This window comes from Neobacillus camarae (assembly GCF_054950115.1).
In genome coordinates this window covers 173,015-288,357 of the sequence record NZ_JBUCKX010000005.1, presented here as the reverse complement: position 1 = coordinate 288,357, position 115,343 = coordinate 173,015, and the positions used below count along the sequence as shown (strand labels likewise).

Here is a 115,343-nt window from a genome sequence, read left to right as displayed (position 1 = left end):
ACGTGCGAACGCTTCTTCTGCGGTGGTTCTGGTGGTCGTTCTTGCCGTAAGGTAGAACACACGGGTGAGTAAACCTTCTCCCATGGCTTTCACGGATGGGAATAGCGTCGAAATGGTTTTGCCGATTCCGGTTGGGGCCATGGCAAATAAATTTTTCCCATCCGAAATCGACTTGTAGACTCCTCCGGCGAGTTTTCGCTGACCCTCACGGTAAGACGGAAATGGAAAATCAAGTTCCTTGCTGCTGAGGTCCCTTTGTATACGATGTTGCTGCTGCCATTTTGCGTAAGGAGCATACCCTTTGATGACCTCAAAAACAAAGGTTTCCAACTCCGCTTGAGTAAAGACTTGCTGTAAAAATTTTTTTTCGTTTGATTCCACATGCACATAGGTTAATTGAACAGCAAGTTCCGAAATTTGCTTTTGAGTTGCATAAATATAGGCATACATTTTCGCCTGGGCCCAGTGGACGGGATATCCGTCCGGTTCGGTAGTCTCCAATGGCTGGGTAAATGATTTAATTTCATCAATTGTTACATGACCGTCGTTATGTAATAGCCCGTCGCATCGGCCGTCTATTTTATAGACAAGGCCATCATAGGGGATTTCGATAGAGAGGTAGACTTCCCGTTCATCATTCTCGCCGTAGGATTTTTGGATAGATTGATGGATTCTCGTCCCTTCTGCCAGCGTCGATTGCGGCCGGAAACGGGAGTCAATGCTGCCAGAACTGTAAACATACTCCACAAGTGTCCTGACTGAAATATGGATTTCATTGGCCACAACATCACCAACCCGTCATAAGAATATATGTTTGCTTTTTTATTATACCAGAAGTTTGCTCATTAATAGCAAAAAACCAAGTAAGGATGATCCATACTTGGTTTATCTTAGGTTATCCTCTTATTTGCCCTGTTCCCCTTACGAGGGCTTTCGTCGTGGTAATCGCCTTAAGTCCCATTGGGCCGCGGGCATGAAGCTTTTGGGTGCTGATGCCAATTTCGGCGCCGTAACCGAACTGTTCCCCATCCGTGAACCGGGTGGAAGCATTATGGTACAACACCGCCGCGTCCACAGCTTGGAAAAATAAATCAACATTCTGGGACTCTTCGGTAATAATCGCTTCAGAGTGTTTCGTGCCATATTGGTCAATATGACTGATCGCTTCTTTCACATCCCCGACTAGCTTGACGGCTAAAATCGGCGCCAAGAATTCGATTTCCCAGTCTGCTTGGACCGCTGGTTTCACAAATGAATACTCAGAAGTTAAACGTTCATCACCGCGCAATTCCACCCCTTTTGCCTGCAGCGATTCCAACAAGTCAGCCGCATAGGGCCAGCTTCCATGAATTAACACCGTTTCGGCGGCATTGCATACGGATGGCCGCTGTAATTTGGCATTGATGACAATGTCAATGGCCATATCCTTTTGCGCAGATTCATCAATAAAAATATGGCAATTTCCCACGCCAGTTTCCAAAACAGGGACGGTGGCATTTTGAATCACATTTTGTATCAAACCGGCGCCGCCGCGTGGAATCAGGACATCCAGGTATTGGTTCAGCTTGAACATTTGGGCGGCCGTTTCACGGCTCGTATCCTCGAGCAGTTGTACGGCATCCGCAGGAATAGCTGTTTTCGCAAGAGCGTTTTGCATCACTTGGACTAGTGCTTTATTGGAGTTTAAAGCCGACGTGCTTCCTCTTAATAAAACGGCATTCCCGGCTTTTAAGCAAAGGCCAGCGGCATCCACTGTGACATTCGGACGTGCTTCATACACCATTCCGATGACTCCGAGCGGTACTCGGATCGATTGAATGGCCAACCCGTTGGGGCGTTCCCAAGCCTCAATGATTTCCCCGATTGGGTCGGGCAGTTCAATCAATTGCCGGATTCCTTCCACGATTTGCTCAATTCTCTGATCCGTCAATAGCAGCCGGTCCAACAATGATTCCGATATCCCTTGCTGTTTGCCTTTTGCGATATCCTTCCTATTTTCCAGTATCAGCCAAGCACTTTCTTGTAAAATTTCGTCAGCAACCACGGCTAACGCCTCGTTTTTTTCGTTTGTGGTCAGCATGGCCAGTTTCTTGGATGCAGCTGTTAGTTTTTTTGCCTTTTCGATCAGCTCAGTCATTTCTCCTCACTCCTCCTGTAAAATAACCCAATTGTCCCGATGAATGACTTCGGGTTTTTTATTAAACGAGTAAGCCTTTGATTGGTCACTCGGTAAGCCCTTCACCTTTGCCAAATCCTTGGATGAAAATGAGATTTGTCCTCTTCCAATCATTTTTCCTTTTTGATTGCGAACCTCTACCACATCTAAGGCATTAAATTCGCCGATTACGTTGGTAACACCGACAGGAAGTAAGCTTTTTCCCTTTTGGACAATCGCTTGTTCGGCCCCATCATCGATTTCAATGATACCGCCCACATGGGAGTGATAGGCAATCCATTGTTTTCTCATTTGCATTTGGGTTTGAAATGGTCCGCCGATATAGGTTCCATCGCCTTTGCCTGCCAGAATGTCAACCAGCTTTTCTTTGCCGGATCCCCGGCCGACAAAGACACTTACCCCCAGTGACAAAGCTTTTTTGGCAGCGAGGAGTTTAGAGCGCATCCCACCTGTCCCAACCGAAGAACCATGTTCATCAGCCACCCCGAGCAGCTCATCCGAAACTTCGGGAATGAAATGATATTTCTTCGCATTCTTTGAAACCTTTGGATTGCCGTCATAAAGCCCATTGACGTCTGTCAAAATGATGAGGGCATTGGCATGGAGAAATCCGCTGACGAGGGCAGACAGCATATCATTGTCCCCGAAAGTCAATTCCTCAATAGAAACAGAGTCATTTTCATTAAAGATTGGAATGACACCCCGATGGAGCAGCTCCGTGATGGTAGAGAATAAGTTTTGGAATCTTGTTTGGCTATAAAAATCTTCCCGTGTTAATAAGATTTGTGCCGGGACCGTTTGAAACTCTTTAAACAATTCGTTATAATGCTGCATTAACAGTCCTTGCCCGACTGCCGCAGCCGCCTGTTTACCAGCTGTTGTATTGGGTCGGACCGGGTAGCCCATGGCACCAAATCCGGCAGCGACCGCACCGGAAGAAATCAAGATGACGTCATGGCCCTGTTTTTTCAAGCACGCCAGCGCCTCTACGTGGTCCCTCATTTTGTCTTCGGATATTGTTCCCGTGGCAGTGGTCAGTGAACTGCTGCCTATCTTTACAACAACAAGCTGTTTTTTCATTGTTTCCGAACCCTTCTTTAAGTTTTATAGAAAAATAAAAACGACTCTTCTGTCCCTAAACTAAAGGACGGAAGAATCGTATCCGCGGTACCACCTTTGTTGGTGCCATGCACCCACTTTAAACCCGTAACGAGAGTTGACGGCTTATGTTTTCATAAGCAGTTTATAAAAGGGCAGGTTCAATTTCCTTTCCATGAGAGACCTTCCAGCCTGCGGGTCCCACTCTCTATCATGTTCCAAAAATTTACTAGTCCCTAACCGTTTGCATTCTCAATTTACTTGATTATCTAAAGAAAATCGTTAAAAGTCAATAGATAAATTTCAGTAATTCTCCTACGATACATGCTGAATGCTGAATTTTCCACCAATTTTAAGATTATTTCCCGTTAAAAAGAGCTAATCAGTAAAAGTTGATTAGCTCTCTGTCCTGTTTATTGTTGCCCTTTTTTAACCCACTCGGCAACAGTCACCGTGCGTTTGGCTTGATGTTTAACGGCGGCCTCCACATCTCCGACCATTTTGCCGTTTTCATCCACACCTACACTCGTGCCATATGGGTTACCGCCTGCTGCAAACAATACGGGATCGGTATAACCAGGTGCAGCAATAATCGCACCCCAGTGATACATCGATGTGTATAGTGATAAAATGGTGGCTTCTTGTCCTCCATGGGCATTTTGTGCCGAGGTCATCGCGCTGACCACCTTATTAATCGTCTTGCCTTGTGCCCATAGGCCGCCTTGCATGTCAAGGAACTGCTTCACTTGGGAAGGCACGTTCCCAAAACGGGTTGGCACGCTAAAAATAATCGCATCGGCCCATTCAATGTCTTCCGATTTTGCCTCTGGAATATGGGCCGTTTTTTCCGTAGTGGCTTTCCAAACCGCATTTCCTTCCACAACGGATGGAGGAGCCAGCTCAGCCACCTTAAAAATTTTAGCCTCAGCGCCTGCTTCCTTTGCACCCTCTGCTGCCCATTGTGCCAACTGGTAGTTCGTGCCGCCCATGCTGTAAAAAATAACAGCCAGATTTACATTCGTCATAGGAACATTCTCCTTTTTCTGATGATTTAGCAAACAACTTGTTCAACAGTCACCGCTGCAACAAGATTATTTTTACCAACATCTAATGTTTTAGAACGTTATTTTTAAGAATATTTTTCTTTTTGTTTATCTTCCGCCAAGATTCCTTCCACAAACAATCCGAAACATAAAAAAACGCCATTGCATGCATGCAATAGCGCTAAAAATAAATGCTGCTTATAGTGTAACCACTTTCGCTAAATTACTTTTTGTAACGCCTCCGTCAGGGTCTTCACTAAAAAGCTGATATCTTTCTGTTCAATACTTAACGGCGGCGACAGGGTTAACACATTGTTAAAACCGGCTACGGTTGCACCGTTTTTACCTATAATGACACCGTTTTCCTTACAGTCCGCTATTACCTTATTTAGGACTCCGACATCAATTGGTTCCTTTGTGGCCTTATCGCGAACAAGTTCAATCCCGACCAGCAGCCCTTTGCCGCGGACATCCCCAACAATTGGATGATTCTGTAATAAACTTTTTAAATCATTCAACAGCTGTTCCCCTAAATCCCTCGACCGGTCAAATAGCTTTTCTTTTTCCATGATTTCGAGATTTTTCAGCGCCAGGGCGCAGGCTGCAGGATTACCGCCAAATGTATTGACATGGCGGAAATAATCGTATTCCTCGCTCCCTTTAAAAGCTTCATAAATCTCTTTCCGTACGGCGGTTGCCGACAGCGGGAGATAGGCACTCGTGATGCCTTTTGCCATGGTAATGATATCGGGTTTTACACCGTAATTCATAAAGCCAAACGGTTTGCCAGTCCGGCCAAATCCACAAATGACCTCATCGACAATCAGAAGGGCCCCATGTTTTTTACAAACTTCCTTTGCCGCCTTCATGTAGCCATCAGGTGGTATTAAAATACCACCTCCGGTAATGATCGGTTCCATAATCATCGCGGCAATCGTTTCACTTAACTCCCAAGTCATGGTCCGGTCAATTTCTTTAACCGATGACAATTCTCTCGGGTCGGATACATGGATGTCATCCCGGTAAGTGTCGGGCGGTGGGACGTGGATAAATCCAGGGGCTAAGGGTTCATATTTAAATTTTCTTTGCGCCTGGCCGGTTGCCGCCAGCGACCCCATTGAATTTCCGTGATAACCGCGGTAGCGGGAAACTATTTTATAGCGGTTATGCTCACCGCGCTGCTGGTGGTACTGCCTCGCAATTTTAAACGCCGTTTCGTTTGCTTCCGAGCCGCTGTTGGAAAAAAAGATGACGTATTCATCACCCAACATTTCATTCAGCTTCTCAGCGAGTTTAATGGACGGGACGTGGCCTTGTGACAGCGGAAAATAGGCCATCTCCTTTAACTGTTCATAGGCCGCCTCCGCGAGCTCCGTCCTTCCGTATCCGATATTGACACACCAAAGTCCCGCCATCGCGTCCAAATACCGCTTGCCGTCCACATCGGTAATCCATGACCCTTCTGCCTTTTCGACCACAATCGTTGACTTCGGGCTGTACGGCTTCATGGAATGCCAAACATATTTTTCATCTTTCTCGAGCAATGATTCCTGTGACCGTTCGGTTTGAACCATATTTGCTCCCTCCCATTCTTGTTATTGGCCAGTGGCATTCACTTGATAACAGTTTCGAAATAGTCTATGGTCCTAGGCCGTGTTGGTGTGCATCTCTCCATCCTACCCATCAAATCGGGACGTAATCATTTTTTTACGGGTATAGAAGTTCACACCATCTTTGCCGTTCACATGGAGGTCGCCATAGAAGGAATTCTTCCACCCGGAGAATGGGAAAAACGCCATGGTGGCTGGAACCCCTACATTAATGCCGAGCATTCCGGCATCCGCCTCTTCACGGAACTGCCTTACTGCCTTGGCATCATTCGTATAGATGGTCGCGCCGTTTCCGTATCTGGATTTGCGGATATATTCCAACCCCTCATCCAAATCACGGGCCCGGAGAAGACTTAAAACAGGTGCGAAAATTTCCTCCCTTGCGATGGTCATATCGGGAGTGACGCGGTCAAATATGGTTGGCCCGAGGAAATTTCCTTGCGGATGATTGTCGATCTCTACACGTCCGTCCCTGATTAACTCGGCCCCTTCCGCCAAGCCTTTTTCGATGTAACCCAGTACTTTTTCGCGGTGTTCCTTGCGGATGACCGGTGTTAATAACACTTCCTCATCCATCCCATTGCCGATGATTAACTCATCCGCTTTTTTCTTGAGGGCTTGAACAAACGTTTCATTATTACCAACCACGACAACCGCACTGCACGCCATGCAGCGCTGGCCGGCACTGCCGAAAGTGGAGCTGATGATATGCTGCACGGCTTTGTCCATATTAGCATCCGGCATCACAATATGATGGTTTTTCGCCCCGGATAGAGCTTGGACCCGCTTTCCGGCAGCTGCAGCTCTCTCATAAACATACTTAGCCACCGGCTGGGAACCAACAAACGAGATAGCCGCAATATCTTCGTGTTCCAATAGCCCATTGACGACTTCATGAGCACCATGTACCACATTCAAGACACCCTTGGGCGCTCCTGCCTGGATAAACAATTCCGCTAACCGATTGGCCAATATTGGGGTCCGTTCCGATGGTTTCAATACAAAGGTATTGCCACAGGCAATGGCTAGAGGAAACATCCATAATGGAACCATCATGGGAAAGTTAAACGGGGTAATGCCGCCAACCACTCCCAATGGATACCGGAACATTTCCGAATCAATGTCTTCGGCAATCCCGGATAACGTTTCCCCCATCATTAACGTCGGCGCTCCGCAGGCAAACTCCACGCATTCAATCCCGCGCTGCACTTCTCCATAGGCCTCGTTGTATGCTTTTCCATTCTCAAGCACAATCAAGCGGGCAAGCTCCTCATGGTTTTCAGATAGCAAATGATGGTATTTATAGAAAATCCGCGCTCTTTTCGGAACCGGGACCCGCTTCCACGATTGAAACGCTGTCTTGGCGGCAGCCACCGCGAGATTGACATCTTCCTTGGATGAAATCGGCACCGTGGTTAACCGTTCATTTGTGGCAGGGTTTGGCACATCCAATGTCCGGTTGCTGGCGGACGGGACCCATTCCCCATTAATGAAATTTTTCAATTCAGCGGTATCATTTTTCGTTACACTCATTCTTCCTCCCCCTTGAACCCAGACTTATAGTTTCATTATCTCGTATTGAATGGATTGATTCATTAGACAGATTGTAAAATCCCGGCAAATAAATCTTCAACGTTTTGACTTGGGCTAATGCATTTTACCGTAATGTTCATTTGCCAGGAGCGATTGATTCGACCGGGTGGCGTGCAAATAATCATGGACGAGCAGGGTGAATTCAATTGCTACCCGTTTTTCATGGTCCATAAAATCCTCGCCAAGCAAGTTTTCCAGTTTTTGCAGCCGGTGGTACAATGTCTGTCTGACAATGAAGAGTCGATTCGAGGTTTCCTGTTTTGACCCGTTGCACTCTAGATACGCTTTCAAGGTTTCCAGCAGCTTGGCATTGTATTTCTGGTCGTACTGGATAACCGGATGGAGATACTCAGAGGCCAGCTCCTGCAAATCGGTATGCCTGCTGAGCTGGGAAATCAACCGGTATAAATGCAAATCCTCATAAAACTGACAAAGCTGTTTTTTCGTCATTTTTTGCTGAATCCGCAAGGTTTCCTTGGCCGTAAAGAAGCTTTTATGTATTTCGCCCAAGGAGTCGGAAAACTTTCCTGCGGCAATCATCAATTTGGCAGAGCATTGCTTCTGGATAAATTCTGATTCTTCCATACTCTGGATGGCTTTTTTGATCCGTTCCTTTAAATTCCTTTTTGCTCGGGTGTTCAACAGGATCATGGTTAATTCGTTTCTTTTTTCCACAAAAAAGCCGATAAACCCCTGCTGTTCAAAAACCGAGCGGAACAAAAGCTTCAAATAGGTGACATCGGGGGTTGATTTTTCTTTGAATGGAAAAAGCTTGGTTATCAGGACGGCCGCATCTTGTGTTTTTGGTTTCACACCATTTTCAGCTAAATATTGAAATATCTCCTCTATCATGTGCTCGCCTTCAAGCCAGCCTTGCAGCCACTCTGTTTCTTCCGCACGCTTTTTTTCTTCCACATACCGATCTCTTAAAAAATGCTGAGCCAAAGCTGTAGCCGTTCTGTCTAAAATCAATAATTCATACTCACTGATAGGGATGTCCTTTGAATAAATCGCTAGTTCGGCATATTCCTGGCCGAACAGAAAAATAGGAGTATAGGCCAGCTGTTCGCATGGTGCGGTTTTTGCCTGCTCCAGCCGTTGAAGGATAGACGTTTGGTCTCGGACCGGTATGTCCGGAACAAATTCAAACGGCTGATTTTTTAAGCGGAACATAATTTGCACATCGAGTGCTGAGAAAATAAATTGGAGTATGTCTTCATGGGTTTCGATGGACAACAATCTTTTATTAAGCCGCTGTGAATAATTTTCAAGGTCAGAAATCTTGCGGTATTGTTGGTTGATAATTTCCGAGTGAATATCCTGGGTAATCTCGACAAATGGTACCTCTTGATGAAACAAAATAATTGGAAATTGATGCTGATTGGCAATCTCAATCACTTCGTCCGGAATCTCGGTCAAATAGGTACCCATCTCCAAACACAAACCGGCTGCCTGATTTTCAATTAATTCCTTGACCATGGAAATAAATTGGGCAGGATGATCTTTCCAGGCAATCCCTGTCGATAAAATGAGTTCATTGCCTTTTAAGAGATTGCGGATGCTGGTGACTTCAACGACATGGACCCACTTTAAAACATTGCTGATGCCTTCTTTACCTGCCGCAATACTGGTATCTTCAAAATGTTTCCGCTTTAAAATGTCAGATACAGTTAACTGGAATATTTCCTTCATTTTGCCACCTCCTTAGGCTTTGTCTTTTTGTTAAAAAGGATTGACCATCATTCCGCCAATCCTTTTTAACCATTCAAGATGACGGCTGGTTTTGCTTAACCATCAGACTGGAAAAATACTTTCTCGCATTGGCATTTCCAATCACCAATATTTCTTTATCTTTTCCTTCCCCGTCGACAAACACGACAGTTGCGCCATCCAAATGTTCCTTGACAGATTGTATCTTGAATCCTTTGTTTATCAGAAAATCAATCTTATCCCTTTCGGCAAGAAATTGCTGGTATTCCGACATGTGCCATCCTCCTAAAGTTATGGTTAATTTAAATCAACATTATTAGGGATTTCTTCTATCACAGGCTCCGGTGCATCTTGAATAATCCAATCCCGGCCAACCGAAATGCCCAAGTACTTTTCATCACTTGGATCTTGGATCTCTGCTTGGGGATACTTTTTAAACCACCAAAATTTAGCCAGCACATAATAGATGGCAGCTCCGACAAGAAAACCGACAACAAACCCATATTCCGGTACGAAATAGGAAGCCACCGCTCCAATAATCCATGCGATAAAGCCAGCAATGTTGACGCCGCCAAGATACCGGTACTGTCCATTGTCTTCATATAATTCCGGCACATTGACTCGTCTTTTTCTAAGCAGATAGTAATCGGCAAACAGAATTCCGACGATGGCAGATAAGATGCCGCCGACAAATAACAGAACAGGTATCAGAATGTCAAACAATTTCCAAGGCTGTACGACGGTTCCGACAATCCCTGCTGTAATAACCCCTGCCCAGAAAGGGAACTTCGGTCCCCCGACATTGGAAAAGATCGTTGCTGCCGGCACCACATTGGCAGCCGTATTGGTGGACCATTGAGCCAAGACAATCATAAGGAGTAAAATAACAAGAATGAATCCGCCGGCGGACTTTTGGAGAGCGACAACCGGGTCCGAGTTTAAAACGGCAATATATGAGACGGCCCCAATGATAATCATGAATGTTTGAGTTATCGGCATAGCAATCAAATTTCCGATTAAGGAGTTTTTATTGCGTTTAAACCAGTTTTTTTCGTTCACGGGCGCTTTCATAAACCGTGAAATCGAAGGAATATCGGCACTTAATGTGGCCCAGAACCCCATGTTGGCAAAAATAACGACCAAAAATGCTGTAAAGGCAGCGCCCCCGGTGACTGGAGATTCCACCCAGCTCCAAACATCCCGTCCTGCAGCTTGCGCTTGATCCGAAAGTGAGGAATACATCCAAATGGCAATGAAGATGATGATAGGAGCAGCCAAATCGGCAAACCGTTCAATCGATTTAATACCCAAGGCTGTATTCACCAATTGGACGATGGCAAAGATTAAAAAGCAAACAAACCAATTATCAAAGCCAAATAATATGTTTAAAATTCCATTCATTGCCGTAGAACCAAAGTACGTATTCAAGCCGAACCACATGGAAGCGGTCACCCCGCGGGTAATCGAGGGAATATGGGTCCCGATAGTTCCAAATGGGGCCCTCATGTAAACCGGAAATGACAACCCGTGTTCAATCCCGATGTCCGCGATTAAGGAGATAAAAAATCCAATGGCAAGACTGCCAATCACAGTGGCAAGGATTACCCAAGGAAGGGACAGGTTAATAACCCCTGACCCGCCAATTGCAAAGGTGGCCAGCACTACAACCATCCCGACCCACATAAACGAATAGCCTAATCTGGTAATTTTCCGATCATTTTGACCGATGGGCAATAAATCTGACGATTTTAAATGGCTTTTTTTCATATGAACACTCCATTTCGGTTAAATATTTTATTAATCCATCAACCTGCCTTTAGTAAAAAAGGGCAATTGCTTTCATGAAGCAATTGCCGGAGTTGTTCAATAGAGAGTATGGACAGCATTTACTAGTTAAATAGACAATGTTTCACTTTCTGTTAACGGCGTATTATATTTAGCACGCTTCAAGTATTGGCCGGAGCCTGGTGTGCCGACAAATTGCTTATCCCGGATGACAAACTCCCCGCGCACTAGTACTGAAACCGGCTCTCCCGTGACTTTCATGCCTTCAAACGCATTATAGTCTACCGCCATATGGTGCGTTTCAGCCGAAAGGACCCGTTCAGCATTAGGATCATAGATCACCAGGTCAGCATCGCCACCAATCGCAATTGTCCCTTTTTTAGGGAACAACCCAAACAGCTTTGCGGCCCTGGTGGAGGTTAAATCAACAAATTGATTCAATGAAATACGTCCCTTTTTTACCCCCTCCGAAAATAAAATCGTCATTCTGTCTTCAATCATCGGCCCTCCATTCGGAATCTTTGTAAAATCGCCCAAACCCAGTTCCTTCTGCCCCTTAAAATCGAACGAACATTGATCAGAACCAAAGGTTTGCAGTGTGCCGCTTTTTAGAGCATTCCAGAGTGCCTCTTGATTCCATTTTTCCCGAAGCGGCGGGGACCACACATATTTGGCTCCTTCAAAATTCGGTTTTTCGAGATAGCTTTGGTCGAGCACCAGGTATTGCGGACAAGTCTCGCCCCAGACTTCATACCCCTTGCTCCTAGCTTCCGCAATCCTTTCTGCAGCATCTGCACAGGAAACATGCACGACATACAGCTGTGAACCCGCAAGCCCGGCAAATCTTGCCGCACGGCCTGTTGCTTCCCCTTCTAGCTCAGGCGGCCTAGTCAATGCATGGTAAATTGGATCGGTATTGCCGTCCTCCAGGGCCTTTTTCGTTAAATAATCAATGACATCGCCATTCTCCGCATGGACCATGACAAGGGCGCCCAGTTCTTTGGCCGTCACAAATGTCCGGAAAAGCGTCTCATCGTCTGCTTGGAACACATTTTTATAAGCCATAAACACCTTAAAAGATGTAATTCCTTCTTCATTTATCACTAGAGGCAGTTCATTCAATACATCATCATTGATTTCGGATACCATCAAATGGAAGCTGTAGTCAATCGCTGCTTTCCCTTTTGATTTTTGATGCCAAGTCTGAATCGAGTTTTTAAGCGGTTCCCCCTTATTTGTCAAACAAAAGTCGATAATCGTTGTGGTACCGCCAAACGCCGCGGCAATCGTCCCGGTTTCAAAATCATCCTTTGTGACCGTTCCCCCAAAAGGCATATCCAGATGGGTATGAGGGTCAATACCGCCAGGAAACACCAGGCATCCCTTAGCATCGATGATTTCTGCCCCCGCTGCTGTTAGATTTGCGCCAATTTGCGTGATCTTTCCATCTTCAATCAACAGCTCTCCCTGAAAAGTATCAGCCGCAGTCACAATCGTCCCGTTTTTTATGATTTTTTTCATCCATTCGTCCCTCCATACAATTACTTGATGATATCCACTTTACACCCCGCCGCGTTCAATGCCGCCTGCCGCTCATTCCAGGTCATTGGCGGCAATTCTCTTTGCCGTTCCACCATGTCAATGGCCCCGTCCACTGGGCAGACAATCGAGCATAAGTTGCAGCCGACGCAGTCCTCCTCCCTGACTTTGAGATAACTCGTGCCTGTTGAATTTGTTAATCTTTCAATACATTGATGGGAGGTATCTTCGCAGGCGATATAACATTTATTGCAATTGATGCACACATCCGGGTTGATTCTGGCCGCGATGTTGTAATTTAAGTCGAGGTCACCCCAATCAGAGTATTTGGGAACCGATTTGCCGATAATCTCTGAAACAGAGGCAATTCCCTTACTGTCTAGGTAGTTATTTAGACCTTCAATCATGTCTTCCACGATCCGGAAGCCATGGTGCATGGCCGCGGTACACACTTGGACGCCCGTTGCCCCCATCAGCATAAATTCCACCGCATCCTGCCAATTGGAAATGCCGCCGATACCGGAAATAGGCACATTAATTTGCGGATGTCGGGCACACTCTGCCACCATATTTAGCGCGATTGGTTTCACCGCAGGCCCGCAATAGCCGCCATGAGATCCTTTCCCGGCAACATGGGGGATTGGATTCCACGTATCAAGGTCAACCCCCATTAGGCTGTTAATGGTATTAATCATACTGATGGCATCAGCCCCGCCACTGGCGGCTGCTTCAGCCGTTGCGGTAATGTCGGTAATGTTGGGGGTAAGCTTCACAATGACAGGGGTTTTTGCCACTTCTTTCACCCAATAGGTTTGCCGTTCCACCAGTGCGGGAACTTGACCGGACGCAGACCCCATCCCACGTTCCGCCATCCCATGCGGACAGCCAAAGTTCAGTTCCAGACCGTCGACCCCAACATCTTCCACCCGTTTCACGATTTCGTGCCATTTTTCCTGCTGCGGCTCGACCATAAGTGATACGATGATTGCATGTTTAGGGAATCTCTTTTTCGTTTCATAGATTTCTTTCAAATTGATATCGAGAGGCCTGTCAGTGATGAGCTCAATATTGTTAAAGCCTGCCACTCGTTGGCCGTTAAAGCCAATCGCAGCAAATCTTGAAGTCACATTCAAGATAGGGTCGCCTAATGTCTTCCAGACCGCTCCGCCCCAGCCGGCTTCAAAAGCCCGCTGGACTTGGTATCCCGAGTTTGTCGGAGGCGCTGACGCCAGCCAAAACGGATTGGGAGACTCAATCCCTGCTAAATTAATGCGTAAATCCGCCATCTATATCCCCCTTTTCGTAAATTGGAAGGAAAATATGAATCTGCTTTTTGTATTGAAATATTAGTTTAATATGTGTGAGAATGGTCATTGATTCTTGTTTTGCAAGAAGAAGAGGAAAATTTTGCAGTCTTTAAGCATTAGTAAAAACAAAAAGAAGATAGGTAGATGAAGTAGGTATAAAAACTCTATTTCTCTTAGAGTTAAGCCGTGCTTCCTAAAGAGGAGAATTGTTTATGGATGACATATGCAGCCAATTTTCCCTGCTGTGCCGCGGTTACGACCATAGCCTCGCCTTTGCCTTTTCCAAAAATAATATCGCCGCACGCGACTATTTTAGGATGGGAGGTTTGCAGTGTCTCTGGGTCTGCTTGAACCACTCCACCTTCATGCTCTAGGCCCAGCCCTTCAATTAAGGCAAGATGTCTGGTTTGCCCAATGGCTTTAATCACAGCATCCGCCGGGATCACGTGTTCGGAGCCTTGGATGGGGACAGGCCGGCGGCGTCCATCAGGTTCCGGATCGCCCAGCTTCATTTTGATGCATTCGACCCCGATCACCTTACCGGTTTCATCCCCGACAATTTTCTTCGGTGCCGTCAGCCAGCGAAACTCCACTCCATCCATTTTGGCGAAGTCATACTCAAAATCATAGGCTGTCATTTCTTCTGAGGTTCTTCGGTACAAAATTTTAACATTTTCCGCACCCAAGCGGATTGAACACGTGGCTCCGTCAATAGCGGTATTGCCGGCACCAATTACGACCACCCGCTTGCCAATGAACCGGTTGGATAATGTCTTCGTTTTGGTTGTCTTTACGAAATCAATAGCATCATAGACTTCTTTAAGATTTTCTCCTTCAATATCGAGATCGGGGACTTGCCCCATACCGGCTGCCAGTACGATCCGGTCAAATTGGTCCAATAATTCTTCTGCAGAAATATCTTTGCCCACCACAGTGTTGGTTCGAATCGTGACATTTAATTTTTTAACCTGTTCCACTTCCCAATAGGAAATTTGCTGCGGCAAGCGGAACGAAACAATCCCATAGGTGTTTAACCCGCCGGCTTTTTCGGCTGCTTCAAAAATGGTTACATGATAGCCAAGTCTTCCTAGTTCCCTTGCTGCAGATAAACCCGCCGGTCCTGCGCCAATTACGGCCACTTTTCGTCCATTTGGACTAGCAGGCTCAAATAGAGTTTTATCATTGTGAATGGCCCAGTCTGTCGCGTAACGTTGCAGTTTGCCAATCATAATGGGTTTGGTGGAATGATTAAGAACGCAAGCGCCTTCACATAATTCTTCTGTTGGACATACTCTAGCACAGCTGGCCCCGACTGGGTTGGAGGACATAATGGTTTTGGCAGACCCAAGATAATTCCCGGATCCGATTTTTTTAATAAAGGTTGGAATATCAATACCAGTGGGACAGGCTTTTATGCATGGGGCGTCATAACAATAGAGGCAGCGGTTCGCTTCTTCGATTGCTTCTTGATTCGTTAGTCCTGATTCTACCTCCTGAAAATTTCTTTCCAGGTTTGTTAAGGAAATCCTTTGCATCTTTTCATTTGGCAAAAGAAGCCCTCCTTTATAAGAAATCTAGAGTTAGGCAGAGCGCGTGTGTAAGCGCTTTAATATTTTTTCTTCAAATGAACCTTTTTTCGCCTCCTATATTGTTTAATGGAAATTAGAAATGATACAGAAAATTCTGCACTCCAACTTCATTTTACAGGCCCATGCCGCCCAAATCACCTGACAATCTGTAAAAAAATCCATGCATTTTGCTATCCAATATGTAAAAGTTCTACCGGCATGTATTGAATCACAATCATGTACCTCTTGTTGTCTACTTCAATTTACCATATTGATTTTGCAAAAAATGTAAAAACCCATCGAGTCGTCAGCTTATCTGCCCAACTTTTTAATCCAAGCCATTTTATCCAGCATGCTGTTCAAAAGTACAGGCTGCCTCCATTGGGGCAGCCTGTTTTTTACATTATCTGTTTATGAAGTAACGGGAAAGTTCGATGATCATCGCTCCCATTCGTTCGAGTTCTGGGACTAATAGACGATCGATTCCCTCTTCTCTCAATGCCTCGGCTGTAACCTTTCCGACAGCCGCCGCCAAACATTGCTTTTGAAAGCATTCCACAATAGTGGAATGGATTTCTTGCTCTCTGGCATAATCAAATAGGGATCTAACCTGAACAGCGGTCGTAAAACAAACGGAATCACATTGGTTCTTTAATAGCTCTTCGCACAAGCGTTCTACAGTTTCTGTTTCCGGTTTTATATGCTGGTAGGGGAGAATTTTTGTCACTTTCGCCCCCCTGTCCTCGAAAAAAGAGGTTAATGATGGGGCAGATTCCCCATGGAGCTGAATCATGACTTTTTTTCCTGTAAAGTCTTGGTTTTCGAGGGCACGGACTAATCCTTTTGTCGTCCCGTCTTCAGCAACGGCATCTGGGGAAATCGATAATTTTTTAAGCGCAGCCAGGGTTTTATAGCCTCTGGCAGCCACTTTCGCCTCCTTTATTCTAGTTAGGAATGAATCAGCTAAATGAATGTCTGACGCAAGATTGACCAGCGTCTCAAGCCCGATTCCCGTCGTGAATACAACCCATTCCGCCCCATCATGAATGAATTTTATGAGGTCTGGCTTTACTTGTTCTTCCGCTAAAAAAATGGTTCCTTGAAGCGGCCGCACCAGCGGAATACCCCCTTGCTTTTCAATCAAGGTGCTGATTTCCTCAATTTTTCGGGACCCGGCTATAACTACCCGTTTTCCTGATAAACCTTTCTCCATTGTTAAACCTCCCGTGTTTATTGCTGGTAAAAAAAGGGCCGAATTCTATCGCTCATGTAACATTTTTATTTGCCATTTCTTCAATCTCATGGGAAAGGTAAATATGTATACCGGTTTCACTTGTTTTTGCTGCAGCTGCCATGGCTAGGGCTACCTTCTTTGCCTCGATGGCTCTAAATGGACGAAGAGGCCCCTTCATGAGTGAATTTAACACTGGACTGGCCTTTGATGCCAGTTGTTCCCCAAAGCGGAACTCTCCCCGTTCCCCTAACAACAACGACGGCCGAAAGATGTGCAATGCCGGCAATGGCAAATTTTTTAGGTTTTCCTCCAACTGACCTTTCACTTGATTATAAAAAAATAAGGATTTAGGGTCGGCTCCCATTGCAGAAATGATCAGGAATCTTTCTGTTCCTGCACTCACAGCCAACTTAGCAGCTTGTAAGGGATAGTCATGGTCCACTTTCCTGAAGGCTTCTTTTGTTTTTGCTTTTTTTATCGTTGTACCTAAACAACAAAATACATCGTTGACATCAAATAAATCCGCATATTGATCCATATTCTCATAATCTATTTCATGAATTTCGCAGATTGGGTGGTTCCAATCAATCGGTCTGCGGACAAAAAGATGGATCTTTTGATAATAGTTTTGCTGAATCAGGCAATCAACCAGTTCTCTGCCTGTCAAACCGCTTGCCCCTAGTATAAGCGCTGTCTTAGGATTCATTTTTAGACTCCTGTAGGAAATTAATATACTTTCTTTAAATATAAGAATATCTGTTCTATACGTAGCCTACTTCCAAAACTATTCATGAATCAGTTTTACAAGTTTTTCTAACCCCTCTATTAATCTTGGCGAAGGACGGCAGTAAAGTTCCTCTTCCAAAATGAAGATCCTTTCGTCACCGGACCATTTCAGTCTCTCATAACCTGCCCGATTTTTAATCACGTTTTTTTGAACCTTTTCCTTTCTGACTCCCACCCATGCAAGACAAATAAAATCAGGCTTCCGGTTGACAACATCTTCCCAATTTGTCTGGACACTTGCTAATTCAATGTCATCAAAAATATTGACGGCTCCCGCTGCTTCGGATATTTCTGTCAGCCAATTGATTTTCCCGGGCGTAAAGATTGGCTTCGGCCACCACTCCCAGTATAGCCTTGGCCTAAATGCAAACGATGCTGTTTTTTGCTTGATTTTTTCAAGCCGGCCGCGGAACTGGTTCGCTGCTTCCCGTCCGCGAGCAGATTCCCCAAGGGCTTCAGCCGTGGTCACCAAATCCCGCTCAATATCATCCAGTGATTGGGGATTCAATACGATATGCGGAATCCTTCTTTCTTTTAGACCCTCTACATTCCTTTCCATGCCAGGGACACTTAGTGAAGCCAGCACCAGATCTGGCTGCAGTTGTTCAACGAGGTCCATATTAATCGATAAGTCGGGACCCAATCTTGGAAGCCCTTTAACCGACTCCGGCCAGTCCGAAAAATCATCCACACCCGTAAGTAAATGAGTGAGTCCCAGGTACTCCATGACTTCGGTATTACTCGGACACAAAGATAAAACCCGCAAACAATCCAACTCCCTTCCCGTCTCTCCTTTATGCCTCTCTTTTAATCGATTAACTGCTATAGCCTTTTATGATTCGGATTCAATGGACTCTACCAGCTTAAACAGAAATTGATAAATCAACTGGTAGGCTTCTCCGATTGACATATTTTCATCAAAGCCTTCGATATAATTCAAGGCAAAATTAACATTCCAAAGCCCATCTTCGCTGTTAAATAGCAAATCAAAGCTGGCTTCCTCCCCGTGTAAGTGGCTTGTAAGGTATTGCTGGATTTGGGGCTTAAATTTTTTCTGGAGCTTCAGACCTAACATGACATCGTAGGTTCCGAATACATCGTCCAGTTCCAGTGAAACCGCATCAACAAGGACAATGTCAAACCATTTTGATTCAAGATAAAGAAATTCGTTTTTATGTTTATAAAAATAGACAAGAGGCTGAGCCAGAAACGCTCCGGCCTCGTTGCGGATCATATTTTCTGTTTCTTTATCGCAACGCTCAATATAGGCATCGAAAAATCGTTCCTCTGCATCTGTTTCAGCGATTGGAATAGTGACCAGACCATGCTTCTCGGCATAGGCTTTTTCCTCATGAAACAACGATACCAACCCATTTTGGCCGTTCTCTTGTTGTGCAATATAATGTTGAACCCGATTCTTTAACATGAATCATCCTCCAGTAGTACATTTTACTATCATATTGAAGTTTTTTTGCAAAAAAATCAAATGATAAAGAGGCATTCATGGGTGGAATATAAAAAAATAGGTGACTGTCCAAGTCACCTACACTTGAGTTTAATTATTGGCAAGTTTTGAAGTCATCCGGTTGTCTTGAGGATTGAGCTTTAACGGGTCCTCTGCCTGTTTAACCCGTTTGATAAAGAAGGCCAAAATAAGTGCGAGGCCAGCCACAAATACCGTGACATAGAAAGAGTCATTGATCCCTTCGAGCATAGCCTTCATCGCCACTTCTTGTTTGATTTGGGCCAACACTTCCGGTGTCGGCTGCTGGGTCAAGTGTTTCATCGCCTCCGCGCCAATCTCTTTGGCATGGGTCTCGGTCCTGTTGGACATGATCGTCACTAACAGAGCCGTGCCAATGGCCCCGGAAACTTGCTGTAAGGTGTTGTTCATGGCCGTGCCGTGTGGATAAAATCTTGCCGGCAGCTGATTTAATCCATTAGTGGATACCGGCATCATGACCATGGACATACCGAACATCCTGGCAGCGTATAAAATGATCAAGTGGGTATAAGTTGTATCAAGCGATAATTTACTAAACTCATAGCTTGTAATGACCGTAATGGTTAAACCAATAACCGCTAAGATTCGTCCGCCGATTTTATCGAACAGTTTGCCGGTAATCGGCGACATTAACGCCATGAGAATTGCTCCAGGAAGCATTAATAGTCCAGCATCCATTGGTGATATCCCTCTAAGGGTTTGCACATAGATCGGCATCAGCAGCATTCCGGAAAACATGGCCATCGTCACTACCATGGAAATGGTGACGGATAGAGCATACATCGGATATTTAAAGATTCTAAAATTTAGCATCGGCCGTTCATTTCTTAATTGCAGGAGGATAAAAATGACTAAGCAGACTACCCCTACTGCAACAGTTCCATATACGAGTGGGCTATCCCACCCTTTTTTTCCAGCTGAACTAAACCCATATAGCAATCCGCCAAAACCAGCGCTGGATAAAAGCAAAGAAACAAAATCAAGATGGATATTGACCTTATCCTTTTTGTCCTTAATTAAAAAGAAACCAACAATGAGGATGGTGATGGCAATCGGTGAAATAAAATGAAACAGCATCCTCCAGTCATAGTGCTCGACAATCCAGCCAGACAACGTTGGACCGATGGCCGGTGCCCCCATCAAGATTAGGCCAAACACTCCCATGGCTGCTCCCCGCTTCTCAATAGGGAAACTGACCAGCATTACATTCATTAATAAAGGCATCATGATGGCAGAACCGGAAGCCTGGGTCATCCGCCCCGCCAATAGCACGGGGAAGGTATGGGCTGTTCCTGCCAATAATGTTCCGATCGTAAATAAAGTCATGGCGGATAAGAATAACCGCCGTACCGTATATTTTTGAATTAAAAACGCAGTCGTCGGGATTAATACCCCATTAACCAGCATAAACCCGGTTGCCAGCCATTGGACTGTTGATGCTTCCACCTGTAAATCCTTCATAATCGATGGAAGGGCAATATTCATTAACGTATTGTTTAAAAACGCGATAAAGGCTCCAATCATCAGGACAGAAATAATCCCATACGGGGGCCGTTTTGACTCTTGAATTGTCTGCTCCATTCGTAATTCCTCCCCTGTTAAACCCCTTGTTCATATTTTTATACCCCTGTTACATAATTACCTATATTATACTGTAATTACAAAATATGCAATAAAAACCTTCCAGTCTTTAACTTGTTTGTAAAGGGAAGAAAAATAGGTTAGTATGGAATTGTACACACAGTACAATTTTTTAAACTAAGGTGATTTTTCATGAACGACAGAAAACAGCATGTCATTAAAATGGCGAACCAGCTTTTTATTGATAAAGGCTTTTTCTCTACATCCATTCAGGATATTTTAGAATATAGTGGGATTTCCAAAGGTACCTTCTATAACTACTTTACCTCCAAAAATGAATTATTAATGGCGATTATTACATCTACAACCCATGAGCGCGAGAGGCTTCGTGATGAATTATTAGTCGGACAAGACCCAACAGATATCGAAATATTGATCAAACAGGTGGAGTTTCAACTGAAACTGAACCGAAAAAGCGGATTGCTTACACTATTTGAAGAAGTATCTGTATTAAATGACTCGGAACTCAAGCATTTTATGGAACAGAGCCGTTTGAATAATATCCGCTGGATTTACAGCCGGTTTCTGGATATTTTTGGTGTGGCCACCCAGCCATATCTGTTTGATTGTGCGGTCATGTTTATGGGAATTCTCCGTGAAAATATTAAATTCTATCGAATGGCCCATGAATCTAATGTAAATATCAGCCGTGTAGTACGTTACAGCGTCAAACGGATAGAAATGATGGTCAAAGATGTGGAAAATGAAGAAGATCAGTTGATATCTCCTGCTTTATTAGAAAAACTGCTTCCAAATGGGAATAAATCGAATCAATCTCTTCAAAAGCAGTTGCATCATCTTGTGTTTACCATCAAAAATGAATTGGACAGTCAAACTCAATTAAACAATCAAGTGAATTTGCTAGATTTTATCGAAGAAGAATTGCTTGATTCTAAAAAACCGCGCCAATTCTTAATTCAAAGCGCAATGGATTCTTTAAAAGCGGACGGGCAGCTTCAGGCAAACAACCATTATATGAAGCTGGAGCGATTACTGGAGGAGTACTTCATGGAAACAGAAGCCTCGAAAACCCCCTGACTTTTCAGGGGGGTAAATCAATCCATATGTAAGCTAATGAAAGAAAGCTCTTTGAATCTCCCAGATAAAAAAATGCCGTGAATACTGTCTGACTTCCACAACGGCATCTTCTCCATCCTTTGTAAAAATCAAACCTGAACCCATTTGTTCCTTATAATCCCATCCTTTCGTTTCCATATACTCTTTCACGATTTTATAGTCTTGTTTGTTCGCATTTTCGGACATATACTTTCTTCTCTTGTCCGTTTTGGTGACCAAAACATAGTCTGAGTCCGACAAACGGAGTTTTGTAGCGGAAACTAGCATCGCGATTGGATTTCCCTCTTGGAGTAAAGGGGAGCCAAACGAACTGATGAGTAAAAATAATCCTATTCCCATGACAACAATGAAATAAACAGAATTTCTCATCAGCATCTCCCTACCCTTCCGTATTGCTTTATTTATAATATATAGACGATTTTCCTATGTGAATTGTTTCAATTTCAGATAAATATTTCCATTTTAGATAATAAAAGGCTGTCCCTACAGTCACGCCGAAGCACGACGAATAGATGGAACAGCCCAGTAAGGTTTGGTAACAGGACCTGTTGTTTCCCTAAGCTCTTTTCAGCAAATTCTGGTTTAATTCAGAAACGGATTTTTTACCAGACAATGCCAGCGTCAGGTCAAAATCCGCGATTAAGTTGCGTAACACCTGTTTAACGCCTTCTTCACCTGCCAGTGCCAGTCCATACATGTAAGGCCTTCCTACAAGGACTGCTTTTGCTCCTAAACATAATGCCTTAATGATATCCGAACCACGTCTAATTCCGCTATCCATCAACACAGGAATTTTCCCCTGCACTTCCTCAACTATTGCTGGCAATGCATCAATGGCCGCTATCGCCCCATCCACTTGTCTTCCCCCGTGGTTGCTGACAATGATGCCATCGACTCCATGTTCGATGGCGAGACGGGCATCTTCAGAATGCAGGATGCCTTTTAATAGAATCGGCAGGTTCGTTTGCTGTTTGATAAAGTCCAGATCAGCCCATGTCAGTGCGGGATTTCCGAAAACCTGAGCCCAAAGCATGATCGCGGATTGCATGTCTTCTTGTGGAGGGCAGTCCAGTCTTGACAGGAAGACTGGATCCTCAAGGTAATTTCCTATTCCTTGCGCTTCCAGGAATGGCAGATAGGCATGCTCGATGTCTTTCTCCCGCCATGCCATCATCGGGGTGTCCAATGTAATGACAATCGCATCGTAGCCTGCTATTTCTGCCCGCTTAACCATACTGGCAGCAATTTCCCGGTCGTTGCTCCAATAAAGTTGGTACCACCTTGGACGATCGCCCATTACAGCGGATATTTTCTCTAAACTGTATGTAGAAGCTGTACTTGCGATAAACGGAAGATCCATTCCGGCAGCAGCCCGGGCTGTGGCCAGTTCGCCATCCGGGTGAACAATGGACTGGACGCCAACGGGTGCCAATAAAATAGGGTAGTTCAGTTTTCTCCCAAAAAGTTCAACTGTTAGGTCTCTTGATGAAGTATCACAAAGCATTCGAGGTACAATTTTCCACTTGTTAAAGGCTTGGTTATTTTCTTTGGCCGTCACCTCCGCACCCGCCGAAGCAGCCACATAGTAAAATGGCTTGGCGCTGAGATGCTCCTTTGCCTTTTTCTCCAGCTCTTCATAGGAAACCGGAATAATGTTTTTTTCAAACTGTTGATACACTTTAAACTGAACCTGATTCCCAAAACTCATAGACTCCCCTTCTTTTCTCCGAAACTAGTAAACGTTTTCACTATGATGGTATCATTGTAAAATCAACAGGTCAACGAGTTTGCAAAATATTTAGATAATAATACTTTTGGCATAACAAAACAAGAAAAACCTCGAAAATTGAGTAGTTATGTGTTGACTTAATTTTCGAAAAAATTATATTATAATAATTAGTCACACGAATTATCTATAGGAGGACAATCACATGGAAAAATTAGTTGAAAAACGGCTTTCCCGTTCTGAAGTGCCTGAGGAACTAACTTGGGACTTGAGTGCCCTATATCCTTCAGAACAGGCTTGGCAAGAGGAACTGGCATTAATCCAACAAGAATTGGGGCAATTCGGTCCATTCAAAGGAACTTTACATACAGGTTCAAAAGCACTTCTGGAATGCCTGTTGGCTCAAGAAAAGCTCACAGAGAAACTTGTAAAAGCCGGAACCTATGTGGAATTGCGCCAGGCAGCTGACGGGACAGATTCTGTCAATCAGGCGAATACCGCTAAATTTGCAGCCCTTCAAACAAAATGCATGGCTGCCCTTTCTTTCATCAATTCGGAGATTCTTTCTTTAGCAGAAGGAACCGTTGAGAAGTATCTAGAGGAAGAACCGCAACTCGAAGATTTCAAAAAAGTCCTATTGGATTTGCTCAAATCGAAAAACCACCAGCTTTCACCGGAAACAGAGCAAGCATTGGCAGCCTTAGGGGAGGTCCACAATGCCCCTTATCAAATTTATCAAATGACAAAACTGGCGGACATGCAGTTTGCGCCGATCCAAGATGAACATGGAAATGAACTGCCTGTATCCTTCGCTTTGTTTGAAAACCGCTACGAATTTACGGCAGATACTTACGTCCGCAGGGAAGCGTGGAAATCGTTTGTTTCAACCTTAAAACAGCATACAAATACCATGGCCGCAACTTATGCAACAGAAGTGAACAAACAGGTAGCCCTTGCACGGCTAAGAAACTATGAATCTGTCACCCATATGCTTTTGGAGCCGCAGCAGGTTTCAGTGGACATGTATAATAATCAGATTGATACCATTTTTAAAGAATTGGCTCCGCATATGCGCCGGTATGCCAAATTAAAGCAACAGGCATTGGGTTTAGATGAAATGCAGTTCTGCGACCTCAAAGCTCCATTGGATGCTGATTTTAATCCAAGCACCACTTTTGAAGAAGCAAGTCAATTAATCTTGGAAGCACTAAAAGTCATGGGTCCTGATTACTGCTCCATCATTGAAAACGGCTTTAAAGAAAGATGGGTAGACCAGGCCGATAATATCGGAAAGTCTACTGGTGCCTTCTGTTCCAGCCCTTACGGAGCGCATCCTTACATTCTGGTCACCTGGCAGGATAATATGCGCGGCTGCTTTACTTTGGCTCATGAATTCGGTCATGCCGGACATTTCTACTTATCTAACCAAAACCAGAGAGTCATGAATACACGACCATCGATGTACTTCATTGAAGCTCCATCCACGATGCATGAAATGCTGCTCGGCCGCCATTTACTTGCCAAAACAGACGATAAGCAAATGCGCCGCTGGGTCGTTCTTCAGTTGTTGGGCACTTATTATCATAACTTTGTCACTCATTTGCTGGAAGCAGAGTACCAACGGAGAGTCTACACGCTGGCTGAGTCAGGCACGGCTTTAACAGCGAGGACATTAACCGAAGTCACCGGGGACGTTCTAAAGGAATTCTGGGGTGACAGTGTGGTCATCGATGAGGGAGCCTGCTTAACCTGGATGCGCCAGCCACATTATTATATGGGATTATATCCATATACCTACTCTGCGGGATTGACCGTATCCACGGCCGTTTCCCAAATGATTCAAGAAGAAGGCCAGCCTGCTGTCGACAGATGGCTTGAAGTTCTTCGCGCCGGCGGTACCAAGAAACCGCAGGAACTGATCAAACAAGCAGGTGTCGACATGTCCACTCCGGAACCAGTCCGTAAAGCTGTGTCTTATGTTGGTTCGCTTGTGGATGAATTAGAGCGCTCTTACGAATAATGACGCACGAGAAAAGGCTGCCCCCCTGGGACAGCCTTTTTATTGTTTATTACTTCCATACATCCTCGGCAATTTCCACCACATGGCGCAATTTCGCCCATTGTTGCTCTTCCGTCAATAAATTTCCTTCTTCTGTGGAAGCAAATCCGCATTGCGGACTTAAACATAATTGGCTTAAATCGACATAACGCGAAGCCTCATCTATTCGTCGCTTTATATCTTCAGGATTTTCCAATTCTCCATGTTTAGAGGTGATCAGACCAAGGACGATGTTGAGGTCTTTTCTGTTTACAAATCTAAGAGGCTCAAACCCGCCTGCCCTGTCACTGTCATATTCTAAGAAAAATCCATCGATATTCAGACCGGCGAATAGTGTTTCCGCAACAGGCTCGTATCCTCCGGATGAAATCCAGGTAGAACGGAAATTTCCACGGCAGATGTGCATAGTAAGAGTCATGTCATCTGGACGGTTGTCCACTGCTGCATTAATAGTTTGGGCATAAAGCGAACTCAATTCATTTGGATCAAGTCCTTTCGCCTTTAACTGCTCTCTTTGTTCATCTGAACAAAGGTATGCCCAAGCGGTGTCATCTAGCTGAAGGTAACGGCATCCGGCATCGTAGAAGGCTTGGATTGCTTTTTTGTAAGCAACTCCCAAATCATGGAAAAACTCTTCCCTATCATTATAGGCTGATTTTTCAATTTCCCCTCTGAAGTGAAGCATGCTGGGGCTTGGAATGGTCATTTTCGCCGTTTGGTCACCTGCAATGCTGTGAAGAAACTTAAAGTCTTCTAGCATTGGATGCTGGCCAAAATCCAGTTTTCCGGTAACCTTGATTCCGCGTGACTTGGTTTGGGTTTGCTTAAATTGGATACCAGCATCTGCTGTGTACCCCTCAACCCCTACTAGTCTTTCAAGAAAGTCAAAATGCCACCATGAGCGGCGGAATTCCCCATCCGTTATCGCTTCCAGGCCAATTGCTTTTTGTTTTTCCACAATGCGCCTGATCTCTTCATTTTCAACATCCCTTAATTGTTCGGCCGAAATGGACCCTGCCGCTCTTTGGGCACGTGCCTGCTTGACAGGCTCTGATCTTAATAAACTTCCAACCTGGTCGGCCCTGAATGGCCCTTTTTTCAAACCTAATGAAGTGTTTCCCATTCCTGCTAATCCCTCACTTACATGTATGTATAGTCAAAGTAGATAAGTAAAATCCACATAGGATTTAAATATAAGTATTAATGAAATTTAAAGAATTGTCAAACTTGCCAGAATGGATTAATAGAAAGGGCTTTTAGCACTTTGCTATCATATTGCTTTGATTATGATAGAATTATCCTTTCATAAAGCTAATAGAATGATAAAGGCAAGAATAAAAAAGGATTTGCCCATGTTTGACGGACAAATCCCAATTTTTAATTTCCTTGCGCATACAGGGTCTGGTAGGCTGCAGAAGTTCTTACTTCCACTGTCAGCTTACCTCTTTGGTAAATGGATTTAAGAATTAAAGGAACACCAGTTGTATTTTGAAATTGGAAGTCCTTTCCCCCATAGGATACGGTTGCATCCCGGCCCGCAGGCACATAGCCAACAGCTAAAGAATGGTGATTCCATTCAACGTAATGGACACCCAATTTATCGATGGCATTAAACAGAGTGGATGAAGTCTGGCAAATGCCGCCGCCTATTCCGTCGACCAGTTGTTTGTTGACGATTTCTTTTGCCGGCTGGTAGCCATGCTCTGCATCACTCGGACCTACCGTGAAATTAAAAGAAAAAGTATCCTGTACTCCAATAATCGTGTTATTGATGGCTTGGGCCGATAACTCGATGTTTTTTGACCTGCCTGCCACACCGCCATCAAAGTAAGTGGTATAGGAACCCAATACTACCTGATCCAACGATCCAAGGTCTTCTGGTTTATAGCCGCTTTCGGTTACATAAATAGGCAGCAGTACTTCTCCGCCATCAGCGGAAGCATTTAAAATCCTTTCGACTAATTCGGTCTCTTCCATAATAATTCTTGGCTTCCCTTTGATGACTTGACCAGTAGCATCGATTCTGTCGGGAGTCATCTTCTGGTCATATCCTGTCGTTGTATCCGTCCCCCTTGCAAGTTCTCTGGCCCATTTTTGCAGTTCCTGCTTATAAGAGTCCGGATTGGTTTCAAACCCCATTTCTTCCGGAAGGATGGTTTTTATAATTGACTTTGTGTTGGGGTCTATGACATTAACAGTGATGGGCTTAGGTACCTCCGCCTGCATGGGTGGTTTTTCGATGTTTTTGTCAGGCTGTTTAGTTGGAATTGTCACTTTTTTAGGAGTTTGTTTTGCCGATTCCTGCGCGCACCCTGTTAATCCTAGCAAACTACTAATCAGTAAAATTGAAATGCCCCATTTTGCCCTAACCATTATGCCATTTCCCCTTTTATGTTTGTATAAGATGGGACAATAATCAATCCCACCAATTATCCTATTCTAAAAGACATGTCTAAATGATGACATGTTTAAATGCCTGATTCTTACGATCATACTCACTTCCATCATTATAATTCAGAAGGGTTGTCGAAATTTGTTCCTTTAACACTTTGAAAAAAATAAAAAACCACAGGTGACTTGTAATACCGGCGGTTTAAAATATAAAAAATCAAATTTTCCTAGGACGACATCCATTCCGATTCATCTTTTCTTTTTACTGACAAATCCGCCTTTATCCCAAAATCCCTTTTCGGAACAGCCCATACAAGTGTAACCGGCAGCAATACAGCGATCCTGTCCCATCCTCTCGCATCCATTGAAGGCCGCTGGACCCTTACACCCTAATTTATATAAACAATACCCAAGTTGTGCTCCTTGATCGTCAAAGGATTCAGCAAACAGTTTTTGGTCAAAATACGGTTTTCGGTGGCAGGCCATGTGAACGGTGGTTTGGTAAAACATTTTGGGCCGTAGCTTTTTATCCAATTCTGGGAGATTACCGTGAAAATGGATGTGCAATAATGTTCCAATCATAACTTCTGGAATAGGAGGACAGCCAGGGACAATTGCCACTGGTATCTCATCCGGGATAAGGGTTCTTATATCACCGGAATCGGTGGGAGTTCCTCCGGCCGCAGGTAAACCCCCCCATGCGGAGCAGCTTCCGAATGCCAGCACAGCTTTAGCCTTTTTGGCTGCACGAATGATTTCCTCCCTTACCGATTTTCCGGCAATCATTAAAAATTCATCACTCGCGGGGATGCTTCCCTCCACCACGAGCACATATTCACCCCGATATTTTTCAAAAATGGACTCCTTGTGTTCCTCCACCTGATTCCCGCTGGCAGCGGATAATAACTCACTATACTCTAAGGAAATAAAATCCAACATGGTTTCCAATGTGCTCGGCGAAAAGGAACGCAGAAACGCTTCCTTGCACCCTGTGCAATCCAGAGCGCTAATCCAGATTACCGGCAGCCTGCTATCGGTATGCAGCAACATTTCTTCTGTCACATGAACCGTTTCTAACCAATTGTATGTCTGCATTTTTGGTTTCCCCCCTTGGGTATTTGTGCCAGTCTTCCATGACAAACTTACTCTCCTAGGCTTTGTTTGATGGCAGCAGGTTTCATTTTCAATGGAATTATACGATTATAACGAAGCTCTGTCTATTACTTGTGAAATAATTCACAAAACATTCTTTTACATAAATGCATGATAAAAACATGCGAAATATTACCGTTTCTATGTGGGCCTGTTTAAAAGGAAATGCTTGCGGCAGCACCACCTTTTTGGACAAAACTTATTATTCACATGCATAATGATTGTGGTCGCGGTCCATTTTTACCTGGTACCGGGTGTGTGGAAGGAACACCGTAGGGTACAACTTACGCAGTTCTGTGCAGTTTTCTCATCTGTTGTAGCTGCATTGTATGCCCCTAAAAACAATGGACTGTTAATCTCTAAGGCAAGCAAGATACCCATTAACCTCTTCATGAGACCGCCACCTTTATGACAAGATCTTTACTAAACAATTACATATTATAATATTTATCGACTTGGTTTTTAACTAGCATAATAAGGTATAAACCATAAAAATATACCTATTTGGCAACCAAAGTTTGAAATCTATTATTTCTACAAAAAACTCCCATCCATAATAGACGGGAGTTTACCTCGATAACGGAATATCATTTTCGTTTTTTCTTATCTGCCTTGGTCATTCTCCCTAAAATAAATGCACCAGCCGCTACGCCAAGCACCGTGTTTGTTTTTTTATTAAACACTTGTTTTGCGACCAGATTTAAATTTTGGGGCCGTTCCGCCAAGCGGCGCATAAAGTAGCCATACCAATCGCTGCCAAATGGAACATACGTGCAGAATTGATAGCCTTCCTTGGCAAGCTTGAACTGTAATTCTTTTCGGAATCCATATAGCATTTGAAATTCAAATTTATTGTTTGGGATTTGATGTTTCTTAACAAATTGTTTCACATGATCGATGATTCGGTGATCATGGGTGGCAATTGAGGTAAAATTTCCATGTAACAAATGCCATTCTATTAGTTTAATATAGTTGGCATCAATCGCTTTTTTAACCTGGTATGCCACATCCTCTGATTCCTTATAGGCCCCCTTTACAATCCGGATGCGATTAAATTGATATTTCTCCAGATAGTCGAGCGCATTATGTAAATAGGCTTGGATGACCGTTCCAACATTATTAAATTCCTTGGATAATTCATCCATCAGATCAAACGTAGGCTGCAGATGCTTGGAGTCTTCCATATCAATATTGACGAACATATCATATTGGTTTGCGTGCGCGACAATTTCCCTCACATTGGATAAGCAAAGAATATAATCAATATCCATTCCTAATTGAGTGGGTTTGATGGAAATATGGGCATCGACATTATGTTCATGAATCGCCTCTATCGTTTCGAGGATTTGATTCTTGGCAGCCTTAGCTTCTTCTTCTTTAAACACAAATTCCCCTAAATGATCTACCGTGCAAGAAATTCCTTGTTCGTTCAGCTCTTTAATGCTGCGTAATGCCTCATCCAGATTGGTGCCAGCGACCACACTTTGCGCTCCCAATCTTAGTCCGTACTTTTTTGCTGCCCTGTTTAAAAGTGGATTCTGCGATAAGCCAATAAAGATATCTTTTAACATCAGAAAGACCCCTTAGATAATAGATATATAGTAAATTATAACATAAAGGTTTCAATATTTATTGTTTTGGGAATATTCAACGAAGTATGAGGCTATTACCGCAAACCAGGCTGTCCTATCACCTTAAGGCAGCCTGGTCCTTTAGTAGCCACAGCATACATTACTGTAATTTCACATGTCTTGGAAGTTTTGTTGTGGTTAATACCGCAATCTCTTTCATTCGCTCTTTATTATAGGATGAACCGGTCAATAACCGATAATCCAAATAGCCTGGATGACACATGACTTCCACTGATTGGTTATCCTCCACGCGTGAAATCAGTTTTTCAAAATAATCCCAGTCAACCCCGTCACCATAAAAATCATGGAAGAAGACGTCGGTAAAGGCAGGTACCCCTTCTAGTGCATCCTTTCCAACCCGTCTTGCGCTTAATTGATATTTGGCTGATAGCCGTTGAACAACGGGTAAGAATTCTGGGATGGCATGAACATGGTGGTGGCTGTCAAAATGGGTGGGAACTAACCCGGAGGCTAAAAACTTCTCAATTTGTGCTGTCCATTCCCGCTCGATATCGATAAGGGATAGCCGACCGGTATCCTTTATATCCCTCAGTTTTTTAAAGTTTCCATCTTGATCCGTTAAAGACGGGACATCCTCCAACAATGGCCTGCCACATGTTAAAACAAGATGTATCCCCAAACAGAGAGTTGGAGTTTGTTTCGCCAATTCTATTGCATGGGCTGCGTCGGGCATGTTCATCATCATGGTTGTCGAATTCACTATTCCGTTCTTATGCGCATCGATAATCCCATAATTGATCCCTCTTGAATAGCCAAAGTCGTCCGCATTTACAATTAATGTAATCACCTTGACCTTCCTTTCGCCAATATGTTTTTACTGTTTAACTGGCACCTTTATGATTCCTAAAGAAGTTCGGCAAATAGTTTTTGTGTGCTTCAAGCATCTCATCGACAATCTGCTTCGCGAGCGTGTCAGAGGCAACTAAAGGATTAATGGTCAGTGCCAAGATAGCCAAATTGTAATCCCCTGTAACAGCAGCCTCTGCCGCAACCCGTTCAAATGATTTGATCTGTTGAACAAGACCGCGGACGGCCACTGGAAGGTCCCCCATCACGAGTGGCTTTGGCCCTTCTTTTGTAATGATGCAGCTTACTTCCACTGCTGAATCATTCGGAATGCTGGCAATCGCCCCATTGTTCATGGTATTAACCGGTTGGATATCGCATTTATCATTATAAATGGAAGTAATTAACCGGACGGCCGCATCACTATAATAGGCTCCGCCCCGCTTCTCCAACTGTGGCGGTTTAATGGCGAGGTTCGGGTCTTTGTATAGGTCAAATAATTCTTTTTCCAGTTTTTGAACGACCTCGGCACGGGTTCCTGCTGTTTTGGCGTTTTCTATTTCCTTTTGGACCATATGGGAGCTTTTATAATAATATTGATGATACGGGCAAGGGAGTAACCCCAGTGCACGAATAAATTCTGGTTCCCAGCCAATTCCTTGTATATTTTTAACGAAACTGGAGTTCTCCGGGGTGGTTAGGAATTCAATGACCTTATTTCTTACGCTAACCCCATCAAGATACACATCAAGACCATATACCATATGATTTAATCCAGCAAAGTCAATGCGGACCCGAGAATGATCGACCTTCAATAGCTTGGCCATCCCCATTTCCATACCTATTGGCACGTTGCACAAACCCACCACTTTTCGGAAATTGCTATAACGGAGGACGGCTTCGGTCACCATTCCAGCCGGGTTTGTAAAATTCACCAGCCATGCATTTGGGCAGAGCTCTTGCATATCTTTTACGATATCCAAAATGACTGGGATGGTTCGCAGTCCTTTAAACAATCCCCCTGGCCCATTGGTTTCCTGACCCAGCACCCCATATTTTAACGGAATCCGTTCATCCTTGGCACGGGCATCCAGTAACCCGACGCGAAATTGGGTAGTGACAAAATCTGCTTCTTTCATCGCTAATCTCCGGTCTAAAGTTAAGTGAACTTCAGTTGGAAGTCCTGCTTTTTTAAACATGCGCTTAGCTAGATTTCCGACAATTTCAAGCTTGTGTTTCCCTTCCTCTATATCCACCAGCCATAGTTCTTGTATGGGGAATTCATCATATCTTTTAATGAAACCTTCAACGAGCTCAGGTGTATAACTGGAACCTCCTCCAATGGTTACAACTTTAACCACTTTTCCCCCTCCTTTAATGACTGGAATGCAGCTCTTGACGAAGCTCCACCAGTTCTTTGGCCAAATCGGTTAAGGTCATGGCCGTCATTAAATGATCCTGCGCATGGACAAGGATAATTGGTATTTCCAATGTATCCCCTGAAGCTTCCGCTTGGATTAATTGTGTTTGAAATCGATGGGCGGAACCTAATTCCGTTTCGGCTTCCGCAAGTTTTTCAAACGCTGTGGTAAAATCTTTTTCTTTGGCGGAAAAAATGGCCTCCATTGCTAAACTTCTTGCATTGCCGCCATGTAAAATTAACTGGAAGGAAAGATTGTATAGTTCTTCCTTGGTCATCTTATTTCTCCTTTCTTACAAAGCCAAGAGCCTGCCGTCCGGCAAGCTCTTGTATTCTTTTAGTTAATTTCCGGCGTCTTGTTCCATTTTCAGGTTTTGTTTATCCCACATCCTGAAGAATGGATAGTAGATGGCAAAGGCGACCACTAAGTTAATTAACTGCATCAGCGCGCCGCGAATATTTCCTCCGGTTGCCAAATACCCTCCTATTATTGGCGGAGTCGTCCAAGGGACAGCGACACCCGCTGTTTTTGGTGCAAAGCCGGTACTCATGCCGATATAGGTCGTCAATACCAGAACCAGCGGCGTTAATATAAATGGAATAATCAGTAAAGGGTTCATAACAATTGGAGCACCGAATGTAATCGGTTCATTAATATTGAATATGCCTGGACCGATGGCCAGCCGGCCAAGCTGCTTGGACTGTTGGCTTTTTGCCATAAACAGCATCATAAGGGCAAAGGAAATGGTCGCACCGGATCCGCCTAAATAGATAAAAATATCGAAGAATTGCTGAGTCACTACGTTAGGAAGATTATGTCCCGCCTGCAACGCTATGCGGTTGGCATCTGTCTGGGCTAGCCAAATCGGCCCCATGACGCCTCCAACAATACTGGCACCATGCAGTCCGGTTGACCATAACAACTGAACTAAGAAAACGGCTATGAGCGCTCCGATTAATGACCCGCCTAAGGCGCTTAATGGTTCTTGGAGGAGTTTTCCGACCACATTGTGGAGACTCTCGAAGGAGGTATTTTCAATCAACAGCCTCAACAGCCAAACGACAAGGATGACTAAAAAAGCTGGAAACAAAGCCACAAACGATTTACTGACACTTGGGGGGACGCCATCGGGCATCTTAATGACAATATTTTTTTGGATGATAATACGGTAAATTTCCGTCGATAAAATGGCAATGATCATCGCAACGAATAACCCCTTACTTCCTAGATAGGCCATAGGAAGAACGCCGGTTACTTGAATGGCCTCCTTAGCTCCTTCAGGAGTAAACATCGTGAAATAGGGTGTGGCTAGAATAAAAGCAGCAACCGAAATGGCCCCGGCATTTAACGCATCCACTTTATAATGTTCCGCCAGCCGATAGGCAATCCCAAATCCTGCAATCAGAGCCATAATGTCAAATGAGGCACTAACTGGGTACAGGAGTTTCGTTGACCATTGGTCCCCGAATGTCCGCGCCATGAATTCAGGATAGCCGTCAATGGGGATAAACCCTAAAATCAGGAAAATAGAGCCGATAATAATTAACGGCATAGTCAGGATAATTCCGTCACGCAATGCTTGTAAATGTTTTTGACCGGCAATCCGGGCGGCAACTGGCATGACCTTCTCTTCCAGTATTTCATTAAATTTGCTCATTATGATTCACTCCTCTGTGAATTTATGAACCAATTAAACTCCTTGCGTATTTTAATACTTCTTCCCCATTGCACCTTCCATAATGAACAGGATTGATCGCATCCACCGGAATCCCCTTTTCCTGGCCTTTTTTCTTAAGCTGCGGAAGCAAATAACGAACCTGTGGACCTATGAGCAGCACATCTGCCTGTTCAAGATGCCGGTTGACTTCGCTTGCACTCACTGCCCAGATTTTTGCCTGCAAACCCTCCGCCTTAGCGGCTGCTTCCATCTTTGTGACTAATAGACTGGTAGACATACCAGCCGCACAGCACAATAAAATGTTCATGATCATCCTCCTTTGGTATGCAATCGCTTTCAAAACTCAATACCCGTCGATTCATGGTGTCTAAGAATTAATAAACTATATTCAGTACTGTTCCATAATAGGACTCTTGTCATAAACAATAATTTACTATTATAAATCCAAAAAGCCCTCCTATTTAAGGAGGGCTTTCAGTTAAATTCCTGTTTTTAGCAATGTTTCAAATTCTGCAACTGAAGAAGGTCTGGCAAATAAATATCCTTGAATCTGCCGGCAATTTTGTTCCCTTAAAAACTTCAATTCCTCCAGGGTTTCAACCCCTTCAGCAATGACATCCGTTTTTAGCAGGTGGGCAAGTTGGATCATAGCTGCGGTAATCCCGGCATTTTCCGACTGGCAAGATATATTATGGATAAAGGAGCGATCAATTTTAAAACCATCCAATTTAAACGACTTTAAATAAGAGAAGGACGAATACCCCGTGCCAAAATCATCAATATAAATTTTAATGCCTAGTTGTTTCAATTCATGTATCGTTTTTATCACATCAGCTTCATTTTTCATCAGGGAGTTTTCCGTTATTTCAATTTCTAGTAAGCTTCCATCTAAATTGAATTCGTTTAACACTTTCTTAAAATCAACGGCAAAATCCTTTTGAATGAAATGCTGCGGACTAATATTTATACTGATCGGCACTACCGAAACACCAGAATGTTTCCAGGTGACAAGTTGTTCACAAACTTTGCGCGTGATCCATTTTCCAATTGGAATAATTAAACCGGTTTCCTCCGCAAGAGGAATAAACTCAGCTGGGGATATTAATCCATATTTAGGATGATTCCAACGAATCAGTGCTTCCGCACTGATAATTTTTTTGGTATCCACATCGACCCGCGGCTGCAGGTGAACAAGAAACTCATTGTTGATTAACGCTTTTCGTAAATCCCGTTCAAGAAAAAAGGATTGATAGCTCATCGTGTTCATGGAGGAAAAATATAATTGGCAATTGTTCCGGCCGTGGTCTTTAGCTTTATAAAGCGCAATGTCTGCATGCTTCATTAAATCGGTTACAGTTTCGCCATCATTCGGATAAATACTGATTCCAATGCTCGCAGTTACATAAAGCTCGTAATCATGGATCAAAAACGGTTGTGTTAACCAAGTTAGAAAATTCTGGGCAATGGTAACCGAATCCTCCGGCCGCTCAATCACGGGACAGAGCACCATGAATTCATCCCCACCCATACGTGCGATGCGCTTCTCATCCCCTATATGTGTCATGAGCCGTAACGCCAACTGTTCCAGAAGCTTGTCGCCGATTAAGTGGCCCAATGTGTCATTAATGTTTTTGAAGCGATCAAGGTCGATATACATGACCGCTAGTTGATGCTGATTTATTTTAGCGAATTGAATGGACTGGTTCAAGGCTTCTTCAAATCCCCGCCGATTTGGGAGCTTCGTTAATTCATCGTGACGGGCCAAATAGGCATTCAATTCCTGGACTCGCTTCTTTTCAGTGATATCCTTCCCAATGCAATAAATTCCCGTTATTTGCTGGTCGATAATAATTGGCAGATAGGTAAGATTCATATGAATTTTGTGGCCATTCTTATGATAAACAGTAATGTCAAAATTCTGCGGTTCACCGTTCAAGCCTCTTTTGAAACAATTCACCGCTCTTCCACGGTATTCTTTCACTATCAGGCTGCGAATCGTTAATTTTTGCACACTGTCCAGTGAGTATCCCAATATTCTTTCGGTTGCCGGGTTCATATTCACAATTTTACCCGTGTGGTCATACGTAAAAACCGCATCCTGGCTATGCTGGAACAGTGACTGGTAAAGGAGTTCATTTTCCCGGAGCTGCTTTTGCGCACTTCTCAATTCAGTCACATCATGCAAGTACCCCAAAAGCTCAGTGACCTTGCCGTTTTGTTTAATTGGAATAACATCCACATATAGGAGTCTTCCTCCCAATTCGACCTCATAATTAACCCGGCATCCCTTACTGAATGCTTTTTTATAGTTTAATAGCTTCAATTGAGATATTTCTTTAGGAAAAATTTCATCAGGGGTTTTGTATTTGTGCCTCTCCGTTGTAAATCCGAGCTCGCGTAACAATTTACCTTCTGCCATGGTATAAAGGATGTTTCCATAAGCATCCTGCTTCAACCTAAATATGCCATTCTCGAAATTCCTGACCGTCTGGTTGAACTCATCCTTCAACGCGTTCTGAAGGGAACTTTCCATCTGTTTATGTTCTGTTATATCGACTCGGATTGAAATATAACGGGACGGTATTCCTGTATCCGAAAGGATTGGGACAATTGTCGTGTGTACCCAATAGAGGCTGCTGTCCTTGGCCCGATTGCATATTTCCCCGCGCCAGACCTTACCATTGCCAATGGTTCTCCACATTTCCTTAAAGAACTCTTTTGGATGGTAACCAGAATTGAGTATCCGGTGATTTCGACCAATCAATTCCTCTTTGCTATATTTAGAGATATCACAGAATCTTTTATTGACAACTTGAATCGTGCCTTTTTGGTCGGTTATGGCAATAATCGATGATTCGTCCAGGGCATACTTCAAATCTGCCAGTTCTTTATGAAGACTAATGAAATCTCGAATATCATCCATTTGTTCCTCGCCAAAATGCGCATCGGAATTTTTGTTAAATTTTGTCATTTGTGAGCTCCTTAATACTTCTATAATAAATTGAACTCAACAAGAAAAATATTTCATTGTTTTTGTCTATATTTGTAATATATCGGCAGTTCCTTCAGTCTGTCAATCATAACACAAAAAGCCCCGTTAACCAGGGCTTTTTGTACATAATATTAGTTTTTGGCCAACTTAGGGACGATCTTTTGTTTAGCCGGTTTCGTAGGTGCTCCGCCGACCGTGTCTTCTGCAGGTTTTGCTCGTTTAATGAATAAGGCTAAAACAAACGCCACAGCCGCTATTGCTGTTGCCACCACGAAAGCAAAATTAATTCCATCCAGCATGGCCTGTGCGGCAATTTGCTGTTTCATTTGCGCGATAGCCTCTGGTGTTGGCTGACCACCGGTAAAATGTTTCATTGCCTCTTCTCCAAGCTTTTGACCTTGGGATTCAGCACGGTTGGTCATAATCGTAACTAAAAGGGCTGTCCCAATAGCGCCGGCCACTTGGTTGAGCGTATTATTCATAGCGGTACCATGTGGATACAAACGTCTCGGCAATTGGTTTAATCCATTCGTGGATACAGGCATCATAACCATGGACATTCCAAACGAACGAATCGAGTAGATCAGAATTAAATGGGTATAAGTTGTTTCCAGCGTTAATTTACTAAACATATAGGTTGTCACAACGATAATGGCCAAACCGGTAACGGCTAAGATTCTTCCGCCAATCTTATCGAATAATTTTCCGTTAACCGGAGACATCGCAGCCATTATGAGAGCACCAGGAAGAAGTAATAATCCTGCATCCATCGGCGATATGCCTCTTAAGTTTTGTGTATAAATGGGCAGCAGAATCATTCCGGCAAATAGAGACATGTTGACAACCATTGTAATCGCTGAAGATAAAGCAAACATTGGATATTTGTATACTCTAAAATTCAACATTGGATCGTCTTTTCTCAATTGAGTTAAGATAAAGACGGCCAAGGACACAACCCCAATGATGATGGACCCATAAACTTGAGGGTTATCCCATCCTTTATTGCTGGCCGTACTGAAACCATAAAGGATTCCACCAAAACCTATGCTTGACAGCAATAACGATAGAAAATCGAGATGCATATTAAGTTTTTCTTTTTTATCTTTTAATAAGAAGAAACCAATTAGTAGCACGACAATGGCGATTGGTGTGACAAAGTGGAAGAGCATGCGCCAGTCGTAATGTTCCACAATCCAGCCTGATAAGGTAGGTCCAATTGCCGGTGCAAACATTAGGATCAGTCCAAACACTCCCATAGCGGCTCCTCTTTTTTCAACCGGGAAGCTGACTAACATAACATTCATTAACAGTGGCATTAGGATTGCTGAACCAGATGCCTGTAACATACGGCCAGCCAATAGAACGCCAAACACGGTAGCGGTTCCTGCCACGATGGTTCCGATAGTAAATAAACACATGGCAGCCAAGAACAGATGACGAACCGAATATTTGCGAATCAAGAATGCTGTGGTCGGAATTAAAATTCCATTGACCAGCATAAACCCAGTGGTCAGCCACTGGACAGTAGATGCTTCAATTTTTAGGTCTTTCATAATGGAAGGTAAAGCGATGTTTAATAACGTATTGTTTAAAAATGCTATAAATGCGCCAATCATTAGAATCGCAATAATGCCATATGGCGGTCGATGATTGGTGTTTACGGTTTGATCCATATTTTTTCCCCCTGTGATGATAGTTCGTATATTTATAATCATTTACCAACAGCAATAGACAATATGATATACTATCGGTTCAATTATTGCAATAAATAAATCCCTGTATGTAAAGGCTTTCAATACCAAAATATAAAATTATAAGAATAATTTGTACTAATAGTTCAAATTTTTGAATCTGCCCCCCAATTGATAGTAGTTTTCTACCCAAGATGGTTTATTAACCACATTATTTAGTTTTAAACCTCAAAAAAAGCCCCGCATTATACGGGACTAACTGGAAATTTCTTGTTTAGCAGCTGTAGTGTTCTTTTTATAGATGTATTGAAAAGCCAGTAACGCACAGAACGTAGCCAGGCCGACTATATCTGAAATTTTTTCTGGATAAATTAACGCCAATCCAGAAGCAAAGGCAAGGATCCTTTCATACCAAGCCAATTTACGCATCCAGAATCCGATGACAGCCGCACTAATGGCAATCATTCCAATAAATGCTGTAAAGCACACCCATATTAAATAGGTCCAGGTAGTATCAATCATCAGCAATTCTGGGGAAAGTACAAACATGTACGGGATGATAAAGGCGGAAATCGCCAGTTTCGACGACTCCACGCCCGTCCGAAACGGTTCCCCTCCCGAAATGGCGGCAGCAGCCATGGCAGCCAAGGCAACTGGAGGAGTAATGTCGGCTATAATTCCAAAATAAAACACGAATAGGTGTGCCGATAGGTCAGGAACTCCCAAGAGAATGATCGCTGGTGCCGCTATCGTTGATGTAATAACATAATTGGCAGTGGTAGGAGATCCCATACCTAGGATTAAAGAGGCGACCATGGTTAAGAATAATGTTGGAAGCAACATTCCTCCCGATAAATCCAATAACCCGTTTGCCATTTTCAGACCCAGACCGGTCTTGGTCACGACCCCTACGATGATACCGGCTGCAGCCGTTGCTGCCGCAACACCCAAGGCTGAGCGGGCACCATCTGCGAGTGCGTCAATAATGCCTTTAAAGCCAACACGAGTCTCTTTTTTTATCGCACTGACCACGACAGTAATCACAATGGACCAAAGGGCAGCCCGGATGACACTCATACCGGACATCATTAAAAAAATGATGGCAATGATTGGTATTAATAAATAGAGTTTACTCAATACCACTTTCAAACTCGGCATTTCTTCTTTTGTTAATCCACGGAGACCAATTCTCTTAGCCTCGAAATGGGTCATAATCCAGATTCCGGTAAAATACAATATCGCCGGTATGGCAGCAGCTTTGGCGATATCCCAATAGCTGATTCCTCCACCTATGAATTCAACCATTAGAAATGCTGCCGCGCCCATGATTGGCGGCATGATTTGACCGCCCGTGGACGATGCAGCTTCTACCGCACCGGCAAACTCCTTTTTATAGCCGAGATTTTTCATCATTGGGATGGTAAAGGCACCCGAGGTAACGACGTTGGCAACAGAACTGCCGCTGATTGTCCCCTGCAAGGCGCTAGAGAAAACGGCAACTTTTGCTGGCCCCCCCACACTTCGGCCGGCAACGGCAATCGATAAATCATTGAAGTATTCACCGACCCCTGTTTTAATCAAAAACGATCCAAATAATAAGAATAAGAAAATAAAGGTCGAAGATACGCCTAGTGGTGTGCCCAATATTCCTTCTGTGGTGAAAAACATCGTTTGCACCAGCCGGTCGAGGCTAACTCCGCGGTGGGCAATAAACCCTGGCATATACGGACCGTATAAGGCATACAGCATAAACACGACTGCAATGATGGCAATCGGCAGACCGACAGCCCTGCGGGTAGCCTCTAATACAAGTAGAATGGCCGCTAAGCCCACATAGAAATCCACCCCTGCTAAATTACCGGCACGCAAAACCAAATCGTCAATCATGACAGGCCAATAGGCTCCGACAATAACCGATAGAGCCGCCAAAATCAAATCGTACCATGCGACTTTATGTTTTTTTCCAATGTTTTTTTTGCTCGCAGGAAAAAGTAAAAAAATCAGAGCAAGGGCAAAACCTAAATGAACGGACCGCTGCAGCTGAGCAGTGAGCATTCCGAAAATTCCGGTATAAACATGAAATAATGAAAATGCTACAAGCCCAATGAAAACCACCCATTTGATAATCCCGGTTAGTTTCCTTGTTCCCGCCTCCGGATCATATTTTTCCAATAGCTCCTGTTGTTTCTCCTCAGAAAGTGCCTCCTCAAAATGATTCAAGGATATTCACTCCTTTCCATTGCTGTAATAAATTCAATTTTCTGATTTCTACCTTAACAGAGGTACCTGGCCTAATCGATTTTGATAGTTGATATTCCTTGTTTTGAAAAATCACCCGATGATTGGCCCGAACTTGGCCGATTCTTAAATAAAAGTACGGAAAAATCCGTTTCATATTTTTTATGTAATATTTCCCGTTCTTTTGTTCAAATGTTTCCCCCTCCTCTGCATTGGCTGGCATTCCGACTGCTGTCTCGGCGTACATCAGTTCATATTGCCTGATCCGCTTTTCAGGGAGTATCTTATAGCTTTCTACCACATCGGATAAATGAATGGAATGAGTGTATTTTATCTTGAAAGTTCCTTCACCTTTGACCGGAAGATAAGCAGTCTTCTGGGAAGCGTCCCTGGGCTGGAACACAACAGACAGCCTGTAAGGGTAAAATAAAAATAGGTTAATAAGTATTAACATGGTAATGAAAATTAAGAACAGGGACTTTGTTTTTTTCATGATTTCACCTGATACTGAATGAGGAGTTTAATAATCATGTTTTTGAGGAAATATCAGTAAAAAATTCCTAATAACCATAATCTTCCAATAGTAACTATTAGAAAATGAGACCGGCTATTATGAACAGCCGGTCCTCAAGCAATTAAGAAAAAACTACCCAAAACTGGTTATTTTGCTGCTTTTACCCCTTTTTCATCAAAGTACTTCTGTGCACCTGGATGAACATCAATGCCGACACCATTCAGTGCATTTTCTACCTTGATTAACTTTCCTTTTGCGTGAGTTACTTTATCCAGGTTTTCAAAAATAGCCTTAGTAACATCGTAAACTACCTTTTCGGAAAGGTCGCTTCTTGCCACGAGCATGGCCTGGACGGCAACAGTCGGCACGGCTTCCTTCAATTTATAAGTGTTTGCAGGGACTTCATCTTTTACATAATAAGGATACTTCTTAATAAGAGCATCGATTTTATCCTGTTCAATTGGAACAATCACGACATCTTCAGTTGCAGAAAGACTTTCTACCGCACCCGTTGGTGTGCCGGCTGTGACAAATGCCGCGTCAATGGTGCCGTCTTGAATCCCCTGTGTAGATTCATCAAAGGACAGGTCCTGCTTCTTAATGTCATCAAACTTCATGCCGTGTATTTCCAAAATCTGTTCAGCGTTAGCCACCGTGCCGGACCCTGGCGCGCCGACTGATACCTTTTTACCTTTTAAATCTTCTACAGATTTGATTCCTGATTTTTTAGTAGTAACGATTTGAATCGTCTCCGGGTAAAGAGTGGCAATGGCCTTAATATTATCGACTGTATTGTCTTTAAACATTAATTTGCCCTCGGTCGCATAGGAGGCAATATCAGTTTGCGAGAAAGCAATCTCAGCCTCCCCGTTTTTAAGTGTGGTCATATTTTCAGCAGAGGCGCCTGTTGTTTCGGCATTGGCATCAATGCCAGTTTCATCTTTAATGATTTTAGCGAAAGAACCACCTAATGGATAATATGTACCACCAGTTCCACCGGTTAAAATGCTCATAAATTTTGGAGTTTCTTCTGCTGCTTTTTCTCCTCCTTTGTCCCCGGAACCTTCAGAACCTCCGCTTGTGTCTTTACTGCCGCACGCAGCCAGAATCATAGACAAAGCTAATAGAAAAACCAACGAAAGCAAAAACCTTTTCTTTTTCAACTAAGAATTCCCCCTTGTTTGTGTATTTACCATTACTTGTATATTTTATAAAATTGTACAAATATTGTCAATTGTTGCAAGATTAGGATATTATGCCTATCTTTCACAAGTGGTTGTTACTTTTTAAAGGGTAACGTGTAATCATTTACGTTAAATTCCTGCATGAAAAGCGGTTCTCCTTTAAGAAAGTTGATTATGGTCTTCAGCGAATGCAGCGTTGGCGGCGCAAGTGATATCCTGCCAAACTGAAATTCAATCAAGGCATCTGCCGGCGACAGCCAAAAGGCTTCGCTGATTTCGTGGTTATCCGGTTTGGGGAGTTGGCCTTTGGGTAGCCGTGCCAGGAAGAATCGGGTATCAAAACGGATAGGGCTGGTTTCCGGAGTAATGATATGACCAAAATAAGTCAGGTTGCTGAAATCCAACACCAGTTGTTCAGCTTTTAATAAATCATAGAATGATACTTCCTGGTTTAATAATAGACGGCGGTATTGATCCTGTTTTTCTTCGTTCATAAAAACTGCAGAGCCATCCCTATCCGTACAGAGCAATATCCCGACTTCTTCAAATAATTCCCTTGCTGCTGCGATATAATGGGCATGCCGGAAAGAGTTGTCCAAACCGTTACCATTCAAGAAATCGGGATTATCGGTTTCATCTGATTGATCCACTGCGCCCCCAGGAAAAACAAAAAAGCCGCCCATAAATTTCATCGTCTCTGGTCGCTTCGTCAAATACACTCTGGAACTTTCATCGATTAGCACGACAGTTGATGCTGGTCTCGGAATTACTCTCATTAAAAACCCGCCTTTATAAAGTTTTTATTCAAAATTTCAGTTAATTATATTTATATATTCCTGCCTTACCTTTTATTTCCTTCTAAAAAAAGAAAAAAGGAAGTGAAGCCGTCATTCTTTAAAAAATGACGTACTTAACTTCCTTAGATGGTTTGTATTTCAAAACAATTTTACTTAACTTCTGCCGGATTGAGTAATACTTGAACGAGCCTGTCCATGCCGAGTTCAATCTTTTCCGGCGCGGAATGGCTAAAGTTTAGCCGGAATGTATTCAGTTTGGGTTCGTGCACGTAAAATGGAGCGCCAGGTACAAAAGCAACACCGTTATCAACAGCCTGGTGCAGCAGTTTTGTGGTGTCCAAGCCGTCTTTCCCCTTGACCCACATGAACATGCCACCCTTTGGCTCCTTAAAGGTAAACAAATCTGTCCCTAGTTTTGCCAAGTAATCCCTCATGATGGTCATTCTATGATAGTAAACACCACGAATATTTTCAATATGGCCATCGAGATTAAAGTCGCGTAATAAGTAATAAAGCGCTTGTTGGTCGATGCTGCTGGAATGCAGGTCGTTCATTTGCTTAGCTTTCGCCATCATCTGGATGACTTCGGCCGGGCCAGTCACCCACCCCGTCCTAAGGGCCGGCACCACTGATTTGGAGAAGGTACTCGTATATAAGACATGGCTCTGGTCATTGTCTAATGAAGCGATGGGCTTGATATCATCTTCTGCATGAAATTGAATATCACCATAAGGGTCATCTTCGAGGATCAATACATTGTATTCATCGCTTAACTGTAGCAAGGCTTCCCGTCTTTCATTGCTCCAGAGTTTCCCGTCAGGATTCGAAAAGGTTGGAATCACATAAACAAATTTGGGATGATGGAGTTCCATCTTGGCCTTTAGATCTTCAATATTCATCCCCGCGTCATCACTGTCGACCGCTACAACATGCGCCCCGTAGGACCTGAAAACCTGCAAGGCTGATAGATAGGTAGGATCTTCAGTCAGGACCACATCACCAGGTGCAAGCATGATTCTCGAAAATAAGTCAATGACTTGCTGTGAGCCGGTGGTCAGCAGGATGTTATCGGTGGTGGATGATATTCCTTTTTTCTGCATCCGTGATTGGATGGCTTCACGAAGAGGGATAAATCCTTCGGTTAACCCATATTGCAGGGAGGATTTTCCTGATGCAAATACTTTTTCGTACGCATTTTGTACGGCTTCCAATGGAAATATATCTTCTGCAGGCAATCCTCCTGCGAATGAAATAACATGCCCTTGCTGGGTTACTTTTAAAATTTCTCTCACTGCTGAAGATTCGTAGTTTGTGGTCTGGGGTGCAAATAGATAATTCAAGTTCGTCGCTTCCTTTTTTAAAAATTGTGAAATTTTTTTATATGTATTTTAGTATATTATAAATTCACATAAACGCAAGAATTTACTATCGAAATGTTTAGAAAAATCTGCACAATCATGTTAGTTAAGCGGAATACAACATAAAAGGACAAAAATCTGTTATCATGGAATTATATCATAATAATAAACATTACATTTTTCAATCCCTCCTCAAATAGAGATGGAGAAGAAACATAAATAGAAAGGGTGTCATATTTGAAGGAAGCAATCGAAACTATTTATATACTGGAAAATCCCGAAAAAAATATTGTAAGATTCGCAACCGATTATCAAGTTCGATATGAAGAAATTATTAAAGAGGTGTTTGGTGTGGCGTGCATCAGCGACCTCCATATGATGTTGAGGTTTAATAAAGGATTTCAAGAGAGCGTTTGTAAACGAAGTGGTGTTAAAGAAAAGAATATCTCGTTGGACTGCGTAATTCGTGTGGCGTCAAAAGAAGAATTGCTGCAGCTTAAAGAGCAGCTGTCTGAAACCAATCAATCCTTGGAAAATAACGGTCCTTCTATCCACTGTCCATTTGATTCTGTCATTCAATTGAGTGATGGGATATTTCAATGGGATGACCACCACTCTGCCTATATACCCTATTCACTGGGTGCCTAATATATAAAAAACGAGTCCTGAATGGTATGCGGCATTTTTTTAGCATCGACTTCGGGACTTTCTTTAAGTTACATACAGAAAGGAAATGAGTAATGAAAAAAGGAGTATCATTATTGATATTGGCAACCATCCTATGGGGTGGCAACTACATATGTGGAAGGATATTGGCACCGGCATTGCCCGCTACCTTGCTTAACACCATCCGCTGGGCAATCTCTACTGTCTTATTGTGGGGACTAATGAAGTTGAATAAAAAACATTTCCCTGTTTTCGCGAGGTGGAAGGAATTATTGATCCTTGGCTTTTTTGGGGTATTTGCCTTTTCCACATTAAATTATTTAGGATTGCGGTTTTTAAGCGCCTCATATGCAGGGATGATTTCGGCTGGAATTCCCATAGCGATTTTGTTTTTCTCGCCCATTATTTTAAAAGAAAGTATAGCCCTCAAATCATGGATTGGGGCGATTGTATCTATTGTCGGAGTTATTCTTTTGCTTCAAGGAAAACAAAGCGGGAATGCCCATGCTTCTCTTACCGGGATCATCGCCATTTTGCTTTCTTGTTTAGCATGGGGCATGTACACGGTGCTCGGAAAAAAATATGGCAAAATAATGGATCCTCTTACGATGACAGCTGGTGCTGCTTTTTACGGAACGATTCTCAGCGCGTTCAGTTGTATCGGGACCGTTCAACCGGAAATGATTCATATGACGGGGACTGCCTGGCTAGCGATAGTGTATGTGAGCACTTTGGCATCAGTCGTCGCTTTCTTTTCATGGTCAGCAGGTGTGGAAATCACCGGGGCTGCACTGGCAGCGCCATTTATCAACCTGCTTCCTGTATGGACTGTGGTATTCGGTGTTTTATTGTTGCATGAACGGGTTTCTTTGATAACACTTATCGGGGGAATGATTACCATATTTGGGGCGGTCTTAGCCACCTATCAGCCGGCAGGCAGCCGGCTGATAAAACAGCAACATTAAGTAAAAGTAAGTAAAGCAGTGTGATTTTTTGCGAAAAATCCACTGCTTTTTTCATTATTGGAGAGCCGCATCAATCCCAGCTAACGTTTGACCAATGGATTCATGAATGACAAACGTGCCGGATTTATAATCATAAGGGGTTTCCCCTTTATTAATTATCATCAAAGGGACTCCCTTCTGCCTGTACTGTGGAAACGTTGAAAACGGGGTTACCTGCAAGCTCGTGCCCAGCACTAATATACAATCAGCTCTTTCCACTTTATTTAAAATCACTTGAAATCCTTCTGGCGTAAACCATTTCCCCGCATCGCCGAATAAAACCACATCCGGTTTAATAAAATGATTCTGTTTCCGTTTTGCCTCGCAATCACAGACATAAAACTCTTCCAATGTATTCATGCGGCTGACCATTTCTTCTGTCGAGTAAATCTTTCCACAATTCATGCATGATGCTGTTTTCATCGTACCGTGAAACTCGATAACCTGCCTGTTTCCTGCTTTCTGATGCAGTCCATCAATGTTTTGCGTAATGATCTGTGAGACCTTCCCTTGCCTCTCCCAAGATGCAAGAATCTCATGGCCTTTATTGGGTTGTGCATCGGGATGATATAGGTTTTCAAGGGCAAATTGATAAAATTCTTCGGGGTGCTTGTAAAAGTAATCAATCGAAAGTATGTATTCCGGTGCTAATGAATAAATTCCCGTTCTCGAGCGAAAATCTTTTATTCCGGACTCGGTGCTGATTCCGGCTCCCGTGAGCACAACGATATTCGTCGAGTTTCGGATGATGTATGCACAAGTTTGGATGGTTGCCTCCATAAGGTCCACTCCCCTAGATTATGGTGTTGTTAACTCTATTGGTATTATATAAAAATGTTAATCATTTGAAAAATGAAAAAAGAGACAGGAGACCTGTCTCTTTTAATCATGGAAATTGGTTCCGTCTGTTGCAGCTTTGATAATGCCGGTACGGATGACATAGTCACCGAAGTGTTCGCCTTCATTACGCTCTTTGGCATAACGGGAGAACAGCATCCCAAGCTCACTTAATATCTCATCTTCACCAATATTTTCACGGTACATCTTATTTAAACGACTGCCATCGTGAGCTGCACCCAAGTATAGGTTATATTTGCCAACGGCCTTCCCTATTAACGCGATTTCCGCAAGGGCCGGACGGGCACAACCGTTTGGACACCCTGTCATCCGAATCGTGATTTCCTCATTTCGGAGACCACTTTCATCTACGAGCTCTTCCAATTTATCCATAAGCAAAGGGAGATAACGCTCACTTTCTGCAAATGCCAAACCGCATGTTGGAAGGGCCACGCATGCCATTGAGTTCCGGCGCAATGCCGTATGATAATTACCGTCTGTTAGACCGTACTGATCCATCAGTTCAGCAATTTTTTTCTTTTTCTGGCTTGAAACATTGGCAATAACCAAGTTTTGATTCGGTGTCAGCCTAAAATCACCTGTATGAATTTTTGCAATCTCACGTAAGCCGGTTTTTAGTTGATAATCCGTAAAGTCTGTTACACGGCCATTTTGAACAAACAGGGTGAAATGCCATTTTCCCCCTATTCCCTTAACCCAGCCATAACGATCGCCGTTATGATCAAAGTGATAAAGTTTTGCTTCTTCCAATTTCCAGCCAAGCCGGTTTTCCAGTTCTTCTTTGACGGTTTCCAATCCGAGACGATCCACCGTGTATTTGAACCTGGCGTTTTTCCGGACAGAACGGTTTCCATAATCACGTTGAATCGTGATTGTCTTTTCAGCCAATTCCACAATTTTATCCGGTGTGCAGAAACCGATCACCTTAGCAACCTGCGGGTAAGTGGCTTTATCGCCGTGCGTCATGCCCATTCCACCGCCAATCGCAACATTAAAACCTATTAACTTGCCATCTTCCACAATAGCGATCAATCCAAGGTCCTGCGAATAAACATCAATATCATTGGAAGGCGGGACGGCAATCCCAATCTTAAATTTACGAGGAAGGTAGGTTGGTCCGTATATTGGCTCCTCTTCCACATCTGGTGTGCCGGCTACTCTTTCTTCATCCAGCCAAACTTCATGATAGGCTCTAGTGCGAGGCAGTAAGTATTCACTTAAGTAGCTCGCCCATTCATAAACTTGTGCATGGACCTCCGATTGATACGGATTCGGATTGCACATGACGTTTCTGTTAACATCGCCGCAAGCGGCCAGTGTTGTTAGCAGTGTGTTATGGATTTGTTGAATCGTGTCTTTCATATTCCACTTTAAAATTCCATGAAACTGAAACGACTGGCGTGTAGTCAGTTTAATGGTGCCATTAGCATTTTTATCCGCAAGATCATCTAACACAAGCCATTGCTCTGGTGTCACCACACCGCCAGGGGCACGGACACGGAGCATAAATTGATAAGCAGGTTCAAGTTTTTGTTTTTGGCGCTCTGCCCGCAGGTCTCGGTCATCCTGCAGGTAACTCCCGTGATGTTTCATCAGGCGGTTGTCACTTTCCGGTATACCGGCACTAAGAGGTTCTTGCATCACTTCTTTCAATGTTCCACGAAGATAGTCGCTATTTACTTTTATTTCTTCAACATCACTTGGAGGGCCATCAGGCGCTTTAAGTATTTGGTTCACCATGTTGAAACTCCTTTCCACACCAGGTCAATATACGTCCCGTTGATAACGTTTTTGCTGCTGCAATTCAGCGATATAATTTTCTGCCTGTTCACGGCTCATATTGCCTTCTTGTTCAATTATGGCAAGAAGAGTTTGATGGACATCATGGGCCATATTCTTCTCATCGCCGCAAACATAGACATAGGCTCCTTCTTCAAGCCATTGGTACAATTCCTTGCTATGTTCCAGCATGCGATGCTGTACATACACCTTTTCGGCAGTATCACGTGAGAAGGCCACATCCATTTTCGTAAGGACGCCGTCCTTCAGCCATTTTTGCCATTCCACTTGATATAAGAAATCCGTGCGGAAATGCTGGTCGCCAAAGAATAACCATGACTTACCTTCCACTCCCGCCTCTTCCCGTTCTTGCAAAAACGAACGGAACGGTGCCACACCTGTACCAGGTCCGACCATGATCATAGGGGCATCCGGATACTCCGGCAATTTAAAGTTGTCGTTATGCTGGACGAAAACCGGTAAGGTATCACCCAGCTGCAGACGCTCTGCGGCTAAAGTCGAGCAGACGCCTTTTCTTTGTCTTCCGTTTGCTTCATACCGTACTGCGCCAATGGTCAAATGGACTTCCTCCGGATTGGCTGTTAAACTGCTGGAAATAGAATATAGTCTAGCTGGGATTTTTCTAAGAATTGAAATAAATTCCTGGGCGGTTTCACCCCAAGCACCGTAATCACACACCAAATCCAGCAAATCATGTCCGGATAGATATTTTTTAAGCTGTTCCGAATGATCCGGTTCTAAAAGTTCTTTTAACGCTTCATTTTTGGTAAGCTGGCCTATTTTTTCAAGGAGCGGTTTGGTTAAAACAGTTATTTCAAAATAAGAAGTTAATGCTTCTTTAAGTGATAAGACTTCTCCTTGTTTATTGATAGTCACACTTTCTTCAGCATTCCATCTTAATTCGGCAAGAAGCTGTTCAACCAGTTCCGGATCGTTCTGCGGATAGATTCCAAGGCTGTCCCCCGGTTTAAAGGTTAGGCCGGAACCCTCGAGTGATAATTCAAGGTGGCGTGTTTCTTTATTCGAGCCACGTCCGTTTAGATTGATATTTTCAAGCACTTCCGCTTTAAACGGATTTGTTCTCGAGTATGCACTTTCCGCTATTTGTTCCGTTACCGCAGCCAAAGTTGGAGCAGTTCCTGCTCCCTCCGATTCTTTCAGACTGCCAACAACACCTTCCAGCCACTCTGCCGCCGGCTCGTCATAGTCGACATCACAGTCAAACCGCGGATAAAGCCTTGTGCCCCCGAGTTCCTCCAGTCGGGTATCAAAGTTTTTCCCTGTCTGACAGAAAAATTCATACGAGCTGTCACCTAACGCCAAAACAGAAAAATGGACCTCGTTTAGTTTTGGCGCACGCTTGCTAAATAAGAACTCATGGAATGAAATCGCATTATCAGGAGGATCCCCTTCACCATGGGTACTGACAATAACAAGCAGGTTTTTAACCTTCTTGAGATTGTTGGGTTTAAAATCGCTCATGGATGAAACGGTTACCTTAAACCCGTTTCCTTCCAGCGTTTTGGCCGCTTTCTTAGCCAAGCCCTGCGAGTTTCCTGTTTGCGAACCGTAAAGAATGGTCACTTCTTTAGAAACCGTTGCGGCTGGCACGCCTGGTGTTTGCTGAACAGAAGTAAACTGCGAACCAGCCAAATATCCGCTGAGCCAAAGTTTCTGGGAATCTGTCAATGTCGGCAGAAGGCGGTTGAGGAGCTCTGCCTGCTCCTGATTAAACGGACTGTTCAATACCTGAAGTTGCAACAATACCCACCTCGCAAAGGAATTTATACTGTAAAAAGCGTTTATTTCAAAGTTACTGGACTTTTCTAATCACTTTTTCAGTCACAAAATTGATTACTATAATCATAGTTTTACTATTCCTATTAGTCAAGTAGGAATTGGAGGGTTTAAATGATTTATTTTTCATTACATTGGTTATTTTTTTAAAATTGCGTTTAATTGTCAGCGTGAACTTTCTCGGGCATAAAAACAGCGGGGGTGATTACGGATTACCCATTTGGGCGAATTGGAAATGGGAGTAAGATTAACTTAAGAGGGGTATGGAACGATGGCAGAATACTTCAATCAATTATCCAATCCTGCGTCAAACAAATATTTCAATCGCAACCTATGGTCCGGTTTCTTATTTGGTATTGGATTGATCTCCTTTTTGGATGCAGTCGTATTTCATCAGCTGCTCCATTGGCATCATTTTTACGACAAATCCACTACCGCTATTGGGTTGGTTTCGGACGGATTTTTCCATGCATTTAGCTGGCTGGCGACGGTGGGAGCGTTATTTATGATTGCCGATCTCCGGCGTTGCACCGTGTGGGTGCCGCTCCGTTGGACTGCCGGGGTTTTTCTGGGTGCCGGCCTCTTCAATTTATATGACGGGACCATCCAGCATAAGCTGATGAAACTGCACCAAATTCGCTATAACGTAGATATTCTCCCCTACGATATGGCATGGCATATTGTCTCTGGGTTAATGATTATCATAGGCATTAGCCTGTTTATCCGTTCAGGAAGAAAAATTGGAAGGAAAGGGGCGTCGTCAAATGGATAATCACCCTATAGCTCTTCAATTTCAATTATTTGACCCTCCTGTCCATATCATTGGCCCATTCATATTGGGCATCCCTTGTGTTTTGCTTATGGTACTCTATGTAATGTCAATCGCCATATCTAACCGATTTTATAAAAAATGGCCATTTTATCGAATGGGCCTCTGGATTGCAGGAGTCTCTTGCGCAATTTTTTCCGGACTGCTTGCTAATCATTCACATATGGATTTTAAGGCACATATGATGGGACACTTACTGTTAGGAATGGTCGCCCCTCTTTTTATGGTTTTGGCTGCTCCGGTTACTTTGCTTTTAAGGACTCTTCCTGTAAAACATGCGCGGAAAGTTTCTAGAATTCTCAAAAAGAGATTTTTTCGGTATATCACAGACCCGGTAACGGCTTCGGTTTTGAATATTGGCGGACTTTGGATTCTATATACAACGGATTTATTTCCAACCATGCAGCAAAATTTTATCGTGCATACGGTAGTCCATGGACATGTGTTACTTGCTGGATTCATTTTTACGTCTTCCTTTATTTCCATTGATTCTTCACCGCATCGGCCTGGCTTTTTGTATCGTGCAGTGGTGTTAGTTTTTGCCTTAGCCGGACATGGGATTTTATCCAAGTTCTTATATGCCCATCCCCCTGCGGGAGTCCCTGAGCTTCAAGCCCAAACCGGAGGGTTACTCATGTATTATGCTGGGGACTTGATTGATTTGGTGATCATCGTAGTTCTCTGTTACCAATGGTATAAAAATGTCCGGCCCAATTCGGTTGAATCAGGAATCTTTATAACTTCCAGCAAACTGTGAATATGTCCAAAAAACACCCCAGTGTCTCCTTTACATTCGGCGCCACCGGGGTTGTTTTTTCTAATTTAAATCTTCAAACTCTCTTGCTATACGTTCAAATGCTTCCTTGATCATCGGCCTTGGTGAAGGTAGGCAAATCCGTTGAAAGGGCAGTCCCTCTTCACCAAACATCTTTCCATCCTCCAATAATACATTTGCTTTATGATATATGCGGTCATGAACTTCATCAGGGGACAGGCCATATCCACTGAAGTCCATCCACATGATATAGGTTCCTTCAGGAATCCTGACTTTCACTTTCGGCATTTTTTTCTCTAAAAATTGGACTACCCATTCCATCGTTTCATCAATATATTCTTTTAGCTGCTCCAGCCAGTCCTCTCCCTCATTGTATACAGCAATCAAGGCAGAAATCATAAATGGGGATGGCGATTGATGGCCCAACGCTTTGTTGAATTTCTTCCTGAGCTCGGGATTGGAAATGATCGCATTTGTACAATGAAGCCCGGCAACATTAAACGTTTTATTAATCGCTGTAAACGTAATAATTTGATCGGCATCTCCTACTGCTTTGGCAATCGGAATAAAGGTTTGATTCCTGCGAATTAGGTCCCCATGAATTTCATCCGCCACGATCAAAACATTATTTTTTGCGCAAATGGACGCCAATTTCTTTAGTTCATCAACGTTAAAAACCCTGCCTGTTGGATTATGGGGATTGCACAAAATAAACATCTTTGTGTTTTCCTCTTTTGCTTTCGCTTCAAAATCTTCAAAATCAATATGATAATATCCCTGCTCATCCGGCTTAAGTACATTATTCCGGACCACCCTGCCATTGGACTCAATCGCTGAGGTAAATGGCGGATAGACGGGGCGCTGGATGATGATCCCGTCGCCAGGTTCGGTGAAGGCCCTGACAGCCACATTCAGCGCATGGACTGTTCCTGGACTATATACAATTTCTTCTTTCTTGATGTCCCAATTATGCTGTTTTTTAAACCAATGCTGGATGGCTTCAAAATATTCAGGCGGAAATACCGTATAGCCAAAAATCCGATGATCGACAGTTTTATGCAGCGCGTCAATCAGCGGCTGGGGAACCGGCAAATCCATATCCGCGGTGAACAGAGGAATAGTCTCTTCATCGTAGCGGCTTGTCAGCCCGGCGCTTTTAATAAAATCCCCGCCATCCCATTTGACCGAATATGTACCTCTTCGATTGATGATTTCATCAAAGTTATATTTCAATCTTTTTCAACCCTTCCCATTTCTTATTTCATCTGCTTTGTCCTTGCTTCTTTTATTATAAAACTTTAGTGTAAATAGTTGAAATAATAAATGTAAAAAGCAGGAAACCAGCACCAACGTAAATTGGTTTGGTTTCCTGCCCTGAGATTAAACGCCTTTATATGCTTGACGCAAGATTTCAGCTAATTCGGATACAAGCGGAAGTTTTGGATTGGCCGTTGTACATTGGTCTTCAAATGCACGATCTGCCAGATATTCTACTTTGCTTTCAAATTCAGTTTTATCCACGTTATTTGCCTTAAGGCTCATTGGTACCTGCAGCTCTTTGGCAAGTTTAACAATGGCATGAATCAGGCTTTCGACTCCTTCTTCGGTGGACCCTGCCGGTAAACCAAGAGTCCTGGCGATTTCCGCGTAGCGTTTGTCTGCAATGAAATGGGAATATTTCGGGAATGCAGCAAACTTCTTCGGTTTCGTCGCATTATAGCGAATCACATGCGGCAATAGGACGGCATTGGCACGGCCATGTGGAATATGGAATTCAGAACCTAATTTATGGGCAATACTGTGGTTTATTCCCAGGAAGGCATTGGCAAAAGCCATACCAGCCATTGTAGAGGCATTATGCATTTTTTCACGGGCCTCTTCGTCTCTATCACCAAACTTGTAAGCCCTTGGCAGGTACTCAAATACCAACTGGATGGCTTTCATGGCAAGCCCATCAGTAAAGTCATTGGCCATGTTGGAAACATATGCTTCAATTGCATGGGTCAAAACATCTAAACCGGTATCGGCTGTGACTGATTTCGGAACCGTCATCACAAATTGCGGGTCAATAATCGCAATATCCGGTGTCAATTCATAGTCTGCCAGTGGATATTTAATGTTTGCTTGCTTATCTGTAATAACCGAGAATGATGTTACTTCAGAACCTGTACCGGAAGTGGTTGGGATCGCCACAAATTGTGCTTGTTTTCCTAGATGCGGATACTTGACAATCCGTTTACGGATATCCAGGAATTTTTGTTTTAACCCAAAGAACTCAACATCCGGGTGCTCATAGAACAGCCACATTCCTTTGGCAGCATCCATCGCGGAACCACCGCCCAAGGCAATGATGACGTCCGGCTGGAATCTCGACATCATTTCAGCACCTTTGGCTACTGTTTCAATGGATGGATCCGGTTCGACATCAGAGAAAATCTCGCAATGCACATAATCAGGACGCTTTCTTAAATAATATAGTAGTTTGTCCACATAGCCCAGGCTAACCATACCAGGGTCCGTTACGATAAACGCTTTTGAAATGTTCGGCATTTTGGCTAAATATTGAATCGAGTTTTTCTCGAAATAGATTTTGGAAGGTACTTTAAACCATTGCATATTTACATTCCGCTTTGCTACTTTCTTCACATTGATTAAGTTTAATGCCCCAACGTTTGTCGATACAGAGTTTCCGCCATACGTACCGCATCCCAGTGTCAAGGATGGCATATAGGCATTATAGATATCACCAATCGCACCTTGGGAAGATGGTGAGTTCACAATAATCCTCCCGGCTTTCATTTTAAGTCCATACTCTTCGATGACTTTTGTGTCATTGGAATGAATAACTGCTGAGTGGCCTAGGCCGCCAAACTCCAGCATTTCTTCCGCACGCTTGTAGCCTTCTTCATGGCTGTTGACTTTGTAGCAGGCAAGAACTGGACTTAATTTTTCTCTTGATAGCGGATAAGCAGGTCCTACACCTTTTAATTCGGCTACCAGGATTTTCGTATCCTCAGGAACCTTTACCCCCGCTAATTCGGCTATTTTATAGGCAGGCATTCCGACGATGATCGGGTTCACGGCGCAAGACTGCTCATTGATGACCAGTTTTTCTACCTTTTCCCGTTCTGCTTCGGACAAGAAGTAGACGCTATTGGCGATCATTTCGTTTTTCACTTCTTGATAAACCTCTTTATCTATGATAACCGCTTGTTCGGAAGCACAAATCATCCCGTTGTCGAAAGTTTTGGATAAAATTAAGTCATTAACGGCTTGTTTAAGGTTGGCGGTTTTTTCAATATAGCAAGGCACGTTACCAGGACCTACACCAAGGGCCGGTTTACCGGAACTATAGGCGGATTTAACCATTCCTGCTCCACCGGTTGCTAGAATCATGGACACTTTTGGATGGTTCATCAAGGCTTGGGTTGCTTCGAGTGAAGGAGTTTCAATCCACTGGATGCAGTTTTCAGGTGCTCCTGCTTTAATCGCCGCTTCTTTTAAAACTCTTGCTGCCTCGCTGCTGCTTTTTTGGGCAGATGGATGGAAGGCAAAGATGATTGGATTTCTGGTTTTAATAGAAATTAATGCTTTAAACATGGTGGTTGAGGTTGGGTTTGTCACTGGTGTTACCCCTGCAATGACTCCAACCGGTTCAGCAATCTCAATGATGCCTTCATGTTCGTTTTCACCAATGATGCCAACTGTTTTATTATATTTAATGTTGTGATAGACATATTCGGCAGCAAACATATTCTTGATGATTTTATCCTCATAGACACCTCTTTTGGTTTCTTCCACTGCCAGTTTAGCGAGTGTCATATGCTGATCAAGGCCTGCTAATGCCATTTGTTTGACAATTTCATCTATACCTTCTTGGTCATAGTTGCTGCGGAACTCATCCAAAGCCTTACGCGCATTGTCAACTAAAACATCAATCATCTTGGTTACATTTTGCTGTTCCTTCACTGTTTTTTCAGCTACTGCCATTGAAAATCACTCCATTCAATTATTTATGTGAAATAATTCACAATAACTCCCAAAAAAATATCGACGCTTTTTCTTGTGAAACATTTCACATAATTACTTAAAAAAATTAGTTCCCCATGTGCTATGTACCTTGTGATGTTTATTGGGGTGACCTCTTTTCTTATGAAATTATCATAACATGTATTTTAGATAATAGTTTGTGAAATATTGAACAAAGTTTGACAAATTGTTTGTGAGCAAATCCTCATGAATATCGAATCCATGCCCAAGGTTAAAGTAAACGGTTACATCCAATTTGTTATATCAATATAATATTATCAGTTTGAATAACCAGATAAGAAGGTGAAGTAATTTGACACGTTCCCATCTGGTTTGTCTGTTCGCCAGTTTGACTCTCAATGCGTCGCGTTCATCACTCTAATTTTTCTTTGCCGCATATTTCAAGATGATTTCCGCCAGTAAGGCTGCCCGATACGGCAGGTTGGCTAAATCCACGTGTTCATCATCAGAATGGGCCCCATCCCCTGTTGGTCCAAGACCATCAATCGTCGGGATGCCGATTCCTGCTGTGAAATTCCCGTCACTGGCTCCTCCGGATGAACCTTCTCTCAGTTCATATCCATGAGAAGCGGCTATTTTTTTTAATTCTTGATACAGACGGATAACAGACTCCGTCCGCTCCAACGGAAAACGTTCAATTTTCCCTGATACTTTCACTTTTGTACCGTCAATAAAGCTTGGCCGGTTGATTATTTTCTTAGTTAACGATTCTGCCTGTGCTTTTTTTGTGATTCTTACATCAATCTCCGCCGATGCTTCTTTAGCAATGACATTTACCCGGGTTCCCCCATTTATAACTCCTGCATTAACGGAAATCCCTGTCTTGCGATCGGCCAGCTTCTTTAAATCGAGAATTTGATGGGCCAATTCCTCAATAGCACTGGCTCCGTCCCATGCATTGATCCCTGCATGGGCGGAAATCCCTTCAATTTTCATAGTAAAGTGCCCCGTTCCTTTTCGTTCCGTTTTAACCGCTCCGTCCGGAGCAATGCTGGATTCGGGAATGAATACAACCGAACTCTTTTTTGCTTCTTCCAAAATGATATTTTTCGAATGTTCACTGCCAATCTCTTCGTCTGTTGTGACCAGGAAAGTTATTTTGCGATTGAGTTTTCTATTCGTCTCTTTTAAAGCTTTTATGGCCCAAAGAGTAACAGCGAGACCGCCTTTCATATCAAACACACCCGGGCCGTATAGGATATTTTGTTCCTGCCGAATCGGCAAGGCACCTTCATCCCAAACGGTATCCATATGTCCGATGATTAAAATCTGCTCTGTTTCAGGGCCTTCCCCAAAAGTAAATTTATATTGATTGCCAACAACCGTTTTTTCAATGACCTTCACAGAACCGCCTATAAGCCGATCAAATTCATCCCGTATAACTACACCACAACGGTCCACCAGATATTTATTATTGGAGGGAGACTCCGCTTTCGTCAGTTTCATCAAGGTATCGGCAATGGCTTCCTGTTGTCCCTTCAAGTAGCTAAGAATCTCAGACATGCAACCTGTTTCCTTCTATTGTTTTAATAAACTGTCTTCCCACAATAATGCCCTTTCAGGCATTGCCATGCATACCAATATAAACCAAAAAACAATGAAAATCAACACCATATTTGAATATTCTAAATATTCATAAATCCTTTAGTGGACTGGGGGCCTGTCCCCCAGTGCTGTAGTGTGGTAGAGTGGGAACGCAATGTAAAAGCGATGCGTTTAGTTGGCATCGCTTTTGAGGAGGGATTGGATTAGGTTTTCCAGGGTGCTTTTCATGGTTTGTAGTTCTTGTTCGTTTTTGGGTTGGAGTTCCAGGCTGCCTTCGGTTTGGAATTCCAACCCGAATTGCGGGAGGTCTGCGTCGTTGGTTTGGACATCGTGGGCCAGCAGCTTGATATCATGGAAACCGATTTTTCCTAATGTCGGTGAATAGATTTCTTTGAATTCAGCGTTGGTCACTTTTAGACTTAGCGTTTTAAACAGTACTGCATCCTTGGACGTAATTTTAGTGGTGACAATACCGTTTTGAGTCCTTACTAATTTCTTTATGGTTAATCCCTGCACCGAGCAATCCGCAAATTTAAATTCCAGCATGGTTCGTGCTTTTTGGTCCGCAGTTTCACCTGCAGTCAGAAAAAGCCCTTGGGAAATGCCCTCCATTTGGCTTGCTTCAATAATAAACCCGATGGTGGATTCGCTGACTGCCATACTATGTTTAGTTGGAATCATGAATACAAGAATCAGTAGAATGAGTATAATGACCTGTTTTCTTGATTTAATGGTTTGCTTCAATGTAATCACCGTTTCTCTCTATTACTGGTGCCATCTAATAAAAACAAATGGCCTTTTAACCAGCAGCTTTCCAGTTATTTCTCTATTTCGGTTGTGGCTATCTCTTTTTCTGTTTCGGCATCAAGTGTATGTACCACAAGATTTAGTCCGAATTCCGGCTTCCATGCGATCAGCATGGCACCGCCAAGGATTCCGAGTATGGTTCCAATCAGGAAACCACCCAAAGCCCCCATGATGGACAATACAGAAGAAAAAATAGCCAAAACCCCCAGCAGTGTGGACAGCCTTGGCATGATATAGGACAATACGCCCAATAAAAGCGTAAGTCCGCCAAGGAAAAAGCCGACAAATATGATGCTGCCTGGTGCAACGGCAACTTCGTAAAGTTTCGCCGGCACCCATAATATCACGAGTCCGGAAAGGATGCACAAGGTCGCCCCCCAAAACGGGCGCCTTGCTCTCCAATTCCTGAACCTCGCACGTATGGATAATGTGGAGTTCATGTTTATCATCCTTAATATCGTAATCTATGCTTGTCGTTATTATTGCAATGCTTCAAAATATACTTTCATGCCTGGAAGTGAAACTGTTTGCTGGAAAAGATATAGAGTTTTCAAATCACCATTTTTGATCGTAATGGTGTCTGCATCTTGGGTAAACTCTTTAGCGGCAGCTTCTAATGGATTTTGGACATCCCCGACATAATTTTCTTTCATGGTCATACTCTCAAAGCTTGCATCGCCATTAATCAAGGTTGCTTTTTGAATTAATCCATTAATTTCAACCGGTTCACCGGCCTCAATTACCGCTTTAATATGGAGTGCCGGAAAGTCTTTGGTAATTTTTAGATTGGTGATGGTAGCGCTGTCAATTTCGTTAACGGCAACTGGGTTACCTTTTCTTGTTCCACCATCCGCAACGCCTCCATAAAGCTTAAATCCATGCCCAACCATCTCATCAAAACTGACTGTGAATTCACCAAATCCACTGAGCGGCACAGCGTAAGCGACTCCGGTTAGGCCAAATGTCCCTAACAGGGCACCCAAGAATAAAAACCCTCCCAGGATGGCCATCCATAATTTTTTCTTTACCGTTTTCCCTCCTGTGATCACGGCTTCTGCTGTCATTCTTTTTCCTCCCTTTCCTTTTTTATAGTACCAAGATATATATGAGAATAGATATTTGGTACTATTTGTCACAATTTTAAGACAAATAAAATTATCGGTTAACCCCTACATTTGTAGGTTTTTCATACATGGTATACAGAGACCGTATAGCATTCGGCATCTTTCTTCAAAACTTTTCTAAAACAGACAGGAATTAGTTGGATATTTGCGGAATTATGTATAGATATGACGTCTAGATATTTTGTCGTACTCATATTGTGACTGCCAAATTGCATGCGGGAGTGTAAGTCTCATGTCCAAATCGCTGAACCATCACTTAAATCACTTATTGGAGGATGCGGTACGGCTGATAAGCCGATATCAATATGAATTGCTGGATGAGTGGAATTTCACGCTTCAATCGTTAAAAAATACAAACAAAAAATCTATTTTTGTATATGAATTTATCATAGAGTTCCTGCAAAAGTTTTTGACAAGTGTCCGTCAAGGGAATGCCAATTTGTATCGTTTGTTGGATGAAATTCAGGCAGCATGGTTTGCCGAATTCCATCGTGAACCGGAACCGGAAGCGTTGATTTTCCACTTAAATCTACTGGAAAACTCGGCCCATCGAGTTGTAAAAGCGCAAATCTCCTATTCTTCCAAATTGCATCCTTCGATTCATTATTTATTTTCGAAAATTAGTGAGGTTATGCTATTCAATGCGGAAAACGAAAAATATAGTGTCTGGAAGGACTCCGTCATACTGTTTAATGAATGGATTATTCGCTCACAAACCTTTGAGGAGGCAGTGGAAAATATTTGTTATGGATTTGGGCACTTCCTTCCCTTTGAACGATGTGCACTTTTTAGGTTCACGAACGAGGAAAGCATGGCAGTGGGTCTTTGCGGACATCATTTTTATAATGAAGAAATACAGGCCATTGCCGAAAAAATAACCAATATCCCTGTTTTAAATGAAAGTCTGGTCAAGTTGAAATCTCAGGGAACACAAATGAAAAACTTTCAGCCTATTTATGTTCCGTTTGCAGGCAGGGAATTTCCCGAAAGATATGTGAAGAGTTTTAAGCTTACATCCTTAATGATCGTTCCCCTCTATGTGCCGGAGGAAGGGAAAATTATCGGGGGCGTGATATTAGACCAAGGACCGGAAACACATTTTACACTTGATAGAAGTCTATTTCCGGCCCTAATCAAATTTGGCCAAAGCTCAGGGGAACTATTGTTAAAATATTTTCAAGTAGAAAGCAAAAGCAAGTTAACACTGGAAAATAAGCCAGCATCCTTATCCCCCCGAGAAATCGAAATCATCAAACTCCTGGCAGAAGGCGCCTCTACCCAAATGGCCGCATCCAGGCTTTACCTAAGTGAATACACAGTCAGAGACCACATCTCTAACATCATGAAACGACTAAACGCCCAAAACCGCACAGAAGTCGCCGTCAAAGCCATACGGATGGGAATCATCGAATGATTTCGGGGGCCTGTCCCCCGGCACGGTAATGCGTTAAAGGGCAGAGAGATTCTAAAGTTATTGGATAGCTGCGGCTTTTTCTCGGCAGGCGTTGATAGCTTGTTGGATGGTTGTGTTGAATTGATGGGCGTCGAGTAGTTCCAAGCCTGCTGCGGTGGATCCGCCTGGGGTGGCAACTTGGTTGATAAGTTCGTATGTGCCCTTGTTGGTTTTTAACATTTCCGCCGAGCCGGCAATCATTTGTGCAACGAGTTTTCTGGCCTGTGATTGAGTGATCCCGGTTTCGAGGGCCATTTGCTCAAGGGCACCGGCCAATTGATAGATAAACGCCGGAGCGCTTCCAGTGATTGCTGTTAAGTCTTCAATTTGTTTTTCAGTCACTTTTTCAAACTGCCCAATGCCACTAATTAAACTCTCAATGGTTTCTAGATGATGCTGATTTACGTATTGACCTGGCGCAAACAGGGTTATGGACTCCCCTAATTTGGCGGCAGTGTTTGGCATGACAGAAACCACGGGAGTCAAATCAGGAAGCTTGTTTTCCATGTATGCCGGGCCAATCCCCGCAGCCACTGTCATCACCAATTGCCCATTAATCCGTTCCGCCAAGTCAGATAAGATTGACTCATGTGCATCCGGCGGCATGGCTAAGAAGATAATATCCATATTGGCTGCATGGTTTTTCCAATTATCCGTCGTTTCCACCCCAAAGTGGTTCCTCACAAATTCCAGCCGTTCAACGTTTCCACTATTGGCCACAAGGATGGAAAATTCCGATTTGTTGGAGATTCCTTCTATTATGGCCTGTGCCATACGGCCGGCACCAATAAACAATACATGTTGTTTCCCGCTTGTCATTCGCTCATTCCTCCAGTTGCAAAAAATTTCACCCAAATGTTAACATCCATCTTTCACAGTAACACATACACGTCCACCAACCACAGCATTTTGCCCTTGTTTGTTGCCTATAGTGTTTTTATGATAAAATGGCACTCTAATTATTTTTAAGCTAAGCATTTCACTTATACATTTAAACTAAATTGGTTACAATTTTAAGAGAAATGGAGGGTGAGTCTATGGGACGTTTTCTTGTACTATTATCCCTGATTGTGCTATTCGGGTTTTCAGGACGAGTTATTGAAAAAAATATGGATAACAATGATTTAAATAATAAGATTACTCAACTTCAATCCGAAATAAATGTATTTAAAGACAATCCGGAAATACTTACAGCAATCACGGGGTTGGTTGAACGGCTTGAACAGCTTTGGAACCAACTGAGCAGCCAACTTGACGGCTTGCCTCTGAAACAGCAAAATAATCAATCTGAAGAAAAATCCGTAGAATTAGTGGCTCCTTCTGATCAGATGTTTTCAATCCATAATGTGGAACTCGGAGAAACGAAGGCAGAAGTTGAACAAACAACAGGACCGGCCCAGCGTTCCTCTCTCAATGATTACGGTACGGATTGGTTCGCATACCATAACAATTACCAGCAATTTTTCATGATCATGTATGATGAAAGCAATCAAGTCGCTGGACTATATACCAACCAGGATTTAATTTCATCCAAAAATGGCATTAAACTTGGCACCCCTAAAGAAACCGTACGCGCCACCCTCGGGGATCCCTTAACAGAATTGCAAAAAGGATTGGTGGTTTACCAATTTGAACAAGACCGTGATTATGACATGTTCCTAGTTGACAATATCTATGTAACTATTTTTTACGATAAGCACAATGGCAATACGGTAACAGCCATGCAATTAGTTAGGAAAGACTTGGAGGATAAGAAATCCGGCTATTATCCAAAAGCCAGTCCTGCCTTAAAAGAAGGTTTTGAGTTCCAGCTGTTTGATCTTACAAACGCATCCCGGGTAAACCATCAGCTTTCAATCCTGACATGGGATCAACATGTTAGAGACACGGCAAGGAAACACAGTAATGATATGGCAGTAAACAATTATTTCTCCCATACGAATTTAAAGGGCCAATCCCCTTTTGACCGCATGAAAGAAGATGAAATTATCTATTATCTGGCTGGCGAAAATCTGGCCTATGGCCAATTAAGCAGTATTTTTGCCCATGAAGGATTAATGAATTCGCTTGGCCACCGGGAAAATATTCTCCGGGACGGTTTTGAGTACTTGGGAGTTGGCGTAGCCTTTAATGACAAATCACAGCCGTACTATACGGAGAACTTTTATGCCAAATAATGTGTATCTTTATGGTATGTGAATTATGATTTCTAAATTGGTTACATTATATACGAGCAATTTAACATTGCTCAAAAAAATTCGTCGGGAGTGATGTATCATGGCTAGAAACAAACTTTTGGTTCCTGGTGCAGGCAATGTTCTGGATCAAATGAAAGAAGAAATCGCCAATGAGTTTGGAGTTCAACTTGGTGCTGATACGACCGCACGAGCAAACGGTTCGGTCGGCGGGGAAATGACAAAACGTCTCGTTGCCTACGCTGAACAAACATTGCAAAATCAGCAAGGCCAATAGGTTCCATTTAACCGGATGTTCCAGTGAAAATTATGGAAAAGTGTAGATTTGTCAAGGAAAAGGCTGGCCCAATTTGGGTCAGCCTTTTCCCATTTGTTCCTTGTTGAATGAATGAATATAAATAGCAGGGAAACAGAACCTAAAAACATCTGGACCAAAAAAGAGGTGCCTAACATGGACCAAAATTTTTCAGTGGAGCATGATCAGATGCCAAAATTCCGAAGCCACGAAGAAGCAAGATCATGGTTTAAAGAACAGTTTGGCAATCGTTTTTTATTAAGAATGACCAATAATGAGGATGGTAAAAGAATTTACTTCTATCACCTCGTCAAGGATCCTAACGTTTACAAGCCTTATATGGAGAGCTTTTCCAGCTCAGTTAAACATGAAATCACTAATTTTGACACCTTTAAAAGCTACTCAACCATTGAAATCAGCGAGAACGGAGAGGTTGTTTTTCAACCGTAAAAAGGAGGTTTTCTCATGGATAAACGGTATAACACGGGTGATGATGCTAGTGTGGAGCTCAAAAAAGCATTAAACAAAAGCCAGCCAAGAAGCAACCCCATCATGAGCGATGCAGAGTACAAATTGAAATACCAAGGGAAGAAACGCTAAAGGGCAGTGTGAAACTGCCCTTTAATCACTCCTTAGAGCCAAAGATACATCGTAGCCGCTCATGTCTAGCCCGGTTTCTCTACCCAGCACAAGATTGGCAAGTTCGCTTCCGAGGTAAGGCCCGCTAGTTAATCCGGAAGAACCGAGCCCGTTCGCCACATACACTCCATCGTATCCAGGCAAAGCACCGGCAACAGGTAAAAATCCAGGGGTAAACGGACGAAAACCGACTCTTGTTTCAAGAAAGGTGCTATCGGCCAAACCAGGGGCCGTCTCTAAAACCTGATCCAAGATTTCGCGTATTCCCCCCGGTGTTACTCGATTGTCAAAACCGGCTTCATTTTCATGAGTGGAACCCACTACTACCCTTCCGCCTTCAAAAGAAAGAAGGTATTGGGTATGCGGCGGCATAACGACGGGCCAGGAGCCTGTATCAGCACCAATGGTTTCCAGATGGATGATCTGAGCCTTTTGCGGTTTGACCAAGAATTCGACCCCCAACGGCTGCAGAAACTCTTTGGACCATGCGCCGGCCGTAACAATCACGTAATCCGCTTCCAGATATTTATCCCCAAGGTTGACGCCGATTACTCGATTCCCATCACTTACTATCGATGCATTTCCTTTTAAAAACGTGGCCCCCCTTTTGACAGCTCCATGTATAAGCGCATCCCTTAGCTCCCGCCCATTCACTCGCGCTCCGCCGCTAACGTAAACGGATCCATATTCCTCCGATAACGGGGGGAACAGCTTTTTGGTTTCGGCCGGCGATAAAAGTTTGACCTCACCAATTTCCGGGGCATCCTCTCTCCGTTTTCGGGCACGTTCAGCCATCTGTTCCAATTTTTTGTAATCAGTATGTAGACTAAGCGCCCCCACTTGTTTATACCCAGTGGTTTTTTCACCATCGGCTTCCAATTGAGCAATTAATTCTGGATAGTATCGGGCTCCGCCTTTCGCTAAGTTGTACCATACCTTGTTTCGCCGCTGCGACAACCAGGGACAAACGATCCCCGCAGCGGCATCCGTCGCCTGTCCAGGGTCTCTCCGGTCCACTATGAATACTTCCGCTCCAAACCTGGCCAGATGGTAAGCGGTAGACGCCCCTAAAATTCCTGCGCCCACGACAATGATTTTTTTCATGACACCATTCCTAATTGTTTAGTTTCAGACATCTTTTTCATTATAGCTTAGAGATACAAATTTTATAAAACATGCAATCTTCATTTCATGGGTAAATACATATTTATGACGAATTGGCTTTTACTAACCAATTTGTGTTTTGCATACATCTCTGATTTTTTGTAAATATCTAAAATGGAGGTGGCTGAATTGAGGGAAAACCAAAACGATGAGGAAACCATCACTTTTAAGTATAGTATCTGGGAATCGCGAACAAAAGATCAACTGGGGTTGACTCAAGAACAATACGCACAAGCGGTTGAAAACGCACCACAAGATGTAAACTCCGCTGAGAATTAGAAAAGGCCATAGGAAAGCAGTCTAACTGCTTTTTCTATGGCTCTTTCTTTTTTTAGGCTACCCTGAAAATAAGTGAGATTAAAATAATTGCTAGCTAATTATAGACAAGTTCGCTTTTTTTCATACCCCATGGTGCAAAACTTTTTGCAAGGGTGTCTCTGTTAAACATGGCTGTTAATTTCCGCTCCAGGCGCTCAGCGAACCCGCGAGCGTGCCGGGGAGCCTACTCGGCGCTGGAAGCGCCTGCGGGGTCTCCCCAGCCCCGTACTCCCGCAGGAGTCGAGCGCCTTCCGCTCCAATCAACAGAGTGTTATAAAAATCAACAAAATCCTTTAACAGAACGTTTTTTTAAAAAAAGAAACGCAACACCATCATCGTAATGATTCCCGATATAACGGTGGCCAACAAACTGCGTGTTTTTACGGCCACCAAAAACGTCGGGATGGCTGCGATCAAATCGAGATTAGTGAAAGACAGTGAAAGCTCCCCATTATTCATAAATATTTCTTGTCCGACAAGTGCGGCCATGACGGAAATAGGAACAAAACTTAACCATCGGGTCCCCCATTCAGGCAATTCAAAACGGCTAAGTACCATCAACGGCAGTACCCTGGGAAGGAATGTGACCAAAGCTGTTCCTAAAATAATAATTAAGATGCTCCATCTTACCTCCATTTTTCAATCACCATCCCGATCGTTGAAGCGATAATCGTTGCCAAAATAACGCCTAGACTGCTGGAAAACACCATGCTGACTCCAACCGCAATCACAATGGCCATCACGCCAACGATGATATCCTGGACGATTTTTTTGCGGCTAATCATGGACAAAACCAGTAGCCCGATAAACATGGCAACCAGCGCATAATCCAGCCCGAATTCCTTCGGGTTGGAAATCCAGTTCCCAAAATAAGCACCAGCTAAATTGGCAATGGCCCAATTTAACCAAGCTGTAATGTTTAAACCGTGAATCCACCGTTCGCTTATGCCTTTCTTTTCCGCGGCACGATTAATTGCCACCCCAAAAGTTTCATCCGTGAGCAGAGTTCCAATCAGCATATTTTTTAATGGGGATAATTTTCTGAAGTATGGGGATAAGGCGGCACTCATTAAAATATGCCGCAGGTTCACAAAGAAAACCGTAATAATAATCGCCGTGGCCGGACTCTTGGCTGCAATCATCCCGGCTGCAATGAATTGGGCAGACCCCGCATATAGAATCAAGCTAAGCAAGACAATCTCCGCGATGCTAAGTCCCGCCGTTTTTTCGACAACACCGGCAGCGAATCCGATGCTCAAATATCCCAACAATGTTGGAATGCAATCCTTTACCCCCTGGGAAAAAGTATCCTCACTTTTGGGTGCTGGAATCGTCTCGACTTGTGCATTTGCCTGACCCATAAAAATTCCCTCCAACTTCTCTTAACATTCAGTTCATTATCAAACAAATGATTTTCCGGTGACAACATGATACAATCCAGAATGATTCCTCCAAAGTGATTCTACTTTAGCAGGACCAACTTCTTTTACTAATTCCGCAAACATAATGTCATGCCGGATATATTCCACTGCCACTAACACAAGTGCGGGGTCTTGAGTTTTAATCGCCCATGCCGGACTATTGGATGAGAAATTGGCTATAAGGACTTCCTCGTTATCTCTTGAAACAATGGTTAATCGGCCGTTCATGCGTTGTTCAGCCACTTTTGGTGACATATAATCGTGATGAGTCGTAACACCCAGTTCTGTGTCGGGTGCTCCAAACAGGATGGAAAAAACATGTACACCCTTATGTATTTGCATTCTAACGTCATGTTGAATGGAGGAAACCTGAGGTTCCCAAACGGATAGCCACAGTTCCTCTTTTGCTCCATGAATCATGGCGGCCATTTCTGCCATCACGTTCTCATCGCTGCTGATACGGCGGACCACATCAACCTGCTGTTCACTTTCTAACGCAGCCAGATTTTTTTCCAAAAAATCGAAGGATTGTTCAAAATTCGTCCTCAACCTCGCAATTAAATCCTTAGCCGGTAATGGAGCGTAAGTCAAGGGCTCCGAAGGAACCGTATAAACGGCACCTTTATCCAAAAGTTTCCCGAGCACCTCATAAATCATCGACCTCGGGACGCCGGACCTTTTGCTGATTTCATAGCCGGTGATCGGAGAATTTTTTAACAAACCGATATAGGCTTTGCATTCATATTGGGAAAAACCTAACTTTTGCAGTTCTTTAAAAATCTCTTCCATGCCAACCGCCCTTTATGGAATCTATAGTAGTTATTGTCATACTTACTAACCATTTAGTAGTTATTATAATGCCTACTATCCCTCTTTTCAAGAAAATTTGCAATTATCGTTTACCGCATTTTAATAGATGAATGAGAATCATGATTCCATTATAGGAGGGGTCTCTAGAAAAATAAAACTGCCAGGCATTTATCATCCTGGCAGTAGTTGATGGGTATGGAGCTTATTCTTTTACTAGTTCAACGAAACGGTCGATGACGGTATCAAGGAAAGTGAGAGTTGCCTCATCTGTCAGCTGGCCAGTTTCCGCGTCAAACTTTGTTTGAGCTTGGCTGATCAGGATTTCATTTCCGGCAGGCGGTAAGAGTTTTACCTGCAAGGCAGTCAAGATGGGACGCAATTGGAGCTGGGCGCGGATGGTACCCATAATGCCGGTTGCTGCACCCGCCGTCATGACAGGCTTACCGATTAGAACCTTGTCCACGCGGGATAGCCAATCCAGCGCATTTTTTAATACCCCTGGAATTGACCAGTTGTATTCAGGAGTAATGATCAGCACTCCATCAGCATCTTTTACTAACTTTTTGAATTGGACAACCGATTCAGGAGGATTTAACTCTTCATCCTGGTTATAATGCGGCAGGGTACCAATCTCAAGGATTTCCAAATCAAATTTATCACTATTCCGTTCTTGAATCGTTTTTGCTAACAGTCTGTTATAGGAACCGCTTCTTAAGCTGCCTACTATGGCTACAAGCTTCATCGAATAAATGCACCTCTTTTATGTATTATTTTTTAAGTTACAAACTGATTATAGGGATATAAAAAAGAAATTTTCAACAATAGTGATTCGCGTGGCGAATTTTTAGGTAATAAGCAGGAGACTTTCTAAGTTATTTAATTGACAACCCAATGGAATGATTTTATTGTAATCTATGTATGTTAAATAGTTGCCTATAAAAATTGCAAGCAGATTGCCGGTGATAAACTTGAAAGAATCCATTATAGTCAAAGAAAAGAAATGGAAATGGGTCTTGCCCAAACTCGATCCCGTGTTGTCGATTTCTCTCAGCTTGGCTGCAGCAAGCTGTTTTTTTCATGCTCCGAAATGGGAATATATTAATTTTAAAGTTTTAATAAGCTTATTTAATCTGATGGTTAACATCAAAGCCTTCGAGGGATTGAAGCTGCTAGATAAAATTGCGATTGGCTTGTTAAATAAATGCCATAATACCAGAACCGTATCGGTGATTCTGATTTTGTTATGCTTTTTCAGCTCTATGGTTGTCACCAACGATGTGGCATTATTGACCTTTGTTCCGTTAACATTGGTCATCAGCAAAAAAGTAAATATAAATATGATGAGTACGGTCATCCTGCAAACCATCGCGGCCAATATCGGCAGCAGCTTGACTCCGATGGGGAACCCGCAAAATTTATTTCTCTTCGCTCATTACGGATTAAAACCATCTCCGTTTTTTTCGAGCGTTTTATTAATGGGCGCTCTGGGAATAGTGGCGATTGGGATTTTCATGATACGACTACCGGAAAAAGAATGGGATATAAAGCTTCCGGCTATCCAGATTCGGAATCCGAAACACGCTGCGTTTTGGGGAATCGTCTTGGCTATTAGCATTGCTTCCATATTTGGAATCGTCCCGTTACAGTTGGCTTTTATATTCACACTTCTGATGGCAATGATTATGGACCGCAATTTGTTTGGGAAAATCGATATTCAATTGTTACTAACATTTATCGGATTTTTTATTTTCGTTGGCAATATTTCCGATACTTATGCCGTACAAGCAGCGGCACAAACCAGCCTGAAAGAAACGGATTCCGTCTATTTCGTTTCGATTATTTTAAGCCAATTCATTAGTAATGTTCCGGCCTCTATTTTGCTTTCAAAATTTACTAGCGAGTGGCAGCCGTTATTAATTGGCGTGAATATCGGTGGCCTTGGCACCCTTATTGCCTCATTGGCTAGTGTCATTTCTTATAAACTTTTTACTCGTGAAAATCCGAGCGAGAGTAAAACATATTTAATCCAATTCACTATTTACAATTTTTCATTGTTACTCTTATTAACACTAGGCCATTATTTTTTCGGGAGAATCTTTAGTGTGTTGGAAAGGTAAAAGGCGATGAAAATTAATTTCATCGCCTTTTACATGGACTTATCGTGGTTTTATTTTCCCAATGTAATGGAACACAAAGGTGGCAAAAAACGTGATGGTGATTAAGCTAAAGAAAATCCTTTCATCCATATGGACTCCGAAGGCGGAAACAATCATTCTTACTCCAATAATCGCAACGAGCAGAAAAGCGGTTGTTTCAAATTCAGGCACTTTTTCAATCAGAGCCAAAAATAATTGTGCCACTCCGCGCATCATTAAGATACCCAGGACTCCTCCTAAAAGCAAAATCCACTCCTGATCAGAAACGCCAAATGCGGCAATGATACTGTCCATACTAAAGGCAATATCCATTAATTCCACAGTCACTACAGTTCTCCAGAAGCCCTTAGCCTTTGATTGCACTTCCTCTTCCCCATCACCTTTTTTGACAAAATTCTGCAATACAATCCAAAGCAAATAGTGGCCGCCAATAATTTTAATCCAAGGAATATTTATCAAAGTAACACCTAAACCAATCGCTAAAACACGAAAAAAATAGGCGCCAAAGATCCCGTAAAACAATGCCTTCTTCCTCTGATCTTTTGGCAAGTGCTTCACCATAACGGCCAGTACCAAAGCGTTATCGGCAGAAAGCAAGCCTTCAAGAACAATCAGTATTCCGATGACACCCCAGCTCGCTGGATTGAAGAAAGCCTGTTGAAATTCCTCTAAAGAAAAAATGGTTTGATAACTCGTTATGATATCGTTCAGGAGCCCCATCTATAATTCTCCTTTGCCATTATTGTCAGTGGATTTTGCACATCTTGTCCCTTTCAAAACCGGACAAAGCATTTGTTTAATAGTTTAAATGTATGATTCAGAATGGATTATATGTACAAAAATGGGAAAAGCCGTTTTCTACTGATTAAGAAAACGGCTTTTTTTCATCTTTTTTCTTCATTGTCCAGCAAAGGGATCTTTACTTCTACTCCTAAACGCGTCAATAACTTTCCTAGAGTTTCTAGCCCTGACTTTGGATTGATTTTCGTTTCGAGAAAATAGGTTTTTCCCGTGACCTTAGATTCATAGGTGTGCTTCTGGGTAAACGGGCGTTGATCTTTGTGTATCGGCTTTAGTGCGATGGCGTATCGTTTTCCATTGTCAGTGGAACCGAGTACAATCCCTTCTTTTACGAGCGGATATAGCGGCAGCTGATGTCCTTCAATCCATTTTAATCCTTCTTTCCAGAGCGAAGGTACACTATCACCACGGATCACTGTTTTACTTTCCCCTAATTTGACTCTAACAAATAAGGACTCCCATTTTTTGTAGCTGTGGCTCTCTTTCGAAAGATCGGCCATGCTATTAGCTACAGCATTTTTTTCGTTCGTTTTCTTTTTTATTTGTTCAAACAGCTTTTCTACCGTTCCAGTACCTACATTTTCATATTTTGCGAGAATAACCAGTTCTTGCGGCAATTGGCCGACCGCATGAATTCCGTCATCGTTTAGCTGCCGGATCAGGCTAGGTATTCCTGTAAATCCCTCAGAATTGAGAACAACATTGGAAAGTTCTTCTGTTACCACGATATGGTCGGCTTTGTAAAAGAAAAATAATTCCCCCGGGCGTTCAATGATCAGCTGCCTGCGGGCCTTTTCTTCCTCAATAAACGTCCCTAACTCTTCAAAAAAGGTTTCATCATTTTTCTCAGAAAACCGTTTCACATGTTTGTGCAGTCCCTCGAGATTGTTTGGCAGCTCACTCATAATTCGCGCCTGCTGCTCTGCACCCAATCGAATCAAGTAAGTTTCGGATTTAAGAAACCGCTGCGGCAAAAGAAACGCATCACGGAGAAAATATGGAACATCCAGCTTTCTGGCTTTATAGAAAATGGTTCGAATGGTGGTAGACCCAGGGGCGTCCTCTATCACTTGTGCGGTTTCTACAGTGGCTGCCTGTTCTTTGGAGGCAGCCTCGCCAATGATAACTGAATTGGGATTTTTAAGGAGTTCTTCCAATGATTTGAGCCGAACTTCGAGTTCGGTCATATCAAAGGTTTGCTCCGGCTGAAAGGAGGGTTCCTGATAATCTGGCACGGCAACATCAATCGGGCCGTATACCTCCACATACCATTTGACAATCGTGTACAGGGCTTCCCAACATAATAATGCTTCTGAATATCGGAACCTGCGGGCATCATGTGCCGCCTGGTTGCCGGTTTGCCTGACAAAATGGAGCGCATCTCGAATCTCAGGAATCAGGTAGCCTTTTATATTGAGCAAGTCTAGTCTTTCTTTAAGGTTTGTCCGCGGGTCATCGGGCAGCTGTTCTGCTTGGATGACCAGCTGCAAAATGTTTTCAACAAACACTCTGGCATGGGTCAGCATGGTGCGCGGGCTGGTAAAAATACTATTCTCGAGTTCCTTTGCCAACAGTGCCAGTTCTTTTGAAATGGGTTCTAAAAAATGATAGAAATAGGAATGCTTGTCCATAATGGTTCCCCCGGTCACTTTATAGACCCATTTTACCATAAAGCCAATGAGAAAAAGCTAGAATTTGCAGGATTCTAGCTTTCGTGGTTTCTATGAAATGGGAAAATCTTTTAATGAAAAGAACTTTGTCTGTTTCATCTGGGTCTTTATGCGAAAGAAATTCTTTGAGATTCTTCCGGTGTTATCAGAAGAAAGGTAGATGTTTGACATAACAGCGATTTTTTCAGCTGTTTCTTCAAATGATTAATGAATTCGGATCCTTCTATTAAGTTAATATGCTGTCTGTGTTTTTTGCCGGCACAGAAAGGATCGTTCACCCATATATCATTGCCAATCTCCCTTAACTTCCTGTTACTTGACGAAGACCGAATAGGTGCTGGGATGTTCGAAGCCCAACTTTTCTGCCAGTTTCATAGATGCCAAATTCTTCACGTCACAATCCCAGATTGGAATTAAATTCTTTTCAATGCAACGGTCTAAAAATAATTGTGCTGAACCTAGAGACAATCCCCTGCCCTGGAACGGCTCCCGAGTAAAACAATATCAATCTCGGCAAATTTTGAAGAGGTGGACCTCTTTTTATCAGCCGTCCTGGAATGAAAAAGATACTCTAGCAAGCGATCAGATTCCTGATTGCCCACGTCAACTATTACAACGAAAATGCCTAATTCTGTTGCTATGATTCCGGATTGCTAAGGTAAATTCGCCCTGGAATGTATCCATCGAGGACAGAGTAAGCAAAGGACGTAAAAACCGATTGATTAGGGTTTTTCATTATTTTCAGTACCTTCATAGCTCCATTTGACAAATTAAGTCTCCATCGTTTATTAGGATTTGCGGATAATATCAGCTAACTCTTCGGTGGAATATTCCCCTATGATCCCGGGTTTGTTGATAAAATAAGCGTAAATTTCTTCATAAGAATAATCGGCTTTTAAACCTTTCACAATGGTGGACAAATAGGCAGGCGAAGGCTTCTCTTTGTCTACCTCCTCTTGGTTCCATGGTGCTGTAAAAGTGAAAATTGGATAACCTTGTTCCTCCCCTAGATACAAGATATTCCCATACCAAGATTGACGAAAAGCCATTGAACCCGTTTTGCTTACATCGGATAAATCCAGTTGAAAGTCAATTCCGTTATTTTCTTGTTTTACCACATCGACAAATTGTTCCTTAGTGATTAGGTATTTCTTACTAATCGTAGGGGTGGCCGGTACTTTGTCCTGTCCGATAAACGCTACTCCCATCGACTGCCAGCCGGCAGCCTCTTTAGCAAAATACAACGGATAAGGAATCGTAAAAAAAGACTCAGCAACAGGAAGCGAAGCATCCCTGCAGCCAACCTCCATCCTAGTAGAACCTTTCGGACTGCCTCCTTTTATATAACACAAAAACCGATCCCGGTTCATATTCGACCCATAACTTGCATACCAAACATATTGGTCATCAACACTCATTAAATACACCTCTTTTGGGGAGGATTCCCCACTAATGTGCCGCGGTAAAGCGGCGGGGGACAGGCCCCCGCTACGGTAAAGCTTTAGTGTAATGAGGTGTCCCCGATTTGGATATGTTTCAGTTTATCAGGATTTCTTACGATATAGATTTCTTGGATTCCATTTTCTGTTGCGTGAAAGCTGATGACGGTTTTGATGTTGTCGGATGCAGCTGCGATGATGCCTGTTTGCCCGTTGATGTTGGCAAGTTGTATGTGAGGGGGCTGATTATCTTGAAATGCTTGCCCGTATAGATATTGAAAAAAACGCAGTACATTTTTCTTGGTACAGACTGGCTTTAGTGCGGCTAGTACTTTACCGCCGCCATCGGAATATAACGTAACATCTGATGCTAATAAAGCCTCCAGTTGCTGGAGATTCCCTTCGAAAATGGCCGAAAGAAATTGGCCCACGATAGCCTCTTGCCCTCGTTTCTGGTTCTCTGTTGCATACTCTCTGCCCAGCGGGAATTTCTTCTTTACACGGCTGAAAATCTTTCTGCAGGCAGGTTCCTGCCGTTCAACAATCTCAGCAATCGTTTGATAGTCGTACTCAAACACTTCTCTTAAAATAAAGACAGCCCTTTCAATCGGTGATAGCTTTTCCAAAAGCAACAACACAGCATATGAAATCATTTCGTCTTTTAAAGCTTGAGCGTACGGGTCATTATCCGTTAATACAATCGGTTCGGGAAGCCACGGTCCCGTGTATACCTCCCGTTTCTTTTGTGCCGATTTAAGCAGGTCCATACAGGAGTTGGTCACCATTTTGCAGAGATAGGCTTTTTGATTTACAACGTCTGCCATATCCTTTTCCCCTGCACGAAGAAATACTTCTTGCACGATATCCTCCGCATCAGAAATGGTTCCGAGCATCCGATACGCAATGGAAAATAGGAGTGGCTTGTAATCATGATAGAGCTCAGCTAACTCCATTTCCTTTTACCTCCCTAGACTACTGACTAGCATATTCCCATGTATATTCCCGTATTTTAGCAGCCAATTTCCCTGTCAGGACAAATTTTAATCCCCATTTTTGCGCCCAAGCAACAGCATCCTTTGGACCAAGTCCTATACAATACATATGGGGAATTGGCTTGTGATGTTCTATTTTTCCCCCCTGATAATCCGCCACGATCATTTTAGCCAGCCGTTCTGCCTGATTGATGGCTTCTTTACAGCTCATTTCCGCTGCCTTACCAGACAAAGTATCAATAACATGAGCACAATCCCCTATGGCAAATACATGATTGGCATTTTCCACTCGGTACCATGCATCCGTTTTGACTTGCCCATTTTCTTGCAAAGGGAGACCGAGAAGCTCCAGACTTGGATGCGGGGACATGCCTATTGCCCAGATGCAGTAGTCTGCGATTATTTGGGTTCCATTACTTAAATGGATTATTCCATCCTGAAATTTTTCTGCTTTTGTTTGGTGAATCACTTGGACACCCTGCAAGTTCATCTTGTGCTCCAGCAGTTCACCTACTTTTTTAGGAACGTCCGGGAGAAGCCTATCCTGCTTATCTATCAATAAGACTTCAACAGATGAAGGCATCATTCCTGCCGAAGCTGCCTCGCTTTTAAGCCATGCGGCCAGCTCCGCAGCCGTCTCTATCCCAGTAATACCACCGCCGACTATAGCGGCACGAAACTCTGATTTTCCAGACTGCATCTCCTGCAGGAGTTCTTTTCTTATTGTCATTGCACTAACAAAATCAGTAAGCGATCTCCCACCTAGTCCTTCATCCTGTTTTTTAATAATACTTCCTAGCGCAAGGACCAATTTGTCATACGTCAATTCTCGGTATCCACCCAAATGATCCCGCACTTCAATCATTTTCGTGGCGTAATGAATTGAAGCCAATTCTCCCTGAACAAATTGGATGCCAGGGACACAATAGTCTGTAAGGGGTACTTTTAGAGTTTCATGTTTCTTTTCTACAATCGCTTTAAAAAGCTTTACTTTTTTTAAATGAAAATCATTCTTATCAACCAGGATGATCTCTAAATCATGACTGAACATTTTTTGTAAGTTCTTTATTAGATGAATCCCTGCATAACCGCCGCCAACCACAATGATTCTTTGCTTTTGAACCATACAACACCACTCCTTATTCATCTTTCATAAACAAGACGATTAAGGGGGGTGGATTGTGACTGAGGGTGCAAAAATCTTTTTTAAAATTTTGCAAAAGACGTCCAAAATGGGATTGTTATCACTTTTCGTTAGGTTAAAAGTAATGCTACGAACTAATATCAAAGTGCTAGCAACATGCAATTGGATTAATAGCTTGGAAATATCACCTGTATTTCTTTTAATCTATTAATCAAAATTCCTAATTCCTTTACTCATCATCGACAATCCCGAAATAAGAATCATAATGATACTAAACACAATCAAAGTAAAAATCTCTCCAATCCCTTCTGCAAGCCACCCTGTGATCAAATAGCCAACAGGCAGAAGTGCAAAAGAACCGAACATATCTAAACTGACCACACGGCCGAATTTATCTTCCGGGACTAATTCCTGCAAGCTGATTTCCCAGATCAAGCCAAACAGCATGGATCCGGCCCCTTCCAAAAACATACAAAACGCAAGCAATGGGACATTGGAGGTGAATCCCATAAGCAGCAGGGCCACACCACTTAATGTTATTCCCATATACGCCAGCAGGCCCCTTTTTCTCCATGTAGGCCTTAAACCAAAAATGATACCCGTACAAATAGCACCTGCCCCTGAAGCACCCAGGACCAGTCCGTATACAGATGGATCCAACTTATAATAACTGTTGATCAGCCAAGGAATAATAATCCGGATAATTCCTCCCGAGAAAAGATTCATTAAGGAGAAGGCCAAAATCGTAATCCAAAGCCAGGACTCTTGTTTGAGTACCTCAATTCCTTCCATAAAATCACGTTTAATGGAAATCTTGTGAGTGAATGGCAGCCTATCATTCTGGAAAGTTAATGTACGTAAACTAAATACAAAATATAACGATATGAGATAGGTCGCTGCATTAATACCGAAGCCCCATGCAGCTGTAAAAGCGGATACAATCACCCCACCGATAATCGGACCAAAAATTCGTAATGATTGGACGCTCACTTGCGTCAATGAATTGGCCGCATTACGTATATCTGGCGTAAAAATCTTAGCCCGCACCCCTGCATAAGCAGGCTGGAAAAAACTATCCATCGTGCCCATAAAAAACATGAAGATAAAAAGAATCATCATATTTAACTGATTCAAAAAAGCAAATACGGATAATACAAACATCAGGATAAACCGGAAAATATCGACCAAAAACATGATCCGGACCTTGTTCATTTTATCTGTCAGCACACCTGAAAAAGGCAATAGAATCACATAGGGAGCCATATAAATAGCCATGACCGTTCCCATCATGGCAGTCGAGTTTGACACCTGAAGAACAACGAGTGGGAAAATAACATTCGTAATGGAACTGCCTAATAACGAGAAAATCTCTCCAAATAGAAGAGCGGTGAAATGTTTAGATCTTTTAAATAATTGAATATAGGTAACCTTGCCCGCGGCTTGATTCGTTGGTAACGCCCCCACTCCAATCCCCCCTTTAACGGCCATTATTCTGAACAATAGTACTATTTTAATAAGTTTCAGCTGTCTAGTCAATTCAGAATTTGCCAAACAAAAAGCCATTTTCACCATGTGAAAACGGCCATCCGTCATTAATACATATATTCTCGTGTCCAAGGTATGGAATCATTAACACCTTTGGTAAAAATAAATTGGCTAAGGTCAATATTCCCTGTATGGAAAGAAGCAGAACAGGCATTTAAGTATAATCTCCACATTCGGATAAATCGTTCGTCTTTGGTATCTCTAAGTTGATTCAGTGCCGATTCAAATTTTTCTGCCCATAATTCTAGTGTTTTTGCATAATGCCTGCGGAGGCTTTCATAATCGATTAAGTAAAATTGATTGTCTGTCATCTGACTCACCAGTTCACTTACCGAAGGGATGTATCCCCCTGGGAAAATGTACTTTTCAATCCAAGAATTTGTTGCACCTTCACTTGGAGAAGTAATCGAATGAAGAACGGATAGGCCCCCCTCTTCCAGTAATCCGCTTACAGCTTTAAAATATTCTGGCAAATGATCTTTGCCGACATGCTCGAGCATTCCAACACTGACAACCCGATGAAACTTCTGTTTTTTTAATTCACGGTAGTCGATTAGTCGCACTTCCACCAGTTGGGATAATTGCTCTTCTTTGATTCGCTCCTGCACTCGTGCAAACTGTTCATCCGAAAGCGTAATCCCTGTAGCCTTTACTCCATAACGTTTTGCAGCGGTAATGATTAATTCACCCCAGCCGCAGCCAATATCCAACAGCTTTTGCCCATCACTGAGGTTCAATTTTTTCAAAATATGGGCTACTTTATTTTGCTGGGCGGTTTTTAAGGAATCTTCCGGTGATTTAAAATAAGCGCATGAATAGGTCATGGTTTCATCGAGCCATAGCTTATAGAAATCATTGCCGATATCATAGTGGAACGAAACATTTTCCTTGCTGTGCTTGGTGGAATTCGTTAGTTTCTTCATCAGTTGTGCCGCAAGTTGGCCTTGGCCTAGGAATCCTTCCCCACTTCGGTAAATGGAGGTGACAATTTCCTTCAGGTTGCCTTCTATTTCAATGGTTCCATTCATATAGGCCTCACCAAAGGCCATGGAAGGGTCTTGGATGAGCAATGATTTTGACAAAATATCACGAAATATGAGTTTGAAACGGGGTTCACCCTGACCATAACGAACTGTTTCCCCATCCCAAAAGGTAATCTCGACAGGGTCTGAAAAAGTTTTTTTCAGCAATGTCTTATAAAACAACTTATCTATCATCTCATCACCCCTTTTTCTCTTATTTTAGAGTGATTTATGTCACAATACAAAAGGTAAATACAAATTTTCCCTATTTTATTTTCTGCACAAAAAAGCACTATGTCAGCCATAGTGCCTCGGGATAGGATAGTGATACTACCCTTTAAAAATTTGGTCAATTTCGTTTATTTCCTCGTTTGTTAACTGAACATCCAGTGTTTTGAGATTTTGCAGCACCTGTTCCGCCCGCTTGGCTCCCGGAATGATAACATCGATGACATCGCGGGTTAAATACCAGGCAAGCACCACATGGGCAACCTCTGCTCCTTTTGATACGGCGATCTTGCGGATTTTCTCGATCTTTTCCAAGTTTTCCTCATAGACGCCTTCCATGAACTGCGGCCGTTTACGCATCTTTTCACTTAACTCGGTTTCTTTTGTATATTTGCCGGTTAATAAACCGGATGCAAGCGGGAAATAAGGGATAAATGAAATCTTGTGCTCGGCAGCATATGGAAACAATTCCTTTTCGGCCTCCCGGCTTAGCAGGTTATAACCTCCTTGATAGACATCCACATAGCCGTCTTTGTTGGCCTCTTTTAATTGTTCGATGGAAAAATTGGATACTCCAATGGCCCTGATTTTCCCTTCGTCCTTCAGCTGTTTTAATGCTCCGACTGCTTCATCCTTCGGAGTTTCTTTGTCAGGAAAATGAATATAAAACAAATCTATGTAATCCGTATGCAGGCGTTTTAGCGCCTCTTCAACCGACTGCTTTAAAAAGGCAGGAGAATTATCCAACAAAGTCTCGTTGCCGACGATTTTATGGGCGGCTTTTGTGGCAATTACAATTTCTTGGCGTCTGCCCGCCTCTTTTACTACTTCACCTATAATTTCTTCCGAACGCTTAGGTCCATAAATAAAGGCTGTATCCAAAAAATTGATGCCATTGGCAAGACCGGTACTAACAAGCTCCCGCCCTGCTGACTCATCAAGATTTGGAAATAAATTATGGCCGCCAACAGCATTCGTGCCAAGACCAATCGGATTCACCATCAAATCCGTCTTTCCAATCCTCGTCTTGTGACTCATCAAATCCAACTCCTTTTTTTAATTTACTCCCCGGGACTTTTACACTGTACAGTAACGGGGGCCTGTCCCCCGACGGTTTAACGCTGTACAGTGACGGGGAACTCCCTTTTACCTTTATTATTTTACCAAATTTCTCCTCTTGATAATAAAGAATTAGTTCTTATAGGCTTTTATTTTTTTTTGCAGGTTATTTTGGTATAGTTTTCATGATCATGAAAAAGGAAGGAACCAAAAGATGAAGTGTTTTTCAATTGATTTAGATGGGACGTTATTAAACTCTCAGCATGAAATTCCTGCTGAAAACTTTGAGGTACTACAAGAGTTGAGGAAACAAGGGCATACGGTCATTGTTAATACTGGACGGGCTGTTGAAGATGTGATTACATTTGAGCCCATAAAAAAACTTCGGCTGCCTATTATGAGTATTAATGGAACGGTACTTTACTCTAATAATGGCGAAATACTATATGAAGCCTCACTTCCGGTTTCATCGTATCAAGTTCTGTTGCCAATTTTACAAGAGCTCGGATTATGGATTATGGTCTACACCAATCAGGGCGGCTTTCCTTGCAGGAATCCCGACCTTCAAGATAAAAGTACCGAAGAGATTGAAGCCATTTTCCGTGATTATGATTACAGCGAAATTCTTAAAAGAGATCAGCTTAAGATCTACAAAATCATGGCGGTATCACGTGCGGATGAAATCGAAAAACTTGATCAGGCCCAACAAGCCGTTAAGGGAAAGTTGGATGTGTCCATGGCTTCGTCGCATCTAAACAATGTTGAATTTACCTCCGTTGAAGCAAATAAAGGTGCTGGACTGCTACGTTATCAACAATTGACCAAAACTGAGTTTGATGAAATCTTTGCATTTGGGGACGGTGGAAATGACCTAGAACAATTTAAAGTGGCCACCACATCTGTTGCAATGGGAAATGCCCCATTCCATATTCAACAGGAAGCGGATATCGTTACCAAAACCAATGATGAAAATGGATTTGCTTATGCTGTTCGTCATTTACTAAATTTTTAACTACTAATACCCCTGTACCTTTAAAAGGAATCAGGGGTGTTCAAAATTTAAAAATTATCTTTGACAGCATATCCTTTATTTTTTAGCACATTGCATACTGTCTGAATGTGATCTTGATTTTTTGTCTCTAATGAAAGCTCCAGTTGAGCATAACCTGGATATATATCCTCTCCAACATGCTGAAGATCAACGGACAGAATATTCGCATCCAGTTCAGTGATCGCACTGAGCACCCGCTGCAGTTCGCCCGGCTTGTCTTTTAAAATAATGGAAAAGTTAGCATACCTGCCGGACTCGACCATTCCGCGTTCAATAATACGTGAAATAAAACTGACATCCACATTTCCCCCGCTTATAATAGCAGCGACTTTCTTTTCTTTAAAATTGACCTTTTGATACAGCAATGAGGCTAAAGAAACAGCACCGGAACCCTCCACCAAGAGCTTATTCCGTTCCAGCAACAATAGCATCGTCCTGGCAATTTCCATTTCATCAACACAAAAAATGTCATCGACATATTTTTGAACAATTTTAAAAGGATGTTTCCCCGGTTTTTTTACCGCAATTCCATCCGCCATCGTCGGGGTAGAGTCGACCATGACCGGTTTGTTTTCCATCAATGACTCCTTCATGCTTGGGCATGCTAGAGCTTGGACTCCATATACACGAATATTGGGATTTTTCTCTTTGACAGCCAAAGCGACCCCAGCAATCAACCCACCGCCTCCAACAGGGCACATAATCGCATCCACATCCGGGAGCTGTTCCAGGATTTCCAACCCGACCGTACCTTGGCCGGCAATAATGGCTTTGTCATCAAATGCATGCACAAAGGTTGCCCCCATTTTTTCCTTCATTCCTAGTGCATGGGCTAGGGCGTCATCAAACACATTCCCCTCTAATACGACTTCCGCCCCATACTGTCTGGTGGCTGATATTTTACTAAGAGGGGCCCCTTTTGGCATGACAATCGTACAGGGGTTTCCAAGCATTGAACTGGAATAAGCCACCCCTTGGGCATGATTACCGGCAGAAGCGGCGACTACTCCTTTTTCCAGCTCCTCTTTCGATAATGAAGTAAGCTTATTATAAGATCCTCTTACTTTAAATGACCCAGTCTTCTGTAAGTTTTCAAGTTTAAGATACACCTGATTATGGTGGGAAAGGTTGCTGAATGTTTGTGAAAAATCAAGTGGCGTGGTATGGACTACCCCCTTCAACTTTTCTCTAGCAGCAATAATATCTTCCAAAGTGACCAATTTCCAGACCTCCTAGAAACCTTTGTTTGGTATTAGAGTGTACTGGAAAAAATAAACTATTCTGTTTGAAGAATGAAAAAAAAAACACTTGAATCTATAATAACGGGTTCGGTTTATGAGTACAAAAACTTAATTAGAGTATCAATTTTAGGTTCAAATCACATATGATTTGGACCTTTAATTTTGTTGGTTTAATAATGTCTCTAGCGATTTATCGTATTAAATAACATCACAATTCACATACTTTTCAGCAGAGTGACATTAGCTTTTGTCATATTGCTAAATAGTGTTAATTTGGCTGCTAATATATCTGTTAATAAATGGATACTTATAAAGAAAAAAGCGTGCCGTTTAGCGGGCTTTATACTTTTAAAACCATTCTTAGTGTTTTTAGGGTATGTCCATCAAAGTTATCGTCAAATTCAGAAACAACTTTGAACCCCTTTGCCTTGTAAAACGTTGTTCCAATGGTATTGTCTTTTTCAACATTAATAAAAATCTCATTTATACCTTCTAGCTTTTTTATCCCTTCATTAAGCAACGCTGTCCCTATGCCTACACTTTGATATTCAGGGTTTAAATATATTGCTGCGAGTTCCGTTTTTCCATCTTCTTTTACGGGAGAAAAGTTGACAAATCCTACAATTTTTCCATTAGTTTCTGAAACCCATATAAATGAATTGTCTAATCGGTTCTGCATCATTTCATCATTATAAGCGGCTTTTAAGAAACTTTCTTGTATCTCAAGAGGAATAATCTCTTGATATGTACTATTCCAACTTGTTTTAGCAATTTGTTGTACTTGTGGAATATCTTCCATTTGCATCTCTCGAATAATAAATTCCATTCAAATCAACCTTTCTTACCATAATTGAATACAAATAATTTTCCCATTATAAAATTTGTTTCGTTAATTTGGTTAATCCCTTTTTAAAATTATAGGAGAAATGAAAAATGGAGCATTATTCTAAGTAAATGCTCCATTTTGATTGCTAATTTTACTGTTAATTAATTGATAATTTTGTGTTTATTTTGGTTGTTATTTGATATGCTATTCGAAGTTTTGTACTTCAAATCCGAACCCGTTAAATCTATTTCCAGCGTTTTTCAAGGACAATCGTTATTCCACCTTATCTTTCAAATCTGCAAACCATTGTTCCGTTTGTTCTGGTGTCTTTGCATTGATAAAAAGATTTTGTTTGGATGTTTCGATATAAATGTAAGGCGGGGAATTTTTTCGGATAAACAATAAGGCATTTCCGTAATTTTCCACTTTAAATTTCCCCTTTAACATGGTGGAAACCCCAAATCCATTCTGTCTGTAAGTGACCTCCGGCATTTTATCCAGGAGTTCCACCTGCTTTACATCCTGGTAAGACCATTTATCCCCATAAGGGCCAGTAATTTCAAACGTTTGTTTCTGTAGTGTTAGCTGATAATCTTTGTACCCCTGGTACATGATAACCCCGATTAAGGCCATGACTGCCACAAAAAGCGAGGTCGAGATCAAATAGCTTTGTTTTCTCTTTCTTGGCACATCATATCTTGAAATATAAATAAAGCCACCCAAAAGGACAAGAACCATATAACCAAATTGAATCTCGATCACATACTTAAATGAGGTAAAAACCAGTGGGAGCAAAATAAGCATCCCGACAGCCGTAACCAGCATCAACTTACCGGTTCTTTGCGGTAAGCCATTTTCAATCAGCTTCTGCTGCTCTTCCTTGGGCCGTAATGCAAACCCTGAAAGCAGTGAATAAGCTTTTTTCTTGAGAATCGCCCATGCTAAAATCCCAAATAACAAAATCATCCCTACTTGAACGATCACCAGCACCCACATAAATCAAGGTCCCCCCTGGTGCAAGGCCCTCCACACTTTAACTCAGTACAGCAATGGGGGCCTGACCCCTCACAAATTGTTCACATTTATTTGCTTCCGGTTTTTGCCATCGGTTTTACTGCCTTAGGTATGTTTAATGGTGTGATTGCTTTTTTATAGGCATGGTAGTAGGCCATGGAGATGAATAGGACTCCGCCTACAGCGTTTCCTAGGAATACTGGAACGAAGTTTTCAAGATATTCTGCCCATGTGAAGTGGCCAGCAAAAATGGCTGCTGGAATCACGAACATGTTGGCGACAACGTGCTGGAATCCAACGGCAACGAATGTCATGGTTGGAAACCAAATGCCAAGGATTTTTCCGGACATGTCCTCTGCCCCGTAAGAAAGCCAAACGGCCGATGCCACTAGCCAGTTACAGCCAATCCCTGAGAGAAATGCCTGAAGAAAGGTAGCGTCTAATTTATGCTCTGCTATATCGATTGTTTTACTTAAAAACGGTTCTGCTTCCGTTAATCCAACTAAATGTCCAAAGACATAGGCAACAAAGACAGCCCCAACAAAGTTGCTGTCAGTCACTAGCAGCCAGTTCCATGCAACTTGCTTTAACGTGACTTTTTTAGCCAGCTTTGCCATCGAAACAGCCATCATGTTACCGGTCAAGAGTTCTCCCCCTGCAAGCAGTGTCAAAACAAGCCCTACTGGAAACAGGGAAGCTCCTATTAAACTGCTAAGTCCCTGAAGATCACCAGGTAGTGTTGCTGTGACACGGATAAACAGCAAATACCCCAAAGCAATAAAGGCACCTGCTTCAAACCCTAAGATCAATGTTCTTAATGTAGGATATTTGGCTTTCTTTGTTCCATATTCAGCAGTGATTTCCATAATTTTATCAGGTTTACTATACGCCATAACCATTGTCTCCCTTATGTAAAATAAACTTTGTGAAATAAATAACATATTCATTTTACCTTACATAAAGAGAAAACAATGTGAACGTTTTGGTAACATTATAAACTGCCTATTAGAATCTAGATGTTTAATAATTTTTCTTGTGAATATTGGCTTTCAATCAATCCTATTTTTTCGTAGAGTTGTTTATTAACAGGTACCTCTACTCCGTGTTTTTCTGCTAATTTTATGACTGCTCCCGAAAACAATTCCACTTCACTGTATCTTTTTGCTTCAACATCTTGAGCCATTGAGGGTTTCCCATCCGGACTTAATTTGGCAAGAACCTCCAACCAATAATCCAAATCCGCTTCTGTTAAGGGAATCCCTTCTTTAACGGAAAGGGCGATGACCTCACGCATTGCAGCGATCATCGTTTCCCTTGCTCCCCCCTCTCTTTGAATCTCACCATAATCGCTTTGATAGACAGCCACCGTTTGATTGACCCCGACGTTCAGCATGAATTTTCCCCACAGCCGTTTCAGCATACCGGAATCCAGCTGGTATGGAACTCCTGTTTTATTAAAAAATTCAGCAACAGATTTCATCCGGTTGGTAATGATGCCCGGCTCGCGTTCACCAAAGCAGAGCATTCCCATATGATCATATGTAAGCTCATTTCCTACCTTTACCGCATCCATCCCTTGGGCAACACAATACAAAAGCTTATCGAGCCCATAGGCTTTCCCAATGATTTCTTCACTAGTAATCCCATTTAATGCCGAAAGGATAATGGTGTTTTCTTCAACATGGTTTCTAACTTTTTGAATGGCATCCTGCAGCCCATCAAATTTCACGGTAAAAATAAGCAAATCGGCCGGCTCGCATGCTTCATTCGGTGTTACATATTGAAAGTCACAGCGTTCCCCGTTACAAAAAACCCCTTCTTTTTCATAACGATTTTTACGCCCTTCATCAGCAATAATTCGCAAATCAGCTTTTGGCATGTTTTTGGATAATTGATGTCCAAATAAAATCCCCAGTGCACCCAATCCAATAATTGAAACCTTACGAATCTCCAAAACGAAACGAATCCCCTTTCTGATGGCTTATCTATTGAACTCTAAGATTATTATACGTTTCAGATAAATTGTTTTCAAAAATATAAAAATTTTGAAAACCTGTATCTCTCATAAGTTTTTCTGTTGTAAATATTCCTTAATAGCCGGTAATACTTTTTCAAAATACGGTGGAACATGCTGGACAAACTGAGTCTTAGTCATAATCTGTAAAAACTTCATCCTGCTTCCATCTTCCTGTACTTTAAATCCCTCCACGGGAACTCGTTCAAGTTCCCCCAGCCAAAGTTCAAAGAACGAGGAAAATGGAATCCGGGAAATTCCTGAGACTTCTTCCTCCTGCAGGATAAAATCCTCTAACTCCTGATGGGTCTCATACAAAAACACATGGGCATGTTCATTATCTTTTAGATTTTCACTAATGGCACTGTAAGAAACAATTCCTAAAGGAACCAGGTCTTCCATTAAAAGGTCTATGCCAATCTCTTCTTTTACCTCTCTGATTCCATCCTGGACGGTCTCTCCCTCCAATAAATGGCCGGCTGCCGTAATATCCAAGAGGTTGGGGTAATCTTTTTTTCTGTGACTGCGGATTTGTAAATAAATATAGTCAACACCAGCCACATGGCCAATGAACCAGCAATGAAAAACCTCATGCCAGAGTCCAAGCCGATGGGCATCAGCCCTTGTGGCGGCCCCCACAAAATTTCTGTCCTTATCAAAAATTCTTAGCATTTCAGTTTCCATATAGATGTCTCCATTATGTTTTTAATTTGCTTTTAATATGCGTTCCGCGCCTTCGACCAGGCTATCGATCAATTGGGCTGCATGCATTCCTTGCTGTAAAAGCCTTGTTCCCTGTCCGGCCCAAAGTGACATATATCCCGGATTGTTTTGTTTCGCCGCTTCCCTGCGGATATCACCTGTTAATGTGTTTTGGGTAGGAAAATCAGCCGGGGAGATGCCTGCCGCCTCGTATGCATTTATAAATTCATTTTTTATTCCTCTTGCGGGTCGACCTGAAAATACTTTCGTTACGACCGTACTTTCTTCGTTGCTGTTGATTAATGCCTGCTTATAGGCAGGATGTGCCCCTGACTCCATTGCCGTTAAGAAAGCTGTTCCCATTTGTACACCCTGTGCCCCTAATGCCAAAGCCGCAACAAGACCCCGGCTGTCCATAATTCCACCGGCAGCCACTACCGGTACTTTCGCGGCGTCCACTACTTGTGGTACCAGAGAAAACGTCCCAATCAATGCCCCGTTGGTCTTTGTTTCTATTTCAAAGGTTCCCCGATGCCCACCGGCATCACTTCCCTGTGCCACTATGATATCCGCCCCGTTTTCCTCTGCGATTAACGCTTCCTGAACGGTTGTGACCATCGAGGTTATTAGAATATTCTTTTTCTTTAATTCTAATACTTTATTACTCGGAAGCACACCAAATGCAGTTGAAAGGACAGGTACATCTTCTTCCAGAATAATGCTGAACTGTTCTTCAAAAAAATTGGCCGTTTTTACTGGTTCGGAGCTATTTTCAATTTGCAATTTTTCCCTTATGGCGTTTAGAATCTTTTGTGAGTCTTCCATACCGTCATACTGGTCAGTCCAATTTGTACAAAACAAGTTAACGGCAAATGGATGATTGGTTTTTTCCTTGATTTTTCGGATGGCAGACCTCATGTCTTCAGGCTTCATGTAGGCCGCCCCCAATGTTCCGAGACCGCCAGCGTTGGACACATTGGCAACAAGTTCAGGGGTTGTCGGACCTCCGGCCATTCCAGCTTGAATGATAGGATAGGAAATCCCCAGGATGGTGCATAATTCCGTGTTTAGCTTCATGTGATTATACCTCTCTATGCTTTTTCCAAGATTTATCTATTTCTATTCTACCTAACTTTTATTCTAAAGAAAAATAAGTATTAGTACCTCAATGTGGATTTTTGCCTATTGATGAAGGAATATCACAAATTCATCGTGAATACATTAGATAAAATTTATTATGTATTGTCTATGAAAGGATGCTTTAGATGACAAATAATGAGTTTAAAATGATTCGTGTCCCTATTCATACACCAACCATCATGCCCCATACGACGACAAACTGTTATTTAATTGGCAATGAGCAAGAATCCCTGTTGGTGGATGCGGGCTATGACCTGCCGGAAACGAAGCAGTTATTAGAAGAAGCCATAACTAAAAACGAACTTGCCGTGCCAACTAGCATTGTCCTTACTCATTCCCATCCAGACCACGCCCCAGGAGTGCGGCAATTAACCCACTGGTCCCCTACCGTTTATTGTCATCAAGAAGAAGAACAAGCGACCCTTGATGCGATTTCGCCATGGACCAAAATTGCTTTTTTGCGAGATGGTGACGGTCTCAAGGTCGGGAATGAGAATATTACTGTTTTACACGCCCCAGGTCATACTTCAGGTCAATTGAACCTTTATATTCCCTCTTTGAAGGTGCTGATAGCGGGTGATAACATTGTTGCGGAAGGCACGTCATGGATAGGGCCGCCAGACGGCGATATGGGTGATTATTTGCAAACATTAACAAGACTAAAACGGTTAGATATAACTAAGATCGGTCCAGGTCATGGCGGCTGGGTGGAGAACCCTTATGAACACATTGAGTTTGTCATCAATCGGAGACTGCATCGTGAAAACCAGATAAAAAGTTTGCTATCAGAACATAACCAGCTAACCTCTGAAAAACTAACAAGAATGATTTATCAGGAGCTCCCCATCCCAGTGTTTTTGAATTTGCCAAACGAACAACGGAGGCTCATTTAGCAAAATTAATGAAGGAAGGCACCGTGTCCTTGCAAAATTCTATTTATTTTTTAGTTTAATAGTATTATTTTCACAGAAAATGGGCACTGAAAGACCAGTGCCCTGTTTTTCTTTTTATGTTACCCATTTAAAAAATTCAGGATCGCTGTTCGATAGATTTGCGTGGTGATACCCAATTCTTCAGTATCCACATATTCATTGACATGGTGTGGAATCTCACGGTCGCCGGCACCAGTGGTCACAATCGGGACGCCGGCCAAATGCAAGAATGTTCCGTCCGTCGCGCCGGGAACACCATTATAGACCGGTTCCTGCCCAGTGACTTGCCGGTAGGCCCCTGCAATCGCCGTCACAATCGGATGATTGGAGTCTGTTTTCGTCCACGGCCGGTCCTCAATCACCTCAAACTCCGCCCTAAAGTCAGGATCAATTTGTGAAAGCCGATCCAAAATAGACTGGATATCGGCTGTAAGCTGCTCGTGGTCCTGACCCGGTATCGTCCTGATGTCAAGCGCGGCCATGCAATGATCCGGCATCACATTGATTTGCGGATCCCCGGTCACTGGTGCTTGAAGAATCGTCGGGGTAATACTCGGCCAGCCTAGTTCAGGGTCACGTCCCACCCGCTGTTTTTCTCTCCGTTCCAGTAGTTCCAGTTCACAGATAATCTTGGCCATCCGGGTAATCGGGTTGATGCCGCTTAAAGGCATCGCCCCATGGGCCATTTTCCCGAACGTCCGGATGAGCACACGCATCGCCCCTTTTTGCGAAATACAGATTTGATTTTCTTCCGGCTCGCAAATAATGGCGCCATCTACCCCATCGGCCCAGCCCCGCTTGATAAAATGCTTGATGCCAAGCATCATGTCTTCCTCATCACACGGGATACAGAGAATTATTCTTCCTCTAAAATTCTCTGTATCTTCCAAAATGGATTGAACCGCCGTGATGGCGCAGGCCAAATTCCCTTTGGTATCATTCGTCCCCCTGCCGTACATCCTGCCGTCAATAATCTCCGCGCCAAACGGGTCATAATTCCATTGCGACCGATCGCCCTCTGTCACGACATCCGTATGCCCTTCAAGGAGGATGGTTTTTCCGGGAATACCGGAATCCAATATCCCAATGACATTCAGCCTGCCAGCCGCAACCTCCTCAATATGAACTTCCAAACCCAGCCTTTTTAAAAAATCAGCCGTAAACAGAGCCACTTTTTGCTCATTCCCATCCGGCTTATTGGGCCGGTAGACACTTGGAATCCGGACTAGTTTTTGTGTCAAATCTATTACTCTTTGACTGTCTCTCAAAAAGCGCTCTTCCATTGTTAAAGTCAATCCTCTTCACCTCAAAGATTTATTTTGACCGATGATCAGTTAAATCCCGGATGCCATTACTTAGCATGTAAAAACCAAGGACCAACAAAGTGATCGTGATTCCTGGCGCCAATGTGAACCAAGGGCTGGTCGTCAAATACTCCTGCGATTCTTTCAGCATTCGGCCTAAACTCGGGTCAGGCGGCTGCACGCCCAGTCCCAAATAACTCAAAGAAGCTTCTGCCAGCAAAGCGATGGCGAAAGCCACCGATGCTGCCACAATTAATGGGGAATAAATATTCGGCAGGATTTCCCGAAATATGATTTTTAGCGGATGGACCCCAACCGCCTTGGCGGCCGTGACATATTCAAGCTGTTTATTTTGGATGAATCCGCTCCGGGCAATTCGGGCAATTCCTGGAGTTGCCAAAATGCCCAATGCAACCGCAGTATTTAACGTTCCGGTGCCAAAAACCGCCACAATCATAATCGCAAGAATAATTCCCGGAAAGGCCATTAACGCGTCAATCGCCCGCATGGTGATTTCGTCCATCCAGCCGCCCACATAGCCGGCAAACCCGCCAATCAACGTGCCAAAGACCACCCCAATCAGGGTCACGACCGCTCCGACAAAAAAGGCAGTCTGCGTTCCGGCCATAATCCGGCTTAAAATATCCCTGCCGAAGGGGTCCGTACCGAACCAATGAGCATGACTGGGAGCCTGCAATTTGTTGCTCACGGCAATCGCGTTCACATCATACGGCGTGTAGAAAAAACTGACGATCATCGTCACTAAAAAGAACAGCAAAACAATACTGCCAACCAGTAAATTCAAATTGATTTTCTTGCGTTTCAACTCTTGTCCCCCTCCTGTCACGACTTCAGCCTGATTCTCGGATCGAGGACTGCGTAGAGGATATCCACGATAAAATTAATCACGACTACCACAAGGGCAATATAAAGCACAATCCCTTGCACGACAGGGAAATCACGGTAACTGACAGCGGTAATTAATAAGCGCCCGATCCCAGGCAGGGAGAAGACCTGTTCAACCACAATGGTGCCGGCAATCACTTCGGCCAGTATCAGGCCAAACACGGTGACAACAGGAATCAGGGAATTTCGCAGGACGTGCTTATAGATGACCTTTGTTTCGGATACCCCTTTCCCGCGTGCTGTTCGGACGTAATCCAGCTTGGACTGCTCCAATATCGCATTTCTTACATACCTGAAACTGATAGCAATTTGCGGGAGCGCGATTGTCAAGGCGGGCAGAATGAGCGAACCGATGGCACCAATTATACTTTCACTCCAAGGCACATAACCTCCGGTAGTAAAAAATTGAAAACTCATGCCGATAAACAAAATCAAAACCATCCCGACAAAAAATGTCGGTACAGCCATTCCCAATTGAGTGAAGGAGGAAAGGAAAAAGTCACTCCATTTATTTTCTCTTTTCGCCGTAAAAATCCCCAACGGAATGGTAACCAGTATTACGATAATTAGGGAAATGACGGCCAAGGAAAGCGTGATGGGCAACCGTTCCATAATCAGTCCTGTGACCGGGCGGGAAAAACGAATCGAGTCCCCCATATCCCCTTGAAAGAACCCTTCCACCAAATGCAGGTATTGGACATGGCCCGGCTGGTCCAAACCAAGCTGCCGTCTAAGTGTTTCCACTTGGGTATCATCGGCATCCGGACCTAACATCGTGCGGACGGGGTCGCCTGGAAGGATTTGAAACACTAGGAATGTAATAACAGAGATCAAAATTAAGGTAACGACCAACAGTAAAAAACGGCGGACAACATACGTCAAGTATCTACCACTCCCTTATAGACAGGTCTGTCATCCCAACCTGACCATAAAACCTGGTTAGCTGACTATTTTGGCAGATAACCAGGCTTCCATAGACTACTGCTTTGGTTTCATATGCGCCATGTCCATATAAAAGATAGGATAGGATTTGAAACCTTCCACTTTTGAATTCATCCCCCACAAAGTTTTATAATCGGCAATAAACACAGCGGCTGCTTGCTTCGTTAAAATTTCCTGTGCCTGTTGATACATGGCAATCTGTTTGGCTTCATCCGTTTCCAAAACGACATCGGCCATTATTTTATCAAATTCTGGATTATTAAAATTCATCAGGTTACTGCTTTTATTGGTAGACACATAGCGGTTCAAGATTTTATAAGGATCCAGCTTCCCAGTAAAATCAATCATCGTCATTTCATAATCTTTTTTGCCATAAACATCTTCGAGCCATTTGGCCCATTCCACTACTTTAATTTCCGCTGTAATACCGACTTTCTTCAGTTGCTCAACCACAATTTGGGCAGCATCTGAATAGAGCTCGGCATGGGAGGAGATGGTGATGGTCGTCTTAAAGCCGTCCGGATAGCCGGCTTCGGCAAGCAGCTGCTTGGCTTTTTGCACATTGGCTGGGTAATAATCTTCCAGACCCTTTTTGTAATATTTGCCCATGATGGGACTCATGTTAGAGCCCAATTTGGTGGCGTATCCCGAAAATGCCCCCTCGATGATTTCATCTTTGTTGATCGCGTAATTAATGGCTTGGCGGACTTTTAAATCGGAAAAAGGTTTGTTTTCGTTATTAAAACCGAGCAGAAAAACAGCGTTACTTTCTTGTTCAATCACCGTAAAATTCTTCTCCACTTCTGCTTTCTGATGGGCCGGTATATCCGTGATATCCAGCTGTCCGCCCTGCAGGCTTAATAAAGCGGATTGGTTATCCGATTGAAAAACAAATGTCACTTTATCGAGGTAGGGGATCCCTTTTTTCCAATAATCTTTATTCTTTTCGATGATCAAATTGTTTTCGGGATGATACTCTACAAATTTAAATGGTCCCGTTCCAATAGGTTTCGTGTTTTGATTGGCATCATTGCTTTCCGGAATAATGGCCGATTGTTCGGCCGTTAGCCGGTAAATGAAGGTGGAGTCCGGTTTCTTCAGCTTCATGACAACGGTTTTGTCATCCGGGGTTTCAACCGACTCAACGTTTGCAAAATCGGATGACAGCGGTTGTCCTGTAGTGGTTCCCATTAACCGGTCAAATGAGTATTTCACATCCTTGACCGTCACAGGATCACCATTATGAAACTTGACTCCGTCCCTTAATGTGAAGGTGTAAACAAGGCCATCATCTGATACCTGATATTTTTCTGCGATGGCAGGCTCAACACTGCCATCGGGAGAAGGGTTAAACAACCCTTCAAATACATTTAACATCATGCGGAAGGTCAATGAGGCTTCCGCTTTATGAGGGTCAAGGAAATCGGGGTCACTATTAATCCGGACACTCATTTCCTTGATATCACTCTTCCCCCCTCCCCCTGTTTCGCCTTTCTTGGTGCTGCTGCCCGAACACGCGCTTACTAGTAAACTCATAGTTAACAAACTGACGAGAATGAACCATCGTTTGCGCATTTGCTTTTTCACCCCTTAAAAGTCTTTTTTATACTCCTCCAACCCCAAGATAGTAAGAAGCTCCGCTGTGTTCTCTACCAAGCCGGGAACTTCAATCTCTTCAATTCCTTCCCGGCCGAAGCGGTTGATCAGGACCGTCTGGATTCCCAGTTTCCCTGCCCCCACCACATCGTCATAGTAATTGTCCCCGACATACAATACCTCATCATGGGCGCAGTGAGTGATATCCAATAAATATTTAAAAATGCCGGCATCCGGTTTACTGATGTTTAACTCCGATGAAACGATAATCTGTTCGAAGTAATCATAAACCCCAATTTGCTTAAGGACTCTGCGGCAGGTCAGATCCCAATTTGATAACAAGGCAAGCCGGTAACCATGGTTTTTTAAGGCGTCCAGCACATGGGTAGTCCATGGAAATGGCCGCCAATAGGAAGAACTGTGTTTCCCTTGTGCCATAATGAAGGTTACTTGATGAATCAGATCAAATTTTACATTCAAAAAATAATTGACCAGTCCGATATACCAGGGCATGTAATATTGTGGAGGGTTACCCAATACCCCCTGATAGGACCGCATAAACGTTTTATCCGCCAGGTGATAGGCTTTTTCTACTTTTTCCCTTGGTATTGTTATAGATTGGCTTTCTAAAAAATTCATATAATGTTCCTCGCGCCGGTTGTAGGCAAGCGTATACCCTAAATCAAAGGCAATCAGTTTCAGTCTGTCTTTTTTCATTGATTAAACCACCAATCTGTTAATCTCATGTAAACGGGCCAATATCCTGCCAGCTGGGAATCCCTTCTACCCCTTTTGCCGCTTTAACAGCTTGGACGATGGCCTTTGTCATTACCTCTGCGGCCAACGCACCGATCAGGTCAACGGAAACTTTGTTTCCCCCGGTGCTAATGGCAAAAATGGTGTCACCGTCTTCCATGGTATGAACGGGGAAAATCGTCCGGGCATATCCGTTGTGGGCCATCTGGGCAACCTTTTTGGCTTCGGCTTTGGTCAAATCGGCATTAACCGCCACTACCCCGATTGTGGTGTTGGCTCCCGGCAAGATCTGTTTTCGTTTGTTCGCCCTCATGTACTCGACACTTTCAACAAGCGTACGTGAATCCCGTAGATAAGCACCCGCCAGTATTCCCCCTGTTGATGGGTCTCTCACCTCCCCCATGGCATTCACGGCCACAATTGCTCCAATCCAGACCCCATCGCTGATTTCCATGGAAGCGGAGCCAAGTCCGCCCTTCATGCAGCTCTCAAGTCCAGCTGCTTTCCCGACTGTAGCGCCGCATCCGGCGCCAGCATTCCCTTGTAAAAATGGCCCTCTCGCTGCATTTTGGGCAGCTATATAGCCCATTTTTTTATCGGGTCTTACCCTGCTGTCTCCAACAGGGAGGTCAAACAGTGCCGCGGCAGGAACTATGGGAACCTTGGCAATTCCCACATCGAGTCCAATATCGTTTTCCTCCAAAAATTGCATGACGCCTGATGCGGCATCCAAGCCAAATGCGCTCCCGCCTGTTAGGCAAACCGCATGCACGACATTCACGAGATTAATAGGGTCTAAAAGGTCGGTTTCCTTCGTGCCAGGGGCACTGCCTCTTACATCGACTCCAGCCGTTGCTCCTTTTTCAGTTAAAATAACGGTGCAACCTGTTAAGGCCGCTTTGTTTTCCAAATTACCCACTTTAATTCCAGGTACATCGGTAATGTTTCCATATGACATATTTACACCTCCTTACCATTTGGCCAATCAAAAAAATTTATATGAAATGACAGGCGGCGGCATGGCCTTGGTCATCCGTTATGAATTCGGGCCGTACCTTTCGGCAAATGTCCGCCGCCAGCGGGCACCTAGTATGGAAAGCGCAGCCTTCCGGAGGGTTAGCTGGATTCGGGACATCCCCGGTCAGAATGATCCGGTTGGATTTATTCTTGGGGTCAGGGACGGGAACGGCGGATAGCAAGGCTTTGGTATAAGGGTGTTTGGGATTCTCGTAAAGACGGTCGCTGTCAGCGACTTCCACCAACCGACCGAGATACATGACGCCTACACGGTCGCTTATGTGGCGGACCACACCCAAATCATGCGAGATGAAAACATAGGTCAATTGAAATTCACTCTGGAGATCTTTCAGCAGATTTAACACTTGTGATTGAATCGATACATCAAGGGCAGAAACCGGTTCATCGGCGACGATCAGTTTAGGGCGGACCGCCAAAGCGCGGGCGATACCGATTCTCTGCCTTTGGCCGCCGCTGAATTGATGGGGGTAACGTGATGCGGCATAGGCATCAAGACCGACTGTTTCCAAAAGTTCCTCCACGATTCGGGCTCTATCCTTTGGAGTGCCCAACCCATGGACCTTAAGAGGCTGTTCAATAATCTGTTGGACTGTATATCGCGGGTTTAACGAACCGTATGGATCTTGAAAAATCATTTGGATATCGCGGCGCTTTTTCCGCATTTGCTTTTTTGATAAGTCAGTAAGTGAGGTTCCATCAAATTCAATCATTCCAGCACTGGGTTCAATCAACCGGAGAAGCATTCGACCCGTTGTTGATTTCCCGCAGCCCGACTCGCCGACCAGTCCAAATGTTTCGCCTTTCTTTAGGGTAAAGGACACCCCGTCAACGGCCCTAACCTCACCGACTTTCCTGCCAAAAATCCCGCCTGAAATCGGAAAGTATTTTTTTAGATGCTCAACTTTTAATAATGTTTGGGTCATGCTTTTCCTCCTTCAGCGTCCCATGAAGAAAACAGCGGACAGCATGGCCATCCAAACTGACAGACATTTCAGGGGTTTCCACCCTGCAATCATCAAACACATGCGGACATCTCGGGGCAAACGGGCAGCCCTGTTTAATCGTCCCAGGTTTCGGCACATAGCCTGGAATGGAATAGAGGCGGTCTTTTTTATACCTTATATCGGGAATGGATTGGATCAACCCAATGGTATAGGGATGTTTCGGCTGCTGGAAAATAGCATCCACGGAACCTTCTTCGACAATTTTTCCGGCATACATGACGGCGACCCGGTCGCAAATTTCGGCGACGATTCCCAAATCATGGGTTATCATGATAATGGATGTTTTCAACTCATGATTAAGGTTTTTCATAAGTTCGAGGATTTGCGCCTGTATCGTCACGTCAAGGGCTGTGGTCGGTTCATCGGCAATCAGCACTTTTGGACCGCAGGCTACGGCCATCGCAATCATGACCCGCTGGCACATCCCTCCTGACAATTGGTGCGGATACTCATCTATCAGTTCCTCTGCCCGCGGCAATCCAACGAGAGTTAACATTTCGATTGCCTTCTTGAAAGCTTCTTCCCGCGATAGTTTGTTATGGGTGCGGATGGCTTCCATTAGTTGGCTGCCAATGGTAAATACCGGATTGAGAGAAGACATGGGTTCTTGATAAATCATCGCAAGTTCCTTCCCTCGGATTTGCCTCATTCTTTTTGAGGTGGCCTTTGTCAACTCCTCCCCTTGGAACAGGATACTCCCGCCAGTCACCTTTCCATTTCCTGTTGGAATAAGGCCCATAATCGATAGAGATGTGACGCTTTTCCCGCAGCCGGATTCCCCGACGAGACCCAGGATTTCGCCCTCCGACAAATGGAAATTCACCCCATCCACAGCAGGGATTTCACCTTCGGGGGAAAAAAATGATGTCCGCAGATCCTTTACTTCAAGCATCTTTCGAGTCATTGGCCTCCTCCCTTCTTCGAAAGTATAGATGTCGCTGTTTAATATTTGATGGCCACATTTTTTAGCTGTGTATAATTTCTAAGTGCTTCGAGTCCCTTTTCCCTGCCAAAGCCGCTTTTTTTATAACCGCCGAAAGGCATTTGGATGCCTCCTCCGGCACCGTAGTTATTGATGAAAATCTGCCCGGCACGGATTTTGCTTGCCAACCTGTGGGCCCGCCCGATATCATTTGTCCAGATCCCCGCTACCAACCCATAGGGGGAGTCGTTCGCCAGCTTGAGAGCCTCCTCTTCCGTGTCGAAAGTAAAAACGCTAAGGACTGGACCAAATATTTCTTCTTTTGCCAAACGGCTGTCTGGATGAACGTGGTCGAGGAGTGTGGGTTTAAAGAAATATCCATTTTCTCCAGCGACATAGGCCCTTTCGCCGCCGGTGCGTATGGTGATTTTCTCCTGCTTCGCCAACTTCATATATTCTGCAATTCTGTTAAACTGTTTTTCTGATAAGATCGGGCCAATATCGGGGTTCGTTAAACCTGGACCAATCACCAGCGATTCCATTCTCTCGATTACTTTTTCGATAAACTTCTCGTGCATGGATGTTTCTACAATTAAGCGTGCCCCTGCTGAACACGTTTGACCTGCATTTTGAATAATCGATTTGACCACCCAATTCAAAGCATCTTCCCAGTAGCAATCGGCAAACACAATGTTGGGTGATTTGCCGCCCAGTTCGAGCGTAACAGGTGTTACATTCCGAGAAGCTGCCTGCATCACCCTCATGCCTGTTTGGACTGAACCTGTAAAAGTGATGTGGTTGATATCCGGGTGGTTGGCGAGGCTCTCCCCTGCTTCAAAGCCATAGCCGGTCACCACGTTAAAAATCCCTTTCGGCAGTCCAGCTTCTTCGAATAGCTCCGCTAGTTTCAGTGCGGTAGCCGGAGTGTCTTCCGCCGGTTTCAGGACAACAGCGTTCCCTGTGGCAATGGCTGCCGCCACACTTCTTGAAGCAACCTGCAGGGGATAATTCCATGGCACAATATGGGCTGTTACCCCAACCGGCTCCCGGACGGTAAAATCAATAATCCCTGGTTCAATGGGAATCGTTTCTCCCAGCACTTTATCAGCCACCCCGGCGTAATATTCAAAATACCGGGCTCCGGCCTCTACATCAACTCTCGCTTGAGAAATGGGCTTTCCGGTATCCAATGTTTCCATTACCGCCATCACTTCTTGATCCCTTAAAATGAGTTGGGATACTTTCCATAGCAGCCTGCCCCGTTCATGAGGCTTATAGCTTTGCCACTCTTGGGATTCAAAGGCAAGGCGGGCAGCGGATACGGCCCGATTCACATCCTCTGATTTTCCTCTTGCAATGGTGTATAGGTAGGCTAAGTTTGCCGGATTATAGACCAGAAGTGTTTCTCCAGATTGACTGTCCGTCCATTCCCCATTAACATACATTTGTTTCTTTTTCATCAGTTCACTCCTCTAACACCCTTGTTTATGGCTTTAGATTCCCCGGCCTCCATCAATGTTAAATATGGCCCCCGTTACTCTGCTGGCTTCATCGGAGCATAGATATACCAGTACATTGGCGATATCATCAGGCTGAATGAGTTCACCCAAGGGAACGCTTTTTTGGAAAACAGTTTCCTTCGCTTCTTCTGCATTGGTACCTTCAGCTGCAAACTGCTGCAGCATGTTTGTTTCTGCCGGTCCTGGATTGACGGCATTCACACGAATTTTGTATTCGGCTAGTTCAATCGCTAGCGCCTGCGTGAAGGCAAGGGCGGCCCCCTTTGACGCTACATATGCATTCAATCCTGGTCTTGGCCTAACGGCGGAAATGGAGGCGATATTGACAATTGATCCGCTTTTTTGCTGTTTCATATAAGGAATCACGGCACGACCTGTTAAAAACAAGGATTTTGTATTAATAGCCATAATCCGGTCCCACTGTTCTTCGGTTACCTTTTCTATTGGAGCAGCAGACTGGGCTATACCAGCAAGGTTGACTAAAATATCGATTCTGCCAAAATGCTGCAGCGTTTGCTCTGCCATTTTTTCTACTTGAACAGATTCTGTAACATCTGCTTGGATTAGTAGGGCTTGGTCTTGCCGATTGGACAATTGCTGCAATGAATCACCTATTTGCAAATCGCAAGCGGCCACTTTTGCTCCTTCATCCAAAAACTTCTGTACCACCGCTTGTCCCATTCCACCTCCTGCCCCTGTTATGATTGCCACTTTATTTTGTAACCGCATGATGGTCTCCCCTCACTTTCTTAAAAGTAAACCTAAACACTGTTCATGATTGATTCGGCAATGGCATCCCCAAGCTCAGCCGTTCTGGCGTTTCCTCCTATATCCGGTGTTCGAATTTTTCCTTCTAACAAAACGGATTCAATGCCATTTAGAATCATATCGTACAGTGGTTTGTAGCCTAGATGGTCCAACATCATCCCCATGCTCCATATTTGTGCGATCGGATTGGCTATTCCCCGTCCTGCAATATCTGGAGCTGAACCGTGAATTGGTTCAAACATGGATGGGTATTTTTTTTCAGGATTGATATTTCCGGACGGTCCCAACCCCAAACCGCCTACAATGGCCGCTCCTAAATCCGTAAGAATATCTCCGAACAAATTGCTGGCCACAATAACTTCAAAATATTCCGGCTTTGTGATGAAGTAAGCAGCCAGGGCATCGATATGGTAAAGATTGGTTTCAATGGAGGGATGCTGGGAACTAATTTCTTTTACGACTTCATCCCAAAAGGTCATCGAAAAATTCATTGCATTCGATTTGGTTGCAACTGTCAATCGTTTTTGTTTATGCTGTTCCGCATAGGAAAAGGCGTATTGGATGATTCTTTCCGTACCAAAACGGGTAAACACATTGTTTTGGATGGCCACTTCATGAGGAGTTCCTTGATAAAGCCGGCCGCCCATGTTTGAATACTCGCCTTCTGTATTTTCACGGATCACCACGAAATCAAGCTCGTCATGGCTCTTCCCCCGGAGCGGGCTATCCAATCCCCTAAGCAATTTAATGGGACGTAAATTCACGTATTGATCAAATGCACGACGGATGGGTAAAATCAGTTCCCACACGGAAATATGATCCGGGACACTGGGGTCGCCTACAGCGCCAAACAGGATGGTGTCAAAGTTTTGCAGGATATCCAGTCCGTTTTCCGGCATCATTTTCCCATGCTTTATGTAATACCGGCAGTTCCAATCGAACATTTGGATATCGAAGTGGATTCCCCCATGAATTTCTTCCATGATTTTTAAAAGTTTCAAAGATTCCCTGACGGTTTCTGGGCCGATTCCATCCCCTGGAATGACCGCTAATGAAAAATAGTCCATAATCCGGTTCAATACTCCCCCCTTCGGTTTATTCATTAATCTTTGGTTGTCCTTTTAAATATATATTCCTGAAAAAATTAACCTATTCCGGATTCCTGCTATTGGTTTAGCCAGAAAGACCTAAATCCTTCATCAGGAGGGAACAGAAAGCAGAGACCTATTAAAAAAACCACTCAGCTATTGGCGGCCGGGTGGTTTTAAGAATCTATTTTTCAGCCAGGCAAAAAAGTTCAGCAAAGTCCGTGACTATGGTTTTTTCTGGGTCAGCGGTTACTTCATAACGCATTTTTTCAAGGCCTAGTTGATAGTCTTGGTCGGATAATAAGGTCAACACCGAAATATCGCGATTTTCTGCGAATCCCAGATAATCGGCTACACGGACTTGTTCCATACGATAGGTGATTTGTAAATTCACAGTAAGACCTCTTAATTGGAGTTCGTGATACAGGACTTCTTTGGTCCAGTATCTTTTTAGATCTTCATAATAGGCGGCAGGAAAGTACTGGTATATCCACCACTTGGGCATTTCGTGAATGGAGATATTATGTAATTTGCAGATTCCGCCTTTTCTTAACACACGTGCGATCTCATCCAGCACTTGTTCCTTTTGGGAATAATGGTGGAACGCGTAATTATTGAAAATGAAGTCGAATGTTTCTAAATCGTAAGGCATACTCTCCGCCAACGCTTGGATTAACTTCGCATTACTCGCCCTCTCCTTGGCCTTTTTCAGCATTTCACCCGAAGCATCGAGTCCATGCCACTTCACCGGGGACGCGGCAAACCCCCCCATCTGTTTCTCCAGATAAAGCCCCGTCCCACAAGACAAATCCAAAACATCATAATGAGGCTGGGGATGCCCCTCCATATATTCCTTTAAATCACAATCAACCCTTACCTCCTCAACCCGATACCGATTCCTATCATACCTTCCTGCAATTCGCGAATAATCAGTAGACCTCATCTCGACTCCTTTCAAGGGGCCTGTCCCCCAGTGCGTTAATACTGTACCGTGGCGGGGGCCTGTCCCCCGGTGCGTTAATGCTGTATCGTAGCGGGGGACAGGCCCTCAGCGTGTTAATGCTGTGCAGTGCCGGGGACTTCCCTCCCTTTTTACTATTTTTTCCCGTGCCATTTCTTTAGATGCTCGGCATGGGTGGTAAGATAGGAGTTGGGTTGGAATAGGTGGTCGTAATAGTCCAGGTCTAGGTGGTGTGATTGCAGGTACATTAGGGAGTAGACGGATGGGTTGGTGGCTGGGAATTTTCCGAATGTGTCGTACATGTATTGGGCTTGGATGCTGATAATGTCTTTAAATTCTTCATCATGGATTTGCGCACTGACGCGAACCTTCTCCGGGTTTTTCCATATTCCTGGTGTGTCCGGATGGAATGGTCCACCCTTGCCAAATTTTCGTTCCACTAGTGCATCGACCGCGTCCCTCATTGTCGGATAATGTGGTGGTGTAAAGGAAGTAAACACCCCTTCAAGGCCTGTAGGGTTCGGGATGGCCCAGCGATCATCGGTATCATAGCGGAATCCAAGTCCCGGAACGTCCGGGTCACCACTAGCGCCTAACACGGTTAACCTGTCTATACCATCAAACATCCAGCCGCCAAGACCAATTGCCTGTTGCAAGAGCATACCTGAATAGGTGGCTGTGGCCAATTCTGCGGACAGTTCCGCCAGTGAATACTGGTCCAAAAAACTAAGCGGGACTGGATTGTCCACATCAACAAGGTGTTTATATTTTTCTAAACCAGGAATTTTCCGATTATGAATATCGTCATAAATCGCCAAGCCATTTTGCACGTAAAAGCATAGATTTAACAGCGTGTGCTGCGCCAAATCACCGACCGGAAACACTAAAAACGTTCCAGGCTGATTAGCTACCCAAGAATTATGGCCTTCCATGTAGGGTTCGTAATTCGGAATATGAAGGCGTTTATCCGATAGTTTTTGAATTCTTTTGCGATGAGCTAGCAACATTTCTTTAGTAGACAGTTGTCCAGTTTCAGACCGCTCCACTTCCGGGGCAAAATCACGGCTTCGGAAAATATAGGTGCCTGTATCGTCAGTAAAAAACACTTCTGATGTATGAAAACCAGCAGCTGACGGATGGGTCCGGCCAGAGGCCGAACCGGAATAATTGGAGAGATGCGGTTTGTAGCGGTCATGTCTTGTCACTGAATGATGCCAGCCCGTCACACCACTGACACCCAATAAAATCAGCAGTTTTTCAAAATTGTTCAGCGGGACCGGCTCATGCTTGGATTTGTAAGCCAGCGGTCCATCTGGAATCTCGGCCCCGAGGAAGAACCGGCGTGAACGCCTTCCGAATATCGCTTCAAGGAGTGAAAATTCTCCCAGTTCTTTCAAAAGTTCATCATTTATTTCCTGTTCAGTTAACTCAAAATCTTTTGTGTTGGCCATATCGAAATTTTCCTCCTATGAAAATAATCAAAAATTCCCATTACCAAAGAATTGGTAAATTATATGTACAGGCAGGAGGAATTATCCCGAGCAGGTTCGTAAAGGCAGTGATAATATTCAAATAAATCCTTAAGGTCCCATAAACACACCCATTAGCCTGTTATTAATAAGATAATGTAGGAGGGATAAATCGTTATGAGCTCGGTTTGGGGATTTTCTCAAGAAATGGTCACTTTGTACGGTATCGCGTTGTTAGGTTTTATTTTAAGAAAAACTGGAACGCTGAACACACATGCCAACGAGGTAATGACACAGCTAATTCTATACGGGACCTTGCCAGCCCTTATTTTATTTTCCTTAGATATTTCTTTTTCTTACAGTTTGGTAAAAGATTTATCCTTGCTGGTGACTATGTCGGTCTTTATCTTGACGGTTTCCTGCTTGTTGGCAGCCTGGATGAGAAAACGCTCGAAGCTGCCGGATGCGCAGCAAAGTGCCTATGAAGGCCTGACCATTTTCGGCAATCAAGGATTCATCGGATATGCCGTTAGCTATCTCCTGTTTGGGGAAAAGGGCATCGTGTTAGCCACGATGTTTAATCTTTTTTATTTCATTCTTATTTGGACATACGGAATCTATTTATTTACTAAAAATAAAGACCGGATTAACTGGAGAAATATCTTTTTCAATCCAGGCATTGTGGCCACCTTCATCGGCCTAATCATGATGTTTTCACCGTTGGGATGGCCCGTAATGGTGGCAAATGGGCTAGAAAGCGTCGGAATGATGACGGTTCCCCTTTCGATGGTTTTGATTGGCAGTTTAGTTGCCAATGCCAATTACAAGGATTTTTTAACCTCGCTTAAAAATCAATACTTATGGACGTCCGCTTTTGCAAAACTCCTGGTCATCCCGCTGTTTTTGCTCCCGTTTGCCGCTTTTTCCGTCCCATTTCCCTTACTGGCCACCGCAGTGATTGTCTCTGGGATGCCGTCTGCCTCAACGGTTTCACTTTATTCACAAAGATACGGGGCTGATGCCTTATTTGCTTCTTTTGGAGTCCTTTTAACAACTTTGTTGTGTCTGATTACAATCCCAATTTTGTATTGGATTTGTATCTTGATTTATTCATGAAACAAAAAACGAGGTATTCCTTTTTAACAGAAATACCTCGTTCCGTTTAGTTAAACAGGCTGAAATTAATGTCAGCAGCTAATGCCTCTTTTTATTTTGCCACATCTTCCTTCGTTGCTCTGCCATCTTCAGCGTACCTTTAATTTTTTCCAACACTTGTTCCTTTTCTTCAAACTTTTCAGTTTCAAAATCCTACACTGGTTTTCCGATTACTGGAGTTTCTGCATTCTTAATTTCATCGACCGCAGGCAATAAATCGCTGATTTCCTTAGCTAACCTTTTTTAATCATTTGCTTTAATGGTTTGGTCGTTTTCCAGTTCGTTGCCAAGTGCCATGACGTCATCAAATTCATATTGCAGTCTATCCGCTTTTTGTTCCAACTTATTGGATTTGAGTCAATGGTAGACTTGGAAGTATCGAGTTCCACAGAACATCCTGCCGCCAATAAGGTAATAAATACCATTGAAGCTGTTATCATTTTTTCATCATGATCCCATCCTTTTTGTTTTTTGGCGACTTGCACCATTTCCTTAAACTGATTCTTATTCTATCCGATAAAATTATCTCTTTTATTAATCAATTCTTACATAACTCTTAAGATAGTTTCTTGGCTTCAGCGGATTTTAATAGCTTGAAATCTTAACAAATTCGTCACATCTTATTTTTTTGATGCTTCAAGAAAAATATAGAATAAAGAAAAGGGGGTCATGATATGAAGAGGATTCTGTTCCTGATTATTGTTGTGCTCCATGGGCTTATACATTTACTTGGTTTTGTGAAAGCCTTTAACATTAAGGAAGTTGAGCAATTGGCCGGATATATTTCAAGGCCAATTGGGGTTATTTGGCTCGTAACCGCGGTCTTGTTTTTAACGGTGGCTGTTCTTTATGTCTTAAAAAACCATACAGTTTGGCTTTACTGCTTTATTGCCGTCTTAATCTCCCAAACCCTGATTGTCATTTCATGGCAAGATGCTAAGTTTGGGAGCCTCCCCAACCTCTTGATTTTCATATTCGCTATTTTCTCGTACGCAGACTGGATTTTTAATGCACAAGCAAAAAAGGAAGTTCAATTACTCCTCAAGTCTGCAAGATCTTCTAATAAAACAACTTTGATAACAGAACAAATGCTCACCCCGTTACCTACGTCTGTACAAAAGTGGCTAAGGCAAATCGGGGTCATCGGACGGCCCAGTATACAAAACGCTTATTTCAAGCAAAAGGTAGAAATGAAATTAAAGCCGGATCAAAAAAAGTGGGCTCCTGCTATCGCTGAGCAGTATGTAACCACCTATTCACCCGGCTTCCTTTGGAAGGTCCATATGAAGATCCTTCCTATTATCCAGGTAGCCGGGAGGGATAAATATATGGATGGAAAGGCGGAAATGCTGATCAAAATCGGTGGTTTATTGCCGTTAGTGGACATAGCGGGTAGTGAAAAAGTCACTCAATCGACATTACAGCGGTTCTTGCTGGAGATGCCATGGTACCCCACGGCTGCGCTCAACCCTTACATTTCATGGGAGGACATAGACAAAAAGACCGCCAAAGCAACATTGGATTATAAGGGTGTGAGCGGCTCAGCTACCTTTTACTTTGATGATTCAGGAAACTTCGTTAAAGCCAGTGCCAGGAGATTTAAAGAGAGCGATGATACCTCTGGACCGATAAAATGTATCGGACAAGCGATAGAAAGCAACACCATAGATGGAGTTAAGATTCCGACCAAACTAACCGTTACTTGGATGATGGAAAATGGACCCTTTACATGGTATAAGGTAGAAATTATAAAAGGAAAGTATAATCTATAAATAAAAACTGCCCTGTCACTTCGTGAGGGGCAGTTTGCACATCTAAAGCAAATGAATACTTTAACACGATGGTTACTGTCCCCGTTCCAAGTTTTTAATAGGGACATTTGGATAAGCATTCTTTTTTTTAAGGCATATCCTATATTAGATATTCGGAATATGACTCTTAAACCATTTCAATGTTGTTGTGAGGTGATCATCATCAAGAAAATCTGCTTTGCCGTTTTGGTGCATGAAAACAGGTCTAGCGTAGAAGATATGATTCGGAATATTCAATATTTCTGCCCTAAAAGTTCTATTGTCCTCTATAACGGTGGTGAAGATCCTGAACTTTGCGAAGGTCTGAACCTTCTAGTCTGCCCTACAAGCAGAAAAATTGTTTATGGGTTACAAGCCATTTATTTGCTTGAAGTAATGAGATGGCTCGAAGATATAAACTTTGACTATGATTATTTGATTAGTCTTGACTCTGATGCTTTATTTGCAAGAAGGGGTTTTGAAGAATTTTTATTCAATTATATGGAGGGCAAAGATTATTTAGGTGTCGATGCAGGGTATAGGGGTGAAGACTGGCCAACTGCCAAATGCGCGAAATATGAATGGGAACCTTGGAAAAACATCTTTCTTAGTGAACGATTTACTAACCTTGGTGTTTTTAATGTTTCTCAAACATTTAGCAGGCAATTAGTAAAAAAGATTCTCTCATTTGAGGAAATCGGCACCGTAGAAAAGAACCTGAATGAAACAACAATATGGAGCATTGAAGAACTTGTATTTGTGAATCTGGTTAAAAGATTAGGGGTAGGAATTCACACCTATCCAAGAGATCCGCATTTCACTCCAGAAACACACGATGCCTATGATGGAATAACGATTCGCTACCGGCCACATTTTACTAAAGAAGAAATCATCCACTGCATAAATGATCCTTTATATTCAACTTGTTATTTGTTCCATCCCATTCACCGTGAGATGTCAGACGGAGCACGTTCTTTTATCCGGTCATTATTAAAAGAATAAAAACTTTCATCTGCCGCTGCCTATAAAGGGCGGCGGATTTTTTCAACTCGAAAAAAGTAGCATTAATAAACGACATTTGGAAATCACTCCAATTCATTCACGTTCTTCAAAGAAGGAAAAAGGTATATTTGATACAAAAAAACCTGCATCCAAGGCACCGTTGCCAAATAATTATTCACACTTACTAAAACCAGTAATAGTCCTATTTACATCCAATTAAAATAACAAAAACTTTATGACTAGATTTTAATAGTCGCTGCTCCACCGCAGTAACGTATTACCTTAGCAAGGGCCTGTCCCTCATTACAGTAGAGTACAACGATACAGCGAACAGTTTTTATAATTATTCTAATTAATAATGAGAATCAATTATTTTTATGGGCATTTATACATGATTTTAATTCTCAATTAGAAAAATATTTTCTCGATTATAATTGAATCGGCTTCTGGGTAGGAATATAATGGAATTGAGGGTGATACCCAGAGGAGGAAGTAAAAATGACGGATTATGATTTTCATCATCTGAACCATGTGAAAAGCCAACAGAAGTCGAGACAAACTTTATGGATTACGTTACTTTTGACCTTATTTTTTACACTGGTAGAAGTGGCCGGCGGCCTAATATCCCATTCCTTGGCTCTATTATCAGACTCAGCACATATGGCTTCCGACGTCATAGCCTTGGGATTCAGCATGGCAGCCATTTATTTGTCGACTAAAAGGCCCAATAAAAAGTATACTTTTGGGTTTCTACGGTTTGAAATCCTCGCCTCTTTCCTCAATGGACTTGCTTTGGCTGTCATCGCCATCGGCATTTTCGTTGAGGGGATTAAGCGGCTGATTACCCCAAGAGAAATTGAACTCGGGTTGATGCTCTCGGTAGCGATTATTGGCCTTATTGTTAATATCATCCTTACTATTATTTTGACCCGGAGCACGAAGCAGGAAGCCAACCTTAATATAAAAAGTGCCCTCTGGCACTTTATCGGGGACTTACTGAATTCTGTAGGTGTCATCGTTTCTGGGATATTCATTTATTATACGGGTTTTAACATCATCGATGCGATTATCAGCATGGTAATTGGATCCGTCATACTGATCGGTGGTTTTAAAATTCTCAGGGAATCCTATCTGATTTTAATGGAATCAGTCCCCGAGCCATATGATCTTGATAAAATCAAACAAGACATTTTGGAAATCAACATGGTGGCTGATGTACACGAAATGCATCTTTGGACTGTGACAACGGATCACTACTCGTTTACGGCACATGTCTTTATAAAGGAAAGCTGCGATTCCGTAATAACAGTCTCACAAATTACCAATTTATTAAAAAAAAAATACGGCATTCTCCATTCGACCATTCAAGTGGAAGATCCCGCCATAAATGATCATGGAAAATATGGTCAACAATTTCTAGCATAAAAAAAGGCAGATTTGAAATCTGCTTTTTTTTGATTAATAATTTTATTGTTTAACATTAATGCAGCAAAAGACACGAGGAAATCTTAATGGATGTGCTGATGAATGTGTCCAGGCGATCCATGATCGATATTTACATTCATAAATAATAAAATTAGCCCAACGGATATCAATAAAACAGCCCAGATTAAATCAAAATTAACAAAGTATTTACGGATGTCCATCAGACCAATGTGATAGACTATTACGGCTGCCAATATCATCACAGCAAGCATCGCCACTTCATGAAAAATATAGAGCGGAATAATTTCACCGATGCTGTCCGCCCCCAAAATAAATGGAGACAGAAGCAACCCCGACCCATGGGTGGATGCAGCCAAGAACGACCAAAGGATGAGCTGCCCATAGCCCACCTTCAAGCCGCCAGTCCATTTAAAATGCCGAAAATACCTGAACAGCCGGTAAATGCCATATCCTAAAACGATACAGGCCATAACGATGTGAACTATATGCAATGGAAACTGAAACCGCGCGTAGGTCTGCAGCAGCACAATCAACCCGTCACCCATGATTTGGCCTAAGCCGATGGGGGCCGCCGAAAAAAACAATACTCGCCGGTCTCCCCTTTGGACGGCCAAAAACACCGCAAACAGCCAGCCCATCGCTGGGTTTAATCCATGGAATGCCCCAAGCAGGGATGCCAGCACGACTTGGCTTCCTTCATGAAAAGTTCCCATGATCTCTTAGCCTCCTATCACGGGTAGCAGAAGGTGTCAGTAGAACAATCTCCGCCCTCCAGCCTGATTTGGTGGGCCCTTTCGCCAGCCAGTTGCAGGAGAAAATCTGGATCGATGTCCATGCCTCCATCAGGATGGACATTCACTTTCACCACTGCACCACCGATGCCATCCGGATAAAATTGATCGTCCCAAGTGCTATAGAGAGAATTGGTGAAATAGAGTCTTTTACCATCTCTGCTTAATTCCACCATCTGTGGTCCACCGGTAATCATTTTTCCATTTGGATGCGGCTTTGGATTGACAATTCCCCCTATGTTTACGGTTCCAGTGAGTTTTGGGTTAAACGGATCACTGACGTCATATTGTCTAAGTTCCCCAGCGGCCCAGCAAGGAACATAAAGGAAACGATCATCAAGTGAGAGCACGATATCGGTCACTAACGGCGGCACCGCCGCAACCCCTTTAAGAGCCGGCGGCAGCTGATCAGGTTCGGCTGGCACAGCAGGGATTTCGATAATCTTCTTTGCCTTCCACTCTCCAGCATCCTGGTACCAAGTCCATATCGAGCTGGCCAGATTGGTCACATCAATTACCACACTGGCAAACCCATACGTTTTCTTTGGATTATGGGCGGGGCGAAGTTCCAACACCATTTGATGCTGGTCGCCAAAATCGATTTCTCCGATATGCCTTCTGGAACGGCTGTCGAAGAAATGGAGACGATGGCCATATTTTCTATCTGATAAGGCCTCGAGATTTAGGCCATCTTCGAAAAGATCAGGAGTGGCCCATTCGCTGGTGATGGTTACGTCATGGGCGATATGCCACCAGAAATCATAGGCAAAATGCTGCGGTCCGCGTTCGATTTCCCATGCCCCCAATACATTAAAATTAAAGTGATCTAATACAAGGATGCCGCCTGGGCCCCCATTTCCCTCTCCTGAACCGAGGGCGCTGATAAAGATGCCTTCAGGTCCGCAATGGACGGTGTGCAAGCGGCTGTAGCCGGTACGCTCCTTAATTTCCTCAGGCTCAATCGTCCGGACTATCTTTGGATTCCTCGGGTCCGGTTTTGTATCCACTATATAAATTCGGGAAGAGCGGATACCAGGCAGAATTAAATAACGCCGCTCCAATTGAGGATGAAACGCTGTCGGGCACAGGGCAGAACTGCAGGCATTCCATCCAAAGTGATGCAGTTCATCCTCCCCTTCCCCGGACAGGACCAATTTATTAATGAGCTGGCCATACGTCGCAGAATCCGGGTCCAGGTCAATGACCCCAATTGCATCCGGTTTTAATAATGCAACATAAGCGATTTTTTCTGGAGGTGCCTCCATTGCGGACTTCGGTGATGGATAAAAGGACTCATCCGTTCCAAACCATTTGGACATGAACATTTCTCCTCTCATCTTGTTTTTAAAATATTTAGCCAATAACTAGGATTTAGTGCCTGATAATCTGCGAGAATTGATTACAATGCATTGTGCAAACTATTCGCAGTTACTCTAATGTGAATTAATAACTGATTCTTTGCCCCCCTTTTTTAATCATATTGTTCCTATTAAAATAGTATGAATAAATTGCGTTGCCTATTAAAATAGCAAAAGGTCCCTGTTTTTAATAAAAACAGGAACCTTTGGTTGACCAATTGGTTAAAATCATATTGTTGTCAGAGACCACCAAGTATGGTTCTACTATAAACGGAAACAAGCCTGATAGTCAATATATTCCAGCTTCACTTTTTGAAATATGCCAGCGTGACTATAAATCGTCCCCTCTGGCGTCCATATTTTTAGTGTCCCATTTGATGTTGATTATTAGTATTCTGTTGCATGTTCCCTTGGAAGGCAGCAGGATTTATATTCCCCATTGGCATTTGGCCTTGGGCATTCATATTTGGATGATAGCCCATCATCCCTTGTGCCATGCCGTTCGCTTTTATCTTTTGGCCCTGTTGCCCCATTGGCATGTTCCCTGCCATGCCTTGGCCTGCATTCATAGAAAAGGCAGAAGGATTGGTTTGTTGGAAAAAGGCCATGGATGGATCATAAGCCTGAGTTTGCCCAGGTTGAACCACATATTGGGCTTTAACCGACTCACTTACCGGTTGATAGCTGTGAAGAAGCGTTTTGGCCGTGTGATCCTTCAATTGCGGGATTTGATAGTAGCCTTGCTGGTTCATGAATAAAAAGACTTCATAGGCCTGATTCGCACAGTTGACCGCCCCGTTCATGAGCATTTGCCGAAGGTTCGGATCGGCAATTTCCAAAGAGGCCTTCATCCCATTGGCAGCCCCGTTTTTATGGCAATGAAGCATCGCCAATGCCACTTCATAATCATTGAAAACCGCATTGGTTTCCGGTGCAATCATGCTCGGATTATTTAAACCATATTGGATTTGCTCCGGCTGGACATTGATATTGGCACTGGAAGGAAGTGGCATAAATGGTTGATAATCGTGCGTGTAAGCCACGATTACATCATATGAATTTACCTCTTCCTGTTGATGACGCTTGATTATTTCCTTTAACTGCGGATTTTTTACTTGTGTCGCATAAAGGTTAAAGTGGCTAATCATATTAATCTTTTCTGCAAGTATTTCATGTACTTCCATTGTTTCATGTGCACCAAAAGGCATGGATAACACTCCTTCTTGTTTTTTTGCGATAGCAAAGCAACAAGGGTATTATCCACCTGGGCGACTGCTTGTATGTGTTACTTTTACAACAGCCATTAGGTAATAACTGGATTACGGAAACCTCCGCAGTCATTTATCGACTACCGGAAGTACCTACTGTTTTAAAGCCTCTTCCACGAACTTGTTTTCAATGACTTTAGACGTATCCAGCTTTTTCGAAATACCCCCGACAGAATATAAGAAATCTGCTTGTTTTTGGTGCGCTTTGGCAAATTCATCTGTAACAGGTGACAATATTGGCGTATTTTTTTCCAGCACTGTTTTGATAATTTCTACCTCAATTCTTTGTTTTTCTGCAATATCTTTAGCTACTCCGTCCAAATCACCCACAAATTCCTTCCGTACCTCTTCATAAGTTTTTAAAAATAGAACCGTTAAATCAGGGTGTTCTTCAATAAAATTCGTACGCGCAATTAGAAAACTCGGAGCATTAATATCAAGGTCCTTTCCAGTCACCAGTACTTTCGCTCCCGTCTGAAACACGGCAGTAGTTGTATATGGTTCCCAAATCGACCAAGCATCGATAGAACCATTATCCAATGCAGGGCGTGCTTCATCTGGCTGAAGCTGGATGATTTCGATATCTTTATCCGTTAAGCCGGCATGGTCAAGAGCCATATACAAGAAATTATACGCGCTGCTGCCTTTGGCAACGCCTACCTTTTTATTTTTTAAATCCTTTAATTCCTTGATGGGACTTCCCTTCGGCACAATAATGGAGTCGCCGTTCTTTCCGTCGCTGGTAACTGCAAGGGCTTTAAAGTCAATATTGCCGGCCTGCCCGGCTATGACGGGTGTGCCCCCTACTGACCCAAAGTCGATCCTGCCGGAAGCCAAGGCTTCAAAATGGGGTGGACCGCTGGCAAATTCATTCCAAGTTACTTTGACACCCACCTTTTCAAAGGCTTTTTCGAAGTATTTGTGTTCCCTTGCATACGGCAAAATACCCGTTTTGCCCTGAACACCAATATTCACAACAATGTTTTCATTTTTCTTGGTTGCCGTTGCGGAGGTTTCGTTTTTGGTCGTACTGCCGCAGGCGCTTAACAACAGTAAAAAAACCAATAGGGCGTATAAGTAAATCGGCTTCCTTTTCTTTATCATATTAAACTCTCCTTGTTTAACTTATTTATCATATTTGAATAGTCGGATTTAACCGAAGTCAAACCAATTTGTTAATCTGACTGTGCATGATTCAGACATTATCCTTGAAAATTGTCCTGCCATTTTAATAATTTTCTTTCTAATAATTTCACAAGTGAATCAGACAGTTTTCCGAAAACTGCAAAGATGATAATCCCTACAAAAACAATAGCCGTTTGGGAAAATTGCCTGGCATCGGTGATAAGATAGCCCACACCTTGGCTTGACCCCATCAATTCTGCAGCGACTAATGAAAGCCAGGCAGCACCCATTGATAATCTCAATCCTAAAAGAATATTCGGTAAGGCCGCGGGCAGAATTAACAGGGTTATTTGTTTCCACCTGCTAAACTCCAGCACTTTGGAAACAGCATACAATTTGGAGTCCACACTGCGGATGCCCAAAAAGGTGTTCACATAGAGAGGAATGAAGGCCCCTTTTGCGATTAATAATATTTTGGACAGCTCGCCAAACCCAAACCATAAAATAAATAGCGGAATGACGGCTAGCGTTGGAATGGTTCGGATCATTTGCAATGTCGGGTCGAGAGTTTGTTCCACATTTTGATTAAATCCGACGGCCAATCCCACCAGAAGCCCCAAGGCCCCTCCCACCAAAAAGCCAACTATAGCCCGGTATAAGCTAATCTGCAAATGGCCCAATAATTCCCCAGTGGTTAACAAGTCAACGAACGTCATAAAAATCACACTTGGCCTTGGAAGTAATGTCTCGGAAATCAGCCCGAATATTCCTGTCAGTTCCCAGATTCCGATAATCAAAACAGGTAAAATAAATCCTTTCAGAATAACCCAATAACGTCCATTATCACGGTTGCTTTTGATCGCCTTTTTCTCGGAAGACTTAACCTTTTCCAATGAAATTGCAGATTCATTACTCACTTTTTCAACCTCCCCTATATTCCGGCACTATTGATTAATTCTAATTCATCCACTTTTTCAAATTCACCCAGCACGAGCTGACGGAATTCTTGGAAGGCCTTTGTCGTTTTTTTGCGCGGAAACGGTAAATCAATCGGAATCATCTTTTGGACCGTTCCAGGCCTGGCACTCATAATAATCACTTTATTCCCCAAATAGATGGCTTCATCTATATCATGTGTGACCAGAACCATCGATGTTTTCTCTTCCCTCCAAATATCGATTAATGCCTCCTGCATATGGGAGCGGGTAAAAGCGTCTAATGCACCAAAGGGTTCATCCAGCAGGAGAATCTTTGGTTTTCGGAGCAGGGCTCTGGCAATCGCCACACGCTGTGCCATC

Annotated in this window: 105 protein-coding genes and 1 pseudogene (2 of these 106 running past the window's edge); 19 read left to right on the top strand and 87 right to left on the bottom strand. The window is 43.2% G+C overall.

Features of this window, described 5'->3' with window-relative positions; all coding sequences use genetic code 11:
• The 17 genes from ACY8D0_RS26240 to ACY8D0_RS26160 all read right to left on the bottom strand — a co-directional run.
• Positions 1–783, bottom strand: partial view of an ATP-dependent DNA helicase gene (locus ACY8D0_RS26240; protein WP_462413402.1) — the beginning only. It extends 1,494 nt beyond the left edge of the window; 783 of the gene's 2,277 nt are visible here — the first part of the coding sequence; the start codon lies at positions 781–783; its stop codon lies beyond the left edge, outside the window.
• A gap of 112 nt (positions 784–895) precedes the next feature.
• Positions 896–2,137, bottom strand: coding sequence for a glutamate-5-semialdehyde dehydrogenase (locus ACY8D0_RS26235; protein WP_462413401.1), 1,242 nt, complete (start codon positions 2,135–2,137; stop codon positions 896–898).
• A 6-nt stretch (positions 2,138–2,143) separates the two neighbouring features.
• Entirely contained in the window at positions 2,144–3,256 is a 1,113-nt protein-coding gene (gene proB, locus ACY8D0_RS26230; protein ID WP_462413400.1) for a glutamate 5-kinase, read from the bottom strand.
• A 431-nt stretch (positions 3,257–3,687) separates the two neighbouring features.
• A complete protein-coding gene (gene wrbA, locus ACY8D0_RS26225; protein WP_462413399.1) occupies positions 3,688–4,299 on the bottom strand; it encodes an NAD(P)H:quinone oxidoreductase in 612 nt (203 codons plus the stop codon).
• 236 nt (positions 4,300–4,535) lie between these two features.
• Complete coding sequence (locus ACY8D0_RS26220) at positions 4,536–5,891, bottom strand: aspartate aminotransferase family protein (protein ID WP_462413398.1); 1,356 nt, start codon at positions 5,889–5,891, stop codon at positions 4,536–4,538.
• Positions 5,892–5,993: 102 nt separating this feature from the next.
• Complete coding sequence (locus ACY8D0_RS26215; RefSeq protein WP_462413397.1) at positions 5,994–7,460, bottom strand: CoA-acylating methylmalonate-semialdehyde dehydrogenase; 1,467 nt, start codon at positions 7,458–7,460, stop codon at positions 5,994–5,996.
• Positions 7,461–7,574: 114 nt separating this feature from the next.
• Positions 7,575–9,212, bottom strand: coding sequence for a PucR family transcriptional regulator (locus tag ACY8D0_RS26210; RefSeq protein WP_462413396.1), 1,638 nt, complete (start codon positions 9,210–9,212; stop codon positions 7,575–7,577).
• A 73-nt stretch (positions 9,213–9,285) separates the two neighbouring features.
• Complete coding sequence (locus ACY8D0_RS26205) at positions 9,286–9,504, bottom strand: hypothetical protein (protein ID WP_462413395.1); 219 nt, start codon at positions 9,502–9,504, stop codon at positions 9,286–9,288.
• Positions 9,505–9,527: 23 nt separating this feature from the next.
• Complete coding sequence (locus ACY8D0_RS26200) at positions 9,528–10,997, bottom strand: NCS1 family transporter (protein ID WP_462413394.1); 1,470 nt, start codon at positions 10,995–10,997, stop codon at positions 9,528–9,530.
• A 126-nt stretch (positions 10,998–11,123) separates the two neighbouring features.
• Positions 11,124–12,536 (bottom strand): dihydropyrimidinase, encoded by a 1,413-nt coding sequence (hydA, locus tag ACY8D0_RS26195; protein ID WP_462413393.1) that lies wholly within the window; start codon positions 12,534–12,536, stop codon positions 11,124–11,126.
• Positions 12,537–12,556: 20 nt separating this feature from the next.
• Positions 12,557–13,840: an NAD-dependent dihydropyrimidine dehydrogenase subunit PreA gene (preA, locus tag ACY8D0_RS26190; RefSeq protein WP_462413392.1), complete on the bottom strand. Its 1,284-nt coding sequence runs from the start codon at positions 13,838–13,840 to the stop codon at positions 12,557–12,559.
• A 200-nt stretch (positions 13,841–14,040) separates the two neighbouring features.
• Positions 14,041–15,396 (bottom strand): NAD(P)-dependent oxidoreductase, encoded by a 1,356-nt coding sequence (locus ACY8D0_RS26185; RefSeq protein WP_462413621.1) that lies wholly within the window; start codon positions 15,394–15,396, stop codon positions 14,041–14,043.
• Positions 15,397–15,832: 436 nt separating this feature from the next.
• Positions 15,833–16,642: a uroporphyrinogen-III synthase gene (locus ACY8D0_RS26180; protein WP_462413391.1), complete on the bottom strand. Its 810-nt coding sequence runs from the start codon at positions 16,640–16,642 to the stop codon at positions 15,833–15,835.
• A 52-nt stretch (positions 16,643–16,694) separates the two neighbouring features.
• Positions 16,695–17,369 carry an NAD(P)H-binding protein gene (locus ACY8D0_RS26175; protein ID WP_462413390.1) on the bottom strand — a complete coding sequence of 225 codons (675 nt, stop codon included), beginning with the start codon at positions 17,367–17,369 and terminating at the stop codon, positions 16,695–16,697.
• Positions 17,370–17,447: 78 nt separating this feature from the next.
• The gene (locus ACY8D0_RS26170) at positions 17,448–18,215 is read right to left on the bottom strand and encodes a cobalamin-binding protein (protein WP_462413389.1); all 768 of its coding nucleotides are present in this window, start codon (positions 18,213–18,215) and stop codon (positions 17,448–17,450) included.
• A gap of 66 nt (positions 18,216–18,281) precedes the next feature.
• Positions 18,282–18,875 (bottom strand): branched-chain amino acid aminotransferase, encoded by a 594-nt coding sequence (locus ACY8D0_RS26165; RefSeq protein WP_462413388.1) that lies wholly within the window; start codon positions 18,873–18,875, stop codon positions 18,282–18,284.
• Positions 18,876–19,004: 129 nt separating this feature from the next.
• Positions 19,005–20,534: a DHA2 family efflux MFS transporter permease subunit gene (locus tag ACY8D0_RS26160; protein ID WP_462413387.1), complete on the bottom strand. Its 1,530-nt coding sequence runs from the start codon at positions 20,532–20,534 to the stop codon at positions 19,005–19,007.
• Between the two features lie 192 nt (positions 20,535–20,726).
• On the opposite strand from ACY8D0_RS26160, the gene ACY8D0_RS26155 reads away from it, so the two are divergent.
• Positions 20,727–21,632, top strand: a complete 906-nt coding sequence (locus ACY8D0_RS26155; RefSeq protein ID WP_462413386.1) for a TetR/AcrR family transcriptional regulator — start codon at positions 20,727–20,729, stop codon at positions 21,630–21,632.
• Positions 21,633–21,665: 33 nt separating this feature from the next.
• Here ACY8D0_RS26155 and ACY8D0_RS26150 read toward each other — a convergent pair whose 3' ends face one another.
• Together ACY8D0_RS26150 and ACY8D0_RS26145 are read right to left on the bottom strand one after the other, a co-directional pair.
• The gene (locus tag ACY8D0_RS26150; protein ID WP_462413385.1) at positions 21,666–22,040 is read right to left on the bottom strand and encodes a hypothetical protein; all 375 of its coding nucleotides are present in this window, start codon (positions 22,038–22,040) and stop codon (positions 21,666–21,668) included.
• 187 nt (positions 22,041–22,227) lie between these two features.
• Positions 22,228–23,379: a lactate 2-monooxygenase gene (locus ACY8D0_RS26145; RefSeq protein WP_462413384.1), complete on the bottom strand. Its 1,152-nt coding sequence runs from the start codon at positions 23,377–23,379 to the stop codon at positions 22,228–22,230.
• Between the two features lie 223 nt (positions 23,380–23,602).
• On the opposite strand from ACY8D0_RS26145, the gene pepF reads away from it, so the two are divergent.
• The gene (pepF, locus tag ACY8D0_RS26140; RefSeq protein ID WP_462413383.1) at positions 23,603–25,417 is read left to right on the top strand and encodes an oligoendopeptidase F; all 1,815 of its coding nucleotides are present in this window, start codon (positions 23,603–23,605) and stop codon (positions 25,415–25,417) included.
• A gap of 49 nt (positions 25,418–25,466) precedes the next feature.
• On the opposite strand, the gene ACY8D0_RS26135 is transcribed toward pepF, so the two are convergent.
• From ACY8D0_RS26135 to ACY8D0_RS26055, 17 genes are all read right to left on the bottom strand, one after another.
• The gene (locus ACY8D0_RS26135) at positions 25,467–26,579 is read right to left on the bottom strand and encodes a 5-methyltetrahydropteroyltriglutamate--homocysteine S-methyltransferase (protein WP_462413382.1); all 1,113 of its coding nucleotides are present in this window, start codon (positions 26,577–26,579) and stop codon (positions 25,467–25,469) included.
• 254 nt (positions 26,580–26,833) lie between these two features.
• Positions 26,834–27,829, bottom strand: a complete 996-nt coding sequence (locus ACY8D0_RS26130; RefSeq protein WP_462413381.1) for a VanW family protein — start codon at positions 27,827–27,829, stop codon at positions 26,834–26,836.
• Between the two features lie 267 nt (positions 27,830–28,096).
• Positions 28,097–28,942, bottom strand: a complete 846-nt coding sequence (locus ACY8D0_RS26125) for a hydrogenase small subunit (protein ID WP_462413380.1) — start codon at positions 28,940–28,942, stop codon at positions 28,097–28,099.
• A 259-nt stretch (positions 28,943–29,201) separates the two neighbouring features.
• On the bottom strand, positions 29,202–29,291 hold the full coding sequence (locus ACY8D0_RS26120) for a hypothetical protein (protein WP_462413620.1): 90 nt from the start codon (positions 29,289–29,291) through the stop codon (positions 29,202–29,204).
• A gap of 295 nt (positions 29,292–29,586) precedes the next feature.
• Entirely contained in the window at positions 29,587–30,570 is a 984-nt protein-coding gene (locus ACY8D0_RS26115; protein WP_462413379.1) for a proline dehydrogenase family protein, read from the bottom strand.
• 160 nt (positions 30,571–30,730) lie between these two features.
• The gene (chbG, locus tag ACY8D0_RS26110) at positions 30,731–31,438 is read right to left on the bottom strand and encodes a chitin disaccharide deacetylase (RefSeq protein WP_462413378.1); all 708 of its coding nucleotides are present in this window, start codon (positions 31,436–31,438) and stop codon (positions 30,731–30,733) included.
• A gap of 34 nt (positions 31,439–31,472) precedes the next feature.
• Positions 31,473–32,816, bottom strand: a complete 1,344-nt coding sequence (locus ACY8D0_RS26105) for a 6-phospho-beta-glucosidase (RefSeq protein ID WP_462413619.1) — start codon at positions 32,814–32,816, stop codon at positions 31,473–31,475.
• The gene (locus tag ACY8D0_RS26100) at positions 32,812–33,135 is read right to left on the bottom strand and encodes a PTS sugar transporter subunit IIA (RefSeq protein ID WP_462413377.1); all 324 of its coding nucleotides are present in this window, start codon (positions 33,133–33,135) and stop codon (positions 32,812–32,814) included. Before ACY8D0_RS26100 ends, ACY8D0_RS26105 begins: the two co-directional genes overlap by 5 nt.
• Positions 33,136–33,198: 63 nt before the next feature.
• Positions 33,199–34,515 carry a PTS cellobiose transporter subunit IIC gene (gene celB / locus ACY8D0_RS26095; RefSeq protein WP_462413376.1) on the bottom strand — a complete coding sequence of 439 codons (1,317 nt, stop codon included), beginning with the start codon at positions 34,513–34,515 and terminating at the stop codon, positions 33,199–33,201.
• Between the two features lie 22 nt (positions 34,516–34,537).
• Positions 34,538–34,843 (bottom strand): PTS sugar transporter subunit IIB, encoded by a 306-nt coding sequence (locus ACY8D0_RS26090; protein ID WP_462413375.1) that lies wholly within the window; start codon positions 34,841–34,843, stop codon positions 34,538–34,540.
• A 171-nt stretch (positions 34,844–35,014) separates the two neighbouring features.
• Positions 35,015–37,507, bottom strand: coding sequence for a sensor domain-containing protein (locus ACY8D0_RS26085; RefSeq protein ID WP_462413374.1), 2,493 nt, complete (start codon positions 37,505–37,507; stop codon positions 35,015–35,017).
• Between the two features lie 152 nt (positions 37,508–37,659).
• Positions 37,660–39,201 (bottom strand): DHA2 family efflux MFS transporter permease subunit, encoded by a 1,542-nt coding sequence (locus ACY8D0_RS26080; protein ID WP_462413373.1) that lies wholly within the window; start codon positions 39,199–39,201, stop codon positions 37,660–37,662.
• 273 nt (positions 39,202–39,474) lie between these two features.
• A complete protein-coding gene (locus ACY8D0_RS26075) occupies positions 39,475–41,439 on the bottom strand; it encodes a TRAP transporter permease (protein WP_462413372.1) in 1,965 nt (654 codons plus the stop codon).
• Complete coding sequence (locus ACY8D0_RS26070) at positions 41,426–41,950, bottom strand: DUF1850 domain-containing protein (RefSeq protein WP_462413371.1); 525 nt, start codon at positions 41,948–41,950, stop codon at positions 41,426–41,428. The genes ACY8D0_RS26075 and ACY8D0_RS26070 overlap by 14 nt, the downstream gene beginning before the upstream one ends.
• A 167-nt stretch (positions 41,951–42,117) precedes the next feature.
• Positions 42,118–43,134, bottom strand: coding sequence for a TAXI family TRAP transporter solute-binding subunit (locus tag ACY8D0_RS26065; protein WP_462413370.1), 1,017 nt, complete (start codon positions 43,132–43,134; stop codon positions 42,118–42,120).
• Between the two features lie 116 nt (positions 43,135–43,250).
• On the bottom strand, positions 43,251–43,931 hold the full coding sequence (locus ACY8D0_RS26060) for an NUDIX hydrolase (protein ID WP_462413369.1): 681 nt from the start codon (positions 43,929–43,931) through the stop codon (positions 43,251–43,253).
• Positions 43,932–44,101: 170 nt separating this feature from the next.
• Positions 44,102–45,292, bottom strand: a complete 1,191-nt coding sequence (locus ACY8D0_RS26055; protein ID WP_462413368.1) for an aminotransferase-like domain-containing protein — start codon at positions 45,290–45,292, stop codon at positions 44,102–44,104.
• Positions 45,293–45,547: 255 nt separating this feature from the next.
• On the opposite strand from ACY8D0_RS26055, the gene ACY8D0_RS26050 reads away from it, so the two are divergent.
• Together ACY8D0_RS26050 and ACY8D0_RS26045 are read left to right on the top strand one after the other, a co-directional pair.
• A complete protein-coding gene (locus tag ACY8D0_RS26050) occupies positions 45,548–45,958 on the top strand; it encodes a hypothetical protein (protein WP_462413367.1) in 411 nt (136 codons plus the stop codon).
• Between the two features lie 92 nt (positions 45,959–46,050).
• Positions 46,051–46,941, top strand: coding sequence for a DMT family transporter (locus ACY8D0_RS26045; RefSeq protein ID WP_462413366.1), 891 nt, complete (start codon positions 46,051–46,053; stop codon positions 46,939–46,941).
• A gap of 54 nt (positions 46,942–46,995) precedes the next feature.
• Here ACY8D0_RS26045 and ACY8D0_RS26040 read toward each other — a convergent pair whose 3' ends face one another.
• The 3 genes from ACY8D0_RS26040 to ACY8D0_RS26030 form a co-directional block, all read right to left on the bottom strand.
• Complete coding sequence (locus ACY8D0_RS26040) at positions 46,996–47,760, bottom strand: NAD-dependent protein deacylase (protein ID WP_462413365.1); 765 nt, start codon at positions 47,758–47,760, stop codon at positions 46,996–46,998.
• Positions 47,761–47,862: 102 nt separating this feature from the next.
• Complete coding sequence (gene cysI, locus ACY8D0_RS26035; protein WP_462413364.1) at positions 47,863–49,578, bottom strand: assimilatory sulfite reductase (NADPH) hemoprotein subunit; 1,716 nt, start codon at positions 49,576–49,578, stop codon at positions 47,863–47,865.
• 24 nt (positions 49,579–49,602) lie between these two features.
• On the bottom strand, positions 49,603–51,399 hold the full coding sequence (locus tag ACY8D0_RS26030) for an assimilatory sulfite reductase (NADPH) flavoprotein subunit (RefSeq protein ID WP_462413363.1): 1,797 nt from the start codon (positions 51,397–51,399) through the stop codon (positions 49,603–49,605).
• A gap of 307 nt (positions 51,400–51,706) precedes the next feature.
• Between ACY8D0_RS26030 and ACY8D0_RS26025 the strand changes: the two genes are divergently transcribed.
• Entirely contained in the window at positions 51,707–52,207 is a 501-nt protein-coding gene (locus ACY8D0_RS26025) for a DUF2243 domain-containing protein (protein ID WP_462413362.1), read from the top strand.
• The gene (locus tag ACY8D0_RS26020) at positions 52,200–53,021 is read left to right on the top strand and encodes a cytochrome c oxidase assembly protein (RefSeq protein WP_462413361.1); all 822 of its coding nucleotides are present in this window, start codon (positions 52,200–52,202) and stop codon (positions 53,019–53,021) included. The genes ACY8D0_RS26025 and ACY8D0_RS26020 overlap by 8 nt, the downstream gene beginning before the upstream one ends.
• Before the next feature lie 60 nt (positions 53,022–53,081).
• Here the strand turns inward: ACY8D0_RS26020 and ACY8D0_RS26015 are convergent, their stop codons facing one another.
• The 6 genes from ACY8D0_RS26015 to ACY8D0_RS25990 all read right to left on the bottom strand — a co-directional run bounded on the left by ACY8D0_RS26015 (position 53,082) and on the right by ACY8D0_RS25990 (position 60,505).
• Positions 53,082–54,272 (bottom strand): MalY/PatB family protein, encoded by a 1,191-nt coding sequence (locus tag ACY8D0_RS26015; RefSeq protein ID WP_462413360.1) that lies wholly within the window; start codon positions 54,270–54,272, stop codon positions 53,082–53,084.
• 147 nt (positions 54,273–54,419) lie between these two features.
• On the bottom strand, positions 54,420–57,029 hold the full coding sequence (gene adhE / locus ACY8D0_RS26010) for a bifunctional acetaldehyde-CoA/alcohol dehydrogenase (protein ID WP_462413359.1): 2,610 nt from the start codon (positions 57,027–57,029) through the stop codon (positions 54,420–54,422).
• 417 nt (positions 57,030–57,446) lie between these two features.
• The gene (locus ACY8D0_RS26005; RefSeq protein WP_462413358.1) at positions 57,447–58,592 is read right to left on the bottom strand and encodes a M20 family metallopeptidase; all 1,146 of its coding nucleotides are present in this window, start codon (positions 58,590–58,592) and stop codon (positions 57,447–57,449) included.
• A 213-nt stretch (positions 58,593–58,805) separates the two neighbouring features.
• A complete protein-coding gene (locus ACY8D0_RS26000; protein WP_462413357.1) occupies positions 58,806–59,387 on the bottom strand; it encodes a hypothetical protein in 582 nt (193 codons plus the stop codon).
• A 65-nt stretch (positions 59,388–59,452) separates the two neighbouring features.
• Entirely contained in the window at positions 59,453–59,881 is a 429-nt protein-coding gene (locus ACY8D0_RS25995; protein WP_462413356.1) for a DUF6114 domain-containing protein, read from the bottom strand.
• 39 nt (positions 59,882–59,920) lie between these two features.
• Entirely contained in the window at positions 59,921–60,505 is a 585-nt protein-coding gene (locus ACY8D0_RS25990; RefSeq protein WP_462413355.1) for a DUF6230 family protein, read from the bottom strand.
• A 292-nt stretch (positions 60,506–60,797) separates the two neighbouring features.
• Here ACY8D0_RS25990 and ACY8D0_RS25985 point away from each other — a divergent pair, with 292 nt between their 5' ends.
• On the top strand, positions 60,798–61,979 hold the full coding sequence (locus ACY8D0_RS25985; RefSeq protein WP_462413354.1) for a response regulator transcription factor: 1,182 nt from the start codon (positions 60,798–60,800) through the stop codon (positions 61,977–61,979).
• Between the two features lie 57 nt (positions 61,980–62,036).
• Here ACY8D0_RS25985 and proC read toward each other — a convergent pair whose 3' ends face one another.
• Positions 62,037–62,837, bottom strand: coding sequence for a pyrroline-5-carboxylate reductase (gene proC / locus ACY8D0_RS25980; protein WP_462413353.1), 801 nt, complete (start codon positions 62,835–62,837; stop codon positions 62,037–62,039).
• A 218-nt stretch (positions 62,838–63,055) separates the two neighbouring features.
• Between proC and ACY8D0_RS25975 the strand changes: the two genes are divergently transcribed.
• From ACY8D0_RS25975 to ACY8D0_RS25960, 4 genes are all read left to right on the top strand, one after another.
• Positions 63,056–64,195: a CAP domain-containing protein gene (locus tag ACY8D0_RS25975; protein ID WP_462413352.1), complete on the top strand. Its 1,140-nt coding sequence runs from the start codon at positions 63,056–63,058 to the stop codon at positions 64,193–64,195.
• A 100-nt stretch (positions 64,196–64,295) separates the two neighbouring features.
• Complete coding sequence (locus ACY8D0_RS25970) at positions 64,296–64,490, top strand: alpha/beta-type small acid-soluble spore protein (protein WP_462413351.1); 195 nt, start codon at positions 64,296–64,298, stop codon at positions 64,488–64,490.
• Between the two features lie 174 nt (positions 64,491–64,664).
• A complete protein-coding gene (locus ACY8D0_RS25965; RefSeq protein ID WP_462413350.1) occupies positions 64,665–64,958 on the top strand; it encodes a hypothetical protein in 294 nt (97 codons plus the stop codon).
• A 15-nt stretch (positions 64,959–64,973) separates the two neighbouring features.
• Positions 64,974–65,108, top strand: coding sequence for a hypothetical protein (locus tag ACY8D0_RS25960; protein WP_462413349.1), 135 nt, complete (start codon positions 64,974–64,976; stop codon positions 65,106–65,108).
• Between the two features lie 21 nt (positions 65,109–65,129).
• Here the strand turns inward: ACY8D0_RS25960 and ACY8D0_RS25955 are convergent, their stop codons facing one another.
• On the bottom strand, positions 65,130–66,251 hold the full coding sequence (locus ACY8D0_RS25955; RefSeq protein WP_462413348.1) for an NAD(P)/FAD-dependent oxidoreductase: 1,122 nt from the start codon (positions 66,249–66,251) through the stop codon (positions 65,130–65,132).
• Between the two features lie 189 nt (positions 66,252–66,440).
• Between ACY8D0_RS25955 and ACY8D0_RS25950 the strand changes: the two genes are divergently transcribed.
• A complete protein-coding gene (locus ACY8D0_RS25950; RefSeq protein WP_462413347.1) occupies positions 66,441–66,590 on the top strand; it encodes a hypothetical protein in 150 nt (49 codons plus the stop codon).
• Between the two features lie 348 nt (positions 66,591–66,938).
• Here the strand turns inward: ACY8D0_RS25950 and ACY8D0_RS25945 are convergent, their stop codons facing one another.
• The 4 genes from ACY8D0_RS25945 to ACY8D0_RS25930 form a co-directional block, all read right to left on the bottom strand.
• The gene (locus tag ACY8D0_RS25945; RefSeq protein WP_462413346.1) at positions 66,939–67,265 is read right to left on the bottom strand and encodes an AzlD domain-containing protein; all 327 of its coding nucleotides are present in this window, start codon (positions 67,263–67,265) and stop codon (positions 66,939–66,941) included.
• Positions 67,256–67,990 (bottom strand): AzlC family ABC transporter permease, encoded by a 735-nt coding sequence (locus ACY8D0_RS25940; protein WP_462413345.1) that lies wholly within the window; start codon positions 67,988–67,990, stop codon positions 67,256–67,258. The genes ACY8D0_RS25945 and ACY8D0_RS25940 overlap by 10 nt, the downstream gene beginning before the upstream one ends.
• A 39-nt stretch (positions 67,991–68,029) precedes the next feature.
• Complete coding sequence (locus ACY8D0_RS25935; protein WP_462413344.1) at positions 68,030–68,839, bottom strand: TrmB family transcriptional regulator; 810 nt, start codon at positions 68,837–68,839, stop codon at positions 68,030–68,032.
• A gap of 223 nt (positions 68,840–69,062) precedes the next feature.
• Complete coding sequence (locus tag ACY8D0_RS25930; protein WP_462413343.1) at positions 69,063–69,602, bottom strand: NADPH-dependent FMN reductase; 540 nt, start codon at positions 69,600–69,602, stop codon at positions 69,063–69,065.
• A gap of 226 nt (positions 69,603–69,828) precedes the next feature.
• On the opposite strand from ACY8D0_RS25930, the gene ACY8D0_RS25925 reads away from it, so the two are divergent.
• On the top strand, positions 69,829–70,977 hold the full coding sequence (locus tag ACY8D0_RS25925) for an SLC13 family permease (protein ID WP_462413618.1): 1,149 nt from the start codon (positions 69,829–69,831) through the stop codon (positions 70,975–70,977).
• 39 nt (positions 70,978–71,016) lie between these two features.
• On the opposite strand, the gene ACY8D0_RS25920 is transcribed toward ACY8D0_RS25925, so the two are convergent.
• The 9 genes and pseudogenes from ACY8D0_RS25920 to ACY8D0_RS25880 form a co-directional block, all read right to left on the bottom strand.
• Entirely contained in the window at positions 71,017–71,736 is a 720-nt protein-coding gene (locus ACY8D0_RS25920; RefSeq protein WP_462413342.1) for a TerC family protein, read from the bottom strand.
• A gap of 164 nt (positions 71,737–71,900) precedes the next feature.
• Complete coding sequence (locus ACY8D0_RS25915) at positions 71,901–73,448, bottom strand: DUF4145 domain-containing protein (protein WP_462413341.1); 1,548 nt, start codon at positions 73,446–73,448, stop codon at positions 71,901–71,903.
• Between the two features lie 351 nt (positions 73,449–73,799).
• A pseudogene (locus ACY8D0_RS25910) lies at positions 73,800–73,976 on the bottom strand (GNAT family N-acetyltransferase); the annotation flags it as partial.
• A 299-nt stretch (positions 73,977–74,275) separates the two neighbouring features.
• The gene (locus ACY8D0_RS25905; RefSeq protein WP_462413340.1) at positions 74,276–74,905 is read right to left on the bottom strand and encodes a hypothetical protein; all 630 of its coding nucleotides are present in this window, start codon (positions 74,903–74,905) and stop codon (positions 74,276–74,278) included.
• An 83-nt stretch (positions 74,906–74,988) separates the two neighbouring features.
• On the bottom strand, positions 74,989–75,879 hold the full coding sequence (locus ACY8D0_RS25900; RefSeq protein WP_462413339.1) for an RNA polymerase sigma-70 factor: 891 nt from the start codon (positions 75,877–75,879) through the stop codon (positions 74,989–74,991).
• A gap of 19 nt (positions 75,880–75,898) precedes the next feature.
• Complete coding sequence (locus tag ACY8D0_RS25895) at positions 75,899–77,044, bottom strand: NAD(P)/FAD-dependent oxidoreductase (RefSeq protein ID WP_462413338.1); 1,146 nt, start codon at positions 77,042–77,044, stop codon at positions 75,899–75,901.
• A gap of 225 nt (positions 77,045–77,269) precedes the next feature.
• Positions 77,270–78,526, bottom strand: coding sequence for an MFS transporter (locus ACY8D0_RS25890; protein ID WP_462413337.1), 1,257 nt, complete (start codon positions 78,524–78,526; stop codon positions 77,270–77,272).
• 128 nt (positions 78,527–78,654) lie between these two features.
• Entirely contained in the window at positions 78,655–79,824 is a 1,170-nt protein-coding gene (locus ACY8D0_RS25885) for a class I SAM-dependent methyltransferase (RefSeq protein ID WP_462413336.1), read from the bottom strand.
• 135 nt (positions 79,825–79,959) lie between these two features.
• On the bottom strand, positions 79,960–80,895 hold the full coding sequence (locus tag ACY8D0_RS25880) for an aldo/keto reductase (RefSeq protein WP_462413335.1): 936 nt from the start codon (positions 80,893–80,895) through the stop codon (positions 79,960–79,962).
• Between the two features lie 235 nt (positions 80,896–81,130).
• Here ACY8D0_RS25880 and ACY8D0_RS25875 point away from each other — a divergent pair, with 235 nt between their 5' ends.
• The gene (locus ACY8D0_RS25875) at positions 81,131–81,928 is read left to right on the top strand and encodes a Cof-type HAD-IIB family hydrolase (protein WP_462413334.1); all 798 of its coding nucleotides are present in this window, start codon (positions 81,131–81,133) and stop codon (positions 81,926–81,928) included.
• Positions 81,929–81,975: 47 nt separating this feature from the next.
• Here the strand turns inward: ACY8D0_RS25875 and ilvA are convergent, their stop codons facing one another.
• The 7 genes from ilvA to ACY8D0_RS25840 all read right to left on the bottom strand — a co-directional run bounded on the left by ilvA (position 81,976) and on the right by ACY8D0_RS25840 (position 88,841).
• Positions 81,976–83,187 (bottom strand): threonine ammonia-lyase, encoded by a 1,212-nt coding sequence (gene ilvA, locus ACY8D0_RS25870; protein ID WP_462413333.1) that lies wholly within the window; start codon positions 83,185–83,187, stop codon positions 81,976–81,978.
• A gap of 361 nt (positions 83,188–83,548) precedes the next feature.
• On the bottom strand, positions 83,549–84,034 hold the full coding sequence (locus tag ACY8D0_RS25865) for a GNAT family N-acetyltransferase (protein WP_462413332.1): 486 nt from the start codon (positions 84,032–84,034) through the stop codon (positions 83,549–83,551).
• 273 nt (positions 84,035–84,307) lie between these two features.
• The gene (locus tag ACY8D0_RS25860) at positions 84,308–85,030 is read right to left on the bottom strand and encodes a DUF3784 domain-containing protein (protein WP_462413331.1); all 723 of its coding nucleotides are present in this window, start codon (positions 85,028–85,030) and stop codon (positions 84,308–84,310) included.
• A gap of 86 nt (positions 85,031–85,116) precedes the next feature.
• Positions 85,117–85,941 carry a formate/nitrite transporter family protein gene (locus tag ACY8D0_RS25855; protein WP_462413330.1) on the bottom strand — a complete coding sequence of 275 codons (825 nt, stop codon included), beginning with the start codon at positions 85,939–85,941 and terminating at the stop codon, positions 85,117–85,119.
• Between the two features lie 119 nt (positions 85,942–86,060).
• A complete protein-coding gene (locus tag ACY8D0_RS25850) occupies positions 86,061–87,002 on the bottom strand; it encodes a ketopantoate reductase family protein (protein WP_462413329.1) in 942 nt (313 codons plus the stop codon).
• Between the two features lie 108 nt (positions 87,003–87,110).
• Positions 87,111–87,746: an NUDIX hydrolase gene (locus ACY8D0_RS25845; protein ID WP_462413328.1), complete on the bottom strand. Its 636-nt coding sequence runs from the start codon at positions 87,744–87,746 to the stop codon at positions 87,111–87,113.
• Between the two features lie 21 nt (positions 87,747–87,767).
• On the bottom strand, positions 87,768–88,841 hold the full coding sequence (locus ACY8D0_RS25840) for an NAD(P)H-dependent flavin oxidoreductase (RefSeq protein ID WP_462413327.1): 1,074 nt from the start codon (positions 88,839–88,841) through the stop codon (positions 87,768–87,770).
• A gap of 188 nt (positions 88,842–89,029) precedes the next feature.
• On the opposite strand from ACY8D0_RS25840, the gene ACY8D0_RS25835 reads away from it, so the two are divergent.
• Positions 89,030–89,797 carry an MBL fold metallo-hydrolase gene (locus ACY8D0_RS25835; RefSeq protein ID WP_462413326.1) on the top strand — a complete coding sequence of 256 codons (768 nt, stop codon included), beginning with the start codon at positions 89,030–89,032 and terminating at the stop codon, positions 89,795–89,797.
• A 119-nt stretch (positions 89,798–89,916) separates the two neighbouring features.
• On the opposite strand, the gene ACY8D0_RS25830 is transcribed toward ACY8D0_RS25835, so the two are convergent.
• From ACY8D0_RS25830 to ACY8D0_RS25770, 13 genes are all read right to left on the bottom strand, one after another.
• Positions 89,917–91,119, bottom strand: a complete 1,203-nt coding sequence (locus ACY8D0_RS25830; protein WP_462413617.1) for a M20 family metallopeptidase — start codon at positions 91,117–91,119, stop codon at positions 89,917–89,919.
• A gap of 31 nt (positions 91,120–91,150) precedes the next feature.
• Positions 91,151–91,966 carry an ABC transporter permease gene (locus ACY8D0_RS25825; protein WP_462413325.1) on the bottom strand — a complete coding sequence of 272 codons (816 nt, stop codon included), beginning with the start codon at positions 91,964–91,966 and terminating at the stop codon, positions 91,151–91,153.
• Positions 91,967–91,983: 17 nt separating this feature from the next.
• Positions 91,984–92,928: an ABC transporter permease gene (locus ACY8D0_RS25820; protein ID WP_462413324.1), complete on the bottom strand. Its 945-nt coding sequence runs from the start codon at positions 92,926–92,928 to the stop codon at positions 91,984–91,986.
• A gap of 96 nt (positions 92,929–93,024) precedes the next feature.
• Entirely contained in the window at positions 93,025–94,563 is a 1,539-nt protein-coding gene (locus tag ACY8D0_RS25815; protein WP_462413323.1) for an ABC transporter substrate-binding protein, read from the bottom strand.
• Positions 94,564–94,578: 15 nt separating this feature from the next.
• Positions 94,579–95,301, bottom strand: a complete 723-nt coding sequence (locus ACY8D0_RS25810; RefSeq protein WP_462413322.1) for an HAD family hydrolase — start codon at positions 95,299–95,301, stop codon at positions 94,579–94,581.
• Between the two features lie 25 nt (positions 95,302–95,326).
• The gene (locus tag ACY8D0_RS25805; RefSeq protein ID WP_462413321.1) at positions 95,327–96,298 is read right to left on the bottom strand and encodes a P1 family peptidase; all 972 of its coding nucleotides are present in this window, start codon (positions 96,296–96,298) and stop codon (positions 95,327–95,329) included.
• A gap of 37 nt (positions 96,299–96,335) precedes the next feature.
• Complete coding sequence (locus tag ACY8D0_RS25800; protein ID WP_462413320.1) at positions 96,336–97,301, bottom strand: ABC transporter ATP-binding protein; 966 nt, start codon at positions 97,299–97,301, stop codon at positions 96,336–96,338.
• Positions 97,276–98,286, bottom strand: coding sequence for an ABC transporter ATP-binding protein (locus ACY8D0_RS25795; protein WP_462413319.1), 1,011 nt, complete (start codon positions 98,284–98,286; stop codon positions 97,276–97,278). The genes ACY8D0_RS25800 and ACY8D0_RS25795 overlap by 26 nt, the downstream gene beginning before the upstream one ends.
• Positions 98,287–98,324: 38 nt before the next feature.
• A complete protein-coding gene (locus tag ACY8D0_RS25790; RefSeq protein ID WP_462413318.1) occupies positions 98,325–99,764 on the bottom strand; it encodes an aldehyde dehydrogenase family protein in 1,440 nt (479 codons plus the stop codon).
• A 33-nt stretch (positions 99,765–99,797) separates the two neighbouring features.
• Entirely contained in the window at positions 99,798–100,553 is a 756-nt protein-coding gene (locus ACY8D0_RS25785; RefSeq protein WP_462413317.1) for a glucose 1-dehydrogenase, read from the bottom strand.
• Between the two features lie 32 nt (positions 100,554–100,585).
• Positions 100,586–101,659 carry a tartrate dehydrogenase gene (locus ACY8D0_RS25780; protein ID WP_462413616.1) on the bottom strand — a complete coding sequence of 358 codons (1,074 nt, stop codon included), beginning with the start codon at positions 101,657–101,659 and terminating at the stop codon, positions 100,586–100,588.
• Between the two features lie 205 nt (positions 101,660–101,864).
• Complete coding sequence (locus ACY8D0_RS25775; RefSeq protein WP_462413316.1) at positions 101,865–102,638, bottom strand: class I SAM-dependent methyltransferase; 774 nt, start codon at positions 102,636–102,638, stop codon at positions 101,865–101,867.
• Between the two features lie 137 nt (positions 102,639–102,775).
• Positions 102,776–104,092, bottom strand: a complete 1,317-nt coding sequence (locus ACY8D0_RS25770; RefSeq protein ID WP_462413315.1) for a hypothetical protein — start codon at positions 104,090–104,092, stop codon at positions 102,776–102,778.
• Between the two features lie 195 nt (positions 104,093–104,287).
• On the opposite strand from ACY8D0_RS25770, the gene ACY8D0_RS25765 reads away from it, so the two are divergent.
• Entirely contained in the window at positions 104,288–105,226 is a 939-nt protein-coding gene (locus ACY8D0_RS25765) for an AEC family transporter (protein ID WP_462413314.1), read from the top strand.
• 272 nt (positions 105,227–105,498) lie between these two features.
• Here the strand turns inward: ACY8D0_RS25765 and ACY8D0_RS25760 are convergent, their stop codons facing one another.
• The gene (locus tag ACY8D0_RS25760) at positions 105,499–105,753 is read right to left on the bottom strand and encodes a hypothetical protein (RefSeq protein WP_462413313.1); all 255 of its coding nucleotides are present in this window, start codon (positions 105,751–105,753) and stop codon (positions 105,499–105,501) included.
• Between the two features lie 186 nt (positions 105,754–105,939).
• On the opposite strand from ACY8D0_RS25760, the gene ACY8D0_RS25755 reads away from it, so the two are divergent.
• From ACY8D0_RS25755 to ACY8D0_RS25745, 3 genes are all read left to right on the top strand, one after another.
• Entirely contained in the window at positions 105,940–107,037 is a 1,098-nt protein-coding gene (locus ACY8D0_RS25755) for a DUF6920 family protein (RefSeq protein ID WP_462413312.1), read from the top strand.
• Positions 107,038–107,295: 258 nt separating this feature from the next.
• Positions 107,296–108,057, top strand: coding sequence for a hypothetical protein (locus tag ACY8D0_RS25750; RefSeq protein ID WP_462413311.1), 762 nt, complete (start codon positions 107,296–107,298; stop codon positions 108,055–108,057).
• A 498-nt stretch (positions 108,058–108,555) separates the two neighbouring features.
• Positions 108,556–109,482, top strand: coding sequence for a cation diffusion facilitator family transporter (locus tag ACY8D0_RS25745; RefSeq protein ID WP_462413310.1), 927 nt, complete (start codon positions 108,556–108,558; stop codon positions 109,480–109,482).
• 83 nt (positions 109,483–109,565) lie between these two features.
• Here ACY8D0_RS25745 and ACY8D0_RS25740 read toward each other — a convergent pair whose 3' ends face one another.
• The 6 genes from ACY8D0_RS25740 to ACY8D0_RS25715 form a co-directional block, all read right to left on the bottom strand.
• The gene (locus ACY8D0_RS25740) at positions 109,566–110,216 is read right to left on the bottom strand and encodes a hypothetical protein (protein ID WP_462413309.1); all 651 of its coding nucleotides are present in this window, start codon (positions 110,214–110,216) and stop codon (positions 109,566–109,568) included.
• Positions 110,217–110,233: 17 nt separating this feature from the next.
• Complete coding sequence (locus ACY8D0_RS25735) at positions 110,234–111,613, bottom strand: selenium-binding protein SBP56-related protein (protein ID WP_462413308.1); 1,380 nt, start codon at positions 111,611–111,613, stop codon at positions 110,234–110,236.
• Positions 111,614–112,014: 401 nt separating this feature from the next.
• A complete protein-coding gene (locus ACY8D0_RS25730) occupies positions 112,015–112,860 on the bottom strand; it encodes a spore coat protein (protein WP_462413307.1) in 846 nt (281 codons plus the stop codon).
• A 153-nt stretch (positions 112,861–113,013) separates the two neighbouring features.
• Entirely contained in the window at positions 113,014–114,024 is a 1,011-nt protein-coding gene (locus ACY8D0_RS25725; RefSeq protein ID WP_462413306.1) for an aliphatic sulfonate ABC transporter substrate-binding protein, read from the bottom strand.
• A 98-nt stretch (positions 114,025–114,122) separates the two neighbouring features.
• Complete coding sequence (locus ACY8D0_RS25720; RefSeq protein WP_462413305.1) at positions 114,123–114,962, bottom strand: ABC transporter permease; 840 nt, start codon at positions 114,960–114,962, stop codon at positions 114,123–114,125.
• A 14-nt stretch (positions 114,963–114,976) separates the two neighbouring features.
• Positions 114,977–115,343, bottom strand: the 3' end of a protein-coding gene (locus ACY8D0_RS25715; protein ID WP_462413304.1) for an ABC transporter ATP-binding protein. Its footprint extends 404 nt past the window's final position; 367 of the gene's 771 nt are visible here — the last part of the coding sequence; the start codon falls outside the window, past its right edge; it ends in the stop codon at positions 114,977–114,979.

Bases quoted from the DNA above. Each gene is read 5' to 3' on its own strand.
- ACY8D0_RS26235 (WP_462413401.1), bottom strand. From the start codon at position 2,137: ATGACTGAGCTGATCGAAAAGGCAAAAAAACTAACAGCTGCATCCAAG.
- proB (WP_462413400.1), bottom strand. From the start codon at position 3,256: ATGAAAAAACAGCTTGTTGTTGTAAAGATAGGCAGCAGTTCACTGACC.
- wrbA (WP_462413399.1), bottom strand. From the start codon at position 4,299: ATGACGAATGTAAATCTGGCTGTTATTTTTTACAGCATGGGCGGCACG.
- ACY8D0_RS26220 (WP_462413398.1), bottom strand. From the start codon at position 5,891: ATGGTTCAAACCGAACGGTCACAGGAATCATTGCTCGAGAAAGATGAA.
- ACY8D0_RS26215 (WP_462413397.1), bottom strand. From the start codon at position 7,460: ATGAGTGTAACGAAAAATGATACCGCTGAATTGAAAAATTTCATTAAT.
- ACY8D0_RS26210 (WP_462413396.1), bottom strand. From the start codon at position 9,212: ATGAAGGAAATATTCCAGTTAACTGTATCTGACATTTTAAAGCGGAAA.
- ACY8D0_RS26205 (WP_462413395.1), bottom strand. From the start codon at position 9,504: ATGTCGGAATACCAGCAATTTCTTGCCGAAAGGGATAAGATTGATTTT.
- ACY8D0_RS26200 (WP_462413394.1), bottom strand. From the start codon at position 10,997: ATGAAAAAAAGCCATTTAAAATCGTCAGATTTATTGCCCATCGGTCAA.
- hydA (WP_462413393.1), bottom strand. From the start codon at position 12,536: ATGAAAAAAATCATAAAAAACGGGACGATTGTGACTGCGGCTGATACT.
- preA (WP_462413392.1), bottom strand. From the start codon at position 13,840: ATGGCGGATTTACGCATTAATTTAGCAGGGATTGAGTCTCCCAATCCG.
- ACY8D0_RS26185 (WP_462413621.1), bottom strand. From the start codon at position 15,396: ATGCAAAGGATTTCCTTAACAAACCTGGAAAGAAATTTTCAGGAGGTA.
- ACY8D0_RS26180 (WP_462413391.1), bottom strand. From the start codon at position 16,642: ATGGAGAAAGGTTTATCAGGAAAACGGGTAGTTATAGCCGGGTCCCGA.
- ACY8D0_RS26175 (WP_462413390.1), bottom strand. From the start codon at position 17,369: ATGAATCCTAAGACAGCGCTTATACTAGGGGCAAGCGGTTTGACAGGC.
- ACY8D0_RS26165 (WP_462413388.1), bottom strand. From the start codon at position 18,875: ATGTTAAAGAATCGGGTTCAACATTATATTGCACAACAAGAGAACGGC.
- ACY8D0_RS26160 (WP_462413387.1), bottom strand. From the start codon at position 20,534: ATGGAGCAGACAATTCAAGAGTCAAAACGGCCCCCGTATGGGATTATT.
- ACY8D0_RS26155 (WP_462413386.1), top strand. From the start codon at position 20,727: ATGAACGACAGAAAACAGCATGTCATTAAAATGGCGAACCAGCTTTTT.
- ACY8D0_RS26150 (WP_462413385.1), bottom strand. From the start codon at position 22,040: ATGAGAAATTCTGTTTATTTCATTGTTGTCATGGGAATAGGATTATTT.
- ACY8D0_RS26145 (WP_462413384.1), bottom strand. From the start codon at position 23,379: ATGAGTTTTGGGAATCAGGTTCAGTTTAAAGTGTATCAACAGTTTGAA.
- pepF (WP_462413383.1), top strand. From the start codon at position 23,603: ATGGAAAAATTAGTTGAAAAACGGCTTTCCCGTTCTGAAGTGCCTGAG.
- ACY8D0_RS26135 (WP_462413382.1), bottom strand. From the start codon at position 26,579: ATGGGAAACACTTCATTAGGTTTGAAAAAAGGGCCATTCAGGGCCGAC.
- ACY8D0_RS26130 (WP_462413381.1), bottom strand. From the start codon at position 27,829: ATGGTTAGGGCAAAATGGGGCATTTCAATTTTACTGATTAGTAGTTTG.
- ACY8D0_RS26125 (WP_462413380.1), bottom strand. From the start codon at position 28,942: ATGCAGACATACAATTGGTTAGAAACGGTTCATGTGACAGAAGAAATG.
- ACY8D0_RS26115 (WP_462413379.1), bottom strand. From the start codon at position 30,570: ATGTTAAAAGATATCTTTATTGGCTTATCGCAGAATCCACTTTTAAAC.
- ACY8D0_RS26100 (WP_462413377.1), bottom strand. From the start codon at position 33,135: ATGACCAAGGAAGAACTATACAATCTTTCCTTCCAGTTAATTTTACAT.
- celB (WP_462413376.1), bottom strand. From the start codon at position 34,515: ATGAGCAAATTTAATGAAATACTGGAAGAGAAGGTCATGCCAGTTGCC.
- ACY8D0_RS26090 (WP_462413375.1), bottom strand. From the start codon at position 34,843: ATGAACATTTTATTGTGCTGTGCGGCTGGTATGTCTACCAGTCTATTA.
- ACY8D0_RS26085 (WP_462413374.1), bottom strand. From the start codon at position 37,507: ATGACAAAATTTAACAAAAATTCCGATGCGCATTTTGGCGAGGAACAA.
- ACY8D0_RS26080 (WP_462413373.1), bottom strand. From the start codon at position 39,201: ATGGATCAAACCGTAAACACCAATCATCGACCGCCATATGGCATTATT.
- ACY8D0_RS26070 (WP_462413371.1), bottom strand. From the start codon at position 41,950: ATGAAAAAAACAAAGTCCCTGTTCTTAATTTTCATTACCATGTTAATA.
- ACY8D0_RS26060 (WP_462413369.1), bottom strand. From the start codon at position 43,931: ATGAGAGTAATTCCGAGACCAGCATCAACTGTCGTGCTAATCGATGAA.
- ACY8D0_RS26045 (WP_462413366.1), top strand. From the start codon at position 46,051: ATGAAAAAAGGAGTATCATTATTGATATTGGCAACCATCCTATGGGGT.
- ACY8D0_RS26040 (WP_462413365.1), bottom strand. From the start codon at position 47,760: ATGGAGGCAACCATCCAAACTTGTGCATACATCATCCGAAACTCGACG.
- cysI (WP_462413364.1), bottom strand. From the start codon at position 49,578: ATGGTGAACCAAATACTTAAAGCGCCTGATGGCCCTCCAAGTGATGTT.
- ACY8D0_RS26025 (WP_462413362.1), top strand. From the start codon at position 51,707: ATGGCAGAATACTTCAATCAATTATCCAATCCTGCGTCAAACAAATAT.
- ACY8D0_RS26020 (WP_462413361.1), top strand. From the start codon at position 52,200: ATGGATAATCACCCTATAGCTCTTCAATTTCAATTATTTGACCCTCCT.
- adhE (WP_462413359.1), bottom strand. From the start codon at position 57,029: ATGGCAGTAGCTGAAAAAACAGTGAAGGAACAGCAAAATGTAACCAAG.
- ACY8D0_RS26005 (WP_462413358.1), bottom strand. From the start codon at position 58,592: ATGTCTGAGATTCTTAGCTACTTGAAGGGACAACAGGAAGCCATTGCC.
- ACY8D0_RS25995 (WP_462413356.1), bottom strand. From the start codon at position 59,881: ATGAACTCCACATTATCCATACGTGCGAGGTTCAGGAATTGGAGAGCA.
- ACY8D0_RS25990 (WP_462413355.1), bottom strand. From the start codon at position 60,505: ATGACAGCAGAAGCCGTGATCACAGGAGGGAAAACGGTAAAGAAAAAA.
- ACY8D0_RS25985 (WP_462413354.1), top strand. From the start codon at position 60,798: ATGTCCAAATCGCTGAACCATCACTTAAATCACTTATTGGAGGATGCG.
- proC (WP_462413353.1), bottom strand. From the start codon at position 62,837: ATGACAAGCGGGAAACAACATGTATTGTTTATTGGTGCCGGCCGTATG.
- ACY8D0_RS25975 (WP_462413352.1), top strand. From the start codon at position 63,056: ATGGGACGTTTTCTTGTACTATTATCCCTGATTGTGCTATTCGGGTTT.
- ACY8D0_RS25970 (WP_462413351.1), top strand. From the start codon at position 64,296: ATGGCTAGAAACAAACTTTTGGTTCCTGGTGCAGGCAATGTTCTGGAT.
- ACY8D0_RS25965 (WP_462413350.1), top strand. From the start codon at position 64,665: ATGGACCAAAATTTTTCAGTGGAGCATGATCAGATGCCAAAATTCCGA.
- ACY8D0_RS25960 (WP_462413349.1), top strand. From the start codon at position 64,974: ATGGATAAACGGTATAACACGGGTGATGATGCTAGTGTGGAGCTCAAA.
- ACY8D0_RS25955 (WP_462413348.1), bottom strand. From the start codon at position 66,251: ATGAAAAAAATCATTGTCGTGGGCGCAGGAATTTTAGGGGCGTCTACC.
- ACY8D0_RS25945 (WP_462413346.1), bottom strand. From the start codon at position 67,265: ATGGAGGTAAGATGGAGCATCTTAATTATTATTTTAGGAACAGCTTTG.
- ACY8D0_RS25940 (WP_462413345.1), bottom strand. From the start codon at position 67,990: ATGGGTCAGGCAAATGCACAAGTCGAGACGATTCCAGCACCCAAAAGT.
- ACY8D0_RS25935 (WP_462413344.1), bottom strand. From the start codon at position 68,839: ATGGAAGAGATTTTTAAAGAACTGCAAAAGTTAGGTTTTTCCCAATAT.
- ACY8D0_RS25930 (WP_462413343.1), bottom strand. From the start codon at position 69,602: ATGAAGCTTGTAGCCATAGTAGGCAGCTTAAGAAGCGGTTCCTATAAC.
- ACY8D0_RS25920 (WP_462413342.1), bottom strand. From the start codon at position 71,736: ATGGGGCTCCTGAACGATATCATAACGAGTTATCAAACCATTTTTTCT.
- ACY8D0_RS25915 (WP_462413341.1), bottom strand. From the start codon at position 73,448: ATGGACAAGCATTCCTATTTCTATCATTTTTTAGAACCCATTTCAAAA.
- ACY8D0_RS25905 (WP_462413340.1), bottom strand. From the start codon at position 74,905: ATGAGTGTTGATGACCAATATGTTTGGTATGCAAGTTATGGGTCGAAT.
- ACY8D0_RS25900 (WP_462413339.1), bottom strand. From the start codon at position 75,879: ATGGAGTTAGCTGAGCTCTATCATGATTACAAGCCACTCCTATTTTCC.
- ACY8D0_RS25895 (WP_462413338.1), bottom strand. From the start codon at position 77,044: ATGGTTCAAAAGCAAAGAATCATTGTGGTTGGCGGCGGTTATGCAGGG.
- ACY8D0_RS25885 (WP_462413336.1), bottom strand. From the start codon at position 79,824: ATGATAGATAAGTTGTTTTATAAGACATTGCTGAAAAAAACTTTTTCA.
- ACY8D0_RS25880 (WP_462413335.1), bottom strand. From the start codon at position 80,895: ATGAGTCACAAGACGAGGATTGGAAAGACGGATTTGATGGTGAATCCG.
- ACY8D0_RS25875 (WP_462413334.1), top strand. From the start codon at position 81,131: ATGAAGTGTTTTTCAATTGATTTAGATGGGACGTTATTAAACTCTCAG.
- ACY8D0_RS25865 (WP_462413332.1), bottom strand. From the start codon at position 84,034: ATGGAATTTATTATTCGAGAGATGCAAATGGAAGATATTCCACAAGTA.
- ACY8D0_RS25860 (WP_462413331.1), bottom strand. From the start codon at position 85,030: ATGTGGGTGCTGGTGATCGTTCAAGTAGGGATGATTTTGTTATTTGGG.
- ACY8D0_RS25855 (WP_462413330.1), bottom strand. From the start codon at position 85,941: ATGGCGTATAGTAAACCTGATAAAATTATGGAAATCACTGCTGAATAT.
- ACY8D0_RS25845 (WP_462413328.1), bottom strand. From the start codon at position 87,746: ATGGAAACTGAAATGCTAAGAATTTTTGATAAGGACAGAAATTTTGTG.
- ACY8D0_RS25840 (WP_462413327.1), bottom strand. From the start codon at position 88,841: ATGAAGCTAAACACGGAATTATGCACCATCCTGGGGATTTCCTATCCT.
- ACY8D0_RS25835 (WP_462413326.1), top strand. From the start codon at position 89,030: ATGACAAATAATGAGTTTAAAATGATTCGTGTCCCTATTCATACACCA.
- ACY8D0_RS25830 (WP_462413617.1), bottom strand. From the start codon at position 91,119: ATGGAAGAGCGCTTTTTGAGAGACAGTCAAAGAGTAATAGATTTGACA.
- ACY8D0_RS25815 (WP_462413323.1), bottom strand. From the start codon at position 94,563: ATGCGCAAACGATGGTTCATTCTCGTCAGTTTGTTAACTATGAGTTTA.
- ACY8D0_RS25810 (WP_462413322.1), bottom strand. From the start codon at position 95,301: ATGAAAAAAGACAGACTGAAACTGATTGCCTTTGATTTAGGGTATACG.
- ACY8D0_RS25805 (WP_462413321.1), bottom strand. From the start codon at position 96,298: ATGTCATATGGAAACATTACCGATGTACCTGGAATTAAAGTGGGTAAT.
- ACY8D0_RS25800 (WP_462413320.1), bottom strand. From the start codon at position 97,301: ATGACCCAAACATTATTAAAAGTTGAGCATCTAAAAAAATACTTTCCG.
- ACY8D0_RS25795 (WP_462413319.1), bottom strand. From the start codon at position 98,286: ATGACTCGAAAGATGCTTGAAGTAAAGGATCTGCGGACATCATTTTTT.
- ACY8D0_RS25790 (WP_462413318.1), bottom strand. From the start codon at position 99,764: ATGAAAAAGAAACAAATGTATGTTAATGGGGAATGGACGGACAGTCAA.
- ACY8D0_RS25785 (WP_462413317.1), bottom strand. From the start codon at position 100,553: ATGCGGTTACAAAATAAAGTGGCAATCATAACAGGGGCAGGAGGTGGA.
- ACY8D0_RS25780 (WP_462413616.1), bottom strand. From the start codon at position 101,659: ATGGACTATTTTTCATTAGCGGTCATTCCAGGGGATGGAATCGGCCCA.
- ACY8D0_RS25770 (WP_462413315.1), bottom strand. From the start codon at position 104,092: ATGGCCAACACAAAAGATTTTGAGTTAACTGAACAGGAAATAAATGAT.
- ACY8D0_RS25765 (WP_462413314.1), top strand. From the start codon at position 104,288: ATGAGCTCGGTTTGGGGATTTTCTCAAGAAATGGTCACTTTGTACGGT.
- ACY8D0_RS25760 (WP_462413313.1), bottom strand. From the start codon at position 105,753: ATGGTGCAAGTCGCCAAAAAACAAAAAGGATGGGATCATGATGAAAAA.
- ACY8D0_RS25755 (WP_462413312.1), top strand. From the start codon at position 105,940: ATGAAGAGGATTCTGTTCCTGATTATTGTTGTGCTCCATGGGCTTATA.
- ACY8D0_RS25750 (WP_462413311.1), top strand. From the start codon at position 107,296: ATGATTCGGAATATTCAATATTTCTGCCCTAAAAGTTCTATTGTCCTC.
- ACY8D0_RS25745 (WP_462413310.1), top strand. From the start codon at position 108,556: ATGACGGATTATGATTTTCATCATCTGAACCATGTGAAAAGCCAACAG.
- ACY8D0_RS25740 (WP_462413309.1), bottom strand. From the start codon at position 110,216: ATGGGAACTTTTCATGAAGGAAGCCAAGTCGTGCTGGCATCCCTGCTT.
- ACY8D0_RS25735 (WP_462413308.1), bottom strand. From the start codon at position 111,613: ATGTCCAAATGGTTTGGAACGGATGAGTCCTTTTATCCATCACCGAAG.
- ACY8D0_RS25730 (WP_462413307.1), bottom strand. From the start codon at position 112,860: ATGCCTTTTGGTGCACATGAAACAATGGAAGTACATGAAATACTTGCA.
- ACY8D0_RS25725 (WP_462413306.1), bottom strand. From the start codon at position 114,024: ATGATAAAGAAAAGGAAGCCGATTTACTTATACGCCCTATTGGTTTTT.